The 115,343-nt window shown below is 34.3% G+C and carries 86 protein-coding genes (1 of these 86 running past the window's edge); 51 read left to right on the top strand and 35 right to left on the bottom strand.

All coding sequences use genetic code 11. The annotated features are described in order from the left end of the window. Both J2X17_RS03365 and J2X17_RS03370 read right to left on the bottom strand, forming a co-directional pair. Positions 1-1,759 (bottom strand): tetratricopeptide repeat-containing sensor histidine kinase (locus tag J2X17_RS03365; RefSeq protein WP_310294696.1); only part of this gene is annotated, 1,759 nt, incomplete at its 3' end. A gap of 182 nt (positions 1,760-1,941) precedes the next feature. After that, a complete protein-coding gene (locus J2X17_RS03370; RefSeq protein ID WP_310294698.1) occupies positions 1,942-4,197 on the bottom strand; it encodes a tetratricopeptide repeat-containing sensor histidine kinase in 2,256 nt (751 codons plus the stop codon). A gap of 312 nt (positions 4,198-4,509) precedes the next feature. Here J2X17_RS03370 and J2X17_RS03375 point away from each other — a divergent pair, with 312 nt between their 5' ends. The 4 genes from J2X17_RS03375 (at position 4,510) to J2X17_RS03390 (ending at position 11,309) form a co-directional block, all read left to right on the top strand. Next, positions 4,510-6,945, top strand: coding sequence for a histidine kinase dimerization/phosphoacceptor domain -containing protein (locus J2X17_RS03375; RefSeq protein WP_310294700.1), 2,436 nt, complete (start codon positions 4,510-4,512; stop codon positions 6,943-6,945). 403 nt (positions 6,946-7,348) lie between these two features. Continuing rightward, complete coding sequence (locus J2X17_RS03380; protein WP_310294702.1) at positions 7,349-8,275, top strand: sensor histidine kinase; 927 nt, start codon at positions 7,349-7,351, stop codon at positions 8,273-8,275. 3 nt (positions 8,276-8,278) lie between these two features. Continuing rightward, a complete protein-coding gene (locus tag J2X17_RS03385; protein WP_310294704.1) occupies positions 8,279-9,643 on the top strand; it encodes a sigma-54-dependent transcriptional regulator in 1,365 nt (454 codons plus the stop codon). 58 nt (positions 9,644-9,701) lie between these two features. Next, on the top strand, positions 9,702-11,309 hold the full coding sequence (locus J2X17_RS03390; RefSeq protein WP_310294705.1) for a sigma-54-dependent Fis family transcriptional regulator: 1,608 nt from the start codon (positions 9,702-9,704) through the stop codon (positions 11,307-11,309). Between the two features lie 135 nt (positions 11,310-11,444). On the opposite strand, the gene J2X17_RS03395 is transcribed toward J2X17_RS03390, so the two are convergent. From J2X17_RS03395 to J2X17_RS03480, 18 genes are all read right to left on the bottom strand, one after another. Beyond that, the gene (locus tag J2X17_RS03395) at positions 11,445-12,374 is read right to left on the bottom strand and encodes an SMP-30/gluconolactonase/LRE family protein (RefSeq protein WP_310294707.1); all 930 of its coding nucleotides are present in this window, start codon (positions 12,372-12,374) and stop codon (positions 11,445-11,447) included. Between the two features lie 16 nt (positions 12,375-12,390). Then, complete coding sequence (locus J2X17_RS03400) at positions 12,391-13,584, bottom strand: MFS transporter (RefSeq protein WP_310294708.1); 1,194 nt, start codon at positions 13,582-13,584, stop codon at positions 12,391-12,393. A 381-nt stretch (positions 13,585-13,965) separates the two neighbouring features. Next, complete coding sequence (locus J2X17_RS03405; RefSeq protein WP_310294710.1) at positions 13,966-14,967, bottom strand: type I glyceraldehyde-3-phosphate dehydrogenase; 1,002 nt, start codon at positions 14,965-14,967, stop codon at positions 13,966-13,968. Between the two features lie 94 nt (positions 14,968-15,061). Next, positions 15,062-16,000: a ring-cleaving dioxygenase gene (locus tag J2X17_RS03410; RefSeq protein ID WP_310294712.1), complete on the bottom strand. Its 939-nt coding sequence runs from the start codon at positions 15,998-16,000 to the stop codon at positions 15,062-15,064. Between the two features lie 514 nt (positions 16,001-16,514). Then, a complete protein-coding gene (locus tag J2X17_RS03415) occupies positions 16,515-16,865 on the bottom strand; it encodes a cupin domain-containing protein (RefSeq protein WP_310294714.1) in 351 nt (116 codons plus the stop codon). Then, positions 16,865-17,485 (bottom strand): alpha/beta hydrolase, encoded by a 621-nt coding sequence (locus J2X17_RS03420; protein ID WP_310294715.1) that lies wholly within the window; start codon positions 17,483-17,485, stop codon positions 16,865-16,867. Before J2X17_RS03420 ends, J2X17_RS03415 begins: the two co-directional genes overlap by 1 nt. A gap of 12 nt (positions 17,486-17,497) precedes the next feature. After that, a complete protein-coding gene (locus J2X17_RS03425; protein WP_310294717.1) occupies positions 17,498-17,788 on the bottom strand; it encodes a GNAT family N-acetyltransferase in 291 nt (96 codons plus the stop codon). Positions 17,789-17,998: 210 nt separating this feature from the next. Beyond that, positions 17,999-18,931: an alpha/beta fold hydrolase gene (locus J2X17_RS03430; protein WP_310294719.1), complete on the bottom strand. Its 933-nt coding sequence runs from the start codon at positions 18,929-18,931 to the stop codon at positions 17,999-18,001. A gap of 18 nt (positions 18,932-18,949) precedes the next feature. After that, on the bottom strand, positions 18,950-19,939 hold the full coding sequence (locus J2X17_RS03435) for an alpha/beta hydrolase (RefSeq protein ID WP_310294721.1): 990 nt from the start codon (positions 19,937-19,939) through the stop codon (positions 18,950-18,952). 380 nt (positions 19,940-20,319) lie between these two features. After that, complete coding sequence (locus J2X17_RS03440; protein ID WP_310294723.1) at positions 20,320-21,693, bottom strand: alginate export family protein; 1,374 nt, start codon at positions 21,691-21,693, stop codon at positions 20,320-20,322. Then, the gene (locus J2X17_RS03445; protein ID WP_310294727.1) at positions 21,690-22,121 is read right to left on the bottom strand and encodes a DoxX family protein; all 432 of its coding nucleotides are present in this window, start codon (positions 22,119-22,121) and stop codon (positions 21,690-21,692) included. Before J2X17_RS03445 ends, J2X17_RS03440 begins: the two co-directional genes overlap by 4 nt. Before the next feature lie 11 nt (positions 22,122-22,132). After that, positions 22,133-23,917: an amidohydrolase gene (locus J2X17_RS03450; RefSeq protein ID WP_310294729.1), complete on the bottom strand. Its 1,785-nt coding sequence runs from the start codon at positions 23,915-23,917 to the stop codon at positions 22,133-22,135. Between the two features lie 142 nt (positions 23,918-24,059). Beyond that, positions 24,060-24,746 (bottom strand): hydrolase, encoded by a 687-nt coding sequence (locus tag J2X17_RS03455; protein WP_310294731.1) that lies wholly within the window; start codon positions 24,744-24,746, stop codon positions 24,060-24,062. A 71-nt stretch (positions 24,747-24,817) separates the two neighbouring features. After that, entirely contained in the window at positions 24,818-25,504 is a 687-nt protein-coding gene (locus J2X17_RS03460; RefSeq protein WP_310294733.1) for a hydrolase, read from the bottom strand. Positions 25,505-25,566: 62 nt separating this feature from the next. After that, positions 25,567-26,097 carry a YceI family protein gene (locus tag J2X17_RS03465; RefSeq protein ID WP_310294735.1) on the bottom strand — a complete coding sequence of 177 codons (531 nt, stop codon included), beginning with the start codon at positions 26,095-26,097 and terminating at the stop codon, positions 25,567-25,569. 762 nt (positions 26,098-26,859) lie between these two features. Further along, complete coding sequence (locus J2X17_RS03470; RefSeq protein ID WP_310294737.1) at positions 26,860-27,486, bottom strand: alpha/beta hydrolase; 627 nt, start codon at positions 27,484-27,486, stop codon at positions 26,860-26,862. A 205-nt stretch (positions 27,487-27,691) separates the two neighbouring features. Beyond that, positions 27,692-28,177: a DoxX family protein gene (locus tag J2X17_RS03475; RefSeq protein WP_310294739.1), complete on the bottom strand. Its 486-nt coding sequence runs from the start codon at positions 28,175-28,177 to the stop codon at positions 27,692-27,694. A gap of 380 nt (positions 28,178-28,557) precedes the next feature. Further along, the gene (locus J2X17_RS03480) at positions 28,558-29,244 is read right to left on the bottom strand and encodes a hydrolase (RefSeq protein ID WP_310294740.1); all 687 of its coding nucleotides are present in this window, start codon (positions 29,242-29,244) and stop codon (positions 28,558-28,560) included. An 869-nt stretch (positions 29,245-30,113) separates the two neighbouring features. Between J2X17_RS03480 and J2X17_RS03485 the strand changes: the two genes are divergently transcribed. The 20 genes from J2X17_RS03485 to J2X17_RS03580 all read left to right on the top strand — a co-directional run bounded on the left by J2X17_RS03485 (position 30,114) and on the right by J2X17_RS03580 (position 71,699). Beyond that, the gene (locus tag J2X17_RS03485; protein ID WP_310294742.1) at positions 30,114-30,704 is read left to right on the top strand and encodes a Crp/Fnr family transcriptional regulator; all 591 of its coding nucleotides are present in this window, start codon (positions 30,114-30,116) and stop codon (positions 30,702-30,704) included. An 84-nt stretch (positions 30,705-30,788) separates the two neighbouring features. After that, entirely contained in the window at positions 30,789-31,664 is an 876-nt protein-coding gene (locus J2X17_RS03490) for a pirin family protein (protein WP_310294744.1), read from the top strand. A gap of 31 nt (positions 31,665-31,695) precedes the next feature. Continuing rightward, positions 31,696-32,226: a YceI family protein gene (locus J2X17_RS03495; protein ID WP_310294747.1), complete on the top strand. Its 531-nt coding sequence runs from the start codon at positions 31,696-31,698 to the stop codon at positions 32,224-32,226. A 21-nt stretch (positions 32,227-32,247) separates the two neighbouring features. Further along, positions 32,248-32,556, top strand: a complete 309-nt coding sequence (locus tag J2X17_RS03500) for a response regulator (protein WP_310294749.1) — start codon at positions 32,248-32,250, stop codon at positions 32,554-32,556. Between the two features lie 802 nt (positions 32,557-33,358). Further along, positions 33,359-35,077, top strand: coding sequence for a glycoside hydrolase family 43 protein (locus J2X17_RS03505; protein WP_310294750.1), 1,719 nt, complete (start codon positions 33,359-33,361; stop codon positions 35,075-35,077). A 27-nt stretch (positions 35,078-35,104) separates the two neighbouring features. Beyond that, the gene (locus tag J2X17_RS03510; protein WP_310294752.1) at positions 35,105-37,822 is read left to right on the top strand and encodes an alpha/beta hydrolase-fold protein; all 2,718 of its coding nucleotides are present in this window, start codon (positions 35,105-35,107) and stop codon (positions 37,820-37,822) included. 43 nt (positions 37,823-37,865) lie between these two features. Continuing rightward, positions 37,866-40,328, top strand: a complete 2,463-nt coding sequence (locus J2X17_RS03515) for a glycoside hydrolase family 95 protein (RefSeq protein WP_310294754.1) — start codon at positions 37,866-37,868, stop codon at positions 40,326-40,328. 82 nt (positions 40,329-40,410) lie between these two features. Continuing rightward, positions 40,411-42,630 (top strand): glycoside hydrolase family 127 protein, encoded by a 2,220-nt coding sequence (locus J2X17_RS03520; RefSeq protein WP_310294756.1) that lies wholly within the window; start codon positions 40,411-40,413, stop codon positions 42,628-42,630. A 38-nt stretch (positions 42,631-42,668) separates the two neighbouring features. Further along, positions 42,669-45,263 carry a xylan 1,4-beta-xylosidase gene (gene xyl3A / locus J2X17_RS03525; protein WP_310294758.1) on the top strand — a complete coding sequence of 865 codons (2,595 nt, stop codon included), beginning with the start codon at positions 42,669-42,671 and terminating at the stop codon, positions 45,261-45,263. Between the two features lie 15 nt (positions 45,264-45,278). Further along, complete coding sequence (locus J2X17_RS03530; RefSeq protein ID WP_310294760.1) at positions 45,279-47,222, top strand: glycoside hydrolase family 97 protein; 1,944 nt, start codon at positions 45,279-45,281, stop codon at positions 47,220-47,222. A 242-nt stretch (positions 47,223-47,464) separates the two neighbouring features. Beyond that, entirely contained in the window at positions 47,465-51,541 is a 4,077-nt protein-coding gene (locus tag J2X17_RS03535; RefSeq protein WP_310294762.1) for a hybrid sensor histidine kinase/response regulator transcription factor, read from the top strand. Positions 51,542-52,222: 681 nt separating this feature from the next. Next, positions 52,223-55,192 (top strand): SusC/RagA family TonB-linked outer membrane protein, encoded by a 2,970-nt coding sequence (locus tag J2X17_RS03540; RefSeq protein WP_310294764.1) that lies wholly within the window; start codon positions 52,223-52,225, stop codon positions 55,190-55,192. Positions 55,193-55,202: 10 nt separating this feature from the next. After that, positions 55,203-56,690: a RagB/SusD family nutrient uptake outer membrane protein gene (locus tag J2X17_RS03545; RefSeq protein WP_310294766.1), complete on the top strand. Its 1,488-nt coding sequence runs from the start codon at positions 55,203-55,205 to the stop codon at positions 56,688-56,690. A 158-nt stretch (positions 56,691-56,848) separates the two neighbouring features. Continuing rightward, entirely contained in the window at positions 56,849-57,391 is a 543-nt protein-coding gene (locus J2X17_RS03550; RefSeq protein ID WP_310294767.1) for a hypothetical protein, read from the top strand. 145 nt (positions 57,392-57,536) lie between these two features. After that, positions 57,537-59,030, top strand: a complete 1,494-nt coding sequence (locus J2X17_RS03555) for a DUF6851 domain-containing protein (protein WP_310294768.1) — start codon at positions 57,537-57,539, stop codon at positions 59,028-59,030. 51 nt (positions 59,031-59,081) lie between these two features. Continuing rightward, positions 59,082-61,289, top strand: a complete 2,208-nt coding sequence (locus tag J2X17_RS03560) for a CRTAC1 family protein (RefSeq protein WP_310294770.1) — start codon at positions 59,082-59,084, stop codon at positions 61,287-61,289. Between the two features lie 28 nt (positions 61,290-61,317). Continuing rightward, on the top strand, positions 61,318-64,611 hold the full coding sequence (locus J2X17_RS03565; protein ID WP_310294771.1) for a VCBS repeat-containing protein: 3,294 nt from the start codon (positions 61,318-61,320) through the stop codon (positions 64,609-64,611). A 113-nt stretch (positions 64,612-64,724) separates the two neighbouring features. Continuing rightward, complete coding sequence (locus J2X17_RS03570; protein ID WP_310294774.1) at positions 64,725-67,910, top strand: SusC/RagA family TonB-linked outer membrane protein; 3,186 nt, start codon at positions 64,725-64,727, stop codon at positions 67,908-67,910. A gap of 16 nt (positions 67,911-67,926) precedes the next feature. Beyond that, on the top strand, positions 67,927-69,375 hold the full coding sequence (locus J2X17_RS03575; protein WP_310294776.1) for a RagB/SusD family nutrient uptake outer membrane protein: 1,449 nt from the start codon (positions 67,927-67,929) through the stop codon (positions 69,373-69,375). Between the two features lie 158 nt (positions 69,376-69,533). Further along, positions 69,534-71,699, top strand: coding sequence for a beta-glucosidase (locus J2X17_RS03580; RefSeq protein WP_310294778.1), 2,166 nt, complete (start codon positions 69,534-69,536; stop codon positions 71,697-71,699). 583 nt (positions 71,700-72,282) lie between these two features. Here J2X17_RS03580 and J2X17_RS03585 read toward each other — a convergent pair. Continuing rightward, positions 72,283-73,749: an MFS transporter gene (locus J2X17_RS03585; protein WP_310294780.1), complete on the bottom strand. Its 1,467-nt coding sequence runs from the start codon at positions 73,747-73,749 to the stop codon at positions 72,283-72,285. Between the two features lie 292 nt (positions 73,750-74,041). Here J2X17_RS03585 and J2X17_RS03590 point away from each other — a divergent pair, with 292 nt between their 5' ends. From J2X17_RS03590 to J2X17_RS03615, 6 genes are all read left to right on the top strand, one after another. After that, positions 74,042-76,156 (top strand): thioredoxin domain-containing protein, encoded by a 2,115-nt coding sequence (locus J2X17_RS03590; RefSeq protein WP_310294782.1) that lies wholly within the window; start codon positions 74,042-74,044, stop codon positions 76,154-76,156. A 701-nt stretch (positions 76,157-76,857) separates the two neighbouring features. After that, on the top strand, positions 76,858-78,408 hold the full coding sequence (locus J2X17_RS03595) for a glycoside hydrolase family 43 protein (protein ID WP_310294784.1): 1,551 nt from the start codon (positions 76,858-76,860) through the stop codon (positions 78,406-78,408). 11 nt (positions 78,409-78,419) lie between these two features. Next, entirely contained in the window at positions 78,420-79,709 is a 1,290-nt protein-coding gene (locus tag J2X17_RS03600; protein ID WP_310294786.1) for a family 8 glycosyl hydrolase, read from the top strand. A gap of 25 nt (positions 79,710-79,734) precedes the next feature. Further along, a complete protein-coding gene (locus J2X17_RS03605) occupies positions 79,735-80,859 on the top strand; it encodes an alpha/beta hydrolase (RefSeq protein ID WP_310294788.1) in 1,125 nt (374 codons plus the stop codon). 142 nt (positions 80,860-81,001) lie between these two features. Then, positions 81,002-83,461 carry a glycoside hydrolase family 9 protein gene (locus J2X17_RS03610; RefSeq protein ID WP_310294790.1) on the top strand — a complete coding sequence of 820 codons (2,460 nt, stop codon included), beginning with the start codon at positions 81,002-81,004 and terminating at the stop codon, positions 83,459-83,461. 247 nt (positions 83,462-83,708) lie between these two features. Continuing rightward, complete coding sequence (locus tag J2X17_RS03615; RefSeq protein WP_310294792.1) at positions 83,709-84,875, top strand: alpha/beta hydrolase-fold protein; 1,167 nt, start codon at positions 83,709-83,711, stop codon at positions 84,873-84,875. A gap of 77 nt (positions 84,876-84,952) precedes the next feature. Here J2X17_RS03615 and J2X17_RS03620 read toward each other — a convergent pair whose 3' ends face one another. Both J2X17_RS03620 and J2X17_RS03625 read right to left on the bottom strand, forming a co-directional pair. Beyond that, positions 84,953-85,138, bottom strand: coding sequence for a hypothetical protein (locus tag J2X17_RS03620; RefSeq protein WP_310294794.1), 186 nt, complete (start codon positions 85,136-85,138; stop codon positions 84,953-84,955). An 11-nt stretch (positions 85,139-85,149) separates the two neighbouring features. Further along, complete coding sequence (locus J2X17_RS03625) at positions 85,150-85,461, bottom strand: hypothetical protein (protein ID WP_310294796.1); 312 nt, start codon at positions 85,459-85,461, stop codon at positions 85,150-85,152. 158 nt (positions 85,462-85,619) lie between these two features. Here J2X17_RS03625 and J2X17_RS03630 point away from each other — a divergent pair, with 158 nt between their 5' ends. Continuing rightward, the gene (locus tag J2X17_RS03630) at positions 85,620-86,597 is read left to right on the top strand and encodes an AraC family transcriptional regulator (RefSeq protein WP_310294798.1); all 978 of its coding nucleotides are present in this window, start codon (positions 85,620-85,622) and stop codon (positions 86,595-86,597) included. Positions 86,598-86,769: 172 nt separating this feature from the next. Next, positions 86,770-87,747, top strand: a complete 978-nt coding sequence (locus J2X17_RS03635) for a helix-turn-helix domain-containing protein (RefSeq protein ID WP_310294801.1) — start codon at positions 86,770-86,772, stop codon at positions 87,745-87,747. Positions 87,748-87,773: 26 nt separating this feature from the next. Here J2X17_RS03635 and J2X17_RS03640 read toward each other — a convergent pair whose 3' ends face one another. The 6 genes from J2X17_RS03640 to J2X17_RS03665 all read right to left on the bottom strand — a co-directional run bounded on the left by J2X17_RS03640 (position 87,774) and on the right by J2X17_RS03665 (position 92,372). Beyond that, positions 87,774-88,709, bottom strand: coding sequence for a helix-turn-helix domain-containing protein (locus tag J2X17_RS03640; RefSeq protein ID WP_310294803.1), 936 nt, complete (start codon positions 88,707-88,709; stop codon positions 87,774-87,776). A 12-nt stretch (positions 88,710-88,721) separates the two neighbouring features. Beyond that, a complete protein-coding gene (locus tag J2X17_RS03645) occupies positions 88,722-89,690 on the bottom strand; it encodes a helix-turn-helix domain-containing protein (RefSeq protein ID WP_310294805.1) in 969 nt (322 codons plus the stop codon). A 68-nt stretch (positions 89,691-89,758) separates the two neighbouring features. Further along, positions 89,759-90,700 carry an AraC family transcriptional regulator gene (locus J2X17_RS03650; RefSeq protein ID WP_310294807.1) on the bottom strand — a complete coding sequence of 314 codons (942 nt, stop codon included), beginning with the start codon at positions 90,698-90,700 and terminating at the stop codon, positions 89,759-89,761. A gap of 301 nt (positions 90,701-91,001) precedes the next feature. Next, positions 91,002-91,361: a cupin domain-containing protein gene (locus tag J2X17_RS03655; protein WP_310294809.1), complete on the bottom strand. Its 360-nt coding sequence runs from the start codon at positions 91,359-91,361 to the stop codon at positions 91,002-91,004. Further along, complete coding sequence (locus tag J2X17_RS03660; protein WP_310294811.1) at positions 91,358-91,978, bottom strand: alpha/beta hydrolase; 621 nt, start codon at positions 91,976-91,978, stop codon at positions 91,358-91,360. The genes J2X17_RS03655 and J2X17_RS03660 overlap by 4 nt, the downstream gene beginning before the upstream one ends. 103 nt (positions 91,979-92,081) lie before the next feature. Further along, entirely contained in the window at positions 92,082-92,372 is a 291-nt protein-coding gene (locus J2X17_RS03665; RefSeq protein WP_310294812.1) for a GNAT family N-acetyltransferase, read from the bottom strand. Between the two features lie 571 nt (positions 92,373-92,943). On the opposite strand from J2X17_RS03665, the gene J2X17_RS03670 reads away from it, so the two are divergent. The 19 genes from J2X17_RS03670 (at position 92,944) to J2X17_RS03760 (ending at position 110,374) form a co-directional block, all read left to right on the top strand. Continuing rightward, positions 92,944-93,243, top strand: a complete 300-nt coding sequence (locus J2X17_RS03670; protein WP_310294813.1) for a phosphoribosylpyrophosphate synthetase — start codon at positions 92,944-92,946, stop codon at positions 93,241-93,243. A gap of 53 nt (positions 93,244-93,296) precedes the next feature. Further along, positions 93,297-93,707 (top strand): hypothetical protein, encoded by a 411-nt coding sequence (locus J2X17_RS03675; RefSeq protein ID WP_310294816.1) that lies wholly within the window; start codon positions 93,297-93,299, stop codon positions 93,705-93,707. Positions 93,708-93,738: 31 nt separating this feature from the next. Then, a complete protein-coding gene (locus J2X17_RS03680; protein ID WP_310294818.1) occupies positions 93,739-94,215 on the top strand; it encodes a Dps family protein in 477 nt (158 codons plus the stop codon). 19 nt (positions 94,216-94,234) lie between these two features. Then, on the top strand, positions 94,235-94,699 hold the full coding sequence (locus J2X17_RS03685; RefSeq protein WP_310294820.1) for a DoxX family protein: 465 nt from the start codon (positions 94,235-94,237) through the stop codon (positions 94,697-94,699). Positions 94,700-94,701: 2 nt separating this feature from the next. After that, the gene (locus tag J2X17_RS03690; protein ID WP_310294822.1) at positions 94,702-96,123 is read left to right on the top strand and encodes a tyrosinase family protein; all 1,422 of its coding nucleotides are present in this window, start codon (positions 94,702-94,704) and stop codon (positions 96,121-96,123) included. Continuing rightward, the gene (locus J2X17_RS03695; protein WP_310294824.1) at positions 96,101-96,724 is read left to right on the top strand and encodes an SCO family protein; all 624 of its coding nucleotides are present in this window, start codon (positions 96,101-96,103) and stop codon (positions 96,722-96,724) included. Before J2X17_RS03690 ends, J2X17_RS03695 begins: the two co-directional genes overlap by 23 nt. A 17-nt stretch (positions 96,725-96,741) precedes the next feature. Beyond that, positions 96,742-98,091, top strand: a complete 1,350-nt coding sequence (locus J2X17_RS03700) for an alginate export family protein (protein WP_310294826.1) — start codon at positions 96,742-96,744, stop codon at positions 98,089-98,091. Between the two features lie 184 nt (positions 98,092-98,275). Continuing rightward, complete coding sequence (locus J2X17_RS03705) at positions 98,276-99,070, top strand: alpha/beta fold hydrolase (protein WP_310294828.1); 795 nt, start codon at positions 98,276-98,278, stop codon at positions 99,068-99,070. A gap of 423 nt (positions 99,071-99,493) precedes the next feature. Next, positions 99,494-100,180, top strand: coding sequence for an alpha/beta hydrolase (locus J2X17_RS03710; protein WP_310294829.1), 687 nt, complete (start codon positions 99,494-99,496; stop codon positions 100,178-100,180). Positions 100,181-100,326: 146 nt separating this feature from the next. Continuing rightward, positions 100,327-102,129, top strand: a complete 1,803-nt coding sequence (locus J2X17_RS03715; protein ID WP_310294830.1) for an amidohydrolase — start codon at positions 100,327-100,329, stop codon at positions 102,127-102,129. A 92-nt stretch (positions 102,130-102,221) separates the two neighbouring features. Continuing rightward, complete coding sequence (locus J2X17_RS03720; RefSeq protein WP_310294831.1) at positions 102,222-103,193, top strand: alpha/beta fold hydrolase; 972 nt, start codon at positions 102,222-102,224, stop codon at positions 103,191-103,193. A gap of 62 nt (positions 103,194-103,255) precedes the next feature. Further along, positions 103,256-103,945: an isochorismatase family protein gene (locus J2X17_RS03725; RefSeq protein ID WP_310294832.1), complete on the top strand. Its 690-nt coding sequence runs from the start codon at positions 103,256-103,258 to the stop codon at positions 103,943-103,945. Between the two features lie 18 nt (positions 103,946-103,963). Further along, complete coding sequence (locus J2X17_RS03730) at positions 103,964-104,392, top strand: DoxX family protein (RefSeq protein ID WP_310294833.1); 429 nt, start codon at positions 103,964-103,966, stop codon at positions 104,390-104,392. A gap of 123 nt (positions 104,393-104,515) precedes the next feature. Then, positions 104,516-105,454 (top strand): ring-cleaving dioxygenase, encoded by a 939-nt coding sequence (locus tag J2X17_RS03735; protein WP_310294834.1) that lies wholly within the window; start codon positions 104,516-104,518, stop codon positions 105,452-105,454. A 172-nt stretch (positions 105,455-105,626) separates the two neighbouring features. Further along, the gene (locus J2X17_RS03740; protein WP_310294835.1) at positions 105,627-106,247 is read left to right on the top strand and encodes a pyridoxamine 5'-phosphate oxidase family protein; all 621 of its coding nucleotides are present in this window, start codon (positions 105,627-105,629) and stop codon (positions 106,245-106,247) included. Positions 106,248-106,343: 96 nt separating this feature from the next. After that, positions 106,344-107,978, top strand: coding sequence for an NADP-dependent glyceraldehyde-3-phosphate dehydrogenase (locus J2X17_RS03745; RefSeq protein WP_310294836.1), 1,635 nt, complete (start codon positions 106,344-106,346; stop codon positions 107,976-107,978). 277 nt (positions 107,979-108,255) lie between these two features. Then, entirely contained in the window at positions 108,256-108,732 is a 477-nt protein-coding gene (locus J2X17_RS03750; RefSeq protein ID WP_310294837.1) for a peroxiredoxin, read from the top strand. A gap of 306 nt (positions 108,733-109,038) precedes the next feature. Further along, the gene (locus J2X17_RS03755; RefSeq protein ID WP_310294838.1) at positions 109,039-109,452 is read left to right on the top strand and encodes a nuclear transport factor 2 family protein; all 414 of its coding nucleotides are present in this window, start codon (positions 109,039-109,041) and stop codon (positions 109,450-109,452) included. 55 nt (positions 109,453-109,507) lie between these two features. Continuing rightward, positions 109,508-110,374 (top strand): alpha/beta fold hydrolase, encoded by an 867-nt coding sequence (locus tag J2X17_RS03760; protein WP_310294839.1) that lies wholly within the window; start codon positions 109,508-109,510, stop codon positions 110,372-110,374. 124 nt (positions 110,375-110,498) lie between these two features. Here the strand turns inward: J2X17_RS03760 and J2X17_RS03765 are convergent, their stop codons facing one another. The 6 genes from J2X17_RS03765 to J2X17_RS03790 form a co-directional block, all read right to left on the bottom strand. After that, complete coding sequence (locus J2X17_RS03765; RefSeq protein WP_310294840.1) at positions 110,499-111,470, bottom strand: TlpA disulfide reductase family protein; 972 nt, start codon at positions 111,468-111,470, stop codon at positions 110,499-110,501. A gap of 167 nt (positions 111,471-111,637) precedes the next feature. Then, entirely contained in the window at positions 111,638-111,856 is a 219-nt protein-coding gene (locus J2X17_RS03770) for a hypothetical protein (protein ID WP_310294841.1), read from the bottom strand. A 102-nt stretch (positions 111,857-111,958) separates the two neighbouring features. Further along, a complete protein-coding gene (locus tag J2X17_RS03775) occupies positions 111,959-112,318 on the bottom strand; it encodes a VOC family protein (protein ID WP_310294842.1) in 360 nt (119 codons plus the stop codon). A gap of 331 nt (positions 112,319-112,649) precedes the next feature. Then, complete coding sequence (locus tag J2X17_RS03780; RefSeq protein ID WP_310294843.1) at positions 112,650-113,255, bottom strand: Crp/Fnr family transcriptional regulator; 606 nt, start codon at positions 113,253-113,255, stop codon at positions 112,650-112,652. Positions 113,256-113,799: 544 nt separating this feature from the next. Next, a complete protein-coding gene (locus tag J2X17_RS03785) occupies positions 113,800-114,738 on the bottom strand; it encodes a helix-turn-helix domain-containing protein (RefSeq protein WP_310294844.1) in 939 nt (312 codons plus the stop codon). Between the two features lie 165 nt (positions 114,739-114,903). Next, positions 114,904-115,343, bottom strand: partial view of a helix-turn-helix domain-containing protein gene (locus J2X17_RS03790; RefSeq protein WP_310294845.1) — the final stretch only. It continues 493 nt past the right edge of the window; 440 of the gene's 933 nt are visible here — the last part of the coding sequence; its start codon lies beyond the right edge, outside the window; its stop codon occupies positions 114,904-114,906.

A 115,343-nucleotide genomic window follows, 5' to 3' on the forward strand; every position in this document is an offset into this window, starting at 1 on the left:
TGACGCAGGAAAGTCCGTCTGACTGATACAATCTTTGGTGAATCAACGACATAGAATAAATTCTGTTTTGACTGTTTTTTATCGCATCAACTGCATATTCGTCCTTAAGATAAGAAGACTGGGTATTGAGCAAACTCATGACAACCTGCAAATTATTTTTTACTCTATGGTGCAATTCTTTCAAAAGCCATTCTTTTTCCTTCACTATATTTTTAAGAACTTTATTTTTTTTCTCTATATCCACTTTACCTGCCTGAAGTTTTTCGTTACTTTCTTTTTTATTTTTATAACTCCTAAAAATCAATATCGTAATAATCAACAATAAAATTAAAATAACACCCGCAACAATTTTTATAATTTTATCATTGTTTATCTTAACCTTCTGAAGTTCGCTTTGGTTCGTTAAAACATGAATGTCTTTATCCTTTTTCTCTGTTTCATATTTTATTTGAAGATTTGAAATTTGGTAAAATTTCACATCATTAAAAATACTGTCTTTTGCTTTCTCATATTTTCTAAGATGGGAAATGGCCGACATATAGTTTCCAGTAGCAGAATCCAATTTAAATTTCATGTAGTCACCATTAATGATCATATTAATATCTTTGATTGATTTTCCTACTTTTATACTTTCATTTAAATACTCTGTAGCTAACTCATAATTTTTAATCTTGAATAAATGGGTAACTATATTGTTGTTTATTTCAATATTAATCATCTCAGATATAATATTTTTATTTGTTTTTTGAATTTTTATCAGTTTACCGCAAGCCTGATTAGAGGTGTTATAGTTTTGTAAGTCATCAAAAAAGGTTATATAGCAGATTTGGAGCCAAATGTTATCGTAGTAATTTTTAATTTTTAATTTTGTAACTGTAGTGTTAAAAAATTGTTTAGCTTCTTTTTTTCTACCCAGTTTTAGTAAATCCTTAATAATATAACTGGCATTGTAAAAAGGAGAAATTTCAGGAGCATCCATTTCTAAACTATAATCAAATACTTTTCTATGGTAATTCAAAGCCATTTCATAGTTTTCCATTCTATAATAGGAAAGTGCCAGACTCATATAATTAATTGTTAGGGAAAATATATCATTGCTTCGCTCTCCAATTTTTATTGACTGAAGTTCATATTTAATGGCCTCTGTATACAAACCTATATTAGAATATGTTCTGGCCATATAGTGATATAAATTCTGCATTTGATCTTTGTTACCAATATCTTCATATAGATTTTTGGCTTCATTAAACTTTTGAAGTGCGGCCTTAAAATTTCCGGAATAATGATAGTGGGCACCATAATATACCAAAATGTCAGCAATTTGTTGTTTAGAACCTCCCTTTTTAAATGCCTTATAGGCTTTTTCGATGATCTTTAAACGAATAAGACATTCTGTTTTATTAAATTCATAATAATTTGTAAGTTCGCGGTATGCCTCACCTTTAAGCCATAAAATATTGTTTTTATGCGCTATTGCAAAAGCTTTTTTAAGCTCTCTTATTCCTTTTGATGAATTGTCACCCTCCTGGAATATTTTCGAATACAAAATTAGGCTCATCCATTTTCCTCTGTCGTAATTGACTTTTCGACTCAGTAAATCTGCTTGTCGGGCAAAAATATAGCTGCTGTCTATGTCCGCTTTTTCTTCGCCTGCTTTTAAAACATAATACAAGCTTAAGGTTTGCAGTTTGAGAACTCGTGTAGTATCATCTAAATTTGTTTTTAATTCCGCTTTAATTTGTTCACTGTTTTGTTTCAATAAAGACTGTGAAAAAACGGTAATATTGATGTGAAAAAAAAAAAATAAAAGACAGGTTTTAAGCAAATGCTGCATGTTGAATGACTGTGGTTATTTCGGTTATTTAATAGATAATAATTGATCAAGGCTGAATTTAAATAGCTTTAAAAAAGATAAATTCAATTGGATTTATAGTATTTATTTCATGATTTCATTTTTATAGCAAAAGAATAATCATAGAGAAAAACTACAGAAATTTTTAAACCATTTGAAGAAGTTACTTTAAACTCGCCATTTAAATCTGAGCTTAAGCCTTCCATCAATTTCATTCCGAGCGAATTGTATTTAGTTATATCAATTTCTCCTTCGATACCAATTCCATTATCGCTTATTTCGAGTGCAAAATAATCATCTTCAAAATGGCGCAACGAGATTTTAATGGTTCCCTTTTTTTGGTCAGGGAAAGCATATTTCAGAGCATTTGTTATTGCTTCATTTAATATTAATCCAATGGGTACCGCTTGCGAAACGTGCATTTCGATATCTTCAATGTCGAGAATATAATTAGATTCAGATTGATAACTGTCTTTTAAATAATTAACAAGCTCCTTAATATATTCAGATATTTTGACGCAGGAAAGTCCGTCTGACTGATACAATCTTTGGTGAATCAACGACATAGAATAAATTCTGTTTTGACTGTTTTTTATCGCATCAACCGCATATTCGTCCTTAAGATAAGAAGACTGGGTATTGAGCAAACTCATGACAACCTGCAAATTATTTTTTACTCTATGGTGCAATTCTTTCAAAAGCCATTCTTTTTCCTTCACTACATTTTTAAGGACTTTATTTTTTTTCTCTATATCTAATTTACTTAGCTCAAGTTTTTCGTTACTTTCTTTTTTATTTTTATAACTTCTAAAAATCAATATCGTAATAATCAACAATAAAATCAAAATTACACCCGCAACAATTTTTATAATTTTATCATTTTTTATCTTAACCTTCTGTAGTTCGCTTTGGTTGGTTAAAACATGAATGTTTTTATCCTTTTTCTCGGTTTCATATTTTATTTGAAGATTTGAAATTTGATAAAATTTCAAATCATTAAAAATACTGTCTTTTGCTTTCTCATATTTTCTAAGATGAGAAATAGCAGAGATATAATTGCCAGCTGCGGAATCCAATTTAAATTTCATAAATTGTCCATTAATGATCATATCAATATCCTTAATTGATTTCCCTAATTTTATATTGTTATTTAGATATTCTGCAGCTAACTCGTAATTTTTAATCTTAAATAAATGGGCAACTATATTGTTGTTTATTTCAAGATTTATCATCTCTGGCAGTTTTTTTTGATTTGCTTTTTGAAGTTCCATTAGGTTATAGCAAGCTTGATTGGATATGGGGTAGTTATTTAAATCATCAAAAAGAATCATATAACAGATCTGAAGCCAAATTTGATCCCTGGCATCGGTAACTTTTAAATTTCTGACTGTAGTATTAAAAAAATGTTTGGCTTTTTTATTTCTGCCGAGTTTTATCAAGTCCTTAATAATATAAGAGGCATTATAAAAAGAAAAAAATTCAGAATATATTTTTAAATTGTAATCAAATGATTTTTGATGATAATTTAACGCTAATTCGTAGTTTCCCATTTTATAGTAGGTAAGCGCAAGATTAGTATAGTCCTCCATTAAGAAAAATATATTCTTATCTTGCTCTCCCATATTGATGGATTGCAGGCTATATTTTACAGACTCAGTATACAAACCTATTTTAGAACATGTTTCAGACATATGGCTGTATAAATTCTGCATTTGGTCTTTGTCGCCAATAGCTTCATATAGGTTTTTGGCTTCGTTATACTTTTGAAGGGCGGCCTTAAAATTTCCTAAATAAAAATAGTGACCACCATAGTATAATAAAATGTCAGCAATTTGCTGTTTAGAACCTCCTTTTTTAAAGGCTCTATAGGCTTTTTCGACGATTTTTATCCGAATAATGCATTCTCTCTTATTTATATCATAATAATTGGTAAGTTCGCGGTATGCCTCACCCTCAAGCCATAAAATATTGTTTTTATGCGCTATTTCAAAAGCTTTTTTAAGTTCTCTGATTCCTTTGGATGGATTGTTTCCCTCCCGAAAAATTTGAGAATACAAAATAAGGCTCATCCATTTTCCCTTATTGTAATTGATTTTTTGACTCAGAAAGTCGGCTTCTCTGGCAAAAACATAACTGCTATCCATATCGGCTTTATCTTCGCCAACTTTTGTAACATAATATAAACTTAGGGTTTGCAGTTTTAAAATCCGTGTTGTATCATTTAAGTTTTTTTTTAATTCCGCTTTAATTTGTTCACTCTTTTGTTTTGATAAAGGCTGTGAAAAAACGGTAATATTGATGTGAAAAAAAAAAAATAAAAGACAGGTTTTAAGCAAATGCTGCATGTTGAATGACTGTGGTTATATCGGTTATTTAATAGATAATATGCGATTAAGGCTAATACAAAGGAGTATTAATATAAATAATATCTCAATACTTAAAAGCAAATCTAATTTATTTTTCTTTAATAATATTTCTTTAAAGAAGATTCTGGTAATAATTATGTTTTAAATATTATTATTAAAATCGATACACATTTATATTATTTTTTGGCTAAACATTAATTCAAAAACTGCTAATTTAGTTGTAGAACAATAAACATTTGGTTTCCTTTATGTTATATTTGTTAATAATTATAAGAAAATTAACAAAAAAACATGAAAATAATTTACTTTTTAGGTTTTCTTTTAAGTATTACACTTCAAAGTTATAGTCAAATCAAAAAACCGGTAAACAGCTTTGATGTAAAAAAAGAGAGATTATTGCTAAAAGCTACGGGAATTTATTTACACGCGTCATACCAAGGTGCTATAGATATAGATAGTGCAATGGTAATGGCTTGTAAAGCGAATAATGTTCCTGTATCACTATCATATGATGAGGGTTATAATGACGGAAACTATATGCCCGGAAGTGAACTGGTAGATAATAATAATATAAAGGGGGCATTAAAGATACTCGCCAAGTTACAAAAAACGGATCGTGTCAAATTATTACTTCATTTAGGGAGTCATTATTTATTTAAACCTGGAAACAAAAAGGAAGATCTTCAAAAATCAGTAATCTATATAAAACAAGCTATACAGCAAAGTAATTTAATCGGGATATCTAAATGGCAACAGCAGAGCAATATGTTATTGGCAAAATATTACTCCCAAGCAAATAACCTTGACGAAAGTAAAAGGATATTTTTAAAAGCTGTGCAAGAAATCAGAACATTAAATCAACCGGAAGCTTTAGCTGAAGCTTTAGAAAATGAAGGGACTTATCTTCCTCTTACCGATGAAGATAAAGCAAAATCGCTATCAGAGGCAATGGTACTTTACCGAACAATTAACGAAAAAGAGAAGGAATTAGAATCTTTAATGAAATTAATTACAGTTCATTTTTGGACTGGAAGAATGGACCTTGCCGAGAAAGAAAACTTAAAATGTCTTGCACTTCAAAAAAAAATCGGATTTAAGCATAATCATTATACAACAACAACTCTTGCCTTTATATACATTCAGACAACTGAAATAGGAAAGGCATTGTATTATGCATTAGAGAGTATCAAAACTATGGAAGCCACAAAAGACTATATCTGCGCTAACCAATTTTATATGCGCTTAGGAAACATATATAATATTATGGGACATTATGAAGAAGCCATAAAACTATATAGAAAGAGTATTGACGCAGATAAAAAATATAATATTAAAAATGAAAACTGGTATAAAAGTTTTTTTGGTGCGGCTGAGTCACTTTTTAATAATAAAAAATACACAGTTGCGCTTAATTACATCAATGCGGTAAGTAAAGATTATCCGCCCGAAAATATTTTAGATAAAATGTATCTTGCCAGAATCAAGGCAATTGCCAATGAAAAGGCAGGAAACCAAACTTTAGCAGAAAAATTTTATTTAGAAATGATCACTTATGCTAAAAAATTAAACTCACTAGAAACCGATTATGACGTAGCAGAATGTTATTCGCTCATGTCATTGTTTTATGCTGAAAAAGGAGATCTTATTAATGCTAAATTTTATGCCGACAAAATAAAAGCCATAAGCAAAGGAAAAAAGCAAAACTTTCATTTTCAGAATTTAGAACTTTCCTTGTTTAAAATTGATTCTCTTTCCGGAAACTATTTTCCAGCAATTAAGCATTATCAAGTATATAAGCAAATTAATGATTCCCTTTTTAGTAATTATAGATCCAGACAGATTGAAGAATTAAAGATTCAATATGAAGCTTTAAAGAAAGAAGAAAGCATTAAATCATTAGGCGTTCAAAATAGCTTACAGCAGAATCAATTAGAAAAATCAAAACTGATAATAAAATTATCGATTGGATTACTCCTATTATTGCTAATAATTATCGTATTACTCTACAATCTGTATCGTTTAAAACAAAAAAACAATAAAAAGCTTGAAATTAAAGAAAAGGAAATTAGCCTGAAAAATACAAATCTCCAGTATTTGCTTAATGAGAAAGAATGGCTGATAAAAGAGATTCATCACAGGGTGAAAAACAACCTCCAAACAGTAATGAGCCTGCTTAACTCCCAGTCTTCTTATATTGAAAATGAGTTGGCTTTATCTACTATAAAAAGCAGTCAGCACAGAATTCATGCCATGTCCTTAATTCATCAAAAACTGTACATGTCCGAAAACATTTCAACTATAAATATACCTGTTTACATTAAAGAATTAGTTGAATATTTAAAAGATTCATTTTATTTGAGGCAACGTATTCGCTTTAAAATAGAAATAGATCAAATTGAATTAGATGTGATACAGGCGATTCCATTAGGATTAATTATAAATGAGGCGGTTACCAATTCTATAAAATATGCCTTTCCAAATGATGGGAAAGGAATCATTTCCATTACGTTAACCGCTATTAATACCAAACAGTATTCATTGAGCATTCAAGACAATGGAATTGGAATTCCTGCTGAGTTCAAAGAAAAAAATAATTCATTCGGAATGAGTTTAATCAAAGGTTTAAGCACTAATTTAGAAGGAACTTTTTCCATTGAGAACAGCAATGGCACTTTGTTAAAGCTTAATTTCGAAAAAGTTGTTTTAAACAAACACAAAAAATTTTAAGAGTGCGATGGCGCTAATTTTTACCTGACAGGTTTTAATAATCAATTTATAATATTTATTTAAAAAAAACTTTTTTGTTCTAGATAATCATTCAAAAAGCGTTGTAAGTAATGTGACAAATACTTACATCGCTTTTGCTTGATCATATTTCATAAAATAGTACTGCATTGTGAATTGATCTAATAAAGAACAACTTTAAAAAATCATTTTTACTTCAATAGTTCACGATTTATAATATTCTATTTCGTCATGTTTCAATAAATTAACGAAATACCGTAAAACAAAATCGCACTTAAAACAACATAATACCTGTAATACAGGTTTTTAGCTATTTAGGACCATTTATTGCTGTACACTAAGAGATAGTAGACAAAAGTTTATGAATTGATTAAAAACTGCACGCATGTATAAAACAAAGTGTTTTAGAAAATTTAATAAATATTTTTGGTTTGTGATTTTATTGGTAATCACGACACAAAATAACTGCATGTATGCTAATAAAGATAAAATTATTGTACCAGAAAAAAGTGCAATAACCACAGCAATAAGAAGTGATTTTTTAGTTATTTTGACTTTATTATTTCTAATTTTGGGATTGTCATATAAATTATATTGTACGAAAAAAAATCATAAAAAAATAGCACAGCTAAAAGAAGCACAAATCAATAATCAGAATGAAATTTTAAATAAGCTCCTTTGTGAAAAAGAATGGCTTCTGAAGGAATTGCAACATCGTGTAAAAAACAATCTTCAGGTTGTCATTAGCCTGCTCAATTCACAATCGGCTTATCTGGAAAATAAGGATGCTCTTTTGGCCATTCAGGACAGCCAACACAGGATGAATGCGATTTCTCTAATTTATCAAAAGATATATGAAGAAGAAAATTTAGCCATAATTGATATGTGCTGGTACATTCCGGAATTGATTACTTATTTAAAAGGCGTTTTTAATACCGAAAAAAAAATATCTTATAAACTGGATATTGAATGTGTTGATCTTGATGTTTCGCAAGCTGTGCCTTTGGGATTGATTTTAAATGAAGCTATCATTAACGCGATTAAATATGCATATCCTTCAATGGCAGAGGGAGAAGTTAATATCCGTTTAAAAAGAATGGAGCTTGAAACGTATCAATTGATAATTTCAGATAATGGAGTAGGTGTTGCAGATGATGTAGAACTTAAAGAAATAAACTCTTTCGGAATGCATCTAATGCATGGTTTAAGTGCTCAGGCAGATGGTACATTTAATATTGAAAGCAAAAACGGATTAACGATTACGATCAATTTTACAAAACAACAACTGGCAAACACAGAAAATAAAGATTAAATAATGGAAAAAATTCTAATAGTCGAAGATGAATTTATTGTAGCCAATGATCTGAAAAGGATACTCATTAAATCCGGCTATGAAGTTTGTGGTATTGCAGCATCAGTTGAAGAAGCCCGAATTCTAATCGATTCAAAAAAGCCAAATTGGGTTTTATTGGATATTATACTTAAAGGCGATCTTACCGGAATTGATCTTGCATGTGAATTAGAAAAGAAAAATATTCCATTTTTGTTCATTTCGGCCAACACCAATCATTCAATTTTAAATGCTGTAAAAGAAACAAAACCTTATGGTTTTTTAGTAAAGCCTTTTAGAGAAAGAGATTTGTTTGTAATGCTGGACATTGCGCGTTACAAATACAATTTTGAAACCGGAAATCCCATTGATACCAGTAACATTAAACCCACGCCAAAAGAAAATCATAAAGTAGAAATCATAGGCAAGAACAAAAAACTGCTTGACTTACTGCAGAAAATTAAGATTGTGGCACCCACTGAAACGTCAGTTATGATTTTAGGTGAAAGCGGAACAGGAAAAGAAAAAATCGCAGATTTAATTCACTCCCTTTCCAACAACAGTACGAAACCTTTGGTGGTGGTAAACTGTGCGGCATTGCCGGAATCATTGATCGAGTCAGAGCTTTTTGGCCATGAACGTGGTGCTTTTACAGGAGCTGATAGTTTAAGAATAGGAAAGTTTGAACAGGCCAATGGCGGTACTATTTTTCTCGATGAAATAGGAGAGCTCCCTTTAGATTCTCAAGTAAAACTTTTAAGAGTATTGCAGGAAAAAGAAATAGAAAGAGTAGGCGGTGAAAAAACAATTAAATTGAATGTTAGAATCATTGCCGCGACTAACAGATGCCTGCCGTTTGAAGTCGCAGAAGGAAGATTCAGATTAGATTTATATTACAGATTAAATGTATTTCCTCTTGAATTGCCACCTCTACGGGAACGTGTTGAAGATATTGAAGATCTTGCATATTATTTTTTGAAGCAGTATGCTTTAAAAGCAAAAAGAGATATTTCCAGAATCTCAGAGAAGGCATTACAACAGCTTAAAGATTATAGTTGGCCAGGAAATATCAGAGAACTCGAACATTTGATAGAGCGAAATGTTTTACTAGCTTCTAAAAATGAAATATTAGAATTTGAAATTTTAAATGATTTTCCAGTAGCTAAAAAAGAACTCGAAACTACTATTTTATCAATGGAAGAAATGGAGCGTGAGCATATTATGAATGCACTGAAAATGTGCCACGGTAAAGTATATGGAGCAGGCGGGGCGGCAGAATTATTAAAAATATCGCCTTCGACACTTTTTTCAAAAATTAAAAAATTAAATATAAGACAAGGTTACTATTAATGAACCATTAAATAGTAAATTGCTTCTTTTTCAAAATTGAAATCTCTTTTAAAACCAAATGAAGGAAAATAAACAATCAGAAATCGACAGGCTCTTATTATCCATTAATGAAAGAAACAGAGAACAAACTGTTTTGCTTTCTATCAATAAAAAATTATCAGCTATTACAGATCAAGAGGAGCTGCGTTATTTTTTAGCTGAGGATTTAAAGAACTATATCGCATTTGATCGTTTTGTGCTCTGCGCTACTGATGAAAATGAAAAACAATATAAGGTTATTTTTCATGATGATAAAAAACAGTTTTCGATTTTTAAAAAGCAGCTTTATGATATACATGATGGTTTTTTTGATGTTGCGCTTCAATCTCCGGAAGCTATAAAATTCGATGCCGGATCATTGAGTAAAATACAACAAAAACCTGATTTTATCGCAGAAAGTTTCAATGCAGGTATGAAAAATATGATTGTTTTTCCGCTGCATTATCAAAAGAAAAACCCCTTACTACTTTTTCTATTTATAGATCGTGCAAATAAATTCGACAGGGATTCTCAAAGATTTTTAAACGGTATCAATATTCAGCTGTCTATTACGGCCTCTAACATCATTTTAAAACAAAATCTGGAGGAGCAATTAATTACGAATCAGGACAGAAAATCAAAAGAAATAAAACAATATTCTGATATAAAAGTGACCGAAACAATTTTTGAATCGGATAAATTAATAGGCAGGAGTATTGCTGTCCAAAAAGTAAACGAGCTCATACAACAAGTTACTGCATCAGATTCGACCGTTCTAATTTTAGGGGAAAGCGGGACCGGTAAAGAATTGGCAGCCATTAAAATTCACGAAAATTCTACAAGAAAACACAAAAAAATGATAACGGTCAATTGTGCCGCTATTCCGCAACACCTTATAGAAAGCGAACTTTTTGGGCATGAAAAAGGAAGTTTTACAGGAGCTACAGAGAAACGTATTGGCAAATTTGAATTGGCGCACAATAGCACTTTATTTTTAGACGAAATCGGAGATCTTCCACTCGAGATGCAAACAAAACTTTTACGAGCCTTACAGGAAAGGGAAATCGAAAGAATAGGAGGAAAACGTATTCTGAAAGTGAATGTCCGAGTAGTTGCCGCAACCAACAGAAATTTAATTACTGAAATGGAAAATGGAAGATTTAGAAAAGACTTATTTTATAGATTAAATGTTTTCCCGATAACTATGCCACCTTTGCGGGAACGTAAAGAAGATATTGAAGAATTGTGCCTGCATTTTCTAAAGAAGTATACAAAAAACCCGGATAAAAAGAATATTAAATTATCGGGCAATGCCTTGAAGTCAGTGATGAATCATTCCTGGCCCGGGAACATCAGGGAACTGGAACATTGTATGGAAAGAAGTGTTTTATTGGCAGATGGCTTACTTGTTAATGAAATAAACTTTTTGACAGAAAGCGAAAAAATATTAGCAATAAATAACTCCGAAGGTTTTGAAATTAAGCCTTTAAAGGATATTGAAAAGGAATATATTCTTAAAATTATAAAATTATGCAATGGAAGGATTTCCGGACCAAACGGAGCAGCCAACAAATTAGAAATCCCTTCAACCACCCTAATTTCGAAGATGAAGAAACTCGGAATTAAAAAGCAGCATTTTTCAGAGTAACAAAAGCTTTTGAAACAATCGCTATAGCAATGTTTTTTGCATTATAATTGTTTTGGCGCTGCAGATTTGAAAAGGAAATTATCTCTTAAACTTTAAAGTATAGGAGATAATTTCCTTTTAATATTTAATTATCTACTACTTAATTTCCTGCAAAACAAATGTTGAGCTTTTTGGACTTTTAGGGTTAAAAAGCTCATTAAGCTTTGCATTTAGGACATAGTATTTACCTTTTGCAAAAACTCCGGTGGTTGGAAAATCGTTAAGACTTGATTGCGTATCTTTTATTGCAGCCTCTTTCCAATCAGTACTGGTTTGTAATTTGAAAATTTTATAAGAAGCATGCGAAATTACTAGTAATTCATTTTTTCCGTTAAGGATTAGGCCATCAGCTCCTTTTAGCTCTGGCGTACTTATTTTTTTTATTGAATTACCATCGTTAATATCGATTTTAAATAAAGTACCTGTATTGGATTGGGCTGCTATTAAATATCCATCTTTGTGATATACAATTCCGTTTAAGTTATATCCTTCTCCTGTCCACTGTGTATTTTGTGCAAAAATAGATGCTTTCCCTTGTGGATTAATTTTAAAAATAATAGGCGAGAAACTATTGGTTGCGTATAGATTTCCTTTCGCATCAATGGTCAAATCGTTCACAAAATTAGGTTTGTTTGGGTTTAAAATTTGCAGATCAACAATGAACTTACGTTTACCAGTTTTTAAATCATAAGCTGCAATTTTGGATAATTTATTTGTTGTCTCTGGTTTGGACTTTTCGGCAACGCCGTTATCGGTAATAGTTACATACAGTAAATTTCTGTTATCATCAGCAAGAATCCCTACTGTAGCTATTAATTCAGGGTCATTAATGAACTCTTGATAATTCCCTTTATAATCAACTTTTCCAATTTTTCCATAATGAACTGAACTTACAAAAAAAACATCTTGTTTCGGGCTATATGCTGTGCCTTCCGGATATAGCTCCTTCGAAGTAAACTCTATATTCTGCGAATGAAGAGTTCCTAATGATAATAAGGCTGCTACTATGTATACTGATTTTTTCATGGTAATTTAAATTTAATTATTGTTGTTGTTTTTTATATAATTGAGTCTTAATTATTGTTGCGAAAACAATTGATAATGCAAGGGTTATAAAAAGTGCCATCTGTATTGTCACTGCTAGCCATCCTCCAGCGTTCCAACATAAAATGCCAATATAGGCACCAAGCGCACCACCAATAAAATAGCTAGTCATATAAACAGTATTAATCCGACTGTTTGCGCTCGTGTCGAGAGTATAAATTAAGGCAATGTTGGTTACTTGTGCAGCCTGAACTCCTATATCAATTAAGATAATTGCGAACCATAATGCTCCCAGGGAATCCGGGAATATGGCTAGGGCAATAATACTGGTTAATATTAATCCCATAGCAATAATCAGGGAACGTTCCGGATTATTTCCTTTGTCAGAGAGTTTTCCAAAGAGAGGAACTAACATTGTACTGCCCACCGCAAGCAGACCAAATAACCCAATTGTATCGGATTTATAATTAAAAGGGCTGCCACTAAGATGAAAAGTGAGTGTGACCCAAAATGAGCTTAATGTTCCGAATGTTAGTGCTCCAACTAACGCAGTACGCCTTAGTGTAGCAAAACGTTGAAATTGACACAATACAGAGCGTAATAGTTCCGTATAACTGCCTTCAAATCGTTCTTTGTTTCCTGGAAAATCGGTTTGCATTAGTATGGCAGAAAATGAGACTAACAATGCAGAAACGATATATACATAACGCCATCCCAGCCATTCTGCAATATAACCACTGACCACTCTGGCGGCTAAAACACCAACGAGAATACCAGTGAAAATAATGCCTACGATTTTACCTCTATTTTCGCTAACCAGACTAGCTGCCATAGGAAGAATTACTTGCGCTGTAACGGCAAACAAACCAATTGCAAGGCTGGCGATATATATAGTGGTAATGTTAGAAGCAGTAGCCATAATCAGCAATGAAACGATTAGACTTAATTGTAGCCACAGAATTAGTTTTTTTCGCGCTATTTTATCACCCAAAGGAGTAATGAAAAATAATCCAAGGCCATAACCAGCCTGGGATAATACAGATATGAAACCTGTTGATTTTACCTCAATCATAAGTGATTTTGCTATTTCATTTAGGATTGGCTGACTATAATAGATGTTGGCAACACATATTCCAGCTGTGGCAGACATTATTATAATTTGTTTTTGAGAAAGTTCTTTTAAGAGCGTCATAATCTTTTTATTTAGAGTTATGTTTTATATCAAGTTTTTGTAATTTTTACTTAGTAGTTAGTAACTTTTTAATTGGTAGATTTCGTTTTGCATAATAAAATGTTTAATTCAAATGCTGTTAACAATCAGAAAATTTGACGGGATCTAATTTTTAAATTGTTTATTTATCTATTGTGGACCAATACTTTTATTTTTTCAAGAAACACGCCAATTTTTATTAATCATTGATTATCAGTTGTTTGTGTATAAAGCTGTGTTTTTTAAATTTCGATATATCGTTAATTTAATATGAAGTTTATTAAATGAGCAGAAAGAATCGCTATAAAAAAAGCTGTCTATAGGGACAGCTTTTAATAACAAATTAAAATATAGTGATGAAAATTAAATCCTTTTGGATAAATAGGCAGCAACTTCTGCGAGTCTGTTAGAAAACCCCCATTCATTATCATACCAAGTGGCTACAGAAAGTAAATTGCCTTCCTTTACTGTAAGAGGCAAATCAATAATTGAAGAATGCGGATCAGCCACAATTCTGGAAGAACTCCATTGGTCTTCCAAAACATCCATGACACCTTTTAAAGGTCCTGATGATGCAGCTTCCCTAAAGGCATTATTTACTTCTTCTACTGTGCAGTTTTTTGTGGTGACCAAATTTAATTCTGCGATGCTTCCGGTTCTCGTTGGAACTCTGTAGGCTTTTCCGGTAATTTTAAGATCACTCCAAATAAACTGTAGAGCTCTTGCAGCACCCGATGAGGATGGAATGATATTTTCGGCAGCAGCCCATGAATCGCGTCTATCTTTCATTGGCTGATCTGTCAATGATTGGGTATTGGTATATGAGTGAACAGTTGAAAAAAGTCCGTATTCAATCCCAAAATTTTCTTTGATTACTTTGACAACGGAAGCAAGTGCATTTGTGGTACAACTTCCCATACTAATGATTTTATGGTTTGCAGCATCAAATTCCTCCAAATTAATTCCTTTTAAGAGCACGGCATCGCAATCTGCCAGGGACTTGCTTGGCGCGCTTACTAAAACATATTTAGCACCATTATCAATATGTTTTTGGGCATTTTCTCGAGTAGTGGCACGTCCTGTGCAATCTACAACTAAATCAACTCCTAAAGCTTTCCAATCTGGAATTTCCAGCTTAGAATTCTTATATGGAATTTCTCTGTCTCCGATTCTAAAATTTCCATCCGCTGTTTTTACCTCTTCGTGCCATCTGCCGTAATTGGTATCTACACTAAAAAGTGCTCCTAACAATTCAATATCCTGAATATCGGCTATCACTTCAGGAATGAAAAGATTATTTTTTAAGGCTACACGAAGAAACTGTCTTCCGATCCGGCCAAATCCGTATAATGCTATTTTCGCCATGCTAATGTAGTTTTAATTGTTCTGTTTACAGGGAAATCACCTGAAATGATAGTTTTAGAAACTATGATTCCAAGTGATTTATAAGTATAAAAAATTAATTGATTTTAACTAAATGGTCTTCAATTCTTGCTCTGTCTGATTCATATTGAGCTGGAAGTTTTAAGTTTTTACCTAATTCCTCTAAACTTTCGTCCACAGTAAATCCAGGATTATCTGTAGCGATTTCAAATAGTACACCTCCTGGCTCTCTGAAATAAAGAGAGTGGAAATATTGTCGATCGATTTGTGGCGTAATTGACAAGCCGTAAGCCTCTACTTTTTCACGGAAGTGCATTAAGATTTCATCGTTTTGAACTCTGAAAGCAACATGGTGAACAGATCCGTTTGCCACGTGTCCGCGTTTTTCTTCAGCTAATTCCACCAAGTCAACGATGGCAGCATTTTCTACTGTATCAGTTGCATAACGGTAACGGTTTACATCCTGATCAATTAATTTATAACCAAATATCTCAGTTAAGACAGCAGCAGTAGCTTTGATGTTGTTTAAAGTTAAAGTAATGTTATGAAAACCTTTTGTGGCTACATCAGCTTTTACTTCATCAGTTTCCCATGCTTTTCTGTTGTCGTCTGTTTTAGATTCTATTAATTCTAATTTTAAACCATCGGGATCTAAAAAGGTAAGATATTTTTCTCCGAATTTTTCAGCTGGTTTATTATAAATAACATTGTATTTTTCAAAACGCTGCTGCCAGAAATCCAAGCTTCCTTTTGGTACAGAATATCCAATTTCTGTTGCCATTCCTGAACCTTTTCTTCCTTGTTGTATTCCTTCTCCCCAAGGGAAAAAAGTTAATATTGTTCCGGCGCTTCCAACTTCATCTCCAAAGTAAAAATGATATGTTCCGGGATCGTCAAAATTAACTGTTTTCTTGATGAATCTCAATCCTAAAATGTTGGAATAAAAGTTGAAATTACGTTTAGCGTCACCTGCAATTGCAGTAATATGGTGTATGCCTAAAATTTTATTTTCCATGGTATTTATATTTTATTTGTATTAATTGTTTTGATTTTCTATTACAAATTTACCTCTGTTATAGATGGTTATCGATTAACCTAGATTAATAAATGCAGGATTGCGAAATATTTGTTTGGATATATGTAAACAAATAATATTCCGTTTGCTATTACCCAGTATTAATCAGTGTTTTTACTTTTATTAGCCGTTTTAATTATACGATATATCGTAATTTCACGAGAGGGTAATATTTTATTTCGAAAACGAATTGTAATTATTTGTGTGCCTCTTTCTCAAATATACCTTCTGACCAATCTACCATAGCAGTTAAGTGTTTGGGAAAACCAACAAATCCACTAGTAATAGTGATTACATATCGGCCAGAAGAAAGGGAAAGAGAGTGAAAAAAATGGGCACTATGCAGGCTGATTAAGATTCAGTATTACAGAAGACCAAAAGAAAAATTACTCGTTGCCAAGCAGGATTGTAATTGTGCTCAAGCCTGTTTGAATAACAGCTTCATTTTGCTTTTTTATAATTTGATAAATATAGATTTCCGCAATTTTGCCTCGATGTTTTTGGTTTTGTGGCCTTTTCCTGTTGTGTCTTCAACCAGCAGGACAGAACCAGTATTAAAGGTTCTTTTATCTCCCAAAGAAGTTTCGATTGTTACGCCGCCTTCCAGAAGAATAATATATTGACAATCCGGGGCATTATGGAAATCATAATCATAAGAAGGTTCGACTTCTCTAAAAACAATTGATTTTACAGGTTGGTCATCCGACAAGAAACCGATAGCGCCATAATTTTTTAACGGAACCTGAAAATCTTCAAAATGACTTTCACCATTTTCATCACTGTATATTCGTGTTATCTGAATCATTATTTTAGGGAAAAAATAAGTTGGTTTGCTAAATCTACTTCATCCTGACTTATAGTATGTCCCATGTTATCATAGATTTTTGTTGTAACTGCTGCGCCCATTTTTTCAAGAAGCTTTGTAGTTTCTTTTACCCTTTCTACCGGAACGTGAAAATCAGGATCGCTTGTACCGATGAAAATTGGTGTATTCTCGAAGTTTCCCTTATAATGACTTTCATGAACTTTGTCACCTATAAGACCGCCTGTAAAAGCTACAACACCGCCGTATTTGGCTGCATTTCTGGCAGTAAACTCTAAGGCAAGACATGCTCCCTGTGAGAACCCAAGGAAATAAATATTCTCTTTTTTAATTCCGTTTTCCTCTATGGCTATTACAACCTGAGCAATAGTTTCTAATGATTTGGTAAGTGATGGCTCATTTTCGTCAATTGGTACTAAAAATGAGTAAGGATACCAGGTTCTATTTTCTGCCTGAGGGGCAATCAATGCAAAATCTTTCACTTCAAGATGTCTGGAGATCGAAAGAATATCGTTAGAACTGGCACCACGCCCGTGTATCATGATGAGTGCTTTTTTGGCCTCATTTAGAGGCAGTCCGGCTGTTATATTTTGTAAATTCATATTGTTTTTAGATTATTTTTTCCATATGTCATTATACTCCTCCGGATGTCTTTTGAATTGTGCATGGACATAGGGACAAAGCGGTAAAACCTTCAAATGGTTTGCGCGAACATAAGAAACCATTTCGTCTAAAAGTTTCTTTGCATAACCTTTTCCTTCGGCCTCAGGCTCAACTCCTGTATGGTATACAGTTAATAGATCATCGGTAATACTTAAGGACATTTCGCCAAGTTTTTTACCATCTATATAAAGAGTAAAGGCTCCATGTCTTTTCTCGTCTAATTCTAATTTAATTGTTTCCATGGGTTAATTATAAGTCTGTTTTACTTCGATGTTTGCTTTCATTTTAAATTTAATAATAATAATCTAAAGTGAAGATTTTTTTTAACCTTACTGATTAAGCCTTTGTAATGTTGCTGTGACTCTATTAAAAAAGGTAAGTTCTGACGAAATCCATTTATTTAAGGATTAAAACTGCCTGTAAAAAAGACTCATACAGGCAGTTTTACTAATTTATTGCTTCAAAAATTTAATTAATTCCTGATTGAATTTATCTTTTTCTTCAACAAAAGAGGCGTGACCGCTTTTTTCAAACGGAACTAATTGTGAACCTGGAATTGCTTTATTCATTTGTTCTGCCAATGCATAAGCTACAATTTGGTCATTTTTTGCATGAAGGATAAGTGTGGGGATTTTAATTTTTGGAAGATCACCTCTTAAATCCTCATCTCTCAAAGCTATTAAGGCCTGTTCCATTGCATAAGGTGATGACTGCATTTCGATACCGTATAACCAGGCTCCAATTCCAGGAGAAAGAGAAGTTGGCGTTAAAGTAAATTTTTCGCCCACTGCAGCCAATAAAGCAGGTCTGTCTGAATTGTTAAATGCAACCCAGTTAGTAATGTCTTCTTTAGTGAAAAACGGGTAAGGGTAATCAGGTTTTTTAGTGTGGCAAGGCGCAGCTGCAGAGAATAAACCTAATTTGCTAACATGTGCACTATTATATTTTGCCACATAATGTAAAGCTATTGCACCACCCATAGAAAATCCGCCTAAGGTAGCATCTTGAATATCTAATTGATCCAGTACTACTTTAATGTCGGCTGCAAACTGGTCGTAATTGTATTTTCCGTAAGGTTTATCAGATTGTCCAAAACCTCTTAAAGTAATTCCTATAACGCGGTAATTTTCTTTTAAAAGAGCATGATATTGGTATTCCCACATAGCATCACTCAATGGATAGCCGTGAATTAAAACAACAGGTTGTCCTGTTCCAAGATCAGTAACGTGAAGTCTGACATTTGGCTCTACTTCAATATATTCAGCTCTGTTTGTAATTTGTTTTTCCCCAGTTTGGGTTGTTGTGTCAGCAGTTTTGGCGTCATTTTTACAGCCAGTAAATAGTGATATTAGTATAATGATTACCGATGTGTGTATTATTTTCATGATTTTGTTTTTTTAGGATTAAGAGAAAAGGTTTTTCTTGAGATCTGCAGCGGCATGTCTAAACAGAGATTTTACTTGAGGAAGATGTGCTAAGGGATTTAATAACCCAAAATCGTGGATCATACCATTGTAACGAATTGTTGTAACGTCAACTCCGGCTGCATCTAATTTTTGGCCAAATGCTTCGCCTTCTTCACGTAACACATCTGCTTCTGCAACTTGAATTAAAGTGGGAGGGAATTTTTTAAGCAAATCTATAGGTGCATTTATTGGTGAAGCATACATTTCTTCTCTCTGTTCCAGATCAGTAGTATAATGATCGTACATCCATTTCATTAAGTTGGTTGTTAAAAAACGATCTATCCCATATTTTTTATAAGTATCAGTTTCAAAATTGGCTGCAACAATAGGCCAGAACATCACCAAAGAAGTAATTTTTGGTCCATTATTTTTAATTGCTTTTAATGCTGTAACTGCAGTCATATTCCCTCCAACGCTGTTTCCAACAACTGCTAATTTTGTCCCGTCAACATTGATTTCGGCTCCATTTTCAGCCACCCATTTTGTAGCAGCAAAAATTTCTTCTACTGCCTGCGGATAATGTGCCTCGGGAGATGGCGTATAATTTACAAAAACACCTGCGGCTCCAGTTGAAACGACCAGATCCCTAACCATACGCTTGTGTGTGGGATAGTCGCCTAAAACCCAGCCACCACCATGTATGAAAATAAAAACAGGGAGTCTTTTTTTCGAACCTTCAGGTCTTACAATGTTTAATTTAACGTGATAGCCATCCTGGGTGACTATTTTTTCAAATTCTTCGATACCCGAGTAATCTACATCTACTGATTTTTGCACAGCAACCAAAACCGATCTGGCATCTTCCGGAGACATAGTTTCTAAACCAGCCCCGCCAGAGTTAACGGCCGTGAGAAATTCTTTGGTTAAGACTGAAATTGCCGGATCTTTTGAGTAAGGCAATATTTCGTCGTCAATTGTTGTTTTCATGTTCTAGATTTTTAAGTTATAAAATGAATGACAAGCAATAGACAAAGAATATACCTGTGTATTTAAATTATTGATTATTAATTAGTTATGAATTTTTATTATCGTAACTAAGTTACGTTATTTCGTAAATTTGTTAGTGAGTTATTATACTGAGGATATATTTTGTAGGCCTTACTTTTAGATATTGATTAAGTTACTGTGAAATCATTTTTTATACTTCTATTTTATGTCTGTTTCTATGTTATACTTAGCTTTATTTAATTCAAATACTGTTTAATTATCTAAATAAATAGTACAGTAGGGAAAAGGGCAGTTATACTTTTTAAGCAATGAAAAAAACACTTATAACAGAATTAATATCCATTAGAAGTGTTTTATAATTAAAATCTTATATAGGCAGTTGTTGCTAAAAATAAAATGTCCTTACCGGCACTAACATCTTTCAGATAGTTTTTTGCTGCAAACCAGGTTCCTTCTACTCTAAAGGCTAACCATTTTTTTACGTCATAATCTACAAAAGTCTCCAATTGGGTTCCTATAAATTTCTCCGGGCTTCCACGGCCTGAATAAATTAGTTTTGAATTGGCTTCATAAATTCCATCCTTAGTTTCAAATCTCCAGAACAAGTCATAATCTACCGTAAAAGTAATTTCTTTGTTAAGCTCTAAAATAACTGAAGGATGAATGTCAATTAGATTTGAAGGCCCTATCAAAGATGCTAGTCCAAAATAGGCTCCCTTAGGAAATAATGGATTAAATGTTTGTAATTGATTGTCATCATAATGTTTATCACCAGAAATTAAATCAGTTTTCAAATTAATTATAGGTCTGAATTTTACGGACTCAAACTGATAACCTGTGTTTAAAGAGAGTGTCCAGGCGTCAATTTGTTTGCTTTCGATTTCTCCAAATTGATAAACCGCTTCGAAATCATAATTCCAATTAAACTTTTTTCCCCACAGCCTTGTCCCTAAAGAATGACGTACTTCATCGCCAACAGCATCATCAAATTTTGCCTTGTCCTTTTTTAGACCCAAATAATAGAAATCGATGTTTTGGACAACAGGTACTTGGTTCACAACATTATAGACTCCAAAGAATTTAGTATTTGGAGTTGTTTTATCATCGAAAAAACCTTGTTGATTTTTTACGTAATGACTGTAAAACAGATCTGATTTAAAATTTCCATTCTTAATAATTATTTTTGCGGCATCAAAAGCTTGCCTGTTATTTGGTCCTTCTCTTGTAGAAACAAGTCTTTGAGATCCAAAAAGCATTTCTTGTCTTCCAAATCGAAAAGTCATGTTATTTTTCCCCAAAGTGAAATTATAATCAGCAAAAAGCTGGTGAATATCAAGATCGTTTCGCTCAACAGGACTTGGGTCTATTCTACTAATCGCAGTACTGCTTTGTAACTGAAAAAAAAGCCTAAAATGATTTTTGTACTTCAAATCTGTATGAAGCAGTGCCCGCGTTAGTAAAAAACCATCATTATCTGGTGCTATATCGCCCCATTTTTCATTGTTAAAATATTGATATTGTGATCTTATTTCACCACCAATAGAAAGGTACAGTGTTTGGTGGTGATCAAGTGGAATGTATTTTATTTTATCAAAAAACGTGGCAGTAGTGTCAATGCTCTTTGATGAATAATCCTCATCATATCGCAAAGCTTTAAAATCTAACCGTTGCTGCGCAAAAATTGATAAAGATGTGAATACTAGCAGCAATAGTATCAATTTATTTTTTTTCATAGATAACTATTTTTTGCCAATAATCTGTCTATTGAATACTTACCTGGCCCTGAATAGGCTATAAACAGGAAAGCGACTGAATACATAAATGGAATGTCTTTTTCAAGTAGAGAATCATTCCAGTGTACAACAAAATAACCCGAAAGTGTTACCGCAAGAATAGGAATGATGGCAAGTCTGGTGTACCATCCGATGATTACAAATAATGGAAAAATTAAATTTGAAGCTATTGCAAATACTTGATTGAATGCATCCGGCAGATCAAAAGGATTGGGAACAACCTCAGCTGTTCCCGTACCAATACCAACTTTTTTTAACCCATGAACGATTATCAATTGCGATGCAATAATGACTCTAAACGCGAGCAGAGCTGCATCATATGGCAAAATGATGTTGTTAAAACGATTTATTGTTTTTAAAATTTTCATTTTCTATTGAATTAATTTTTTTGATATCCACCATAATAATTCGCCGGTGACCAGTCCGGAATAGCTCTTGGAAATGGGTTAATGAGTGATTTGAAAATATCATCTGCATATACTATTTCTCCATTAACAACAGTTAAATTAGAAGTGATATCAAGTATTTTTTCGTCAGGGACATTAAAGTAATCCGCTGATAAAATGGCAAAATCCGCCAGATACCCTTCTTTAAGCATACCTCTGTCTTTGTCCAAACGTACTAACTTGGCGCTCCCCTGGGTATAAAGTTTTAGTGCTGTTTCCCGGTCAAGAATATTTCTATCTGACTGATATTTAGTACCTCCTATTGTTTTTCCGGTAGTTAACCAGTATAGGCCAATCCATGGATTGTAGGAACTTACACGTGTGGCATCTGAACCCATTCCGATTGGAATTCCCATTTCCAGCATGTCTTTGACAGGGGGAGTGTTTTCAGCGGCTTTCAGACCATATCTCTTGATAAAGGCTTCTCCCTGAAAAGCCATTCTGTGCTGTATAGCGATCCCACCGCCTAAGTTTTTAATTCTTTGTAAGTTCTCAACAGAAACTGTTTCAGCATGGTCAAAGAACCAAAGCAGTCCATTTAAAGGCGTCTCTTTATTTACATCCTCAATTACGTTTAAGAAACGATTAATGGTTTCATTATAAGTAGCATGAAGTCGGAAAGGCCATTTGTTTTTTACTAATGTTGAAATCACAGCGCGCATTTGTGCTTCCATTGCCGGAGGTAATTCAGGTCTGGGTTGGTCAAAGTTTTCAAAATCTGCACCTGTTGCAACCAAACTTTCCCCGCCACCCTGAACATAATATTCTAATTTGCTATGATCATCGTCATGGTTTCCAACTTCTACTTCACTAATCCATTTGGTAAAGTCTTTAAGTTCGTTACCGGGCTTTTGTGGAAATAGATAAAAAGGCAGTCTGACAGTAAGCTTCTTTTGTTCTGCTAATTGGGATGCGATCCCATAGTCATCTGGATAATTTTGGAAGCCACCTCCGGCATCCATCACAGCAGTTATACCAAATCGATTGTTTTCAGTTAAGAAATTTATAGTGGAGTTAATTTTTTCAGCATTGGTCAATTCCGGTAATTTTGCAATATTGGAATATAAAATATAAGCACTTGGCTCGGCAACCAGCAATCCGGTAGGATTTCCTTTTTCGTCTTTTTGAATCAGACCTCCGGGCGGGTTAGGTGTAGTAGCGTCTATTTTTAATTTGGTTAAACCTGCTTTGTTAAGATAGGCGTGGCCATATAGATGTAAAATAAAAGTAGGAACATTTCCGGTTGCGTCATTAATTTCGGCCAGAGTAGGGAGTCTTTTTTCTGCAAATTGATAAGCATTCCAGCCTCCAACGACACGTACCCATTGCCCTTCGGGAGTTCTTTGCGCCTGTTCTTTCAACATTTGCAAAGCTTTAGTTAAAGAACGAACTCCATCCCAACGCAATTCAGTATTATAAAATCTACCACCCCTTATAACATGAGAGTGACTGTCAAATAAGCCCGGAATGATAGTTTTATTCTTGGCGTCCACGATTTTTGTGGTTTTGCTTTTGAGTTGTAATATTACTTTGTTGTTTCCAATTTTTATTATTTTTCCATCGGCTATTGCAAAAGCTTCAGCGTTTGGGTTTTTATCATCCAGTGTGTGGATTTTTGCATTGAAAACAATTAATGTGGGTGCGGTTTTTTTTTGAGAAAAAACAACATTTGTCATCAGCATTATTAAAAAAATAATTTTTTTTAGTGACTTTTTCATATTGATAATACTATTAGTTTTTGGAGGAATATGAGGGTACCATTTTTCATTGCTAATTGAAATTTTGAATCATGGCGATTTCATTTTAAAGAATTAATGAGAGTTAAAAAAGCGAGATTAAAAATCTCGCTTTTTTAAGGTATTAGTGTTTCAGCATTCCTCTTGCATATTGGATACCTACACCGTACGCTCCACCATATTTTACTGCTAAATCTGTAACTGCTTTATATGTTTCGCCGCGAGCCCAGTCTCTTTGTAATTCCAATAAATATTGAACAGATGTCATTGGTTTTGCACCCGCCTGAATCATTCTGTTAACAGCCATTTCATGCGCTTCTTTTGATACGTCTCCAGAGGCATCTGTAATGATGTAAACTTCATATCCTTCGCTTATGGCAGACAATGCAGGGCCTACAATACATACGCTGGTCCAAAGTCCTGCCAATACTATTTTCTTTTTGCCTTTACCGGTAATCGCTTTGTGCGCGTTTACATCTTCCCAGGTATTCATGGTTGTTCTGTCAATGTATGATGAGGTATTTGGGATTGCTTCCAAAATTTCTGTAAAAACAGGTCCGCTAAATGATTTTTCAGCAACGGTTGTCACTACAGTTGGAACATTGAAAATTTTTGCAGCGCCGGTAATTAATCCTGCGTTATTGCGCAATTCAATCGGGTCGATACTTTTTGTGGCAAATGCCATTTGTCCTTCGTAATCGATTAATACTAAAGTATGATTAGTTGGATTCAATAGCTCGGGACTTGGTTTTTGTGCAAATCCTGTTAAAGCTGAAAAGCTGATGGCTAATGTTAAAATTATTTTTTTCATGTTTTTAATGTTAAGTTATAAATGTTATAAAAGGTGAGAATTAAAAATAGTATTGAATTACTGTATGATAATTAGTGTTTCAGCATTCCTCTTGCATATTGGATACCTACACCGTATGCTCCACCATATTTTACGGCTAAATCTGTAACAGCTTTATAAGTTTCGCCGCGAGCCCAGTCTCTTTGTAATTCCAATAAATATTGAACAGATGTCATTGGTTTTGCACCCGCCTGAATCATTCTGTTAACTGCCATTTCATGAGCTTCTTTAGATACATCTCCAGAGGCATCTGTAATGATGTAAACTTCATATCCTTCGCTTATAGCAGACAATGCAGGACCTACAATACATACGCTGGTCCAAAGTCCTGCCAATACTATTTTCTTTTTGCCTGTGGCAGTAATTGCTTTGTGTGCGTTTACATCTTCCCAGGTATTCATTGTTGTTCTGTCAATATATGAAGAGGTATTTGGGATTGCTTCCAAAATTTCTGTAAAAACAGGTCCGCTAAATGATTTTTCAGCAACGGTTGTTACGATAGTTGGAACATTGAAAATTTTTGCAGCGCCGGTAATTAATCCTGCGTTATTGCGTAATTCAATTGGGTTGATACTTTTTGTGGCGAATGCCATTTGTCCTTCGTAATCGATTAAAACTAAAGTATGGTTAGTTGGGTTCAATAACTCGGGACTTGGTTTTTGTGCAAAACCTGTTAAAGCTGAAAAGCTGATGGCTAATGTTAAGATTACTTTTTTCATGTTTTTAATGTTAAGTTATAAATGTTATAAAAGGTGAGGGTTTAAAATATTATGGAGTTAAATTATTGTTTAATGAATTGAATTTCAGACAACAATTTAATGTCTTCGCCTACAAGTACTCCTCCTGTTTCAAGGGTAGAATTCCATGTTAAACCAAAATCTTTGCGATTGATTTTTCCATTAAGAGAAAGCCCGATTTTAGTATTTCCCCAAGGGTCGGTCATTAATCCGCTATATTCAGTATCAAGCGAAACACTTGCTGTCACATCTTTAATGGTTAAATCACCAACGATTTGAAATTTATTTTCACTGATTTTTTTTAAAGATGTACTCACGAAAGATAATTTTGGAAATTTTTCGGCATCAAAAAAATCAGCGCCTGTTAAGTGATCGTCTCTGTCATCATTGTTGGTGTTTACTGAATTTACATCAGCAGAGAAGCTAATTTTTGAAGTCTCAAAATGCTCCGCTTCGTTTTCAATAGTAGCTTCAAATAAGTTGAATTTACCTGATAAATTTGTGAACATCATGTGCTTTACTTTAAAGCCAACTTCGGAGTGTGTAGGGTCAATTACCCAATTTGTTTTCTCCATTTAAATTTAATTTTAGTGTTAGAAATGATTATTATTTATGAATAGTTTGGTGTTTCAATCTAAAAGGACCGAGTTTTTTCTTATGACTGAAATTGCCTGATCCTTCAACCAAGATTTTGTTTTTATGTTTTGTAATTATGAATTTTATAGTTGACTGACAGTAGCCAAAAAATATACCGTCATAATTAAGTTTCTGATATTCAGTATTTTAATGTTTTTATTAAAAATGTATAGGTTACGGTATTTCGTAAATTTAGTTAGTGGAGTATGAGCATTTTAAATTTCAATGCAATGTTTTTTATGAGCAGGACATTAATATTTCGTTTGTAGTTGATGGTAAATTCTTTTGATTTCTGAACAAAAAATTTAATGATATACGGGGCGCTGCAGAAGCCCGTCATCTGGAAAGGATTAGTATATTTAGGTTGATAATCGGAAAATCCTAAAGAATAATATTAAATATGCTGTTGGTTTTCTTGATTTTCGGGTTATTTGCTCATAGATCTCAGAGGAGAAAGCTGTGGGGACTGATAGTTATGGTTCATTATAAGTCAGGTGACATTGGATTTTAAAGCTCCTGAGATTATCATATGTAAATATGGGATACCTGCGGACATTTCATACTTATCTAAATTGTTATAGCATTGCTTCAAGATTAGGATCTTACATTTCATAAAGTTAATGTAGATTAAAATGCCTGCCAATCGTGATCCGCAGGCATTTCATCATCAACCCAAAAAAAATAATTAACCAAAATCAATCTTAATTTTTTAATCTTTTAAACCAGCCTGCGGCCAGATCAATATCATCTTTTATCAAATTATGACCGGCATCAAGTTCAAAATGTGTTACCTCAAAACCGCTGGTGGAAAGAATCTTTATATAATCTTCCGTATCAGTCGCCCTGATTGTTGAATCATGGGTACCTGTACTGATAAAAACAGGTGTTGCAGTTTTATCGGGAAGAGGGCCTTTCTTCTTAAAAGGCTTCATTGGCCTGAACAGAATTGCACCTTCTAAAAAGTCAGGAGACAGGGTCAAAACTGCTCCTGCGATATTAGCTCCATTAGAATAGCCTAATGCCACTATTTTTGAGGAATCAAATTGGTGCTTTACAGACAGTTTTTTAATAAACTGCACCATCTCACAAGAACGAAATTCCAGATCCTGCTCATCAAAAACACCCATTCCTAGTCTTCTGAAAAACCGCGGCATTCCGTTCTCTTTTACATTTCCACGCAGACTCAGAATATTAAATCCTGAACCAAAATAGGAGGCCAGGGACAACAAGTCTTTTTCATCTCCCCCTGTGCCATGTAGCAGCAGTATTGTCCTTGCTTTTGGATTTCCGCACGGCTCATAAATATATTCTAATGGCTCGTATTTCATAATAAGTAATTTATAGGAAGTATTTCTTCTATTTGTTTTATTATCGGTTCATCGTGAATCAGCTATAGGATTCAATTTTTTCCATGAAAAACATAAGGTGAATGCCTGATATTTTTATTTTCTAAAATGGATTTTCAAAATAATAATACCTCAAAGTTATGACCTGTCATACTGATAAGCATTGAACCAGAACAAGAAAACATACTTAGAATTTAAAAAACAATACTGTGGCGGTACCCCAGAATTTTCTGCTTATCGTGATTTTATTCTTACTTGTTAAATAATAGTCCAGGGAATAGCTGCCTGGTCCAATAAAGAATAGCAACAGAAAACAGACACTATAGACAAAAGGCACATCCCTTATAAGGATCGGGTCATGAAAATGCAGTACAAAAAAACCTGTTAGGGTAACGGCCAAAATGGGCAGCGATGCTATTCTGGTCATAAAGCCCATAATGATAAAAAGCGGCATTATTAAATTGGCTCCGGTAGCAAATACCTGATTAAAAACCTCAGGTAGTCCCAGTGGATTGGGAACCACCTCAGCGGAAGAGATTCCTACTCCAATTTTTTTTAATCCGTGGGCTGCTATAAGCTCTGCCGAGACTGCAATTCTGAAAAAAAGCAATGCAAAATTATTTAAATTACTTCCTGCATCACTGCGCATAAAAGTGATCAATAGTTTTTTCATAATGTTGATTTTTTATTTTGATAGCCTCCGTAAAAAATTACGGAACTCTACTCCGGTAAAATCTGCAAGGATGGAGGTGCAAATTTTGCAAACGTGCTGGTTCCATAAACAGCCTTGCCGGCCAATAGTGTCAAATATTATTTAAACTCTTTTTCAGCATCAAACTACAGTAATCTTCTAATAAAATAATGCAATCAGCCAGATAAACCGTCTTGATTATTGCTCTGTCATTATCCTCATTAATGAGCGAAGACTTATATGTACAGCTGACTTAAATGCCAAAAAGAAAACAAAAAGAATAAAATATTTAGTAAAAGTTTTTAATATATGTGATTTAAATAGACCGGGAATCAAAAATCCCCGGTCTTCTTATTTAATTATTAGTGTTTGATCATTTCGCGAGAATACTGAATTCCAATTCCATATGCTCCGCCATATTTTACTGCTAAATCTGTAACAGCTTTATATGTTTCGCCACGAGCCCAGTCTCTTTGTAATTCCAATAAATATTGAACAGATGTCATTGGTTTTGCACCCGCCTGAACCATTCTGTTGATTGCCATTTCATGTGCTTCTTTAGATACATCTCCAGAGGCATCTGTAATGATGTAAACTTCATATCCTTCACTTATAGCAGACAGTGCAGGGCCTACAATACATACGCTGGTCCAAAGTCCCCCTAATACAATTTTCTTTTTGCCTTTGCCGGTAATCGCTTTATGTGCGTTTACATCTTCCCAGGTATTCATCGTTGTTCTGTCAATATAAGATGAAGTATTAGGAATTGCTTCCAAAATTTCTGGAAATACAGGTCCGCTAAATGACTTTTCAGCAACGGTTGTCACTACAGTTGGGACATTGAAAATTTTTGCAGCGCCCGCAATTAATCCTGCGTTATTGCGCAATTCAATTGCGTCGATACTTTTTGTGGCGAATGCCATTTGTCCCTCGTAATCGATTAATACTAAAGTATGGTTTGTTGGGTTTAATAACTCTGGACTTGGTTTTTGTGCAAATCCTGTTAAAGAGGTCAATGCAACTACAGTTGCTAAAAATAGTTTTTTCATGATACTATTATTAAATTTTAAAAATGTTTGTGAATGTATATTTGATTTATGTAAATCCTTATTTTGTAATAAACTGAGAATTGATGTTTAGTCAAAAACTATTTATTTATCAATTCGCTTTTTGTTTAATTTCTTTAACAAAGTTCCTGCTTCCTTTTTATCTAAGCATTGAACTGGAACAAGAAAAGCTTCGCATGCATCCATCTAATATCCGCCATGCAGGCATCTGAATCTCTATCTAAATTCTATGTCAAAATTATAAGCATATACTTTGATAAGCATTGAACTGGAACAAGAAAATCTGTGTAGGCATGCACTCTAATTATTGTCATGCTGGCATCTGCATTTCTATCTAAATTCTATATCAAAATTATAATCATGTGCTTTGATAAGCATTGAACTGGAACAAGAAAATCTTTAGATGTATACACTCCAATTATCAGCTCTAATTAATCTGTTGATAACAATAAATTACGGAAAAATACCAATTATGAGACTTCTATATTTTGTAGATCATTTATCTGATTTTCCGATTTTATTTAGAGTCCTGACTGTTTTAATTCAAAAAATAAAAAAAGCTGCAGATTTGTAAGTTTTTCATTTTACTTTTGTTTTACATTAAAGAAGTATCCTCAAATTGTCTTTTCTGAACGCTATTTAATCACAATGCTATACAGATTATTGTTAAATTAGCCATTCAAAACTGATTACTTTATACCTGACTGAAACATAAAATACTTAGTATCATAATTCTAATTAACAGAGAAACTAATAGCAATTCAGACAAAAAAGAAAGACAATACAACTGTTCCCGGCTTACTTTCATATCACATTGTTTTAATTTAACGTTACTATAAATTGTTCCGCTTATGTTTACACAAATCAATTCCTCAATTTCACGATATGTAAATTTTACTCCTGAAGAACTGGAAATCTTCAATGGTCTTTTATCGCATAAACAAATTGCAAAAAAAACAATTATGCTGCACGAAGGCGAAAAATGTAATTTTGAAGCTTTTGTAGTAAAAGGTTGTGTTAGAAAATATTATATTGATAAAAATGGATTTGAAGTAATACTGCAGTTTGCAGTGGAAAATTCATGGATAAGTGATATTTCTTTTAGTATTTATGAAGACTGTGTCAGTCACGTTTTTATAGAAACTCTGGAAAACTGCGATTTCTTACTGTTCAGTCCAGAAACTAAGGAAAAACTTTTTGAACAGGCGCCGAGGTTTGAAAGGGCATTCCGAATTTTGATGCAGCGTAACCTGGCTGTTACCCAGAATCGTCTTTTTCACAGCATAACCCTGACAGCAGAACAAAAATATGATGAATTTCTTGCTTTGTATCCCACCATTCCACAGCGTGTAGCACAACACTATATTGCCTCATATCTGGGTATTTCTGCTGAGTTTCTTTCCAAAATCAGGACCCGTAAACTCAAATCTCTGAATTTTTGATAAAAATTTGAAAATCTTGTCCTAGTTCAATGCATGGGCTTTACCTATGGTGGAAATTTGCCTGATAATTAATCAGACAAAATTATGAACCGTAAAGATTTTATAAAAAAAGGACTCCTGGGAACAGGAATGTTTGTTGCCTCTGCAGCAGTAGCCAATATCATGCAGAATGATATTGACGAAATTAAACCTCTTGAACCAGTAGGATTTAACCACCTACCTGCAACCGATACCCCGGTAACAGGAAACTCGGTACTGCATAAGTCAGAAACCCGGGGACATGCTAATCATGGTTGGCTCGATACACACCAAACTTTCAGCTTTGCAAGCTACTACAATCCCGACAGAATGCATTTTGGCGTTCTAAGGGTACTCAATGACGACGTTGTTGATCCTTCAGAGGGATTCGGCACGCATCCCCACGATAATATGGAAATTATTTCAATTCCTCTTGAAGGGGATCTGGAACACAAGGATAGTATGAATAATGTTGCCATTATTAAAAATGGAGATATTCAGGTAATGAGTGCCGGAACAGGAATTTATCACAGTGAGTTTAACAATAACAGTGACAGACCAGTTAAATTTCTGCAGATTTGGCTTTATCCAAATAAAAAAAATGTAACCCCACGATACGACCAGATCAGCCTAAAGCTGAAAGACCGTCATAATAAATTCCAGCAGATTTTGTCGCCTGACCCAAAGGATTCTGGTGTATGGATTCATCAGGATGCCTGGTTTCACCTTGGTACTTTTGATGATCAATATAAAAGTAACTACAAAATTAAAAAAACCGGAAATGGCATTTATGCTTTTATAATAAAAGGCAGTTTTAATATAAACGGCACGCTTCTTTCTCAACGGGACGGTTTGGGGTTATGGGACATAAACGACCTCGAGATCACTTCTCAGGCTGAAGGCTCGGAAATCCTTTTGATGGACGTACCAATGACAATGTAATCACCTAATGTTCAATATAAAATAATTTAAAATGTCTACAACAAAGTGGGTTATTGACCCTACGCATTCAGAAATCGCCTTCAAAGTAAAACATATGATGTTTACCAATGTAACTGGTAAGTTTCAAAAATTTGATGCCAATATTATTACTGTGGGAGATGATTTCACAGATGCAAAAATCTACTTTAGCGGTGCAGTCGATTCTCTTACAACAGGAAATGCAGATCGCGACACACATCTTTTAAGTCCGGATTTCTTTGATGCCGCACAATATCCTGAGATCGAATTTATTGGAAATTCATTTACTAAAAATAATGAGGGAGAATTCGCTTTAACAGGTTCGCTTAAACTTCGTGGCATATCAAAAAATGTGAATCTTACAGCAGATTACAGCGGACTAATGAAAGACCCATGGGGAAATGTTAAAGCAGGATTTACTATAGCAGCAAAGATAAACCGCAAGGACTGGGGATTGACATGGAACTCCGCACTTGAAACCGGAGGTGTCCTGGTAGGAGAAGATGTAAGCCTTGAAATTGAGCTGCAGTTTATCAAACAATAAGAACACAAAACAATTCATACAATGATTAAGATTTTATACATCGGAAGGCATGAAGATATTTTGCAGACTGTGGTACGCCTGATAAATAAAGAAGATGACTGGTTTGGGATAGGTGCCTATACAAATGCTGAAGCAATGGCCTTATTTGACGTACATAATTTTGACATTGTACTGTTGGGCTGTGGCATAGAACCGGAAAGCGAATCCTACCTAATCAGTTATTTTAATGTAAATAGGCCTGAAACCAAAATTGTACAACATTTTGGAGGAGGAAGCGGACTTCTGAAAAACGAAATACTGCATGCTCTTAGTGGTAAATTACAGCAATAATTTTATATAAAGAAGCCACAATTTTTGTGGCTTCTTTTGCTATTAGAAGTGGGATATACTTCTAAAAAAAGAAGTTCATTCCAAAAACGGATACAGCAACACCTGACCTTTGGTTTGAAACAAAAAATAGCGGCAATCGTACAAGGCAGAATTGAAGTTTTAGGCTGTAACTTTAAGCAAAACGAACTCAACTGCGCCCCTTTAAAGGCTTTGTATCTAGTAACATAACTCAATTATTAACTTTGTATTATTATATTAATTAAGGCTTAATAAATTATTTTGACACTACAATTGCTAATACAAAATTCTACCTTACCTAAAATTTGTACTTTTAAAAGCATTGTAAAATCGAAAAACGATATTTTTATTGTAGCTACAAAACGTTGTATAATCCCAATCCTTAAATAGGCCTCAGGATATAAAGCTTAATGTAATTCTTTATTTAGGCTTTCAGCTAAACTCCTTTGACGGCAATTTTTTAAGTTGTTAGATATTGGTCTGAAAAAGTTCTACTCAATTTTTATTTTTTATCATTAAATAAATGATAAATAACCTTCTTTTCGATATATTTGAAGTTAAACAAAATTAACAAATATTTGTTTTTTATCAGTTTTATTACATAGACTGTTTTTTATTATACTTTTTTTTGCGCATTTACGAAAAATAAATTAAAGCAACCGGTTGTGTATTCAAATGTTTTTTTATATTTGTAATAGATACACTTATTAATTATTTGAATTAATTTATCTTTTTATATAACCGGAACATTTCTCAGAGATGTTGTAATACATGAACAATTAAAATGAAACAGCGACAGATATTTTTAGTATTATCATTATTATTTCTTTTTTCTTTTAATCAAATAAACGTTGAAGGCTCTCTTGCTAAAGATCCTGTTTTTTCTAATGTGGTTTATACAGGCGAAGATCAGATTTATAAAAATCATCCATTGAAACCTGGCGAGTTTTATTCGCCTATTTTACAAGGATGTTATCCGGATCCTGCCATTACCAGAAAAGGAGATGATTATTATATGGTTTGCTCTTCATTTGCGATGTTTCCGGGAGTGCCAATTTTCCATTCAAAGGATTTAGTGAATTGGACAGATTTGGGAGGTGTTTTAAATAATGTTTCCGAATTTAATCCGCATGATACAGGTATCAGTCAGGGCGTATATGCACCTGGTATCACGTATAATCCTCACAATGACACTTTTTATATGATTGTAACAGCCTTTACAGGTAATATGGGGAACATTATAGTAAAAACTAAAGATCCAATGAAAGGCTGGGGAAGTCCGATAAAACTGGATTTTAACGGAATTGACCCATGCATTTTCTTTGATGATAATGGTAAAGGATATATCGTTCATAACGATGCTCCGGATAAAGGAAAAGAATTGTATGAAGGTCATCGTGTTATTAAGGTGTGGGAATACGATGTTGTAAATGATAAAGTAATTCCGGGTACAGATAAAATTATCGTGGATGGAGGTGTAGATCTTTCTAAAAAACCAATTTGGATCGAAGCGCCGCATTTGTATAAAAAAGATGGGCATTATTATTTAATGTGTGCTGAAGGCGGTACTGGAGGCAATCATAGCGAAGTTGTTTTTATTAGTGACAGTCCAAAAGGGCCATTTAAACCCGCATCAAACAATCCAATTCTGACACAAAGATATTTTCCACAAGACAGGCCTGAAAAAGTGGATTGGGCTGGTCATGCAGATTTAGTTCTGGGACCTGATAATAAATATTATGGTGTGTTTCTAGGTATCCGACCAAATGATAAAAACCGTGTAAATACAGGACGCGAAACTTTTATGCTTCCGGTAGATTGGTCCGGTACTTTTCCTGTTTTTGAAAACGGATTAGTTCCCCTGGAGCCAAAAATTAAAATGCCTAAAGGTGTTACTGAAAACAAAACCGGAAAAGATGGATTTTTCCCGAATGGTAATTTTACGTTTACTGAAAATTTCACTTCTCAAAAATTAGATAACAGATGGATAGGTTTGAGAGGACCTCGTGAAAAATTTATTTCGGTAACTAAAAAAGGACTGGAGATTAAACCTTTTGCAGTAAATATTAAAGAAGTAAAACCAACATCTACATTATTTTACAGACAACAGCATAATAATTTTTCTTTTGCAACAACAATCGACTATAAACCCGCATCTGAAAAAGATCTGGCAGGAATTGTTTGCCTTCAAAATGAGCGTTTTAATTATGTTTTCGGCATCACAAAAAAAGGAAATGATACTTATATCTTATTGGAAAGAACCGAAAAAGGCGTATCAAAAATTATAGCAAGTGGAAAAATCGAAATCAAAAAAAATATCCGTTTGCAAGTGAAAGCAACGGGAGACAGTTACGAATTTAGTTACGCTTTGAATGGTACTGATTTTGAAAATTTAGGAGGAAGTGTTTCTGGTGATATTCTTTCAACAAATATGGCCGGAGGTTTTACTGGAGCATTGGTAGGATTATATGCTACTGCTTCAAATGATGCACTGGTAAAATAAAAATAGGGACTTTAAAACATTTACATAATGAAATCAATTATTAGGTATTTCGCATTTGCAATTCTTTTTTTAATAGCACAAAAAGGATATTCCCAAGATCCGAATTTTCATGTTTATTTGAGTTTCGGCCAATCTAACATGGAAGGTTATGCTAAAATAGAGCCGCAGGATAAAGCAGGTGTTGATGATCGTTTTCAGGTTTTGCAAGTCATAAACTGTCCTGATCTTAATCGTACAAAGGGAAACTGGTATACTGCAATTCCACCATTATGCCGTTGTAGCACCGGATTGACACCAGTTGATTATTTTGGAAGAAACATGGTAGCTAATTTGCCCAAAAATATCAAAGTTGGGGTTATAAATGTGGCTGTTGGAGGTTGCAAAATTGAACTTTTTGATAAAGATAAGACTGCAGAATATATTGCAACTGCACCTGACTGGATGAAAGGAATTCTTAAGGAATATAATGACAATCCTTATGCACGCCTTGTGGAGATGGCAAAAATTGCACAGAAAAAAGGTGTTATTAAAGGTATCTTGCTGCATCAGGGAGAATCGAATACTGGTGATACACTTTGGCCTCAAAAAGTGAAAATTGTGTACGATAATTTGATGAAAGACTTAAATCTGGATCCGAAAAAAGTGCCATTGCTTTCAGGAGAAACCGTAAATGAAGACCAGAATGGCAAATGTGGGAGCATGAACAAAATTATTGCGACGCTGCCAAAAACAATACCAAACTCTTATGTGATTTCATCTAAAGGATGCACTGCTGAGCCTGATTTTTTACATTTTAATGCAGCGGGTTACAGAGATTTAGGAAGACGTTATGCTGATAAAATGCTTTCTCTGCTGGGGTATAAATTCTCGGAAGGTAAAACGCCTTTACAAGTTCAGGCACCTGTTGGTTTTGATCAGTTAAATTCCAATATTCCATCCGGAAAAATAGAAGCAATCACTTATGAATCAAAAATAGTGGGTTCAGTAAGAAAGGCTACCGTTTATACGCCTCCGGGATTCAATAAAAAGAAGAAATATCCTGTTTTGTATCTTTTGCACGGAATAGGCGGCGATGAAAAAGAATGGCTCAACGGAGGAAATCCACAGGTGATATTGGATAATCTTTATGCTGAAGGAAAAATAGAACCTATGATTGTTGTAATGCCAAACGGCAGAGCGATGAAAGACGATAGTGCGACCGGAAATATAATGGCTCCGGATAAAGTACAGGCATTCGCGGTTTTTGAAAAAGATTTGCTAAATGATTTAATTCCTTTTATCGAAAAAAAATATCCTGTTTATAAAGACAGGGAGCACCGCGCTATTGCCGGTCTGTCTATGGGCGGAGGACAGTCATTGAATTTCGGATTAGGCAATCTGGATAAATTTGCTTGGGTTGGCGCATTCTCAGCGGCTCCAAACACTAAAAAGCCGGAAGAATTAGTTCCGAATCCGGAAGAAGCAAAGAAGAAATTAAAACTGCTTTGGATTTCCTGTGGTGATAACGACTGGCTTATTGAAAATAGCAGAAGAACCCATGATTATTTGTACAAAAACAATGTCCCTCATATCTATTATATCGAGCCTGGAGTTCATGATTTTAAAGTTTGGAAAAATGGTTTGTACATGTTTTCACAGTTTTTATTTAAACCTGTCGATCAGTCGCTATTTCCATCCTATACTATTTTAGGAGAGCCTTCACAAACTAATATCCGCAATGCCAATTATCCACAAATATTACCAGACAATAGAGTGGTTTTTAAAGTTAAAGCTCCGGAAGCTAAAAAAGTACAAATTGATTTAGGCAAAAAGTACGATTTGGTAAGAGACTCCGACGGATTATGGACGGTTACTACCGATGTGATCAATAAAGGATTTAATTATTACTCTTTAGTTATTGATGGTGTAGCTGTAGCCGATCCGTCAAGTAATACGTTTTATGGGATGGGAAGAATGGCCAGCGGTATTGAAATTCCTAATAAAGAAGGAGATTTCTATGCTTTAAAAACAGTACCGCATGGTGATATCAGAATTACAAAATACTTTTCAAAAGCAACAAATTCCTGGCGTGAAATGTATGTTTATACACCGCCTGGTTATGAAAAATCTACTGAAAAGTATCCGGTTTTGTATCTCTTGCATGGAGGAGGCGAAGACCAAACCGGATGGGCAACTCAGGGTAAAGCCAATTTAATTTTAGACAATTTAATAGCGGAAAAGAAAGCAAAACCAATGGTGATTGCGATGCTTGACGGCAATATGGGAAATACCGGAGGAGTGGCGGGATTTAACGAAAATGCCTTAAAAGCTTTTGAAAATGAATTAAAAATGGGCGCAATCCCTTTTGTAGAGAGTAATTTTAAAGTAGCAGCTGATGCTAAAAACAGGGCTTTAGCCGGTTTATCAATGGGCGGATTGCAGACACTTTATGCAGGGGTTAAAAATTCTGATCTGTTTTCGAGCATTGGTGTTTTTAGTTCTGGTTGGTGGGCCAATAATGCAACATTGTCAGAACCACAATATGAGTTCATGAAAAATAATGCTACAGCTATTAATTCAAATATTAAAAACTTTTGGATTTCAATGGGAGGCAAGGAAGATATTGCTTTTGAAAATTGCAAAATTATGATGAGTAAGTTTGATCAAATGGGTATTAAATACCAATATAGCGAGTATCCGGGCGGTCATACCTGGCCGGTATGGAGACATGATTTATTTATGTTTGCTCCGTTATTATTTAATTAATTATTTCAAACATTCTAATACAATACCACAGTAACAAATAGTTATGAAAATATATGTAATAGGCATAATGCTGTTTTTTGGAATCTCATTATCTGCCCAGCAGACAGATGATCTAAAACTTTGGTATAAAAATCCTGCCGGTACGGTTTGGGAAAATGCGCTGCCGATAGGAAATGGTTTTCAGGGTGCCATGGTTTATGGAAACATTGAGAAAGAAATTTTCCAATTAAACGAGTCAACCGTATGGAGCGGAAGTCCGAACAGGAACGACAATCCCGATGCGAAACAAGCTTTGGGAGAAATACGAAAGCTTATTTTTCAGGGAGAATATAAAAAAGCAGAAAAGCTGATAAATGAAAACATAATTACTAAAAAATCTCACGGACAGATGTTTCAGCCTGTGGGGAATTTAGAATTGAATTTTTCTGATCAGCACGATTTCAAAGAGTATTACCGTGAACTTGATATTGAAAAAGCTGTTGCAAAAATAAGTTATAAAGTAGGTGATGTAACCTACACCCGTGAAGCGTTTACATCTTTTCCGGATCGTGTTGTAGTGATAAAACTTTCGGCGGATAAACCCGGAAAATTATCATTTACAGCGGCTTTTACTTCGCAGCATAAAAAACAGGAAATAACAGTTAACGGCAATAATGAACTGTCACTTGTAGGCACAACAAGTGATCATGAAGGTGTCGAAGGAAAGGTGAAATTTAACGCACTGGCAAAATTTAAAGTGAAGGGTGGACGTGTAAATGCTTCCGGAAATTCAATTAAAGTTGAAGGTGCAGATGCAGTTGTAATTTATGTTTCTATTGCTACTAATTTTATTAATTATAAGGATATCAGTGGAAAAGAAACAGTATTAGCAAAATCTTTTTTGAATAAAGCATTTGATAAGAATTATGATAAAATGAAGCAGGCTCACATTGCCCAGTATCAAAAATATTTTAAAAGAGTTACACTTGATTTAGGATCATCAACAGCTTCAAAAGTACCGACAGATGAAAGACTGGCGAATTTTAGAAATGTTTCAGATCCCTCTTTTGTGGCTTTGTATTATCAATACGGACGTTATTTATTGATATCTTCTTCACAGCCAGGAGGTCAGCCGGCAAATCTTCAGGGAATATGGAATGCTGGTATGAAGCCGGCATGGGATAGTAAGTATACTATCAACATTAATACGGAGATGAATTATTGGCCAGCAGAGAAAACAAACCTGTCAGAAATGCATGAACCGCTCTTAAAAATGATTCGGGAATTGGGTGAAACCGGAAAAGAAACAGCAAAAGTAATGTACGGAGCCCGTGGCTGGATGGCGCATCATAATACAGATATTTGGAGAATTAATGGCGCTGTTGACGGTGCCACCTGGGGCGTATGGAATGCAGGCGGCGGATGGCTGAGTCAGCATTTATGGGAGCATTATTTGTATACCGGCGATAAGGGGTATCTCGAATCTGTTTATGAAACGCTAAAGGGCTCAGCCGATTTTTACGCTGATTTTCTAGTAAAAGATCCGGCAAATGGCTGGTTGGTTGTAGTACCGGGAAATTCTCCTGAAAATTCTCCTGCAGCACATCAAAAATCTTCAGTTACGGCGGGTTCAACGATGGATAATCAAATTGTATTTGATATTTTTACTTCGGTTATAAAAGCATCAGAAATATTAGGAAAAAATAAACAATATGCAGATAGCTTAAAGACATTAAGAAATATGCTTCCGCCTATGCAAATTGGAAAACACAATCAATTGCAGGAATGGCAGGATGATGTGGATGATCCTAAAGACAAACACCGTCATATATCGCATTTATACGGATTATATCCTTCTAATCAGATTTCGGCATATCGAACTCCGGAACTTTTTGCAGCGGCAAAGAATACGTTGCTTCAACGAGGGGATATATCCACAGGATGGAGCATGGGCTGGAAGGTAAATTGGTGGGCAAAAATGCAGGATGGCAATCATGCTTATAGTTTAATTCAAAATCAGTTAACGCCGCTTGGTGTCAATAAAGATGGAGGAGGAACTTACAATAATCTTTTTGATGCCCATCCGCCGTTTCAAATTGATGGCAATTTTGGTTGTACATCAGGAATTACCGAAATGTTGATGCAAAGTTCAGAGGATGCCATTCATTTACTTCCTGCTTTACCGGATGCCTTAAAAAATTACGGGGAGATAACAGGTTTAAAAGCCCATGGCGGTTTTGAAATTAAGGATATGAAATGGAAAGATGGGAAATTAATTGCAGTAAGTATTCAGTCCAATCTAGGAGGAAATCTTAGATTGAGAACTCCAAATGAGATTATTCTAAAAGGCAATGCAAATTTTAAAACAGCTTCAGGCATTAATTCAAATGTTTTTTACCAGACAAATGATGTGAAAAAACCTCTTATAGCTGCAACATCTGATATAAAACCTTTGGATATTGTTCCAACTTATCTGTATGATATTGAAACTGAAAAGGGCAAGATCTACAACTTTTCAATTAAATAATAACATGAAAAATCTTTTGCTAAAATATAAAATCTTCTATTGTCTGTTGGGGTTATTGATAACCTCTTCTGCAACAGCTCAAATGCAACTGTTTGATTTAAAAGAGGTAAGATTAAAAGAAGGTCCGTTTAAAAATGCGCAGAATGTTGATCTCAAATATATTTTAGAGCTGAAACCAGATCGCCTTTTAGCTCCTTATCTCATCGCTTCGGGAATACCCGTAAAAGCAGAACGCTATGGGAATTGGGAAAGCATTGGACTTGACGGCCATATTGCCGGGCATTATCTTTCTGCCCTGGCTATGATGTATGCTTCTACAGGAAATACTGAAGTCAAAAACCGATTGGATTACATGATTTCAGAATTAGCTGTATGTCAGGATAAAAATGGCAATGGCTATGTGGGAGGAATTCCGCAGGGAAAAGTTTTTTGGGACCGAATTCATAACGGAGATATCGACGGAAGTAATTTTGGATTAAACAATACCTGGGTGCCACTGTACAATATCCATAAACTTTTTGCGGGTTTAATTGATGCCTATCGCTATACAGGTAATGAAAAAGCAAAAGATATTGTAATAAAATTAGGAGATTGGTTTATCGAATTGATTCGTCCGCTTTCTAATGAACAGATTCAAAATATATTAAAAACAGAACACGGTGGCATAAATGAATCTTTTGCCGATTTATATATCATTACAAAGGATAAAAAATATCTGGAAACAGCCGAAAAAGTTTCGCACTTAGCGGTATTAAATCCGCTAGAGAAAAAAGAAGACAAGTTAACAGGATTGCATGCCAATACCCAAATACCAAAAGTGATTGGTTTTGAAAAAATCGGTGTACTTTCCGGAAATAAAGACTGGACCAATGCCGCGCAGTTTTTCTGGGAAAATGTTACTCACAAACGAAGTGTAGCTTTTGGCGGGAATAGTTTTGCAGAGCATTTTAATCCGACGGAGGATTTTAGCGGAATGTTAAAATCAAATCAGGGTCCGGAAACCTGTAACTCTTATAATATGGAGCGTTTGAGCAAAGCTTTATTTCTGGACAAAAATGACGTTTCTTATCTTGATTTTTATGAGCGCACGCTTTACAATCATATTCTTTCGAGCCAGCATCCTGAAAAAGGTGGTTTTGTGTATTTTACTCCCATCAGGCCAAATCATTATCGCGTATATTCTCAGCCTGAAACAAGCATGTGGTGCTGTGTGGGCTCAGGTCTTGAAAATCATTCTAAATATGGCGAATTAATATACAGCCATTCTGATAGTGATATTTTTGTAAATCTGTTTATTCCGTCGACTTTAGACTGGAAAGAAAAGGATATTTACATAGAACAAAGCACCAAATTTCCTTACCAAAATAGTACAGATCTTGTTTTGAAATTAAAGAAAAGCAAAACATTTTCCTTGAATATTCGCCATCCGGAGTGGGCAGAAAATTTTGAAATTTCGATCAATGGAAAAATTCAGAAAACAGAAGCAAAGCCGTCAAGTTATGTAACGCTTAAGAGAAAATGGAAATCTGGAGATCAAATATCGATTACATTCAAAACTGCTACACATTTAGAAAATTTGCCAGACGGTTCAAATTGGAGTGCATTTGTTAACGGACCCATTGTTTTAGCTGCCAAAACATCAAACAAGGATTTGGACGGATTATTTGCCGATGACAGCCGGATGGGACATGTTGCGTCCGGTAAATATTATCCGTTGGATCAGGCGTATGAAATGATTGGAGATAAGGCAGATTATATTGCAAAATTAAATGAAGAAGGAAACCTGCATTTCCGTTTAGATTCTTTAGAATTACAGCCTTTTTTCGAAATTCATGATGCAAGATATCAAATGTATTTTCAAAACTACACCAAAGAACAATATAAGGAAAAACACGACTTATTAAAGCAGCAGGAAATTGAAGCTATGGCTTTGGAATCAAAAACCATCGATAAAATTAATTGCGGTGAACAGCAGTCAGAAGTAGATCACCGTTATAAAGGTGAAAAAAGTGATTCAGGTTACGACGATACAAAAGCCTGGAGAAGTACCCGTTCTTATATTTCCTATCAGTTGTTGAATAAAAATAAGTCCGGAAAATTTTTGGATATAAGCTGTATATCCGATTTTAAAACAGATAAAATCACAATTCTCATCAATGAAAAACCGGCTCAGATTATTTCTTCAGCAAATAAAACCATCCGGTTAAATGTTGAAAAGATTGAAATAGTGAACATCACAATAAAATCTAATGACGGAAGTAATAGTCCAAAGTTTCATCAATTTAGAATTTTAAAAGAGTAGAAAATAACACAAAATATTCATCATATAATTCAGAAATCATGAAATTACGTTATCTGTTTATCATAAGTTTAGTTGCCATTTTTAATGTAAATGCACAACAATACCGTTTTAAAGATCCGTCTTTAAGTTCAAAAGAACGTGCAGAAGATCTAATTTCAAGATTAACACTTGAAGAAAAAGCGGCCTTAATGTGTGACCAAAGTGATGCAATACCAAGACTTGGAATTAAAAAATTCAACTGGTGGAGTGAAGCCCTGCATGGCTACGCCAATAATGATAATGTTACCGTTTTTCCTGAACCTATTGGTATGGCTGCCTCTTTTGACGATCAGTTTGTCTATACTGTTTTTAATGCGGTTTCTGATGAAGCACGTGCAAAATACAATCAATGGATTAAGAATGGGAATGAAAACAAGCGTTTTTTGAGTCTTTCAGTCTGGACTCCGAATGTTAATATTTTCAGAGATCCACGTTGGGGCAGAGGGCAGGAAACGTATGGAGAAGACCCTTACTTAACTTCTCGTATGGGAATCTCCGTTGTTAAAGGATTACAAGGTCCGGCAGATGCTAAATACAGAAAACTTTTAGCCTGTGCCAAACATTTTGCAGTTCATTCCGGTCCGGAATGGAGCAGACACGAATTGAATTTAAATAATGTGGATCCTCGTGAACTTTATGAAACCTATTTGCCAGCCTTTAAAGCATTGGTACAAGATGCCGATGTGCGTCAGGTGATGTGTGCATATCAGCGTTTGGATGACGAACCTTGCTGTAGTAATACACGTTTGCTACAGCGAATTTTGCGTGATGACTGGGGGTATAAATACATGGTGGTTTCAGACTGCGGAGCTGTTACCGATTTTTATACGACGCATAAAGTTTCGTCAGACGCAACACATGCAGCCTCAAAAGCGGTACTAGCAGGAACGGATGTAGAATGTGTGTGGGAAAAATATCCTTTTAAAAATTTACCGGAAGCTGTTGAAAAAAATTTAATTAAAGAAGCTGATATTAATAAAAGCCTGCTTCGTGTTTTGATTGGCCGTTTTGATTTGGGCGAAATGGATGACGACGCCATTGTGCCCTGGGCTCAAATTCCGGCATCTGTACTTAATAGCAAAGAGCATCAGCAATTAGCACTTGAAATGGCACAAAAATCAATGACGCTTCTGCAAAATAAAAACAACATACTTCCTTTAAATAAAAGTTTAAGCAAAGTGGCGGTAATTGGCCCAAATGCTGATAATGAGCCAATGTTATGGGGAAATTATAATGGAACTCCAGTCAAAACAATTACTATTAAAAGCGGGATAGAATCAAAAGTTACGGCAAACAAAATAGTGTACGATAAAGCCTGTGATTTAGTGGAGGACAAGGTAAACGAAACTTATTTTGACCAGCTTTCATTTGAAGGAAAAAAAGGAATTAAAGCGACTTATTGGAATAATCCAAACAGAGAAGGGAATAGTGTAGCAACGCAGCAAATTTTAAATCCTATAAAGATGACAACGGCCGGTCAGCATGAATTTGCTTCGGGCGTAAAATTAGAAGGATTTTCAGCAAAATATGAAGGAGAATTTTCAGCTAAAGCAAATGATACTTTGGTTTTTAAAACAGGAGCTACCGGAGCTTTTGAATTGCTTGTTGATGGCAAGTCATTGGCAAAATACACTAACTGGCGTACGCTTCCGGGCAAAATTGCATTTCCGGTTACAGCAGGTAAAAAATATAAAATCGAAATTCTGTATGCTCAGTCCAACAATTGGCAGGCTAATCTTGAATTTGATTTTGGAAAAGAACATAATATTGATTTCGCAGGACTAATTCAAAAATTAAAAGGCATTGATACCGTTATTTTTGTTGGCGGACTTTCAACTTTGCTTGAAGGAGAAGAAATGCCGGTTTCATACCCCGGATTTAAAGGCGGTGACCGTACTAATATTGAACTTCCAGCCGTTCAGAGAAAATGTTTGCAGGAACTTAAGGCGGCCGGGAAAAAAGTAGTTTTTGTAAACTGTTCGGGTTCTGCAATTGCTTTTGCCCCTGAAACAGTAAGCTGCGACGCGATTTTACAAGCTTGGTATCCCGGAGAATCTGGTGGTCAGGCTGTCGCCGATGTTCTTTTTGGAGACTATAATCCTTCAGGGAAACTGCCGGTTTCTTTTTATAAAAATTCAGATAAATTAGCCGACTTTGAAGATTATTCCATGAAAGGGCGCACGTACAGATACACAACAGATGTTTTGTTTCCGTTTGGTTTTGGTTTAAGCTATTCTAAATTTCAAATTGGTACAGCTAAATTGAATAAGACAAAAATAAATCCTACTGAAAACATACAATTAAATTTTTCAATAAAAAACAGCAGCAAAAGAGAGGGAACGGAGATTGTTCAGGTGTATGTTCGAAAAGTAAATGATACATCTGGTCCTTTAAAAACCTTAAAAGCTTTTAAGCGAATCGATTTAAAAGCGGGTGCAAGTCAAAATGTAGCGATCAATTTACCTGCTTCTTCATTTGAATTTTATGATTCAAAAACCAGAGGAATGAATGTAACCTCAGGTGAATATGAAGTCTATTATGGCACGAGTTCAGATGCTAACGATTTAAAAATGATAAAAGTAGCAATTCAATAATTAATCCAAAGTGTTATGAATTTTAAATATGTTTTGTGTTTATGTCTATTTGTTTTTTTAAAATTAAATGCACAATCTATCGTAAAGAGTCCTGATGGAAAACTTAAAGTTTCTCTTTCTGTTTCTAATGGATCGCCTTTGTATAGTATTGAATACAATGAAAAAACGTTCTTAGAGAATTCTCCACTTGGTTTAAAAACCAGTGTTGGTGATTTTACGACAGGATTAGTTTTAAAAGCAGATGTAAATCAGAATAAAATTGATGAAAAATATGAACAGCCAAATATTAAGCAACGCAATGTGCATTATGAGGCTAATGAAGCCATATTTTCTTTCAGTAAGGAAAATATGCCTGCTATTGATGTAATATTGAGAGTAAGTAATAACAATGTCGCTTTTAAATATAAAATCTATCCACAAAAGGAGGTTCTTTCCTGTATTGTAGAAGAAGAGGTTTCTGGTTTTAAGCTACCGGAAGGAACTACAACTTTTCTTTGTCCGCAAAGCAAGCCAATGACTGGATATGCAAGAAGTGCTCCTAGTTATGAAACATCATACACATTAGATGCTCCAATGGGCAAAAACGGAATTGGTGAAGGTTATACATTTCCATGTCTATTTAAAGTAAAAAATAATGGCTGGGTTTTAATCTCTGAGACTGGGGTTGATGGCAATTATTGTGGCAGCCGATTAATTGGACATGATAACGGATTATACACTGTTGGATTTCCAATGGCGGGAGAAAATAACGGTAACGGAACTACAGCGCCAGGACTGTCCCTTATTGGTGAAACTCCCTGGAGAACTATCACTATTGGTGAAACGCTTGCTCCAATTGTAGCAACTACGATTCCTTTTGATTTGGTCAAACCAAAATACAAAGCCTCAAAAGAGTACAAATACACCAAAGGTTCCTGGAGCTGGATCATCAAAATGGATGGCAATACTACTTTTCCGGTCCAAAAGCAATACATAGATTTTAGTGCTGCAATGGGATATGAAACCATTTTAGTTGATGCACTTTGGGATACTCAGATAGGAAAAGATAAAATTGCCGAACTGGCGGAATATGGTGCAGGAAAAGGGGTTGGCTTGTATTTATGGTATAATTCGAATGGATATTGGAATGACGCACCTCAGGGGCCTCGAGGAATGATGGATAATTCGACAATCCGTCGTAAGGAAATGGCCTGGATGAAAAGCATTGGAGTAAAAGGAATTAAGGTAGATTTTTTTGGAGGAGACAAACAAGTTACCATGAAATTATATGAAGATATCCTGACAGATGCCAATGATTTTGGTATAATGGTGATCTTTCACGGATGCACATTACCAAGAGGCTGGGAGCGTATGTATCCAAATTATGCAGCCAGCGAAGCCGTTTTAGCCAGTGAAAATCTGCATTTCGGGCAAGCCAGCTGTGATAATGAAGCCATGAATGCTTCGATCCATACCTTTATTCGAAATGCGGTGGGAAGTATGGATTTTGGGGGAAGCGCTCTAAATGAATTTTACAATAGTGACAATATTCCTAATAAAGGCTCAAAACGAAGAACTTCAGATGTATTTGCTTTAGCGACTGCTGTGCTTTTTCAAAGCGGTGTTCAGCATTTTGCATTGGCACCAAATAATTTAACTGATGCTCCGGCCTGGGCGATCGATTTTATGAAAGAAGTTCCGACAACCTGGGATGAAGTTCGTTTTTTAGATGGATATCCTGGTAAATATGTAGTGTTCGCACGTCGAAAAGGAACCAAGTGGTACATAGCGGGTATTAACGCACAAAAGGAAACGTTGAAAGTTAAACTAAAACTGTCAATGTTGTCAGCCGGAACAACACTAAAATGCTATTTTGATGATGAAGTATTAAATGGAAAAGTAAAAACGCTCACGCTTAAAAATAATAGCGAGGTCGAAATAAAAATTCCTTGCAACGGCGGCATATTGTTATTAAATTAATTTGCTTTTTTTAATACCAATTAAAAGCATTCCGTAAATAAAAAAACGGGAAGTAAGAATTTTAAAATTTCTATTTCTTGATTCTGAAAGTTAAAATAAAATTGTAAGCTTCAGAAAAGTTCATGTTGTATTTAATTGAAAAACAAATAATTGGTTTCGATTAAATAGTATATATTTAATTCAAATTACTAACCATTTTTATAATGTCCAAAAAGAATTGTTTTAGAGTCATTTTATTTTTTTTGATAAATAATCTGTTTTCTCAAAATGCATTTGAGAACTATCAATTTCGTTTAGTAAATAAAGAGTCTTCAAAAAGTGGTATTTACACTATTGCACAAGATCAATTTGGGATCATGTGGATGGGGACAAATGGTGCAGGTCTGTATAAATTCGATGGAGTAAATTATGTTTCGTATGAGCAAAACTCCAACGTAAATAATTCTATCAATAGCAATCTTATTTACGCAACTTATGTAGATGTTCACAACCGGTTGTGGATAGGTACTGACGAGGGATTATGTCTTTATAACCGGGATTTAAATACGTTTGAAAGCATTGATGTTCAAAGCAAAGCAAATGAAGGTACTGTAATTTCAGTTAAAAGCATTATTGAAGACAATAGGGGTAATCTTTTATTGGGAACTTTTAATGGGGGATTACTCAAACTAAATGTTAAGACGAGAGAAATTACTTCAATTAAACTTGATGTTGCCAGTCCCGAAAATTACCTTATAAATAGCTTGGTAAAGGATAAAAACGGCATAATTTATTTGGGTACTAATGTTGGTTTAAAAGTAGTAGACCTTGCAAAAAATGTTGTTAAAAAAGTAACTGCCAGCAATGATAACCAAATTTTATCAGGAAACATAGTATCTATGTTTGTAGATGCCAATCAGAACTTATGGATTGGCAATGGATTTAAAGGATTAATTAAAGTAAACCTAAATTCTAAACAGGCTGTTTCTTATCCCATTACAAAAAAAAGGATCATGTCGATACTGGCGACAGATTCCAAAACAATTCTTTGTGCAACAGAAAATGACGGACTAATCATTGTAAACGATCAGGGTGTTGTTCAGGAAAAATATGTAAATAGCAAATTCAATATACGCAGCTTAAGTTCAAATTCAGTTTGGTCTTTATTTCTGGATAAAGAGCGCAGAATTTGGCTTGGTTATTATAACAAGGGCCTGGGTGTTTTTGATAAAATAAACAGCAAAGTAAATATCATCGAAAGTTTACCTGGAAATTCACAATCGTTGCAAACTAATTGTGTTACGGGCATTGCAAAAGATCACGAAGGCCAGTTGTGGATTTCTATGGAAGGCGGGGGAGTGGATGTATTTAATCCTCTAACTAAAAAGTTCAAACATATTACCAAATCCGATCCTGGTTTTTATTCCGGGTTGACCAATGATAATATTACTAAAGTTTTTATTGATAAAAAGCAGAATATTTGGTTATCCAGCTGGAACGAAGGGATTTTTCTTTTAAAGAAAGGAAGCAGGAATTTTATTAATTATAGCACAAAAAACACTAATCTGGCCTCAGATAATATTATGAGTATTACTGAAGATTCAAGAGGTGTAATCTGGATAGGAACTTTTGCAAAAGGGTTACATTATTATACTCCTTCAGATGGGCAATTTCATTATTGTAATTCAAAACCGTTTAATACTGTAATGAATTTAGACATCAGAAATGTGATGGTTGATTCAGATGATGCCGTTTGGGTAGGTTCAACAACAGGTTTGTATAAGGTTACTACAAAGGATTTTGTTACTTTTTCAGTAATTTCTTTTCGCGATAAAATGTCTGAAAAGCTTAAAAATCATAAAAGTACACATACTATAAATACTTTATATGAGGCTAAAAACAAAGAAATCTGGATTGGTACCGATGGTGCGGGTTTATTCAGCTATAATAAAAAAACAGATAGTTTAAAATGGTTCATCAATTTTAGAGGGCTGCATGAAAAGTCAATTTCATCTATTGTAGAATCTAATGATGGCGGTATTTGGTTAAGTGGAAAAAAAGGAATTACAAGGCTGGATTTAAAAAACAAAACAACCTTTAATTATTCGATTTATGATGGTTTGCTGGGAAATGACTTTAATAACAATTCGGTACTGAAAGATGAAAACGGAATGCTGTATTTTGGCAGTTACGAAGGTTTAAACTACTTTAATCCTACGAATTTGATTAAAAGCAAAAAACAGCTTCCAATTTACTTTACTGATTTAAAACTTTTTAATAAGTCAGTAGGGCCACTTGAAAAAAACTCGCCATTAATAAAAGTTATCTCTCAAACAAAAAAAATAATTCTTAGGCATGACCAGTCTGTATTTACCATCGATTTTATTGCTGTAAATTATTCCTTTCCTGCCAGAAATGAATATGCTTATTATTTAGAAGGCTTTGAAGATTCCTGGAATTATGTTGGCAATAAGCGCTCAGCAACTTATACAAACTTAGCGCCTGGCAATTATGTTTTTAAAGTTAAGGCATCAGAAAAAAATGGAGTTTGGAATCAAAAGCCATTAGAATTAAGAATTGAAATTTTACCGCCGTGGTGGAAAACCTATTTTGCTTATTTATTTTATACCTTACTGTTGTTAGCAGCTATTTATTTTGCCAATCAATATTATCAGAATCGTTTTAAACAAAAGCAAATGATAGAATTTGAAAAGACAAAAGCGATTCAAATTGAAAAATTAAATAATAAAAAATTACAATTCTTTACCAACATCTCACATGAATTTAGAACACCACTGACTTTGATTTTAAATCCGTTGGGAGATATTATCAGAAACTATAGCTCAGATTTACCAGAGAATGTGTTGAAAAAATTGCAGACAATTCAAAAAAGCTCTGACAGACTTTCAAGACTGATCAATGAGTTGATGGATTTTAATCAATTGCAGTTTAACAAAATGACGTTGCAATTGCAATTAATTGAGGTTGTAAGTTTTACCAGAGAAATTGTCAGTTATTTTGATGAAGAAGCTTTGAGCCGTGGCATTCAGCTCGAATTTGAAGCTAATAAAACGGCTTTAAAAGATTGGATAGATCCAAAAATGTTCGAAAAAATTATTTTTAATGTAATTTCAAATGCTTTCAAAGTAACACCGGACAATGGCAGGATTAATGTTAAGCTATTGGCTAATAATGAATTGATTTATTTTCCTTTGATAGATGCTACAAATACATATCCTTCATTTGAGATAATTGTCGAAGACACCGGTTCAGGATTAGACAAAAAAGATATAAAAAGAATTTTTGACCGTTTCTATCAGGTAAATAATTTAAATAAAGCCTACTATGGAAGTACCGGAATAGGATTGGAAGTCGTGCGCGGGTTTGTCGAATTGCACAAAGGAAAAATTGAAGTAGAAAGCGAATTGGGTGTTGGTACTATTTTTAAATTATTGTTTCCTATTGGAAAAGAGTTCTTTAATGAAAGCGAAATACTACTGGAAGATTTCAAAAAGGAGAAAAAAATGAGTTTCACGCCAATTGTAGAAAAAGAAGAAATCCAATCAGAGCATAGTGAAGAAAAACAAGATCGAATTTACACTGTCCTTATCGTTGAAGACAATGTGGAATTGCGAAATTATTTGAAAAATGAACTCAAAAAAGAATATAAGGTTTTAGTAGCCGAGAATGGTCAGGTTGGTTTAGAATTAGCTTTGCAGAAACTACCCGATTTGATTTTAACAGATGTAATTATGCCTGTTATGAATGGTTTGGAATTGTGTAAAAATATTAAAGCCGATTTAAAAACCAGCCATATTCCGTTAATGATGCTGTCTGCAAAAGCATTGGTTAAAGATAGATTGGAAGGAATTGATTCAGGTGCAGATATGTACCTAAGTAAACCTTTTGATATGGATATTTTGCGTTCCAGTCTGGTGCAATTGATAAACAGCAGGCAAATTATGTTTAATAAATTTTATAATGGAATTACGCCAAAAGCTAAGGAGAAAACAACCACTTTAGACAATGATTTTATAAAAAACGCATTGAATTATATTAATGAAAACATTAGCGAGCCCGAGTTAAGTGTGGAAGATCTGGCTTCGAAGGTATTTTTGAGCAGAAGCCAATTGTATCGAAAAATTAAAACGCTGACAGGTGTTTCTGTAAATGAATTTATTCGTAATGTTCGTTTAGAAAAAGCGAAAGAATTAATTGAACTGGGCAATGATAATATAACCGAAATTAGCTATAAGGTTGGCTTTAGTTCACCTTCGTATTTTACAAAATGTTATAAAGATAAATACGGTTTTCTACCGACGCAAAATAATAAACGATAGTTATTTTTCAAAGTAATTTAAGACGGCCCAGGCCGTCTTTTTTTTGCTTTTATAACAATCTAATCGATGGCTGTTTTTGAATTCTTCGTGCTTATAAATGAGTAAAAAAAAGAACCAAAAAGGAGATGTTTTGCTCTTTTTACAATTATTAAATAAATATTTATTGACCTTTAATTTCTTAATTAAAGAAAAATAATGGCTCATAATTATCAATATCAAAATTTTGTTTTGTTTATTGAATCACTATAAAATATTGATTTTACTCGTTTTTTTAACTGTAGTGCTACAAATTTGATAGTTTTTGCATCATATGTACTATGTGAAATTTATGTTAACATTCTACTTTTGATTTAACTAAACATCAAATAACCATGAAACTATTGTTAACCATTTTAAACCAATTTAAAACATGAAATGAAACCAAATTTTGTGTATTGAAAAACTCCTTTTTTTTTCCAGTCAAAATTTCGAACCGAAACTTTGTGATTAGAGAAAACAGAAAATCAAGAGAATATCCTAATCGTAATTTTTGAAAATTTGAAAAGGAAAAAGTGATAGTGTAAAAGCTAAATTATCTCAATACACAAACAACAAAAAAACTTTACAACCACAATTATTTAACGAAACAAAAAACCAATTAATATGATGTTAAAATTAAAATTTGCAATAATCGCATTGCTCATGATTAGCTATCAGAATGTGATGGCACAATCAAAGACCATACAGGGTGTGGTTATCGATCCCTCAGGATTCCCATTACCTGGTGCTACTATTTATGTAGAAGGTTCAAAAAATAGCGCGTCAACAGATTTTGATGGTAAGTACTTTTTAAAAGATGTTAAGTCAACAGACAGAATAACATTTTCATATGTTGGATTAGTTACACAAACTATCACTGTGGGTACTAACAATGTAATTAATGTTACATTGGTAGAATCTGCACAAAATTTACAGGAAGTTGTAGTTGCCTATGGTACTCAAAAGAGAACTAAAGTAACGGGAGCAATTGCAACAGTAACCTCAAAAGATATTACTGCAGTGCCTATTACAAATGCGGAGTCAGCTTTACAAGGTAGAGCAGCTGGTGTTACCGTTGTAAATGGGGCACCGGGTTCAAGTCCTGCAGTTAGTATCCGTGGTTTAGGCACAATGAATAATAGCACTCCTTTGTATGTAATTGATGGGGTTTTAACAGGTAACTTATCAGGATTAAATCCTAGTGATATTGAGAGTATATCTGTTTTAAAAGATGCCTCAACAACTGCCTTATATGGTTCCAAAGCTTACAATGGTGTAATTATGGTAACTACCAAAAAGGGTAAAAAAGGCCCGGGCCAATTAACTTTTAGTACTTACGCAGGTTTTCAATCCATTACTAAAAGATATGATGTTTTAAATACACAACAATATCTTAAGTATGCAAAAGATTTAGGAAGTGATTTGACGGCGAGAGCAGCAGAATTTGGCAATATAAATACAAATTGGCAAGATCAGATCTTTCAGGATGGCGTAATGCAGGATTATAATTTAAGTTTCTCAAATGGAACAGAAAATTCTACAAGCCGTTATTCAGCAGGATATTTAAAACAGGAAGGAGCCGTTATTAATACAGGTTTCGAACGTTATTCTTTCAGAGCAAATAATACACAAAGCATTGGTAAGTTAACCATAGGAAGTAACATTGGAGTTTCTTTTAGTAAAACAAATCCGGAGCGTGCCTCAGGGGGTAGAACATTACTAGAGCACGCTATTAAAATGGCACCTTATTTACCAGTTTATAATGCAAATAATTTAGGTGGTTACCAAGGTCCTTCTACAGCTGATGGGCAGGATGCAGAAAATCCGGTTCGTGTAGCAAATTTAGGATATCAAAACATTCATGGCTTATCTATTATTGGAAATATCTACGCTGAATTAGAAATTTACAAAGGTTTAAAATTCAGATCGCAAGTTGCTTTGGATTATTTTACAAATGAAGACCACACGTTTATTCCAAGTTATGCAGATGGATCTGCACATAAACAAGCGTATTCGTCAACTGCCGAAACAAATTCTAAAGGACAGACTATTGTTTTTGATAATAGCTTAACCTACAAAACTAAATTTGCAGAGAAACATAATTTAGAGGTTGTAGGAGTAATAACCAAAATTGAGAATAAGTTTCAGAATTTAACAGCAAGCAGCCGTTACTACATTTCAGACGAGATTGATCAATTGAGGCTTCAGGATGCAAATTTGGCATCTACTAGCAGCGAAACAAATAATTTAGGTTATGTAGCTCGTATCAATTATGATTATGATGAGAAATATCTATTCGCTATTTCAGGGCGTAGAGATGCTTCGTCACGTTTTGGATCTAACTATCGTTATGGTAATTTTTACTCCATTGCCTTAGGTTGGAATATTGCAAAAGAAAGTTTTATGGAAGATTCTATATTTAGCACATTAAAACTTAGAGCAAGTACAGGAACAACAGGAAATGACCTTATAGACAATTACCAATATAGCGGAACTTTAGCCGCAAATTATATTTATCCAATTAATGGAGCACCCGCATCAGGTGTTACTTCGGGTAGAGCTGCAAATCCAGATTTAAGATGGGAGTCCAAAAAAGACAGAAATATAGGTTTGGATTTTGGTTTGTTTGATGAAAAATTCACTGGATCATTTGAGTATTTTAACAATAAAGGAAGTGATATTCTTTTCGCAGTGCCGCTACCTGCATCTGTAGGTTCAGCCGGTGGAGGAACACAAACTCAAAATGTTGCCAACACAAAAATTACAGGATTTGAACTGTCACTAGGATACAATGACAGAAAGGGAGATTTTACCTGGTCTGCTATAGCTAATTTAGGGACAAATAAAAATGAAGTAACCTATTTAGCGCCGGGTGTGACAAGCGTATTAGGCGGTCCCTCAGGAAGAGCCGGTTTAGAGAGCTTCTCAAGACTGGAAGTTGGTCAGCCAATATTCTATTTTTGGGGTTATCAAACTAACGGAATTTATCAAAACCAAGCAGAAGTAGATGCTGCTTTGGGAGCTGGTCAAACTACTGTGAAGCCAGGTGATATTAGATTTGTTGATCGCAATGGAGATAAAGTAATCAATTCAGAAGATAAAACAAATATTGGAAATCCATATCCTGATTTTACATATGGTTTAAATTTAAATGCTGCCTATAAGAAATTTGACTTCAACTGTTTTATAACAGGAGTTGCCGGAAATGATGTTTTTAACGCAAATAAATTTGATTTAGAGGCTATGCAGCGTTTGTTTAATGCCGGTACAGATGTTTTAGACCGAACAATTGTTCAAAATGGAGTAGTTACCAATCCATCCGCTACATTACCAAGAGCACTTGGAGTAGGTCAAAACTGGTCATCTGCCAGTCAGCGCTATGTTGAAGATGGTTCTTATACAAGGTTAAAAAATGTTACTATAGGATATACGTTTTCAGGAGACCAGTTCACTAAGTATTTTTCTAACATAAGATTTTATGTAAGTGCGCAAAATCTTGTTACAATAACAAAATACTCTGGTTTAGATCCTGAAATTGCGCGTGTAGATGCGAATGCAAATTCTGCCGGAATTGATATAGGAAGATATCCACAACCTAAATCAGTAATTTTTGGACTTGATGTTACATTTTAATTTATAAAAGATGATGAGAAAAATAAAATATATAACTGTAGTATTGTTAGGAATTTTTGCAATAAATTCATGTAACGATAATGATTTAGAATTAAGTAATCCAAATGAGTTATCGCCTGAAACGTACTTTAAAACCGAAACTCAGGTACAAGCTTCAGTAAATGCAGCCTATGCAAATTTACAGACAAGAGGACTCTATGCAAGACATATTTTCTTTGCCTTAGACAATATGGCTCAGGAAAATAAAGGAAACCCGCAATTAGAAGGTAACAAAAAACCTTTTCTTGATTTTTCTTTTGATGCCAGCAGCGATATTATCCAGTTTTATTGGGAAACCTGCTTTTTAGGAATATCCAAAGCTAATTTTGTATTAGATAATGAAGATAAAATTCAGGCATTACCAACTACAATTTTAACACAAGAAAAAAAGAATAAATTCTTAGGAGAAGCGCATTTTTTAAGAGCCTACTATTATTTTCTTTTAGTGCCTCGTTTTGGTGATTTGCCAATTTATACATCACAGACCATAGTTGGTAATCCGAGAAGTCCAAAAGCAGATGTCTATAAATTAATTGAAGCTGATTTTGACTTTGCTTCTAAAAATCTATTGAGCAAAAACGTAGAAGATAAAGGAAGAGCAACTAAAGAAGCCGCCTTTGCTTATTTAGGAAAAGCATTATTGTATGAAAAGAAATATGATGAAGCCTTAGCTGCTTTTAATAAAGTTACAGGATTTAGCTTAGAAACTAATTTTTATAACAATTTCATGGATGAAACAGAGCATGGTCCGGAATCAATTTTTGAGATTGAATATGATGAAAAATTAGGAGTAGCTGATAAATGGGGTAGTGATACTGCCGGAGACGGTGTGGCCGAATCAACGCTTAGAGGTCAGGAATATGGTAACTTAGGTTGGTACAATGTTTATCCTTCAGATAATCTATTAGATTCATATGAGGCAGGTGATAAACGTTTTGGAGATACTTTCTACGTACCGGGATCTAAATATAACAACGGAGCAAATACAATGACTGCTGCTAATTTCTCTTCATCAGAAGGTCTTAGAAGAGCAGGATGGAAAAAATATCAAAACTACTACAAACGTACTGACGAAAACCTGGATTCAAGTATCAACTTCAAAGTAATGCGCTATTCAGATGTATTGCTTATGATGGCAGAATGTGAAAGCATGAGAGGTGGAGGTGTACAGGCAACAGCTATTGGTTACATCAATCAGGTTCGCTCTAGAGCTGGTGTCCCGCTATTGGCAACAACACTTACTAAAGATCAGGTTTTTACTGCTCTTGTTCATGAACGTAAAGTTGAATTAGCAGGCGAACAAGTTCGTTTTGATGATATTATTAGATGGGGTATTGCGGCTACTGAATTGGCTGGAACTGGTTTCAAAACTGGTAAAAGTGAATTATGGCCAATACCAAATAGAGAAACATCTTCAAATCCAAATATAAAACCTAGTAATAACAATCCTGGCTACTAGGGGATTTAAGATGGTTGGTTGAGTTAGTTTAAGTTAGTAATTTGGCAAACAGCGCATGTAAGTGCGCTGTTTATCAATTTGTTATTTTTTGCTAAGTTTCACTGAAATATATAGTTTTTCAATATTAAATAGTTTTAGGCAGGTCCAATTTTATTCAAATGAAAAGAATTGCTTCACTTTTTTTAATCGTGACATTGTTTTACAATGTTTTAGGATTTTATATCATGTTTGCTGAACAACGGGAGCAAGTGTGGGTGACTGCTATGGAGAAAACTGACAATTCAAATTTTGAAGTAATTGAAGTTAAGATTAACCCGTATGCTTATGTAGTTGATTCTGGTATTGAAGATGCCAATGAAGACTTCGTAATCAATAACAAAACCTATCATGTCTTTAAGAAAAGAATTCAAAACAATGTTTTAAAATTATTTTGCCTGAAAAATTCTCATACTGAAGCTTTCAATAAAGATTTAAAAAAAATTGTTGACAGTCAATTATTTGATGATAATTCAAACAAAGAAAATCCAAGTAAAAAATTAATGAAATCCTTTATTCAGGATTACATTCCAGGAAGCAGTATAACCTTAATGCCTGTTTCTGTACAATTATTCTTCACAGTTACTTTAAATTCATATCCTCCGCAAAGAAACCTTCTTGCAGGATATTTTACTGCCAATTATCCTCCACCTGATATGGTTTAGTGTTTCTTTTAATGCTAAAATGTAAATAGGACTTCAATCTTTAGTTTTTACTAAGGGTTAATCTCCTTATTTAAAATTTATCATTCAATTTCAATTAATTCTAATTGAAAAAGAAAACTATCTAACAACCATAAACCAACCAAAAATGAAAATGTATAAATTTTTGTTTAAAGTGCTATTTTTTAGTGCTTTAAGCGTAAATGCGTTTGCACAAACCAATGTGAACAAAAATAAAATTACAGAACCAACCGGAATAAATAATATTGCCTATAAATGGGGCGAAATGGCAGTTCAGGCAACTGCAAATGATACGGATCGTTTTAGGCCAAGACCAACTGTAACATCCCGCTTTTTAGGATTGACTTTCATAGCTATTTTTGATGCCTGGAGCCGTTATGATGAAAAGGCAATTCCGGTATATCTAAATGATGTTAAAAGAAGAACAAACAAAGAGCAAAATTTAAAAAACAAGGAAATAGCCATAAGTTATGCAGCATATGGAGCACTTTGCGAATATTATTATAGTGACAAAGCGTTATTCGCTTCTTTTATGAAAGAACTGGGATATGATCCTGCAAATACATCATTAGATCCAAAGACTCCGGAAGGAATTGGTAATCTGGCAGCCAAAGCGGTTATCGCGGCAAGAAGAGGGGACGGTTCTAATCAATATGCTGAAGAAGCAGGTTCTAATGGAAAACCATTTTTTGATTATACGAACTATGCACCCGTAAATACAGTGGATCAACTGAATGATATTAACCACTGGCAGCCTAAATATTTTTCTGATGGAAAAGGCGGAAAATTTGCTCCTGCCTGTTTAACTCCTTTTTGGAATAGAGTAAAACCTGTCGGATTGAAATCAGGTGATCAATTTCGTTCTGTTCCGCCACCCTTATTCGGTTCAGAAAAGCTTAAAAATGAAGTAGATGAAGTAATCGCTTTGCAAGCTAAATTAACCGATGAAGACAAAGCATTGGTTGAGTTTATGAGAGATGGACCAAAATCTGTTCAACAAGCCGGACACTGGTTAAGATTTGCTCAGGACATTTCAAGAAGAGACAATCACACCTTAGATCAGGATGTTAAAATGTATTTTTTAAATCAGATAACAGCAATGGATTGTTTTATTGCTTGTTGGGATACCAAAATGTTTTATGATTCATCCAGACCAAATGCTTTGGTACATTACTATTATGGGGATAAAACAATTACAGCCTGGGGAGGTCCGGGGAAAGGAATGATTACAATGCAGGGGCAAGAATGGAGACCTTTTTCTCCAGACACATTTTTATGCCCTCCATTTCCGAGTTATGTTTCAGGACATAGTACAATAAGTGGTGGCTGTGCAGAAGCTCTAAGATTATGGACAGGCAGCGACGCATTTGGACAATCTGTAGAACTTACAGCAGGAGCAATGACAGAGCCGGATAATTTAGGAAAGAAGGTTGTTTTAAAATTCAATACTTTAACAGAAACAGCAAATATGGCCGGAATCTCAAGAGTTATGGGAGGTTACCATATTCAGTCTGATAATGTTGAAGGATTGAAGTTAGGAAGAAACGTGGCCCATGAAGAATGGAAGTTTTATAATATTCATATCGGAAATAAAACTCTCGAAACTATAGCGGAGAATTGAGGAAGTTTCAGAACATCAAAGAAACTTGTCTAATCTACAAAGGCTTTAATTATGAAAATTAAACAGTTAGTATCGCTATTTATCGTATTTATTTTAATGCAGTCCTGCGATTATTTTTCGAATCCAAATGATAAGATGATTAAGATTTTGGAGGCAAGAAATAAGATGTATAAGGTGAAAGACAATGCATTTGCGTCAAAAACAGAAGTTGCTTATTACGACTCTATAATTAAAAGTTCAGATGAAGGTTTTTTCAAATTATTTAATGAAATAAATAAAGGAAATGCATTATTAAAACTTGGAAAAGAAGCAGACGCTGTCGCCACTTTGGAAAGCGCCATCGAAAGAAAGAAAAAGATTGATGGCAAAGAAGATCCCCAATCGCTAAAATTTCTGGCCATTGCCTATATGAGACTGGGAGAAAAACAAAATTGTGTCAATTACCATAATCCGGAATCGTGTATAATGCCGATTCAAAAAAATGGTATTCATGCAATACGACAAGGTTCTCAAAAAGCAATCGAAATTTATAAGAGATTATTAGAGATCGACCCTAATGACTATGAATCAAGATGGTTGATTAATATTGCTTATATGACGCTGGGAGGTTATCCTTTAGAAGTCCCTAAACAATGGCTGATACCCAATCTGAATAAAGATTCAGGCTACAGTATAAAACCTTTTCTGGATGTTGCCGCAAACGTAGGCATAAAGGGAAGAAATATGTCAGGTGGAGTTATTGTTGATGATTTTAATAACGATAATTACTTAGATATTATAACTTCTGACTGGAGTCTGGATGGCGTAATGCACTATTATCAAAATGATAAAAAAGGAAAATATCTGGACTATTCCAAAGTATCAGAAATAGGCCGTTTCAAAGGAGGATTAAGTATGATTCAGGCAGATTATGACAATGACGGCGATACCGATATTTTTGTTTTAAGAGGTGCCTGGATGCATAAATATGGAAGACAGCCCAACTCACTCTTGCGCAACAATGGCGACGGCACTTTTACGGATGTAACCATTAAAAGCGGTTTATATTCTGAATTTCCAACCCAGGCAGGCACGTGGAATGATTTTAATAATGACGGTTATCTGGACTTGTTTATTGGAAACGAATCATCTGATAACGAAGCGTATCCTTCAGAACTGTATTTGAATAATCAGGACGGAACATTTACGAATGTGGCGAAAGCAGCAAAATGTGATGTTATCAGTTTTATAAAAGGGGTAACAGCGGCTGATTATGATAATGATGGCGATATTGATTTGTTCCTTTCCGGAATGAACAAGAGAAAAATTTTATTAAAAAATACAGGTCTTAAAAAAGGCATTCCGCAATTTATTGATGCTACAGGTCAGGCAGGTTTGGCAGGCATCAATGTAATGACTTTTCCCACCTGGTTTTGGGATTATGATAACGACGGCTGGCAGGATATTTTTGTTTGTGGATATCAATACAGTGGTTCTATTGCAGGTGAAATTGCAATGGAAGCGCTGAATATTCCAAATGAAAGCAGTAAAATGTATTTGTATCATAACAATCATGATGGCACTTTCTCTGATATTTCTAAAACAGCCGGACTAAGTAAAACCGTTTTTGCAATGGGGTCCAATTACGGAGATATTGATAATGATGGTTTTCTGGATATGTATCTCGGAACAGGAAATCCGGATTATAAATCACTGGCGCCTAACAGATTATTTAGAAATATGGGTAATGGAAAATTTGCCGATGTTACGGTTTCTGGCAGAGTAGGAAATTTGCAAAAAGGTCATGCTGTGGCTATCAATGATCTGGACAATGATGGTGATTCTGATATTTTTATTGAAGTCGGAGGTGCTTATTTAGGGGATTCTTTTAGTAATTCTTTATATCTGAATCCCGGACAAAACAACAACCGCTGGATAAAATTACAGTTAGAAGGCACATACAGCAATCGTTCTGCCATTGGAACCAAAGTAAAAGTCACTTTCAAAGAAAACGGCACTTCAAGATCAGTATACAGGATTTTAAACTCAGGTGGCAGCTTTGGAGCGTCGGCTTTAAGAATGGAAATCGGAATTGGGCAAGCCGCAATAATTGACCAAATCGAAATTACCTGGCCAAAAGACCAAAAGAAAAAAGTCTTTAAAAATATACAGCCCAATCAATACATTAAAATCATTGAAGGGGAAAATAACTTTTCGAAAATAAATATCAAAAGAACTATTTTTTCAACGGCCGGAGCACATTCTCCTCTTTGTATTTGAAAAAAATAAATTTATTAGAAGCATAAATATGAAAAATATAAAAATAAAAATAGCTTTTTATAGCCTTATCGGTTTAGTATTACTTGCCAGCTGTTCTAAAGAATCAGATGAAAAGATATTTACCACTCTAGACCGTTCCGACACAGGGATTGATTTCAGTAATAATCTGACAGAAAATGATTCATTAAATTACTTCACCTATAATTATATTTATTTGGGAGGAGGAGTGGCTACAGGAGACATTAACAATGATGGACTGGTAGATATTTTCTTCACAGGAAATCAGGTATCCAATAAATTATATCTGAATAAAGGAAATTTAAAATTTGAAGATATTACAAAAAAAGCCGGTGTTGGCGGCGATTCCCGTTGGTATACCGGAGTTACAATGGCCGATGTAAATGGTGATGGTTTTTTGGATATTTATTGCAGTGTTGGAGGAAAATTCGGACCTAAAAACAATGAACTATATATAAATAATCACAACGGAACTTTTACAGAAAAAGCAAAAGAATACGGTATTGATGATATAGGAAACAGTGTTCAGGGAACTTTTTTTGATTATGATAAAGACGGTGATTTAGATTTATTTGTAGCCAATTATCCACCTACGAAATTTAATTCGGCAACAGGAGATTATGTACAAATGATGCTTCACGTAAAAGACAATGAATCTGGTCATTTGTATCGAAATGACGGCAATCATTTTGCGAATGTTACCCAGGAAGCAGGCGTGAAGAACTATGGATTATCATTAAGTGCCACAATTGGCGACTTAAACAATGACACCTGGCCTGATATTTATGTTTCTAATGATTTCAATTCACCTGATTTTATGTACATCAACAATCAGGATGGTACTTTTAAAGAAGTAGTGAAAGAAGCAATGGCACATAATTCTTTCTACGGAATGGGCGTCGATATTTCGGACTTTAACAACGACGGAAATTTAGATGTTTTTCAGGTTGATATGGATGCAAAAGACAATCGTCGTAAAAAAGCAAATATGTCAAGTATGAATCCAAAACTTTTTTGGGATGTAGTCGATGCCGGTTTCAATTACCAATACATGCACAATTGCATGCAGTTGAATACAGGAGTTAATGAAAATGGGATTCCGCATTTCGGAAATGTATCACGCATTACCGGAACTTCATCTACAGATTGGAGCTGGGGACCTTTATTTGCTGATTTTGATAATGACGGAAATAAAGATTTGTTTGTAACGAACGGAACCAGAAGGGAAATTAATAACAATGATTTCTTTCATAGTTTAGAAGCACTCAATCTAAAACCAAAAGATTTGCTTAAAAAATCTCAGGAAATTCCTTCTGAGAAAATTGACAATTTTATGTTTCAAAACAAAGGAAATTTAAATTTTGAACAAGCCAATAAAAAATGGGGAATCGAATTTAAAGGTTTTTCAAATGGTGTAGCTTATGTCGATTTAGATAACGATGGCGATTTGGATTTGGTTGTAAATAATATAGACGATTATGCCTCTGTTTTTGAAAATTCAAGTTCCAAGATCAATAATTATATTAAAGTAAATTTCAAAGGAGATACTAAAAACACTTTTGGTTTAGGGAACCGTGTTTACATCAAAACGAAGAAAGGAACCCAAATGCAGGAGCTTACTTTAACCAGAGGATTTCAATCATCGGTAGCTCCCGAATTGCATTTTGGTGTGGGTAAAGAAAAAACTATCGATGAGGTAAAAGTAGTTTGGACAAATGGTAAAGTCCAAAAATTATCTAATGTTAAAGTGAATCAAACATTAAGCTTTAAAGAGCAGGATGCCAAAGAGGAAGCAGCTGTGAAAACAACTACAAAAGCTCAGTTGTTCGCCACTGAAACCAACGTTTTTCCGGTTTATAAACACGAAGAAAATAAGTACGACGATTTTAAAGATCAGGTTTTATTGCCTCATAAAATGTCGACTTTTGGTCCTGCTATTGCGGTTGGAGATCTAAATAAAGATGGTTTGGATGATTATTTCCTTGGAGGTTCTGCCACCTATTCAGGAAAAATATTCATGCAGAGTGCAGCTGGTTTTGCAGAAAAGAAAATTCAGGCACTCGAAGACGATAAAGCCAGCGAAGACACAGGAGCCTTAATTTTTGATGCTGATAATGACGGAAATAATGATTTGTATGTAGTGAGCGGTGGTTATGAATTTTTAGTTAACGACCCAAAATTACAAGACAGACTATACCTGAATGATGGCAAAGGCAATTTTACAAAAGCACCAAAAGGAGTTTTGCCAACGATGCTGACAAGTGGTTCTAAAGTATATCCTATTGATTATGATAAAGATGGAAAACAAGATCTTTTAGTTTTAGGTAGACAAGTTCCGGGACAATATCCGTCTCCTGCAACCACGTATTTGTTGCATAATATAAGTTCGCCGACACAGCCAAAATTTGAAGTTTCTAAAAAATCGCCTAAAGAATTTACCAATTTAGGAATGGCAACCAGCGCTGTAATTACGGACTTTAATAATGACAAATTATCCGATATTATTGTGGTGGGCGAATGGATGCCTATTCGTATTTTTCAGAATACAGCAGCTGGTTTCAAAGAAGTTACCAAAAGCATGGGACTTAATGATGATACTACCGGTTGGTGGTGGAGCATTCAGCAGGGCGATTTTGATCATGACGGCGATATGGATTATATTGTTGGGAACAATGGTTTAAATTATAAATACAAAGCAACTCCTAGTGAAACCTTCGACATCTATGTAAAAGATTTTGATAATAACAAACACAAAGACATTGTGTTGAGTTATTACAATGATGGAAAACAATATCCCGTGCGTGGACGTGGTTGTTCGTCTCAGCAAATACCAAATATCAAAAAGAAATTCAAAGATTATGAAAGTTTTTCTGAAGCTACTTTGGTTGATGTTTATACAGAGAAATCTTTAAAGGAAGCTTTGCATTATAAGGTAAAATCATTTGCCAGTATTTATTTAGAAAATAAAAATGGCAAGTTCATAATCCATGAACTGCCAGTTGAAGCGCAGCTTACCTGTATCAATCAAATAATGGTCGATGATTATGACAAAGATGGTAAACTTGATGTTCTAATAACGGGTAACATGTACAATTCCGAAGTAGAAACCCCTCGAAACGATGCCGGTCATGGATTGTTTTTAAAAGGTGATGGAACAGGAAAATTCAAATCAATTTCAGCAATTGACAGCGGATTTTTTACTCCCGGTGATGTTAAAAACATGGAGAAAATTACGGTAAAAGGGAAAAACTATCTCTTGGTCACTAAAAACAATTCGTTTTTACAAAGCGTGAGGATTAACTAAAAATCTTCTTTTTGAATTTAACATCTTCAAAAGCATCATCAATTTTAATATAGCAGCTTAAAAATCAGAACATTAAATTGTTCTGATTTGAGCTATGCTTTAAACTTATTACAATGAAACAAAAATATATATTCAATTTTTTGGCATTGCTGACAAATGGCTCACGGCTATCCATGCTGTTTTTTTTCTTAGTCTCATTTTCGGTTTTTGCACAAAATAATACCATCGAAGGACAAATTATTGATGCTGCAAATAAAGGAGTTGCAGGTGCGATTGTTGCAACAACTGAAACTAATGAAAGTGCAATTACAGACGAAAACGGGTATTTTTTACTAAGTACGGCAAACCAGTTTCCAATTGCAATAAACGTTAGTATGGTGGGTTATTTAACTCAAAACTTAACTGTGAAATCAAATGAAAGTATCACAGTCATATTGCAGGATAATTCCAATCAATTAGATGAAGTGCTGATTTCGAGTGGTTATTTATCGCAAAAAAAATCAGAGTTTTCAGGGTCTGTTGCTACAGTTTCAGCAAAGCAATTACAAAATCGTCCTTCCACTAGTTTTGACCAGCTGTTAGGTGGTCAGGGAACAGGAATTGATGTGATTCAATCTACAAGTGTTTTGAATAATACACCAGTTATCAGGGTGAGGGGGTTAAATACGATTACATCAGGACTTTTCCCATTAATTGTGGTCGATGGTGTGGCTGTTTTCACAGGTTCTTTAGGTGGATTTGTAGGCAACAATCCGCTTTCAGGAATTAATCCAAATGATATCGCAACTGTCGATGTATTAAAAGACGCTTCGGCGGCTGCAATTTATGGTTCAAGAGCGGCAAATGGCGTTATGGTCATCACCACTAAAAAAGGAAAAAAAGGCAAAACGAGATTCAATTACAATACATGGTTCAGCCGAAGCACACCTTATAATTTACCTAAATTATTAAATGCAGAAGATTATACGATGATTAAAAATGAAGCTTTGGTCAATGCAGGCAAGGCACCAGGTTTTTTCTTGTCTAAAAATCCTGATGGAAGCACAGTCAATACAAATTGGTATGATGTCGCCTATGAACCGGGAATTTCAAACAATCAGAATATTAACATTTCTGGAGGCAATGAAACGACCCAATACTATTTTTCAGCCGACTATACCAATCAAAATAGTTTTATAAAAAACAACACTTTTCAGAATTACATGACACGATTAAACCTGAGTCATGAAGTCAATAAATTTATTAAAGTTGGCGTTAATCTCTCCTATAGCAGGGCCCAAAACGTCGGGCCGAATACAGGTGCGGTTGCAGGAAATACTTTGTCTTCTTCAACTTATAACACAGAATATATTACGAATGAACCTTTAGGAAGGATGACCTATGTTTTGCCTCCGAATGTACCGGTTTATAATCCGGACGGCTCTTATAGTATTCAAAATGGAATAAGCGTTGGTTATGGTGCTAATATTCCGTCGATTATAGGTACCATTAATGCCTATAATCTGGCAATGGTACAGGAACTGGATTTGACTACTTCTACAAGCAAATCGCTATTAGGGAACATATACGGGGAGTTTGGTATCACGACGAAACTAGTTTTCAGAACTAGTTTTGGGTTGAATACGATTGGTCTGGAAAATAAATTGGTTTTGAATCCAATTCATGGAGGAGGAGCCGCATATAATGGCGTAGCAACCAATATAGCAACAGATTTAGCAAGAACTGATTGGGCAAATACCCTTACTTATAAAGATTCATTCAATGAAAATCATAATTTCACATTCCTGTTAGGATACGAGCGGGTTAAAACGACGCTGGATAGCTGGGGTGCTTCTCAAAGTAATGTCACCGATCCGTATTATAAAAATTATCAGGGAAGTTATGCCAATATTTCGCCTATAGGAAATGACCTTTCAGAAAATGCATTACTATCTTATTTTACAAACCTAAACTACAATTTTAAAAACAAATATTTCCTGAGTTTAAATTATAGAATTGATGGGCTTTCGGCTTTACCTGAAGGAAACAAGTATGGTAATTTTGGAGGAGGTTCTGTAAGCTGGAATTTGTTAGAAGAATCCTTTCTGAAAGATACAAAGATGAAAAGTTTTCTGAATAACTTAAGGCTGAGAGCCAGTTACGGTATTGTCGGAAATAGCGAAATAGGGAATTATCCGGCTATCGGGACTTATAATTCATCTACTTATGGAGGTGCGCCAACCTTGGGATATTCACAGACTGCTAATCCAAATTTAAAATGGGAAACTAGTTCAAAACTCGATTTAGGATTGAATTTTGCCATGCTGAACAATCGAATTTCGGTTGAGTTTGATTATTTCAATAATAAAATTAGAGATTTGATTCTGAAAACACCACAAGCACTTTCCGCTGGAATTCCAAATAATTACATCAATGAAAATGTGGGCGGGATGTACAATACTGGTTATGAAATTGGTATTAATGCACTTGCTGTTGCGAACCGAAATTTCAATTGGAATATAAGTCTGAATCTTTCGACTCTGGAAAACAAAGTGACGTCTTTATCGAGTGATGTTTTTGTTCCAAGTGTTTTTGGAGTACAAAATATGACCAGAGTAGGGTATTCTGTCGGGTCTGTTTTTGCGGTGCCGACAAAAGGTGTGAATCCGGACAACGGACAAATGGTTTTTATCAACAGCGAAGGAAAAGAAGTGCAATACAACCATATCGGCTCTCCAAAATGGACCTATCTTGATGGTACGGCAGCTCCTGCAATAGACAATTACAAAGATGGTGTCATTCAGGGGCCTTCACTGCCAAAATTATTTGGAGGATTAAACAACACTTTTACTTACAAGAATTTTGTTTTGAATGTCAATCTGACTTTTGCTCAGGGAAATAAATTATATAACGGAACGCGTGCAACCAATTCAGATCAGCGTTATTTCAACAATGGCGAATTTATAAAAAACAGATGGACGAAACCGGGACAGATTACAGACATTCAAAAGCTGTATTATGGCGATAATGTTTCGGCAGGTTTTTCATTTTCAAGCACTTCAAAAGTAGAAGACGGCTCTTATCTGAAATTTAAAAATGTTTCTTTAGGATATAATGTACCCATGGAACTTTCTTTTCTAAAAAACACTTTTAGCTCTATTTATGTGTATTTACAAGGAAACAATTTTTACACTTTTACCAAATACAGAGGCTCTGATCCTGAGGTTTCGATTAACGGAAACTCTATTAATTCAGGAAAAGATCAAAATGTTCCGCCCAACGCCCAAGTGTACACTTTGGGTTTAAATATCGGATTTTAATTAAAAAGCAAGGACCATGAAAAAATATATTTTAATCAGCTGTTTTATTCTGATGTTTACCACAGCCTGCAACGACGATTTATTAGATACCCAGCCAGAAACCAGTATTCCTGAGTCTTTAGCATTTAGTACTCCGGAAAAAATTCTGGCGCAGACGAATAACCTGTACAAACAATTACAAAATCAAAGCTTTTACGGTGGTCGATTCATTATTTTTAATGAACAGCGGGCCGACCAGTTTGGACAAAACGATGGAAATGCCGCAACAGGTTCTGCAGTGTGGAATCAAAATGTGGCTTCAACAAATGATTTTGTAAACAATGTCTGGTCAGTAGGATATACAGCAATTAATGCCTCAAATATTCTGATCAGCAAAATGAATGAAACAACTGTAATTTCAAAAGAATTGGCTAAAAATTATATTGCCGAGGCCAAATTTATTCGTGCTTTCTGTTACTTTAGCTTGATTCAAACCTATGCTAAGCCTTATAATCAGGACAAAAATTCGTTAGGGCTGCCTTTGCGCTTAACGCCAATTACAACTTCTGGGAATAATGATTTGGCCCGAAGTTCTGTAGAAATGGTGTACAATCAAATTATCAAAGATTTAGATGAAGCGGAAATAGATTTACCGGTTAGTTACACAACGCCATTATTAAATACTTCGAGAGCTAAAAAAGTTACCGCAATTGCCTTAAAAACAAGAGTTCTTTTAGTACAGAATAATTTTGAAAGAGTAATTTCAGAAGCTAAAAAAATCGTTTCAGCTACCGCACCTTTTCAGTATACAGAAGGAAATTTAACCCAAAAATTAGAACCTAATTATGCTGCCATTTTTGGAGGAAGTTATACCGGAACTGAAGCTGTTTTTTCTATTCCTTTTGCAAATTCAACTACAGAAACCCCTTCGGCACAATATGCCTTGGCTTATAACTATTTAACACAGCCTATTATTTTTTTAGCAGCAGCAGGAATTGTTAGTGATCCCGTTTTTAGCACTGCTTCTGATGCACGTTCAGGCCTGATCGGAACTAGTGCAGCCAATCAAAAGGTATTAAAAAAATTCAGTGTTACAACAGCACCTTTTAGGGATTACGTTCCTATAATGCGTTATGCCGAAATACTATTAAATTATGCCGAAGCAGCTGCCAATACTAATGATTTGGTACAGGCAACAGCCTTATTGAAAGCCGTACGAAATCGCTCCGATCCCAATTATGTCTTTCCGGCAAATGATATTGCAACAAAAGACGCCTTGATTGCAGCAATACAAAAAGAAAGAGATATTGAATTTTTAGGTGAAGGTTTCCGTTTGATGGATTTGCAAAGAAAAGTACAAACCTTGCCGGCCAAAAAGGGTTCAATAGGAACAGCTCCTTTGGTTTTGCCAACCAGCAGTAATTATATTTGGCCAATACCAAGCGGGGAAATTTCCACAAATAATTTAATGGTGCCAAATCCTTAAATACATGCTTCATTTCTTATATAAAATGCTCGATTTGTACGAGCCCTATATTTTGTATTGCTCTACTTTTGAAAGCTGTTAATTGGGCTCGTTTTCTATTTAACATGCAAAAACCTAATTATCTAATTTAACCAAAAAGGTTCTCTAAAACATATAAAATGAGATTACGATTTATAGCTGTGGCTTTGTTTTCAGTATTTTTCCAAAGTTCCTATTCGCAAGCAGATATTTCGACAGAAAAAAGAATTCAACAGTTAATTAAGAAAATGACTTTGAAAGAAAAAGTCGGTATGCTGCATGGAAATTCTAAATTTTATACTGAAGAAGTAAAGCATCTCGGAATTCCGGAATGGGCCTTGTCAGATGGTCCTCATGGCGTTAGGGCAGAAATGAATCGTCATAACTGGAAATATACAGGTCAAACGGATGATGCTTCAACCTGTTTTCCTCCCGGTACGGCTATGGCAGCAAGCTGGAACCTGGAACTCGCAAGACAACGTGGGATTGTTTTGGGAGAAGAAGCACGTTTTCGAAAAAAAGATGTATTGCTTGGACCTGGAATCAATATTATTCGTTCTCCGCTTTGCGGAAGGAATTTTGAGTATTTGAGTGAAGATCCGTTTCTTATTTCGCAGCTTTCCATAAATTATATCAAAGCTTTGCAGACTCAGGACGTGGCTGCTTGCGTAAAGCATTTTGTAGCCAATAATCAGGAACAAAATCGTTTTGTTGTTGATGTCACGATGAGTGAACGCGCTTTACGCGAAATTTATTTGCCGGGTTTTAAAGCTTCAGTTGTTGATGCGGGAGTCTTGGGTGTTATGGGTGCTTATAATAAATTCAGAGGTTCCTATTGTACCGAAAATGATTATTTGGGAAGAACACTTTTACGGGATGAATTTAAATTCAAAGGAGTTTATATGTCGGATTGGGATGCTGTGCACAGTACCGAGAAAGCGGCTTTGGCAGGTTTGGATCTGGAAATGGGAACCGAAAAAGAAAATTATAACGACTGGTATTTCGCAGATCCTTTGATTAAAGCAGTGCAGGAAGGACGTATAAAAGAAAGTTTAGTGGATGAAAAAGTAGCCAATATTCTGAGAGTCATGATTAAGACTAAAGTTTTAGATCCAAAAACCAGAATTACAGGCTCTATAAATACAAAAGAACACCAACAGGCAGCGTATCGTTCTGCCGTAGAGGCGGTTGTTTTATTGAAAAATGATAAGCAAATTTTGCCGTTGAATATGGGTGCGATAAAATCGGTAGCCATTATTGGGGATAACGCAACCCGTACCCATTGCGGCGGTGGATTTAGCTCAGAAATAAAAGCGTTGTATGAAATTACACCGCTTCAGGCGATGACAACTAAATACGGAAAGTCAATGCAAATAAATTTTGCACAAGGGTATGAGAAACAATCTCATGTGGTAGAAAGAAGCAGCGACGGTCAGTTAAACACGGATAAAGTAGATTGGAAATTAATCGATGAAGCAGTTGCTCAGGCCAAAAAATCGGATGTTGCGATTGTTTTTGCAGGTTTGAACCATGACTTCGATTCAGAATCATTTGATAGACTTCACATGCGTTTGCCTTACGGACAAGAAACTTTAATTCAGGAAGTAGCCAAGGCAAATCCCAAAACCATAGTGGTAATTATTGCAGGTTCGCCTTTGGAACTGGCTGGTATTGAATCTCGTGTACCTGCTGTAGTGTGGGGTTGGTACGGCGGAATGGAAGCGGGTAACGCTGTGATTGATGTGTTGAGTGGCAAGGAATTTCCTTCAGGAAAATTACCCTTTACGATGCCTGTGACTTTAAGCCAATCTCCGGCACATGCTTTAGGAGCCTATCCGGGGCATGATTTGAAAGTAAATTATGAAGAAGATATTTTGGTAGGCTATCGCTGGTTTGACACCAAAGAAATTGAACCTCAATACCCTTTTGGTTATGGACTTTCTTATACTTCTTTTGATATCTCCAGTGTTACTGCTGATAAAAAAAGCTACGGTGTTAATGATGAAATAACAGTGAAGTTTACGATTAAAAATACAGGAAAAACGAATGGTGCAGAAGTAGTTCAATTGTACGTTGGTCAAACAAAATCGTCGGTTTTAAGACCTAAAAAAGAATTAAAAGCATTCGATAAAATATTCCTGAAACCAGGAGAACAAAAAACTATTGATTTAAAAGTGAAGGTAAAAGATTTGGCTTTTTATGATGAGAAAACTACTGACTGGAAAATTGAACCGGGTGAGTTTGTACTTTATACAGCTACATCAGCAAAAAATATTGTGAGTACACTTCCTATTACGGTACAATAAGAGAATAATATGTAGTTTTTTTACAGTAATATAGTTCATTGTTTGAACTGTATTACTGTTTTTTTTGCATGTACATTGCGTTAAATTTTTTACCACAGAGATACACAAAGATTTTTCACAGAGTTGCACGGAGAACATTAAACTTTACATTTTTGTGTGATTTCGTAAGATTAATAAAAACTTTGTGTATCTCTGCGAAACCTTTGTATATCTCTGTGATATCAATTAATTACTGTTTTTTTTGCATGTACATTGCGTTAAATTTTTTACCACAGAGATACATAGAGATTTTGCGAAGAGTTTCACGAAGAAAATTAAACTTTGAGTCTTTGCGAGATTAAAACCAAACCCAAACGGAGTCGTTCTACAAAGAATGGCAATTAAATAAAGGATTTTTGTTTCACGCAGATTCTGCAGATTTCAGCAGATTCTACAGATTTATTTATTATTAATTATCTGCGCATATCTGCTTAAATCTCTTTAAAATCTGCGTGAAAAAAACTTTGCGCCTTTGCGTCTCTGCGAGATTAAATAAAGCCTTTGTGTATCTCTGCGAAAACTTTGTGTATCTCTGTGGTATCAATTAATTTCCTCTTCTCTCCTTGAGGTCTTTTTCAATCCCAATTTCCATATTTCGGTCGATTACATAAAAGCATAACAGAACGGCACTTATTATAAATATAAAACCGGGATAAATGCTGACAGAAAGTTTAATTCCTTCTACTGCTGCCGGAACCTGGTTGATTTCTTCGGCTACATAACCATATTTAGATAAAAATGCCGCACCCAAGGCGCCGCCAATACTGATTCCTATTTTCAATCCAACAAGCATGGCCGAAAAAACGGTAGCAGTTGCTCTTCTGTTGTTTTTCCATTCGCTGTAATCCGCTACATCGGCAATCATAGCCCACAATAACGGAATGGTTACTCCGTAGATAAATCCATGTGCCAATTGTGTCAGGAAAACAAGTGCAATAGCGGTTCTGCTGTAAAAATAAAAAAGCAGCAAGCTTATAGCAGACAAAAAAATGAAAGTGATATAAATATTTCTTTTGCCAAACGAATCTGCCAATGATTTTGAAAATAAAATCCCAAAAATCATAAAAATAATCCCGCCAGCATTAAAAAGACTAAATGCAGAAGTAGCAACATCTGCAGGCCACTGAAAATCTACTAATCCCATCGCTATCAGAGAATTATTCAAATTATGAATAAATGCTGTAAAACCAATATCATTCAAAAATACAGTTTGCGCAACAGGATCTAAATAATATTTAAAATAGAAAACATACATGCCGCCTTTTAAAGACAAGGTTATAAAAACCAGAATAGTAACCAGTAGCATAACAAGCCAGGGACCATTTTTAGCCAGATCAGCAAAATCCTGTCTGATGGAAGATTTTTGGTTTTCTGTGGGTATGATGCGTTCTTTTGTTGTAAAAAAAGTGATGAGCAAACAAATTACACCTATAACGGCAAATAGAATCATCGTGTTTTTAAAACCTACGGCTTTATCGCCATGTCCTAAAATTAAAACCAAGGGCAGTAAAAGGGACTGAATTATAAATTGAGCCACCATTACCGCAACAAAACGATAGCAGGAAAGACTATTTCTTTCTTTCATATCACCGGTCAAAACGCCACTTAAAGCAACATACGGTAAATTATTTGCTGAATAGATGATAACCAGAAAAAAGTAAGTCAATAAGGTATAAATGATTTTGCCATTTTCTCCAAAATTTGGAGTTAAAAAGGAAAGGACAGCGCCAATTCCAAACGGCAAGGCAGTCCATAATATCCAGGGCCTGAATTTTCCCCAACGGGTGTGAGTACGATCCGCAATAATGCCCATAATGATATTAAAAAAAGCGCCGACAAAACCTCCAATAAAAATAATTACACTGGCAGTTCCGGCGGGAATTTTATAGACATCGGTATAAAAGAAAGCTAAAAAGGTAAGTAAGGTCTGAAATATTAAATTTGCTGCAAAATCTCCTAAACCGTAACCTATTTTTTCCAGTACAGAAAGCTTTTGCGATGTATGGCTCATCAATATGCTGGCTGACTTTTTTCTGCTTATCCCCATGCGCTGATTAAAAAATATTTTAGAGCGATATATCATTGAAATAGTACTTCGTTTTCATTTCATTTGAATAAAATGTTAAATGTAAAAATAGCTTGAAAGTTGAAATAAGTTTGTCAATTTTGAAGCCTTTAATAGCACATTTGAAGCATTCTTTACTTATACCAAATCTATTAAATTTAAATTGCTATTTTAGCTTCTGATTTAAAAAAATAACTGAAAATCAACATCATTATTCACACTTTTTCATTTTACTTATATGCGTATTCTCTATCTTTTATTGATCGTTTCCTGTTTTTTTATTGGTTGTAATAAAAAACAGAATACTGAAGAGTATCACAAATATACCAATGATTTAATTAATGAAACAAGTCCGTATCTTTTACAGCATGCGCACAATCCTGTAGATTGGAAAGCTTGGAATCAGGAAACGCTGGACAAGGCAAAAGCAGAAAATAAACTGATCATTATTTCTGTTGGATATTCGGCCTGCCATTGGTGCCATGTTATGGAACAGGAAAGTTTTGAAAACGAGGCTGTAGCCAAAGTAATGAATGACAATTTCATCAGCATAAAAGTAGATAGGGAAGAGCGTCCGGATATTGACCAGATTTATATGAACGCCGTACAATTGATGACAGGCAAAGGCGGATGGCCGCTTAACTGTATTGCGCTTCCCGATGGGCGTCCTATTTTTGGAGGTACTTATTTTACCAGGGAAGAATGGACAAAAGCCTTAACGGAGCTTTCTGCTTTATATAAAAAAGATCCTAAGAAAATCAGTGAATATGCAGACAAATTAGTTGCAGGAATTCAGAAAGCACAATTAATCACCGTTAATAATAGTCAACCTGATTTTAAAAATTCAGCACTTTCTGAAGCTGTAAAATTATGGCAAAAAGAATTAGATTATAAAGAAGGCGGTTTAGCTGGAGATACCAAATTTCCAATGCCAAACTCGTTAAGTTTTCTCCTTCGTTACAGTATTCAAAATAAAGACAAGGCGATGCAAACCTATGTGCAGACAACGTTAACAAAAATGGCCAATGGCGGGATTTATGATCCTATTGGCGGTGGTTTCTGCAGATATTCAGTCGATTCAAAATGGCATGTTCCTCATTTTGAAAAAATGCTTTACGACAACGCACAATTAGTGAGTTTGTATTCGGATGCGTATTTGGTAACAAAAGATGATTTGTATAAAAAAACGGTGGCTGAAACACTGAATTTTGTAGAGAAAGAACTCATGGCTTCCAACGGAGCTTTTTATTCGTCTTTAGATGCCGACAGCAAAAATAACTCAAATAAACTCGAAGAAGGTGCGTATTATGTCTGGAAGAAAGAAGAGTTGCAAACGCTGTTAAAATCTGATTTCTCTCTTTTTCAGGATTATTTCAACATCAATGAAAATGGTTTATGGGAAAATGAAAACTATGTTTTATTTAAAACACAATCAGATAAAGACTTTGCAATCAAAAACAAACTGACGGAAACAGAACTGGAATCTAAAATAAAAAATTGGAAACAAATCCTTTTAACGGCCAGAAAAAAAAGACCAAGACCTCATTTAGACGATAAGACTTTAACTTCATGGAATGCTTTAATGATAAAAGGCTATGTAAGTGCGTATCGTGCATTTAAAAATCCACATTATAAAGAAGTTGCTTTAAAAAACGCCAATTTTATTGTTAACAATCAGCTTCAAAAGGACGGAAGTTTAAATCACAGTTATAAAGAGGACAAAAGTAGTATTGTTGGTTTTTCAGAAGATTATGCTATTGTTATAGAGGCGTTTATTTCTGTTTATCAGATTACATTGGATGAAAAATGGCTCAATAAAGCGAAACAATTAATGGATTACACAATAACTCATTTTTGGGATAAAAAATCAAATCTGTTTTATTTTACCTCCAATAGTTCAACAGGATTAATTACCAGAAAAATGGAAATTGCAGATAATGTAATTCCGGGTTCTAATTCTATTCTTGCCCATAATCTATTTTTATTAGGACATTATTATTCTAATGATGCTTATTCCAAAACTGCTCAACGGATGTTGAATAATGTAAAAGAAGATGTCTTAAAAGCACCTACGGAATATTACAATTGGCTGAATTTAATGCTAAATTACACTGATAGCTATTTTGAAGTTGCTATTTCCGGAAAAGAGGCTATAGCTAAAACCGTTCAGCTTCAAAGTTATTATTTGCCGAATATTCTTATTGCCGGAGCGACTGCAGCAAGTAAGCTTCCTATTTTAGAAGATCGCTTTGCAGAACATCAAACCTATATTTATGTCTGTGTGAACAAAGCTTGTAAAATGCCGGAAAGCGATGTAAATGTAGCGGTTGGAAAAATAAAAAAGGATTTGTAAAGACCTTTATTTCATAACTAAAAGTCTTCAAAAACGTAAATTTAGCGATATGCTTTCTACGCTAAATAAAAATTATATTCTTTAGATTGTTAAGTGGTTGCTGCTGTCTTATTATATTGAGCAACCAGTTGTGTTAAATTGTTTTGTAATAAATTAAAAGGCAAATATTCCTATTGATTTACAGGTATTTGATAATTTATTTTTATATTTTTTAACTTTTATTACTTATGCAATAAAACTGGTTTTAGCATTCAAAATTGCTACATTTTTTATTTAATATTGTCTATTAAATAGTAAAAATTCATTTATTTAAGATTAAAATTATGTACAATGTTTTTTTAATGCTATTTTTTTATCAATTAACCTGTTCAATATTTAAACAACCGGTTGTGTATTGACTAATTATAATTATATTTGTGGTAATCACACTTATTAAATGTAAAATATAGTTACTATAAAAAAAATTTGAGTTTGGATTTAAAAATTACTGGTGGTTATAAGTGTTATTTTACAGATTTATTTATAACTGAATTTAAGGTTAGTTTTTAAATTAAAAGCCGGAAGTTGAAATGCTTTCGGCTTTTCACTATACTTTTCTATCGGTGTGTATTATCTGTTAGACTGAGGATAGAATTACTCAAAAAAAATTAAACACTAAAGGATCAGCAAAATCTATAACCTCTTAATTTAATCTTTGTTTCATGAAAAAAAGAATTAAGTTCATTTTTATCTTCTTTGTTTTGCTTGTGCATGAAATTGCTTTGGCACAAACTCAAAATCCAATAATTTTTGCTGATGTACCTGACATGTCCATTATCAGAGTAGGTGCAACTTATTACATGAGCAGTACAACAATGCACATGAGTCCGGGTTTGCCTATTATGAAATCTACGGATCTTGTTAATTGGAAACTTATTAATTATGCCTATGATACTTTGGCAGATATGCCCGAATTAAATCTAACAGAAGGAAAAAGCACCTATGGCAGAGGTTCTTGGGCAAGCAGTCTGCGTTTTCATAATGGTATGTATTACGTGACCACTTTTGCACAAACCACAGGCGAAACTTATATTTTTAAAACTACAGCTATTGAAGAAGGAAACTGGCAAAAAGTTTCTTTTAAACCGGATTATCACGACCATTCCTTATTTTTTGATGATGATGGCAAGGCGTATTTAATCTACGGGGCAGGTAAAATTAAATTGGTTGAACTCAATGATGACTTAACGGGAATTAAAAAAGGGGTTCCTGAGAAAGTTATTATAGAAAATGCCAGTGAACCTGCTGGCAATAATATCATGTTAGGTGCCGAAGGTTCTCAGTTATTTAAAATAAAAGGAAAATATTACCTCTTTAATATTTGCTGGCCACAAGGCGGAATGCGTACCGTAATCATCCACAGAGCGGATAATATTAATGGTCCTTGGGAGGGGAAAATTGGTTTGCAGGATTTGGGCGTTGCTCAGGGCGGACTTATTGATACTCCCGACGGTCGCTGGTTTTCTTATCTTTTTCGTGATTTTGGAGCTGTTGGCAGAATTCCGTATCTGGTTCCTGTAAAATGGGAAAATGGTTGGCCAATATTAGGCGAGAATGGAAAAGTTCCTGAAAAATTAGAACTGCCAGCGAGTAAAGGCTTGATTCCGAATTTGGTTGCTTCTGATGAATTCAATCGACAAACCGGAGAAAAAGCATTGCCATTAGTTTGGCAATGGAACCATAATCCGGATAATGCGCTTTGGACTCTTAAAGAAAGAAAAGGATTTCTACGCCTTAAAACCGGTAGAATCGACACTGATTTTCTATTGGCAAGAAACACATTGACACAACGCACTATTGGCCCAACAAGTTCAGCTTCTGTTGCTCTGGATGTTTCTAAAATGAAAGAAGGTGATTTTGCCGGATTGTCGGCCTTACAAAAAGAATACGGACTAGTAGGGGTGAAATTTGAAGACGGCAAAAAATCAATCGTAATGGTAAATACGAATAAAGATATAGCCGTTGAAGTACGGCGAATTCCACTAGATCAAAATCAGGTTTATTTTAAAATTGATTGTGATTTTACCAATAAAAAAGATGAAGCAAATTTCTTCTATAGTTTAGATGGAAAAGTGTGGCAACCTATAGGTGAAACTTTAAAAATGAAGTATACGCTTCCGCATTTTATGGGCTATCGTTTCGCCTTGTTCAATTATGCAACAAAAAATACCGGTGGATATGTTGATTTTGATTGGTTTAGAATTAAGTATTAAAAAGATAAATTATGATAATTAAAAATTTCACGAATGAATTCCAGATTAGAATTCATGTTTTGATATTGGTATTGATTTTACCTGCTTTAGCTGTTAGTCAAACTAAAAAGAAAGCAGAAAAATCAGATTCAAAAATGCCCCACTATCGCAACCTTTTTAAGGAAGCAGGGTACAGTCAAACGGATATAGACAAGAAATTAGCCAAAGCCTATTATGATGTTTTTGAAGGACCCAACAAAGTGTATTTTGAAGAAGGAGATTCTTTAGGATATGTTTCGGATGTCAAAAACAAAGATGCCCGTACCGAGGGAATGTCATATGGAATGATGGTCTCGGTTCAGCTTAATAAAAAAGAAGTTTTTGACCGAATCTGGCGTTGGTCTGTCAAATACATGCAACATCAGGACGGACCACGAGAAGGTTATTTTGCCTGGAGCGTAAATCCTGAAACCAAAAAGCAAAATTCGGCTGGTTCAGCATCAGACGGAGAATTATATTATATCACCAGTTTGCTTTTTGCTTCAAACAGATGGGGCAATGATACCGGAATTAACTACTATAAGGAGGCCAGAAGAATATTGGATGCCATGTGGAAAAAAGACGGCACCGGCAATGTTCATAACATCATTAATACCGAACACAAACAAATATCTTTTGTACCCGAAGGTGGTGGTTACAACTGGACAGATCCATCTTATCATGTTCCGGCATTTTTTGAAATATGGGCTTTATATGCAAAAGATGGACATGAGCAATTTTATGCAGCATGTGCCGAAGTATCTCGTCAATTTCTGCATAAAGCCACTCATCCGGTAACGGGTCTAAATTCAGATTACACTGAATTTACCGGAGAACCACATCCTACGCCTTGGATGCCACCCGGATTTCGTTATGATTCCTGGCGTGTTCCTATGAATATTGCGATGGATTATACCTGGTATGGAAAAGATAAAAAATGGCAGGAAGAGTATGCTGGCAAATTTCAAAATTTTCTTAGATCTAAAGGATTACACACTTTTGAAGATCAATTTAATGTGGATGGTTCTGCTCCCGATTTTATTCTGCAGGCTGGTCCGATTAAAAAACTCAGACACTCAATAGGATTGGTAGCAACTTCGGCAACAGCATCACTAGTTAATCCCGACAAAGCAAGTATGGATTTTGTTCATGCTCTTTGGAAAGCCAAACTCGAACCGTATGAGGACGGTTACTTTGACCCTTATTATGATGGATTAATGTATCTCTTTAGCATAATGCATCTTAGTGGGAATTATCAAATTATAACGCCAACAGTTAAATAATTTTTAAATCTAAAAAATAAAAAATATGAAACAGTATACAGTTGCTCTATTATGGTTATTTATTTTATCTGGTTTTATAGGTTTTTCACAAACAAGTCAAACTGCTATTGCTGAAGATTTTAAACCTTCAACCGTTAATCAGCCCGGTCAGGAATATCCTCAGGTCAATTCTCAGGGTTATGCACGATTTCAAATTTTGGCTCCCGAGGCCAAATCGGTTGTTGTAAGTCTCGGATTGGGTGGAACAAAGGGAGGAACACCTCTCACGAAAGGAGAAGATGGCTCTTGGAGGGGCAACACTGCCGGTCCCATGGACGAAGGTTTTCATTATTATCATGTAACTGTCGATGGAGGCGTTTTTAACGATCCGGGAGCACTTAACTTTTACGGTTCTACACGTTGGGAAAGCGGAATTGAAATTCCGGCACACGATCAGGATTTTTATGCCCTGAAAAATGTTCCGCACGGAAATGTACAGCAAATTCTTTTTCCTTCAAAAAGTACTAATACCTCTCGCAGGGCTTTTGTTTATACACCGCCAGGTTATCATAAAGATAAATCAAAGCAATATCCGGTTTTGTATTTACAACACGGCTGGGGAGAAGACGAAACAGCCTGGAGCAATCAGGGACACGTCAATTTGATCATGGATAATTTAATTGCTGAAGGGAAAATAAAGCCATTTATCATTGTAATGACCTACGGAATGACCAATGAAATTAAATATGGTGGTCTGGCAAGTTTTAAAATAGAACCCTTTCAGACGGTTCTTGTAGAGGAATTAATTCCGTATGTGGATTCCAATTTCCGTACAATCGCCAATCAGTCTAATCGTGCAATGGCGGGTTTATCAATGGGAGGAATGGAAACCAAAATGATAACGCTTAATAAGCCTGAAGTTTTCTCTCACTATGCACTTCTTAGCGGGGGAATTTATAAACCGGAAGATATTAAAGATAAATCAAAAGTAAAATTGATTTTTTTAAGCTGTGGAAGTAAAGAGCGTCCTGATGGTATTAAAGAGGCGGTGTCAAATCTTAAGACTGCTGGTTTTAATGCTGTTCCCTATATTTCAGAAAACACAGGACATGAATTTCAAACCTGGCGCCGCAGCTTTAAGGAAATGGCACCACTTTTATTTAAAGAATAGGTTTTCAATAAAAATTAAAATCTAAATTATGCGTAAACGTAATAGAACAGTTATTTTCAAGTTTGAGAGGACTTTATGGAAAGAAACAATATTGTTTTTTTGTTTTTTGGCTCTGTCTAACAGTTCCTTTTCCCAAAATTTAGTGTTAAACGAAAAGGAATATTTTGAAACTCCTGGTCTGAATGTCTGGGTTTTTAATAATGAATACAACGGAATGTTTTTTGATGAAAAAACAGCAGGAATAGAATTTATTCATCATGGTGTCAGAACGGTAACCGGCGGAGCAATCAGATTGCAGAATACCCCGGAACAATGGGATTTAATTCCGAAAATGATCAGTCGTAAAGTAGATAAGGCGACTAATACAATTGAAGTTGTACTTAGATATGAGGAATTTAATTTTGATTCAAAGATCATAGTTACGGCAAAAGGAAAAGGTTTTATTATTAATGTTGTATTAGATAAACCGGTTCCAAAGGAGCTGGAAGGAAGAGGGGGATTTAATATGGAATTTTTACCCACTTCTTATTTTGAAAGCAATTATGTAGTGGATGGAAAAGCTGGAACCTTTCCCAGATATCCTGCAGGCAATACTAAGATTCAGCCTTTATCTCAAAAAATTCCACAGTTTGCCGGACATACCACATTTGATGATCGTGGGAAAAATGAGTTCATAACAACGCTTCCTTTGGAATCGGGTAAGAATTTAATATTAGCACCTGAAAATCCCGAACGTACGGTTACAATTCAGTCGGAAGATCAGGATGTAATGCTTTTTGACGGAAGAAATTTGGGGCAAAACGGTTGGTTTATCGCCAGAAGTATTCTTCCTTCAAACAAAACAGGCAAAGTATTAACCTGGGATGTAGAACCCAATGCAATTCCCAATTGGAAAAGACAACCAGTTATAGGATTTTCGCAAGTGGGCTACATGCCGAGCCAAAAGAAAGTGGCTGTTGTTGAACTTGATAAAAATGATAAAGCGTTATCTACTGCATCAATTTTTAAATTAGGTGACGACGGAAAATTTACAGAGAAATTAAAAGCGAATGTTAAGGTTTGGGGAAATTATCTAAGATATAATTATGCACAAATTGACTTTAGCGCTATAAAAGAAAAAGGCCTTTATTACATTCAATATGGTGACCAAAAAACAAATACTTTTCAGATTGAAGAGGATGTTTACTCAAAAATATGGCATCCAACTATGGATGTGTGGTTTCCTGTTCAGATGGATCATATGATGGTAAATGAAGCGTATAGAGTCTGGCACGGAAAACCATTTTTAGACGATTGTCTTCAGGCGCCAATCAATCATGAACATTTTGATGGTTATAAACAAGGTCCAACGACAGAGACGAAGTACAAGCCTTTAGAACGTATTCCGGGAATGTCAGTTGGGGGTTGGTTTGATGCCGGCGATTTTGATATACAAACTTTTTCGCATGTGAGTGTCATCAACAGTTTTGTAGAATCCTGGGAAGCCTTCAAAGTAAACAGAGATGAAACTTATATTGATCAAAAAACACAATTTGTAGACATTCATCGACCTGATGGTCAGCCTGATATTTTGCAGCAAATAGAGCATGGCGTATTGAATCTTGTCGCACAAGTGGAGAATATCGGGCACCCTGTCAGAGGGATAGTGGTTCCTAATCTGCATCAATACCATCATTTAGGCGATGCATCTACGGAGACAGATAATCTGCCTTATAATCCGGCTCTTAAGCCTTACGAATCTAATGGTGTTTCTACTGGTACACTTGATGATCGATGGGCGTTTACAAACCGAACGTCATTTCTTGATTTCAGAACAGCCGGTTCTTTAGCGGCAGCAAGCAGAGCTTTAAAAGGATATAATGATGCGCTTTCTGCAAAATGTTTATCTCTTGCTGTAAAGTTGTACAACGAAGCAACTGAAATAGAAAAAAAGGCAAAACCAGATACTAGCCCAATGTCGAGATGGGGAAAAGGAAGTGATATGATTGCGATTTTGCAACTGTATTTAACTACCAAAGATGAGCAGTATAAAAAAGGTTTTGAAGATAAAATTTGGAAATTGCTAGATGAAAATTTAGAATTTAATATTGGTTCAGCGCTTTTAGCCGTGTCTTCTTTGGATAATAGCTATAAACAAAAATTACGTGGCTATGTAATCAGGTACAAGGATAAAACGGACAAAGAAAATGCTGAAAATCCTTATGGTGTGCCAATAGCAAAAAGAGGATGGGGAGGTACTTCACAAGTTATTAATTGGGCAAGTACAAATTACTACATTCATAAATTTTACCCTGATCTCATGGACAAAGAAAGTGTTTATCAGGGATTGAATTATATTTTGGGCTGTCATCCTTATTCTAATTTATCTTTTGTGAATGCCGTGGGAAACAGATCCAAAAAAGTGGCTTATGGAGGTAATCGTGCCGACTTTACGACAATTGCGGGTGGAGTAGTTCCGGGACTTATTTTTCTAAAACCTGATTATCTGGAGAACAAAGATGATTGGCCATTTTTTTGGGGAGAAAATGAATGTATTATAGACGGTGGTGCCTGGTATGTTTTTCTTGCGAATGCCGTAAATGATCTTGCTAAGGAAAAATAATAAACAGGCTTAAAATTTAACCGCAATCCCGATAGCTATCGGGAGCAAAGAGATTACGTAGTCGCAAAGTTTGTTTCACGCAGATTCTGCAGATTCTGGCAGATTCAACAGATTTATTAATTATCTGCGCATATCTGCTTCAATCTTTTTAAAATCTGCGTGAAACAAAATTTTGCGTCTTTGCGTCTTTGCGAGATTAAATAAAAAGTTTGCGGTAAAATTAACCACAAAATAAACAAATATAAAAATGAAACGATTTCTAAATATTGCCATACTAATTTCCAGCTTGTGCTTTGTATCAGGCTGGAGTCAGGAAACACAAATAGTAGAAGATTTTAAACCTTCAACTATTAATCAGGGGGATAAACAATTTCCTCAGGTAAATTCACAACGACGCGTACGCGCGAGTATTGCTGCTCCCAATGCAAATAAAGTACAGCTTGATATTGGCGGAGTGAAATATGATATGCGAAAAGACGCTAATGGAGTATGGACTGGAGAATCGAATCCGCAAGACGAAGGATTTCATTACTATCAGTTAAATATTGATGGCGCTTCAGTTCCTGATCCGGGAAGTTTGTATTTCTATGGCGCAGGAAGGTATGGCAGCGGAATAGAAATTCCGGCTAGCGATCAGGATTTTTTCGCTTTAAAAAATGTACCTCACGGTTTGGTTAGTGAAAATGTTTATTTCTCAAAATTAACGAATGCTTTTAGACGTTGTTTTATTTATACACCTCCGGGTTATACTGAAAATACAAAAACACGTTATCCGGTACTTTATTTACAACACGGCAGTTTTGAGGACCAATCTGGCTGGTCTGCCCAGGGTAAAGCAAATTTAATTTTAGATAATTTGATTGCTTCAAAACAGGCAACTCCCATGATTATTGTAATGGATAATGGCTACGCTTATAAACCACAAAGCAATGAATCAAAGGATAAAAAAGAACGTCCGAAATCTATTTTTGAAGAAGTACTTATTACCGAAATCATTCCGATGATCGATACTAAGTTTCGTACGCTGGGTAATCGTGATCACAGAGCTATTGCAGGCCTTTCAATGGGAGCGAATCAAACGATGCGAATTATGATGAACCATCTGGATACTTTTTCGTATTACGGAGGATTTAGCGGTACAGCTAATTACCCGAGTATAGAACCTATTGATGCTTCAAGTTTTTTAGAAGGAAAATATAAAGATGGGAATGCACTAAATAAAAAAATCAAACTCTTTTGGTTAGGCTTAGGGACAAAGGAACCTAGTCCGTTTCCTAAATCAATTGGTGCTTTTAAAACGATGTTGGACCAGCAAGGAATTAAATATGTGTATTACGAATCGCCTGAAACGGCTCATGAATGGCTTACATGGCGCAGATGCTTAAATCAGTTTGCTTCTAAATTATTCAAATAGCATTCTAAGCATCAATAAAAAAGAGCTCAGTTTATAGAAAAAATCTTCTACAAACTGAGCTCTTTTTTTACTTAAATTTAATTTTCAAAATGTTTTTGTACTGCGAGAACTAAAAACATAAAATCTGTAGCGCCACCACCCGTTACATACTCTGTTTGCTGCCAAAAGAAAGGCCATTTTTTAAGTTCCGGCAAGTTGGGTCTAATAAGCGCGGTACCAGAAGTAACTCCGCCGGGAATGTACGACCAGTCTGCGCGGTTCATCCCATAAGCAATTAAATTAATAGTGAATTTGACCCAATACCAGAGGCAAAAGATGCTGTATTATTTCCCTGATGAACGCCAAGTATAAAATTCAAAGCATTACTATAGACCTCATAGTTGGCATATTCCGGCCATGATTTCGAAAAGTAATATTGTTGAACACCAAATTCCTGCAAAGTCCATCCAGCTCCCCAAATATTAGGTGTGTACGGAACCCCATATGGGGAATCTGTAAACGAATTATTTTTCGTTTTAGCACTCCATTTTTTTGCTTCAACATATAATTGATCCAGAAATGATTTATCCTTGATATGATGTTTCAACTCCAGCTGCTATTATAAATTAAAATTTAATTGATTTTTGCAAACTTATTAGCCAATATTTTAAAAATTTACTGATCTGTAACGCCGTATTTTTTACAATTTTGCTAAATTTACTCATCAAGTTAATTTTAGCTAATAGAAGTCAAGTAAGTAAAAATATGAAACCGGAGATAACCACTTTAAGAAAGTTCAGAGATATGATTGCATATATGAACTTACCCGTCTTCTCTTATATTGATAACGACGATTTTGCTATTATAAAAATTCATGAGATGGGATTAAAAATGCCTTATATTACACCCACCTTCAGACCGGATTTTTATACTTTAATAATTGTAAGTGAAGGAAAAGGTACTTTTATGGCAGGTGATCATGTATTTGAACTTGGTCCACAGCATGTGTTTATGAAATATCCAGATAGTTATTTATCCAGTGGCTGGACAGAATCACCAGTTGGATATAACATTTCATTTACGGAAGAATTTCTAACTAAATACTTTCCTGATGGAATTGATGAAATTCCTGTTAAAGACATAACTAACGCATTTAATTACGGACTTAGCGATGATGATTATAAATCATTTGATGACATTTGCGCTGAAATGTACAATGAAGCCATTTCTTCTTCAAACAATAGATATGAAATGATCGCAAATCTTCTTATTCATTTTTTGTTACTCATCCAACAACATCAAAATAAGATTAAATTAGAGATTCAGAATGAAAAAAATGCCCTTATCCTGGCATCTTTCATTAAAAATGTTGATCAGAATTTCAACATGCTCCTGTCTGGGGAGAGTACAACCGTTCTTCGTACCAAAGAACATTCTAAATTGTTAAATGTTAATGAAACTTTTCTATCTAAAGTAATCAGTAAAACTTCAGGCAGAACAATCAATCAATGGATAAACGACAGACTCATTGACGAAATCAGTTATTTGTTAAAAAATACCCATAGACCAATTCCTGAAATTGCACAAATGTTTGCTTTTAACGATCTTGGATATTTTTACACATTTTTTAAAAGGAATACTAAAACTACTCCAAGTTCAGTAAGAAATGATTTTAACGCTTTGGATTCTGATCGCACTCATGTGTATCGCGGTGACGTTGTAAAGATTAGGACTAACTGGTAATCTGCCAGAAAAATAGATAATTATTATTCCATTTTCAAGTGCTTTAAATATTTGATATGTTATTGAATCAGCATTTTGGACTGGATTTAAATCTAATTACAGCAATTGTATTTATTTCGCTAAATTTGATTGACTTATCAAAGTGGTAATTTAGAATTTAAGCGAATCTGAAATGAAACCAGAGCTAACCTCCTTAAAAAAGTTCAGAGATATATTGGCCTTTATGAATCTTCCTGTCTTTTCTTATATTGACAACGATGATTTTGCCATAATAAAATTACACGATATGGGATTAAAAATGCCTTATCTTACCCCAATCTATAGACCTGATTATTACACTTTAACCATAATACAGGGTGGCAAAGGCACTTTTGTTGTAGGGGATCATATTTACGAACTTGGTCCTCAACATGTATTTATGAAACAGCCAGATCTCTATTTTTCAAGTGGCTGGACAGAATCGCCAGTTGGCTATAGCATTTCATTTACGCGGGTTTTCTTCGAGAAATACTTTCCCGACGGTATTGGCGATCTTCCATTCAAAAACAATGCAAACGCACTTAATTATTACTTAATTAAAAGTGATTTTAGTCAATTTGAAGAAATTTGTAGCGAAATCTACAGCGAAGCCACTTCTGTTTCAAATTGTAAATACGAGTTAATCTCAAATCTTCTTATAAATATTCTGTTACTTATTCAACAACATCAGAGTTCAACAATATTAGGTATTCAGGACGAAAAGAATGCCGCGATTGTTACATCATTCCTTAAAAACATAGATCAGAATTTTAACATGTTAGTTTCAGGTGAAACTACGACATTACTGCGTACAAAAGAACATGCAAAACTTTTAAATCTGACGGAAACGTATTTTTCTAAAGTAATTAGTAAGGCCTCTGGTAAAACTATTAACCAGTGGATTAACGACAGGCTAATTGATGAAATCAACTATTTGCTAAAAAATACTAATAAGCCAATTCCTGAAATTTCAGAAATGTTTGCTTTTAGTGACCCTAAATATTTTTATAAATTTTTTAAAAAGAATACCAAAAATACGCCAAGTTCAGTACGAAAAGAATTTAATTCGGCTGACCGTGATCGCGCTCATGTATATCGTGGAGATGTTGTAAACATAAGAGCGACCTGGTAGGCTCTTTATTTTTTTAATATCTTACTTTAATCCATATATTTTTTGCGGTAATTTCCCGGTGATTGACCGGTATGTTTCTTAAAGAAAATATTAAAATAAGTCAGATAGGAAAAACCTAAGATGTAAGCAATTTCTTTTATAGAAAGACGGGAATCTTTCATTAGGCTTTTTGCAACACTTAATGTTTTTTCAATGATCATCTGGCTGCCTGTTTTCCCTGTTTTTTCCTTTAGAACACTTGAAAGATAATTTTTATGAAGCTGTTGCATTTCGGCATAATCTTTTATAGTCATAACGATGTTGATCTTTCCTTTAAGTACTTGATCATAATGATGTTCCAGATTTTGCATAAAATCCTGTATAATGTCTGGATTTCGATTTAGCGGCGTTTGAAGTTTGTATCCTTCCCAGTATTCTTTTTTAATTTTAAGCAGGAATCTGGCAAGTAAATTAGCACATATTTTCTTTTGCAAAGGGCAATCTCTCTGAAGTTCCTTAACAATCTGAAAAATTGTTTTTTTTAATTCCTGTTGAAATTCTTCTGAAATATTTAACGGAAGATGTCTTTCAAATAATAAAAATGGAAACGTTTCATAAATAGAAATTCCTGCATATTTATTGATAAAACTTTCGGTAAACCACAGGCCGTAAGATTCAGTTACACTCTCCCAGGTCAATTGCTGAAGTTCGTGTGGTTTATTTACAAACAACATTTTTGGTTTAATAATATGTGGATCCTTATCAACAATAATTGTTCCCTGCGCCTCCACTACAAATCCAATTGAAAAAAATTCAGTGTAAAAAAGTGGAGTAGACCATGGAAGTGTATGTTCCGGATGCAATATTTTTGAGTCGACAAAACAAAGCTCATCATCTCCAATCAGTCCATGCGAGAGATCACTATCTATTAGATTTACAGATTCAAGAAAATCACTGAATTGAATTCTTCGGCGCTCTTTCATTTTCAAATAATTCTACAATTGAAGACTCTTTTTGCGATAATTAACTGGCGATAAGCCTGTATGTTTTTTAAAAAAGATACTAAAATAAGATAAATAGCTGAATCCTAGTATGTAAGAAATCTCTTTTAATGATAATCTAGGGTCTTCAATAAGAATTTTTGCTGCACTCAGGGTTTTTTCCGCTATCAGTTGTGCGCCTGTCTTTCCTGTTTTAGTCTTTAAGATACTTGATAGATAATTTTCATGTAGTTGCTGCATTTCTGCATAATCTTTTATGTACAACGTTCTTTGCACTTTACCTTTTAGCAATTGGTCATAATGGAATTCAAGATTCTGGAAAAAATCATTAACGATATCCGGATGTTTCGTTTCTGGATTATTAATCACATAACCTTCCCAATATTCCTGCTTTATTTTTAGCAAAAATCTTGTCAATAAATTAGCGCAAATTTGGTTTTTTAAGGGCGAATCATTTATAAGTTCATCAACAATAAGCAAAAGAATTTTTTTCAGCTCTTGTTGAAATTCTTCTGTGGTTTTTAATGGTATTTGTCTTTCAAAAAGCAAAAACGGAAAGGTTTTATAAATAGATATTCCGGCATATTTGGAGATAAAATTCTCAGAAAAAAGTATTCCGTAAGACTCATTCATAACATCCCATGTAAGTTGTTGAAGCTCGCCGGGTTTATTGACAAATAACATTCTAGGTTTAATGTTGAACGGTAGCTTATCGACTATAATTTTGCCGTAAGCGTCCAGAACGAAACCTATTGAGAAAAATGTAGTAAAAAAGGGAGGTGTTACAAAAGGAAGCTGGTCGTCGGGATGAAGTACTTTGGAGTTGACAAAGGAGAATTCGGCATCTCCTAAATGCCCATGAGACATATCCACGCGATCTAAATCGACGTAAGACAAATCCTGACCCATTATTTTGACAGTATCAAAGAAATCTGTGAATTTAATTTTGTTACTATTTTCCATTTTTAAATGTTTATAAGTCCTACTACCTTTATCATTTACTTAACGTTTGACGATTTGAAAATTGAGAATTACACATAATTCTGATTTTTGTCAGCGTTGTTAAACTCTTTTCTCAAAGCGTTAGGTGCGTTTAAAGTTTGCGTTTTAAAATAGCTGCAAAAATAATTTAGATCATTAAAAGCAAATAATGCGGCTATCTCTTTCATTGACTTATCTGAATGTTTCAGCAGGTATTTAATTTCATCAATAAGCTTCTCATTAATCCATTCATTGATCGTTTTTCCTGTACAATTACTTATTACTTTTGAAAAATAATTTTCGTTAACATTCAATAATCTGGAATGTTCTTTCGTTCGCATTAGTGAAGTGTCCTCACCACGAATAAGCCTGCTAAAATTATTTTCCATATTTTGACGAAATGCACTCACAATAGTAGCCTGTTTTTCACTTTCCAGTTTCAAAGTTGAATCGCCATTGTGATGTAATTGCATTAAAAATAAAAGATTAAGAATAAGATTTGCTATAAGTTCATCTTTATAGGACATTGTTGAAATTGCTAAATTGTAGATCTCCTGGCAAGTCTGCTCAAAATATTTCCAGCTTTTCTCAGTCAGATCGCAGGAATATCCATTTTCTCCTCCTAACTCCAGAACAGTATCAATACCGGCAGGAAAATATTGCAAGAGAAAACTTTTCCGAAAACTGATTGCATAAACTTTTTTAATTTTTGTCCAATAGCTGGATGAAAATGATTCTGGACGGGTAATTATAATTTGGTTAGAACTAAATTCAAATTCTTTATTCCCAACAGCATAAGTACCACATCCGTCGATTACTATGAACAAATTATAAAAGTCAGGCCGAAACGTTGGTGACTGGAATGGTAATTTTATCCCAATTTTATGTAGTTTTATAAAACTAAAATCTTCACTATTATAAGTGGAAATGGGTAGATTCATAAAAGCCAGACATTCAGTAATTTTACTTAAATTGGTTAATACTGGTTTCATCTTAAGTTTCGTATATTTAGTAAGATAGCTTGTGTGTCTGTAGATTTGATTTTTCAAAATTGCGTAAAATTGTAATCATACAAGTTTCAAATCCTGACTAAAAATTATAATATTTAAAGATTTTAGTTTAATGAACGTTTTTTTATAAAAAAAAAGCACGTAAAAGCTTCATTGTGTGGTTTTTAATTGATTTTATGTTTAGTTTTTAGATTTTTATATTACCGTAGTAATCCATTTACATAAGGATGTGTGCCAAAAAGAAGTTTATTTTTTTGCATAGAAGATTTATGGTGAAGTGTGTTTAAACCGTATGAGTCTTTATAAAAATTGATTTTCGAAGTTTAGGTTCAATATTTTTTGTTTTGTGTCCTTTTCCCGTAGTGTCTTCTACCAATAAAATCGATCCCGTTTCAAAGCTTCTTTTTTCTCCTAACGAAGTTTCAATTTCTACACCACCCGCCAGTAAAACAATATATTGACGGTCTGGTGCATTATGAAAATCGTAATCGTAGGAAGGACTAACTTCTCTGAAAACAATTGACTTTACTGGTTCAGCATCAGATAAGAATCCGATATCACCATTGTTTTTCAACGGAACTTGGAAGTCTTCAAAGTGACTTTCGCCATTTTTGTCGCTGTATATTCGGGTTATCTGTATCATTTTTTTGTAAAAATAAGTTCGTTGGCCACATCCACCTCGTCCTGACTTATCGTATGTCCCATATTTTCGTAGATTTTTTTAGTTACTGACGCGCCCATTTTTTTAAGAATTGCTTCTGTTTCATTTACTCTTTCAACAGGGACATGAAAATCGGGATCACTTGTTCCGATGAAAACAGGTGTATTTTCGAAGTTTCCGGTATAATGATTTTCATAAACCTTATCACCAATGAGTCCGCCTGTAAAAGCTACAATACCACCATATTTTGCAGCATTTCTTGCTGTATATTCCAAAGCAAGACAGGCTCCCTGTGAGAATCCAAGAAAGTAGATATTCTCTTTTTCGATTCCGTTTTGCTGAATTGCAGCAACCACCTTTTGAATGGCATCTAATGATTTTGATAAAGAAGGCTCATTCTCTTTAATAGGTACTAAAAAAGAATAGGGATACCAGGTTCTGTTATCAGCCTGAGGAGCAACTAATGCGAAATCATCGACTTTGAGATGTTTTGCAACTGAAATAATATCATGTGCATCCGCACCACGTCCATGGATCATGATCAGTGCCTTTTTAGCATTATTTAACGACAAACCGCCGGTTATAATTTCTGTATTCATAAGTTTTATTATTTAAGCTTTATAATATAGGAACGTTCGTTTTAACGCATAGCTATATGGCTATGTTTTGATGATCTGTGGGTGATCTAAAAAAAGGCGTAAATTATTTTTTCCAGATATCCAGATATTCATCAGGATGTTTTTGGAATTGTGCGTGTACGTAAGGGCAAAGCGGTAAAACCATTAAATTATTAGTACGCACATAAGATGTCATTTCGTGTAGCAATTTTTTAGCATAACCTTTTCCTTCGGCTTCAGGCTCAACTCCTGTATGGTAAACGGTTAGTAAATCGTTTTTTAAACTTACCGTCATTTCGCCTAGTTTTTTATCATCGATATATAAATTAAAAGCGCCATGTTTTTTCTCGTCTAATTCTAGTTTTATTGTTTCCATATATTTTAAATTATATAATTGTTTTTTATATAAAGAGAACTAATATTCATCTCTTAAAGATTATCGATTATCATAAATCGGGAATCTTAAACCAAGATCTGACTTAATTCGGGCTAAATTTCTTTTACAAAATTAAGGAAGGTTCGAAGATCTGTCCATTAACCTGGATTAAGAAAAAAAATAATCTCGTTGTCTTTTAGGCTCACTCTCTCATCAAAGTAATACTGAGCAGAGATAACGTTACAAGAATTTTCTGTACAAGAATTAACTCTTCAATGTTAGACCTTATGTAGGAACGCTAAAATTGTTTTATCAAATGGTAGTTTAATGTTTTGATAGTTGTGTAATCATTTGTTATTCTGAAAGATACGTTAAATTCAGATTGAGCAATATTTTAATAAATCTACAATACTACCTTAAATCTTTAATATTTATAATTTTTGATAACTTTTCTACAGAAACTCCGGTTGTGTTTAGAATTAGTTTTGCTATAACGAAAACCAAATCTGTCGATTATGATTTTTACATCAATTTTAAAATCATAAAACATAGAATTTATAAACTTAAGAAAATGACAAATTACGATACACTAACAGAGGCAATTACTGTAAAACAATCCGAAGGATATACTTTCGATTTTAATCTTAGTAATTCAACATTAGATTGTAAAAAGTTAAATAGAACATTTGATTCTACTGAATTCAATGTTGATGCATTTTATCGCTTTGAAGGAGATTCTAATCCAGATGATTCCTCAATACTTTATGCAATAAGTACAGAATATGGTATAAAAGGATTATTGGTAGATGCTTATGGAGCTTATAGTGATAACTTAAATGCAGCAATGATTCAAAAATTGAAGATGAGATAAATAATTAGAGACAATAAAAAATATAGAATTAGAAAAAAATAATTTATAAAAATATGGATACAATTAAAAGATTGCAGTCACAAAATAAAATCAAGAGATATTTTGGAAGTATCGCTTTAAACGATAAAACAGAAATAGAATTATTATCGAATCCTATTGTAACAAACAATGATATTTTTAAAAAAGTTATTGAAAATTATGACTATAACTTACAGGTATCGGCAGACGGTCAATACGTTATACTACTGGATCGCGAAATTGAAGCATCATCAGGCATAGAGAGCGACTTTTTTTCTGGCGGTACATTTTTGATAGGAGAAACAGCTCGAAAAGTTCAGGAAACTAAAAACATAAAAACTCAAATTAGCCCCTCGATTTTGATTTATAAAACTTTAAAATCATACGCCACGCCATTTTTAAATTGGAAGCGTTTTCTAATTGACTCAAGAATTTTAGATATATAATATTTATTCATAACATTTTAAAAATAAAAAAATGGACGATTTAAATGCCATAGGATTAGACGCTGTCAAAAGTGAAGAGTTAGCATATCAATTGAATAATTTACTATCTAATTATTCAATATTTTATCAAAATGCGAGAGGATATCATTGGAATATTAAAGGGGATGATTTCTTTGTGCTGCATCAAAAATTTGAAGACTTATATAATAATCTGTTTTTAAAAATTGATGAGGTTGCTGAAAGAATACTAACATTAGGATTCAGACCAAATCACAATTTTACCGAATATTTTAAAACAGCATCAATTCTGGAAACCAATGAAGTAATTGATGGACAGCATTCTGTTGGTAAAGTTGTAGAGTCATTAGGAATACTTTTGGCTAAACAAAGAATTATACTTGATTTATCTGCAGCAATAGATGATACAGGAACCAATAGTTTAATGAGTGATTACATTCGGGAACAGGAAAAAATGGTATGGATGTATTCAGCATATATAAAAAATTAAACCATTATATAACAACATTATGAAAAATAAAATATTTGAAACGGGCGAATCATATGCACCTCTGATTTTAAGAGTTATCCTTGGTGCTGTTGTATTAATGCATGGTATGCAAAAATTATTTGGCTGCTTTGGAGGGATGGGTTTTTCCAGAACTATGTTATTCTTTACTGACTTCGTGGGTTTACCATGGATTATGGGTTTTCTGGTAATCATGTTGGAAACTGTTGGCGCGGCGGCACTTATTGCCGGTGCAGGAACAAGACTTATTGCCTTTTCCTATACGATTCTTCCATTAGGGATGATAATTACGACGCATTTTAAAAACGGATTTTTTATGAATTGGTTTGGAACATTAAAAGGAGAAGGCTACGAATACTTTATTCTTTGGATCGGAATGGCAATTGCCTTATTTATTTTAGGTGGAGGCAAATATGCAATAGACAAAATTTTTATTGAAAAGAATAATTATAAAATAAAACAATAAATATGGAAAATATTGATAATAATAACAGAAGATCATTTTTAAAAAAAATAGGAATGGCCTCCGTTGGTTTTGCCGGGTTACCATTGGTTTCTTCCTCACTAATTGGATGTAAAGATGATAAAATGACGTCAGAAAATGGGATTGGTAGGAATAAGGGATATTCTAATATAGTGATAAGAAAGAATATTGCTGATATTCCTGTCGATGATCCGGAAATAAAGTTGTTTAAAGATGCGGTAGGAATCTTAAAAAAACGTTCGCAAATTTCACCTTTAGATCCAATGGGCTGGCAGGCAAATGCTTTGTTGCATACTACTTTTTGTGCTACAAGTATGTATTCTAATCAGGTACACTACAATTGGTATGTGTGGCCCTGGCACAGATTGTATTTGTGGTCATTAGAGCAAAAACTGCAAAAAGCAGTATCTGAACCAAAATTAGCATTGCATTACTGGGACTGGACAAAAAGTAATTTTATACCAGAACATTATTGGGGAGATGAAAGTAATCCATTATTCAATGCTTCGAGGTTTGTGGGACCGAAAGACAAAATACCAAATGACTTCATCAATGTAGGCGCAGGCTTTAGAACAAAAGATTATAAAACATTTGGAGGGTATCCCGCTATAAAAAAATTTGGTGATGCACAGCTTGATGGTATGGCGGAACAGTCTTTTCATAATAATATTCACAATTGGATTGGAGGACAAATGGCAACTTTTGTAGAGTCTGGTTTTGAACCCATTTTTTATGGTCATCATGGAAATTGTGATCGCATCTGGGATGCCTGGCTTGCGTATAGTCCTGACAATAAATTACCAGAAAGTGAAGAGTGGTTAGAAAAAAAATTATATGCCACAGACGGCAATGGGCGTCCTGTAGATTTTAAAATAAAAGAATTATTAAATACAGAAGATTTGGGTTATCGTTTTAATGATTTAAATCTCAATCCTGATTTTTGTAATCCATTTGCTGAAGAAGATAAGCCAAAGAGGAATGAGTCGAAAAGGGACTGTATTGCACCTTTAAATTTAAAAACCTCGGATACACATTCTATAAGCAGGGATTTCGCTGACAAGGAAAGATCTCACGTTATATTACACTTTGAAAGAGCCCAGCTTCCCTATCAGCCCTATTGTGCAAGAGTATTTTTTGAGTATATGGTGGACGGAAGGAAACAAAGTAAATACACCGGTACTTTTACTATTTTACCCATTTTGGATATAGATTCGGTTTTGTTGCAAAACGGAGTATTTCTTCAGATTGAAATTGAAAAGGAAATTGCTCAGGCGGTAGATCAAAAAATTAAAATTGACGTAATTTTTCAACCTGTACCATTACCAAACAGAAATATTCCTGATGAAATTTTAAAGTTAGAAAATATTTCAATTTATAAAGATTATGAAAATAGAGGTAACCTTTAGAGTTTTACTCTTGACATTGATTTTCGCAGGATGTACAAAAACTGAAAAACTTCCCATTTTAGGTGAATTATCAACTGACCCTCAAACTGGAAAAAACAGATATTATCAAACACCGGAATTTCAATTAAAAAATCAGTTTAATCGTGATGTTACACATCTGGATTTTGAAAATAAAATACAGGTTGTTGATTTCTTTTTTACGAGTTGCCCCACGATTTGTCCGAAAATGACAAAGCATTTAAAATTGGTAGAAAAAGCTTTTGAAAAAATAGATGAAGTGGCTATCGTCTCTTACAGTATAGATTATAAGAATGATAGTCCTGCAAAGTTAAAGCAGTATTCAGAAAACTATAATATAAATAATAATAAATGGACCTTCTTAACTGGTGAAAATGATGCTGTTTTTGAACTTTCTAAAGATTATAAAGTACTAGCCTTCGATGACGGTACTGTTAATCAAAAAAACATAATTCACGATGGAACATTTGTTTTAGTTGATGGTAAAAGGAGAATTAGAGGCTATTATGATGGTTTAAGTGTGCGAGATACAAAGAGGTTGATTCTGGATATTAATAAGCTTATTAAGGAGGAGGACAATTAAAAATAATTTATAAACAGATGAAAAAATATTACCTGATTTTTATAGTTGTATTTGGTTCTGCTGTTTATCCGCAACAAATAAATGAATTTGCATTTTTACGATATAATGATGTTATTTCAATTGATAGTACAAATGAAAATTTTTATTATAAAATCAAGCAAATAGCGATCTCTGAAAAGTATAAATCCTTTCTTTATTTCGGAGGGGAAAACAGGGCTCAGTACCAATATTTTAAAAATGAAAATTGGGACGAGGCCAATAGGGATGATAATGGTTTTATACTCAACAGGGCACTGTTTTATGGTGATTTAAAAATAGGTACTTCATTTCGTTTATTCACTCAAATACAAAGCAGCTGTTCGATTAGCAGATTAGATCCTAATCCATTAGAGGAAAATCCTTTAGATCTCCATCAATTGTTTTTTGATATTAGTTTAAGGAACTTAAAACTTAGAGTGGGAAGACAGGAATTATATTATGGATCACAGAGGCTGATTTCAGTTAGGGAAGGGCCAAACAGCAGACAGGCATTTGACGCTGTAAAAATCATGTATCAAAGTAAAAAACTATCGGCAGATGCTTTTTACAGTTATTATGTCAAAAACAGGTTTGGAAATTTTAATGATAAGATTGATCCGGATACAAAACTTTTTGGATTGTATACCAGCATGAAAGGAGTTAAACATTTCAACAATATAGAAGCCTATTTTTTTAACCTACAAAAATCAGAAAGCACGTTTAATACTTTTTCGGGACAGGAAAACAGAAATACTGTGGGTTCAAGAATTTGGGGCGCAAGTTCTAATTGGAACTATGATATAGAAACTGCATATCAGTTTGGGAAGTTTGACAGTAAAAGCATTCACGCCTGGACATTTTCAATTAATAATTCTTTTACTTATGTGGTAAATAAAAGAATTCAGAAAATAGGTTTTAAAACGGAATATATTTCTGGTGATAAGATCCAAAATGATGGTACTATAGAAACATTTAATCCTCTTTTTCCGCGAGGTGCATACTTTGGTTTAGCTGCTTTGATAGGACCTTCAAACCTGATTGATATTCATCCTTTTCTGGAATGTCAGTTAACACAAAAATTAAACTTTTATGTCGATTATGATATCTTTTGGAGGGCTTCAGAGAACGATGCTATATATCAGCCAAATGGTGCCGTATTATTTAATAGCTCAAATTCGACATCAAAAAAAATAGGAAATCAATTAGGAGCTTCATTTGAATACACTTTTAATAAATACCTGAGTTTTACTCTCGAAGGCACATGGTTTAACAGTGGGCCTTTTATTAAAGATGTTAGTAATGGTAAAGACATATTGTTTACAGCAAGCACCCTGACTTTAATTTTATAAAATAAATTCATTTTATACGGGACATATAATATGACAGAATGGAGTATTTAATTCCAACATCAAGTTAAGTATATAATGAAAAATTGCCAGGAGACGGTTTGAGAAAGAATTTAAGATCGCAGTTCGCACAGAACTCAAAATAAAAACAAGTAACACAATTAATATAACTATAAAATTTTTAAAGATGAGAAAATCAATTACAACAGCGGCGGTAATTTTAGTAACCGCTTTTGGAGCAACAGTTCAGGCTAAAACGGTTAGCCCAAACACAATTGTCATAGTGCATGGAGCATGGTCTTCGGCAGGGGATTTTAAGTATGTGGAAGCAGAACTTAAAAAGAGCGGTAATGAAGTGATAACAGTAAATTTGCCTGGTCACGGAAAAGATAATACACCTGTAGCATCATTGACCTTGCAGGGCTATGTGGACGTTGTTAAAAAAGCAATTGGAACAAGGAAAAATATTACTCTTGTAGGACATAGTTTTGGAGGAATGGTCATCAGCCAGACCGCTGAGCAAATTCCGGGACAAATTAAAAAACTGATATACCTGTGCGCTTTTTTGCCAGCTAACGGAGAAAGTCTTTTTTCAATTTCAGCAGCAGATAAGGAAACTCATATTGGACAATACATACAGCCAGATGAAAAATCAGGCGTGGTAGGAATTGCGAAAGAAGGTATTTTAGATTTTTTCGCTGCAGATGCACCTAAAAAAACAGCTGATGTTTTGGTTGCTAATTTTAAGCCGGAACCAATGGGTCCTCTTGCAACTCCTGTTGAACTTACAGCAGCTAATTTTGGAAAAATAGATAAGGTATATATTTTTACTGAATATGATCATGCTATAGGGCTGACCCTTCAAAGAAGTATGGCAAAAACAGCTAATATAAAACAAACGTATACTTTACCTAGCAGTCATACACCGTTTTTCTCACAGCCAGGTGTGGTTGCAGCCATTTTAAATCAGGAAGCAAAATAAAGTACTGTCATTGGATTAGTGAAATAGTAAGAAATAACAATTACCAGCAAAAAACTTCTGTTAGTCATATGAAAGTATGATTATTAGAAGTTTTTTTATGAAATAGTTTTAATGTGCAGATTTATAGGTTGTTATGGTGAAAAAGAAGGTTTTGAAATGGAAAATGACAGAATTTTTTTAAATCTTAGTTTATTATAATTTTTAGTGATTTATTCACAGAAAAGCACGCTTTCATTAGATGTAATTTTGTTTAAGCAAGTAAGGCAATTCATTTTTAATTTTTTATCAAAATTAAAATTCCATAAGGAAGGAGATTTTGTTCGTAAGCTTGAAAGTGACAAAATAAAAAGAAATATCCTGTATTTCTATCATTAAAAAAAGTTACCAAATAATGGTTTTATAATTTCTAAAAAAAATATCAGGATGAAAACAATTAAAAATATAGTGCTCGTGCACGGCGCCTTTGCAGATGGCTCGGGATGGAGAGGCATATATGACATACTTGCTAAAAGAGGATATAATGTAACAGTGATACATAATCCACTAACATCATTAGAAGACGGAGTTCAGGCTATAAATTTAGCTTTAGACAAACTAGGTGACAGTACTGTACTTGTGGGACATTCATATGGCGGAGCAATAATTACTGAAGCTGGCAATCATGATCTTGTAGCGGCATTAGTGTATGTAGCAGCATTTCAGCCGGGAGATGGAGAAACGGCCTTACAATGGATTCAAACTGCTCCGCCGGCACCGGAAAATGGAGTGCTTCCTCCTGATGAAAATGGAATTATCTATTATGAAAAAAATAAATATCATATGGGTATTTGCGCTGATTTAAATGAAGAAGACGCCAATTTTATGTATGCCTCGCAAGGTGCATTTTATGCAAAAGGATTTGTAACGGCAATTAAAAGTGCTGCCTGGAAATCAAAACCTTCATACGGCGTAATTGCAACCGAAGACAAGAGCATTCCGCCAGAAATTCAGGAAGCAATGTATAAGCGTTCCAAAACAATTTCGACCTATGTCAAAGCAAGCCATGCGGTTTATATATCCCAGCCTGAAGCTGTGGCAGATGTCATTATTTCAGCATCCAAAAGAGATTGATTAAAAAATTAAGTTCTAAAAAAATTCATTTCATTTTTATCAAAATTAAATTCAATTGAAAATTTTATTAGGGTAAAAAATTTGCTAATAAAGATTAAAGGGTTAAGGTACGATGCGCAATTAATAATATATAAAAAACAGTCACAATGAAAAAATCTAGCTTCTTAGTATTACTCATAATACTATTTATTTCCTGTCAAACAGACAAAAAACAAATTAGCGCTGAAACAGCGGATTTAATTGTTACCAATGGTAAAATTGCCATTATGGATAAAAATAACACAATTAGTGAAGCAATAGCAATAAAAAAAGGGAAAGTGCTGGCGTACGGAACTTCATCAGAAATTCTAAAGCTAAAAGGGGAACAAACGAAAGTTATTGACGCTAACGGACGTACCATTATTCCAGGATTGAACGATTCTCATTTACATTTAACCAGAGGGGGACGTTTTTATAATGCAGAATTAAGATGGGATGGTGTAACTTCTTTGAAAACAGCATTAAGAATGTTAAAAGAACAGGCCGCCAGAACTCCAAAAGGACAGTGGGTAAGGGTAGTAGGAGGCTGGAGTCCCTTCCAGTTCGAGGAAAAAAGATTTCCGACAACCGAGGAAATTAATGAAGCTACAGGAGACGTTCCGGCATTCGTATTATTTCTATATAGTCGCGGCTGGATGAATAAAAGTGGTTTAAAAGTGCTTAAAATTGATGAAAATACAAAACCGCCTGAAGGAAGTTCTTATGAAAAAGGTCCAGACGGTAAATTGACAGGAGTGCTATTAGCAGAGCCAAATCCAACAATCCTTTATGCTGCAATAGGGGCATTGCCGCCTATGACCGATGAGCAAATGCTGAATTCTACCAGACAGTTTTATAGAGAATTGAATCGATATGGAATTACAAGCGGTATCGACGCCGGAGGTGGAGGGCATGCATTTCCTAAAGACTATGGCGCGACAAAATCACTTGCCAATCAGGGAGAAATGCCGATAAGATTGTCTTACTACTTATTTCCTCAAAATAAAGGAAAAGAGTTTGCAGAATTTCAAAATTGGATTGCAACGAATAAGGTAGGTAATAATGGAGAAATTCATTTAGATCATGGGTATGAGTTAGAAGGAGGAGGAGAATTTCTGACATGGAGTGCAGGTGATTTTGAAAATTTTCTGGCACCGCAGCCTATGTTAGAAGACAGACCATCGTGGCGAACCGATATCAAAAAAGTGATTCGTTTACATGTTGATAGCCGTTGGCCGTTTAGAATTCATGCAACTTACGGAGAAACTATTGAAAATATATTAGGCGTGCTTGAAGAAGTTAATAAAGAAACAAATGGGAAATTAGCAAAAGAAAGATGGCTATTTGATCATGCAGAAACCATTACTGAACAACAGCTGAAACGAGTTAAAGCACTAAACGGAGGCATTGCCATTCAATCCCGAATGGCGTATGCCGGAGAATATTTTGTTGAAAGATACGGAGCTGCTAAAGCAAAATATGCACCACCTTTAAAATTAATGATCAAAATGGGAATTCCTGTAGGAGCAGGCACTGACGGAACGCGAGTTGCCAGTTATAATCCCTGGCCAGCATTATACTGGATGGTTTCTGGTAAAACAGTGGGAGGATTACAGTTAAGTGCTCCTGATAACTTACTAACTCGTGAAGAAGCACTTTTATTATATACAAAAGGCAGTGCATGGGTATCAAAAGAAGAAAATGTAAAAGGTTCTCTGGAAAAAGGAATGTTTGCCGACTTTATACTTTTATCGGATGATTATTTCAGCGTACCAGAAAGTAAAATCAAAGATTTATCGGCTGTTTTAACAGTGGTAGGAGGTAATGTTGTCTTTGGTGACAAAGAGTTTGCAACACTAAATCCGGCAATAGATAAAGCAATTCCGGATTGGTCACCTGTTAATTTTTATGGAGGGTATCAAAAAAAATAATTTGTAAGAGAATCTTAAAAAATATTCAATCTGATATAATTTCTCCATGGAAATATTCCGGAGGCTAATTAGTAAAATAAAAAACAAATAAAATGAAGACAAAAATTATAATATCAGTCTTAACGATTTTGCTTTTAACAGGCTTTACATCGTATGCAAAACCTTCTGCAGAGAAAAATGAGGTTTTAATGAATACGATTTATAAAGCTGTGGAATACAAAACAATACTCGTTGATAGTTTAAAAATTTTTTACCGTGAAGCGGGGGAAACAACTAAACCTACCATTATATTATTGCATGGATTTCCGTCATCGTCGCATATGTACCGAAATCTGATAAACGAACTAGCTAATAATTATCATGTTATTGCTCCTGATTATCCTGGATTTGGTCAAAGCGGTGCTCCAACTCCACAACAGTATCAATACACATTTGATAACTTATCCATAACGATAGAGCACTTTATTGATAAATTAAGGATCACAAAAACCAGTCTTTACATTCAGGATTATGGGGGACCGGTTGGCTTGAGAATAGCAACGAGAAGACCTGAACTGATTCAGTCACTTATAATTCAAAATGCAAATGCTTATGTTGAAGGTTTAGGCGAAATTTTAAAACCGCTGATAGCATATATTGAAAATCCAAATGATAACACTGAAAAGGCAGCACGTTTTTTTCTGAGCATTGATGCTACAAAATGGCAATATTTAACCGGTGCAGAAGCTCCTGAGAAAATAGCGCCAGACAGTTATAGTCTTGATCAATATTATTTAGACAGACAGGGAAATGATGTTATCCAACTCGCCCTGTTTCGTGACTATGGCTCTAATATAGCTTTGTATGAAAAGTGGCATCAGTATTTTGCGAAATACAAACCGCCCATGTTAATTATTTGGGGTAAAAACGATCAGTTTTTTACTGCTCCAGGAGCAGGTGCCTATAAAAAAGACAATCCCAATGCTGAAATCCATTTATTGAACGGAGGTCATTTTGCTTTGGAAGAACATCATTTAGAAATCTCTAAACTGATTATTAATTTTTTAAGTAAAAAAGTTAAATAAAGACATCTTAGTAATATAAAAATCAAATATAAAAATCAATTAACCATTAAATCTGAATTATTATGAAAAATTTAATTTTAGCAGCAGTAGTTGCGTTATCGTCACTAAATGCATTCGCACAAAAGCCTAGTCCACAGCTTTTAAACCCTAAAAACCACACTTTGATTTTAGTAGATCATGAAAGTCAGATGGCATTTGCAGTAGGTAATATTCCGGTAGATCAACTTAGAACGAACACTGCTTTAGTTGCAGGAGCATCTAAGATTTTTAAAGTACCCACTGTTATTACAACTGTGGCAGAAGGATCGTTTAGCGGACCGGTTTTTCCTGAGGTTCAGGAATTTTATCCTAAATCAAGTACTAAGTATTTTGACAGAACCACTATGAATTTCTGGGAAGATGCTAATGCTTATAAAGAGGTAGTAGGCAAGGGAAATAAAACAATCGTAATGGGCGGTTTATGGACTTCTGTTTGTATAGTAGGACCTGCACTATCAGCCATAAATGATGGTTATACTGTGTACGTAATCACAGATGCAAGTGGAGATGTTACAGATGAAGCCCATAATCAGGCCGTAACGCGTATGGTACAAGCCGGAGCAAGACCTATTACTTCTATGCAATATTTATTAGAGTTACAACGTGACTGGGGAAGATCTGAGACTTATACAGCTGTGACAGATTTGGTTCAGAAATATGGCGGATCATATGGAATTGGTGTTCAATATGGACGAGCAATGCTTAAGCACTAATAAAGCAAAACAGAAATCATGACAGATATATTTTTTTCTCTCTTACGTTCAAATTTGGGAACCAAATTAAATAACATTGCATTGTTGTTTTTTAGGATTGCAATTTCATGTGAACTTATTTATGCGCATGGGCTAAAGAAAATAGGTATTGGGACAGCACTTGCAGAAGTTGTCCCTAATCCTTTAGGGCTTCCTGAGATATTAAATCAGGCTTTTGCAACGACTGCAAATCTTGTGATGCCCATTTTTATTATAGTGGGTTTAATGACACGCATAGCCACTTTACCTATTGTAGCGGTTACGCTGACAGGTTATTTTGTATTGCATTTTAACGATCCGGCACTGGTAAAAGATGTTCCGTTTATTTATAGCCTTTGTTTTTTGCTAATATGTTTTGTCGGTGCAGGCAGATATTCGATAGATTATTATATCAGTAAAGAAAAATGAACAAGAATTTAAGTTTTTAGGTGCTAAAAAAGAATTGCTTTTGAGTTTATGTATCGGCTTATAGTTTAATTCCTAAAAAAAAGGTACTTAAATAATTTTCAATTATTTAAACATAGAATAATCATGGAAAATAAAATATTAGGAATTCATCATATTACCGCAATTGCAGGTGATGCTAAACGCAACTTCGACTTTTACTCTAAGATATTAGGGTTACGCTTCATCAAAAAAACGGTAAATTTCGATGATCCGAAAACGTATCATTTTTACTTTGGTGACGAAGTAGGTAGTGCAGGAACAATATTAACTTTTTTCCCTTGGGGAGAACAAATACAGCAAGGTCGAAAAGGATCCGGAATGGCAACAGAAATTGGTTATTCTGTTCCAAAAGGCAGTCTTGATTTCTGGCAGAATCGTTTTGAGCAATACAATGTAATTTACAATAAACCGGCTGAAAAATTCGGAGAAAAATACCTAACATTCTTAGATCCTGATGGTTTAAAACTAGAACTGATAGAGTCTAAAACCAACGACAACAGAAAACCATGGGAAACTGAAGAGGTAAAATCAAATGTTGCAACTATGGGTTTCCATAACATTACTTTAACTTTAAAAAATATAAAGGCAACTGCCGAAATTTTAACCGAAATATTTGGTTATAAACTGACTGATCAGGATGTAAACCGATACCGTTATCGTACAGATGAGGTCGAAGAAGCAGCAATTGTAGACCTCGTTGAATTGGCTGACGAGAAAAAAGGGCATGTTGCCGGTGGGACTGTGCATCATGTTGCGTTTAGGGTTAAAAATGATGAAAGTTTGATTTATTTTAGAAATAGGATAGAAGCGTATGGACTTGAAATTACCCCTCAAATCGACAGACAATATTTTCATTCGCTCTATTTTAGAGAACCTGGCGGAGTTTTGTTTGAAATAGCAACGGATAATCCTGGTTTTATGATAGATGAAACTCTTGAAAACTTAGGCAAAGAGTTAAAATTGCCTTTGAAGTACGAATCTAAAAGAAAAGAGATTGAGGAAACTCTTGTTCAGATTAACTAATTTGAAGATCTGGTTCTTTTTTTTTACATTAGTTATGTATAATGCTGTAATACAGTAAAATAGTTTGTAAAAAGAGCTTCTTAATAGTTATAGTTTAAACCTTTTTAGTATTTTAGTAAAGACATAGTTTACCGATGCAGAATAATTTTTGCAATAATATAAATTATCAGTTATGAATTACCAAAAACTAGCATTTACGGATGCCATAAAAAAGTTGCAGGAAAAAAGTGGAAGCAGGAATGCTTACGAACACATGGAAAAGATGTCAATGGTTGATGGGCTGACAGAAAATGAGATTGATTTTATTTCAAATAGGGATAGTTTTTACATGGCCAGTTTTGGAGAGAATGAATATCCGTACATTCAACATCGCGGCGGGCCTGTTGGTTTTATTAAGGTTATTGATGATAAAACCATTGGTATAGTTGATTTTACGGGCAACAGGCAATATATTTCTGTGGGGAATATTTCTAATAATGATAAAGTTTCTCTATTCATGATGTCCTATGCGCAAAAAGCCAGATTAAAACTCTATGCCCGTGCAAAGGTTATTGATCTACAAGATAATGATGAATTGTACAATCAGCTGAAACCTTCTGATTATAAATTTAGGCCTGAAAGAATGATGATATTTGAAATACAGGCTTATGACTGGAATTGTCCACAGCATATAACACCACGTTTTACCAGAGAAGAAATCGAAATGGCCTTTCAACCGCAGAAAGAATACATCACTAAATTAGAAGATATAATAAAGGAATTAGAACAAAAATTGTCTGAAAAAGAGAAGTAAAAAATTTGTTCTTAATATGATAAAATGAAATTGCTAACAGTAGAACCAACAATCATTTTTGTTTTATTTAAATTTAACTATTAACTAAAATTGAATATGGAAAATTTAAAAGAATCCATAAGAGCTATAGATAGTCTTTTTATAGAAGAAAATAAAATACCTGAAACTTACAAGATTTCTGAAATTCACCAGCGTGAATATCTTTTAGACGGTAAATTAGTTCCATGGAAGGGTGAAGTAACAGAAATTTTTTCTCCGGTTTATATACCAGGCACTGATGGTTTGAAGCGCAAACTTGTGGGAACCATTCCTCATACTTCGGCCAAAGAAGCATTAGAATCTCTGGACGCTGCAGTTGGGGCCTACAATGACGGACAAGGCGTGTGGCCCACTATGAGTGTGGAGAACAGAATTAAGTGCATGCAGAAATTTGTTTACCTGATGATTCAGCAGCGAGAGCTGGTTATTAAATTGCTGATGTGGGAGATTGGAAAAAGCCTTCCTGATTCGACCAAGGAGTTTGACCGGACAGTAGATTATATCAACGCAACAATTGATGCCTTAAAAGATTTGGACCGCCAATCTTCAAGATTTGAGGAAGCCGAAGGAGTATTGGCACAAATCAGAAGATCTTCATTAGGGGTTGTGCTCAGCATGGGGCCATTTAATTATCCTTTAAATGAAATTTTTACAACCCTCATTCCCGCTTTAATAATGGGAAATACGATTTTATTTAAATTGCCTAAACATGGAGTTTTAGCACATTATCCTTTACTAAATGCTTTTAAGGAAGCATTTCCACCGGGAACTGTAAACACACTTTATGGAAGAGGGGCAGAAATTATTTCTCCACTAATGGAAAGCGGAAAAGTGAATGTTTTAGCTTTTATAGGATCGAGTAAAGTAGCCAATGGTTTGAAAAAATTGCATCCTAAAGCCAACAGACTTCGGTCTATTTTAAGTCTTGATGCCAAAAATGCTGCTATTGTGACCAAATATGCAGATTTAGATGTTGCGGTAAATGAGTGTCTTTTAGGGTCACTATCTTTTAACGGACAGCGATGTACAGCATTAAAATTAATTTTTGTGCAGAAAGAAGTGGCAGATGAATTTGTTCAAAAACTAAGCGATGCAGTGGCGGCACTTAAACCGGGACTTCCCTGGGAGAAAGATGTAAAAATTACACCACTGCCGGAACTCGACAAACCAGCTTATCTAAAAAGTTGTATTGATGATGCATTAGAGCATGGTGCTAAAGTCATGAATGAAAACGGGGGATATTCTAATAATTCATTCTTTTTTCCTGCAGTAGTTTATCCGGTAAATGACAGTATGAAATTGTATCATGAAGAACAATTTGGCCCTATTATTCCAGTAGTTCCTTTTGATTCTATCGACGAACCAATAGCGTATCAGATAAATGCATCGCATGGTATGCAGGTAAGTATTTTTAGTGAAGACCCTAAAGAAGTGGCAAGTCTTATTGATCCGTTTGTCAATTTAGTAAGCCGTGTCAACATTAACTGTCTCTCACAACGCGGTCCGGATGTTTTTCCATTTACCGGCAGAAAAGACAGTGCAGAGGGAACTTTATCAGTATCCGACGCTTTGCGCTCTTTTTCTATACGCTCATTGGTAGCAACTAAATCAACAGATGCTAATAAAAAATTACTTAATTCCATTGTGAGAGATCACGACTCTAATTTTTTAAGTACAGATTATATATTCTAATTAAAAACTTAACACTTGATTTTGCTTTACAAAACAGGCATTACTAATTTTAAAAATATTCAAATGACAAAGGCTGCAAATCATTTCAGCCTTTTTTCTATTTATATATTTGTTGGTCAACTTACTGTATTCTTCCTTTAAAATTATTCATTTTTTTACTTTTTTGCCCGTTGCTCTCCTATATTTTGGATCATTCACTATCAAAAGGTTACAGATATTAATCCAGGTTAATGTTTTTGGCATTTTTACTTCGGAAATTTGCATAAAATTTATAGATATGGAAACGAAAAACAAAAAAGACAATACATTAGAAATTGGAGACAGTTTACCTTCTTTTAGTTTACTGAATCAGGAGGGAGAGTTGTGGGATAGTAAAACCAAACTGGCCGGAAATATTAGTGTTATCTATTTTTATCCGAAAGATGAAAGCGGTATTTGTACTCAGGAGGCATGTGCTTTCAGAGATAGTTTTACTGCTTTTACTAATGCAGGTATCCAGGTGGTTGGTATCAATTCAGCGAATGTCGAGAGTCATAAGAAGTTTGCTAAAAAAAACAATTTGCCTTTTACATTATTGAGCGACACAAATAATAAGGTATTGAAGCAGTTTGGTGTTAGAAATGCATTATTCCTGACCGGACGTGAGACATTCATCTTTGACGGAGAAGGAAAATTGTTGTATAAATTCAGAAATTTCTTCAAAGGAGATGACCATGTTTCTAAAACATTAGCATTTTTGGGTATCAAAGCATAACAGCTTATTTTTCTTTTTTATAATAGCAGCATTCTATTTGTAGGATGCTGCTTTTTTTTCATATTAATTTAATACGGTTTAAAATCGAATATAAAATTAAATTTAACAGGATTCCATGTAATTCAAATTCTCTTTTCGAAATCATTTTTTCCTGCAGGATTCGACACTTAATCTCTTTTTTATTTCCTGAAAAAGAAGGGTACTAAAATATCTTTATTTTTTATAATTTTTGGTAAGCATTTAACAGAAATACAACTGTATTCAATTCCTAAGTTTGTGGTATAGAAACACTTAAACTTATAAATCATGGTAAAGAGATATCCACTTCCGCCATTTACACTCCAGACAGCAATTGAGAAAATTCAACTGGCAGAAGATTCCTGGAACAGCAGGGATCCCTATAGAGTAGCACAGGCTTATACTGCTGACAGTGAATGGAGAAACCGCCACTTGTTTATAAATGGCACTGAAGAAATTGTAGCATTCTTAACGGGAAAATGGTCAAAAGAGCTTGATTATAAGCTAAAAAAAGAATATTGGGCTCATACAGATAACCGGATAGCCGTCCGCTTTGAATATGAATATCATAATGATGAAGGAGAGTGGTTCAGAGCCTACGGAAATGAAAATTGGGAATTTAACGAAGATGGATTAATGCAAAGAAGGTTTGCTTGTATTAATGACCTGCCCATTAAAGAAAGTGACCGAAAATTAATTTAATCAATTAAAAATAGAGTTTAAAAAAAGTAAAAATTTAATTTAAAAAAACAGTATTATGAAAACAAGTTACCATACAAGAAAAATCAATGGAGTAGAGATTTTTTACAGAGAAGCCGGAGATAAAAACAAGCCAACACTAGTGTTGCTTCATGGATATCCAACATCGTCACACATGTTTCGAAATTTAATACATGATCTGTCTGATGATTTTCATTTAATAGCACCTGATTATCCGGGTTATGGCAGAAGTGAGCAACCACCATTGGCGGATTTTGCTTATACATTTGAAAATTTCAGCAATATTGTAAAAACATTATTGGATGAATTGGATATTAAAAAATTCAGTCTTTATTTAATGGATTATGGTGCACCAGTTGGTTTTAGAATTGCCAGTAGAAATCCTGACAGCATAGAGACGCTGATTGTACAAAATGGTTGTGCTTATGAAGAAGGTCTTGAGACTTTCTGGGATCCATTTAGAGCACTTTGGAAAGATAGAAATGACAAAGAAGCAGCAGCTACATTAAGTACTTTTCATGCTCCTGACGGACTGAAATGGCAATATACACACAATGTTCCAGATACTTCGGTAATTTCGCCGGACAACTGGGAAATTGATTTAAGACACTTAGAACGCCCAGAAAATGGTGATATTCAATTGGCACTTTTTTATGATTACAGAACTAATGTGCCCTTGTATCCGGAATGGCAGGAATATTTCAGAAAATACAACCCTGAAATGTTGATTGTATACGGAAAAGATGATTATATTTTTCCAGGTGTGGGAGCTGAAGCTTTCAAAAAAGACGTGAAAAATTTAGAGTTTCATTTGTTCAGCACAGGACACTTTGCACTTGAAAGTTTTGGTAGTGAAATGGGGGCACTTATCAAAGATTTTCTTTTGAGAAAAACGGGAAAATAATTAAGTGTTAAAAAAGATGGGGTATTTTTACTGCCCCATCTTTTTATAAATAAGTAAACGATCAAAAAAGTCTAAGTAACTATATGTTTCTTACCAACTATTTCTTTTCAAATTAGTTGAAATTTTATGTTTTTTTGGTATTGGCTAATAAAATTTTATCTATCTCTGCAACCGAAAGATTAATACCAATAATAATTCCTTTATCATCAATAAGATAATTATAAGGAATGTTTTCTATTCCGAAGGAGGCTTTTATTTTTTGATCCGTATCCAATAGATTTACCCAATCTAACTTATCTTTTGCAATAGCAGTATTCCATTGCTGTTTATTCTTATCAATAGAAATTCCAATTATTTCAAAATTAGCTCCTGCAAATTTTTGTTTCAATGCAATAAGCTCAGGGCTTTTTTTCCTGCAGGGTGCACACCATGACGCCCAAAAATCAATAAGCACAATTTTTCTATTGAATTTCTTTAAGTCAACCAGAGAACCATTTTGGTCTGGTAATTTAAAATCTAAGAAAGGCTTTCCTACGCCATAGGTGCCTAACCTGTCAATTCCTTTTTTAAAAAGCTTGAGGTACTGATCATTTTGCCTGGTAAGATCTAGAACAGAATAAAGGTTATTTAATTCCTTTTTGTTAAGTACTGGATTTACCATAGCCAATTCGGCCAATATTGCCCCGCTAAGAGGATGACCACGGTGTTTTTTTAAAAAGACTGTCAGCTTCGAATACAGCAAAGTATTAAAGTCTTTTTTTCCCGCATTCAATTGGTAAAAATCTAAATATTCCTTTTGTATCTGCGAAGAAAGGGATCCCTTAATCTGGTCAATATGCATTGTTTCAACAGATTTTCCGTCTTTAAGGGCCTTATTAACGCTGATTTGAAGCTCTATGTTACTATTCTCCAAATAAAACTGGGGAGCATTCTCGGCAGATTTTATGTAAATCTGTGCAGTTACAGTATCGCTTACTACGCCTTTAAATTCAAAATTATTATCGACAATCTTAACACTGTCCTCTACATTGTTATAGTATAAATAGGCAAATTTATCAGTTATGTCACCTTCAATACTGCCATGAATTTTAAACATGCTTAAATTGTTTTTTAATGTATTTTGGCTGTACAGACTTACAGTTCCTAAAATAAAAATAGATAATGCCCATTTTAAATTGGTTAATTTGATTTTAATCATTTTTTTTAATTTTTATTAAACGATGAATTAAGTATTAAATTGATTGAATATATTTTAGCTGCGTTTTATCCATTTATCTTTTCTTTATGGTACTGAGTTAACCATTTTTCCATTTTTTGTAATAACTTAACTTCTTCAGGATTACCTCCAGGGTCAGAAAGCCCCATGATTTTCAGACTGTAATTAAATTTCTTATCCTCAAAAATGCATGTGAATTTTGGGAACTCATGGTGTGAAACAAGCCATTTCCCATTATTTGTATTTTTTATTTCAAACTTCTTCATTGTATGGTCTTTTTGGAAAATGATCAGGTAAATACCGTTGCTATTGTACTAAATAAGTATTTATTTTCAGGCTTGGCTCTAAAATTAAGATTGAAAAGGACTTCAAAATGCAGTTTGTTGATCATAAAGCTCAATTTTTCTGCCGTCGGGATCAGCGATAATTGTCATAAATCCAAAATCGGTGATAGCGGGTTCAGAAAAAAAGTGTACATTATTATCCTTTAATTTCTGCACAGTTTCTTTAAAGCTGGTCAATTCAAAACCCAAACGTAAATTTACATCTGGGTACGCTTGCTCCTGTGCCAGCGGATAAATCTCCAGAATTGTTTGTCCCATTGCAGCATTATAATGCATAGGTGAATTTCCATGTTTATGGTATTCGAATGTTAATCCAAATAAACCATAGAAATCCGCCAGCCTTTCGGGATTTCCTGTTCGTAAAACTAATAAACGGATGTGCATGATAAAGATTTTTTTACATAGTCATTGGTAGTTCCATTAGAAATATTTCAGAAGCGTCCGACTTAGAAATTATTTAAATAGAAGCCAGATCCCGTAATGTGGTCGTATCTTGGTATAACACTTTTTCTATTTGGATAAAGCCATAATTGAATACACTTAACCGGTTTATTCCTGTTTTGTTAGATTCCGGTTCCTGAGCTCATGACCTGAATATCACTCTTTTTTAATAAAATCTTTTCTGTCCATATTTTTTGAGTTTCTGGGTTTGCAGCAAATTTCTGTTATAAATGAGAGCTTCGCATTGAACCAGGACAAGATTTTAAGCAAAATATCAGGATTTTAGTTTCCTGGATCGGATTTTAGATAGAAATTCCGGAGAAATTCCCAAATAAGAAGCAATGTAATGTTGTGGTACCCGCGACGGAATATTGGGGTATGTCTGTAGAAATTCATCATACTTTTGCTCCGCGGTGCAGGTAATGTTATGAAGTAAACGGTTTTGAGTTACTGCCAGATGGCGCTGCATTAAAATACGGAAAGCTCTCTCAAACCGCGGGGCTCGTTCAAAAAGCTGCTCTTTGGTTTCAGGGTTAAAGATCAGCAGTTCACAGTTTTCCAGAGTTTCTATAAAAATATGGCTGGGTTCGGTTTCGTAAATGCTGAATGATATATCACTGACCCATGAATTTTCAACTGCAAATTGCAGGACTACTTCGAAACCATTTTCATCGATATAATATTTCCGGATACAACCGCTAACTACAAATGCATCAAAATTACATCGTTCACCTTTTTGAAGCATAATAGTTTTCTTCTTGAGTTGTTTGAAATACAACAGCGAATTAAATATATCAAGCTCCTCCTGATTGAAGTTCACATATCTTGAAATGGCTGTATTTATTTGTGCAAACATTATCTCACTTGATTTCTTTTTCATCAAAATTAAATTAAAGTTTTTTTAAGATTTTTTTAATGTGCGTATTAAGTTAGCGTTATGAGAATTTTCTGTTCAATACGGGAAAATAAAAAATTTGCAATTTTCTTCTGCAATCCTTTAGTTAAAGCTAAATACCTCACGGTCTGCTACTATCAACATACAAATTTAGTCTCATTATTTGCATAGTATCCACAATGCCTGAACTTCGGGTTTATTTTTATTTCAGCGGTTATAATGTCGTATGATTCTTTCCAGTAGATTCTTAAAACTTATTCTTCTGACCATATAAATTGATAATAGCTTAATAATAATTGCTTTTGAACTATAGCCGGGATATTTTCATGTAAAAACTATTTTGCGAATCATACACTAATTTGAAATTAATAATCGTTGGTGAAAACGAAATTATGTAATAATGTCTTAGTCCATTTTGCAAGGATTCTTTAATTGTTTCTTTTCATATAGCCTCAACAGATAAAGACGTATTGACGCGTATAATATTGCATTATCTTTACTAAGCAACACTCTTTTAGCAATTTGACTGTTAGTCCTGTAAACTTTTTTTACGGTAATCTAAAGGAGTAAGTCCTGTATGTTTTTTAAAGAAAATACTAAAATAGGAGGTATAGCTGAATCCCAGCATATATGCAATTTCTTTCATCGTGTATTGAGAATCCTGAATTAAAACTTTTGCTACACAAAGCGTTTTTTCAGAAATTAACTGACCTGCCGTTTTTCCAGTCTTTTCTTTTATGATTGTTGACAGGTAGTTTTCATGAAGTTGCTGCATCTCGGCATAATCCTTTATGTGCAGTATTTGCTTCACTTTACCTTTAAGCAGCTGATCATAATGATATTCAAGATTTTGTATAAAGTCGTTCAAAATATCCGGATTTCGGGATTCTACATTATGTACACTATATCCTGCCCAGAATTCCTGTTTTATTTTAAGTAAAATTCTGGTAAGCAGATTTGCACATAATTTCTTTTTAAGGGGTGAATCTTTTTTTAGTTCCTGGTGAATTATTAAAATAATTGCTTTTAGCTCCTGTTGAAACTCTGCAGAGGTGTGTAGTGGCAAATGTCTTTCAAATAACAAAAAGGGGAACGTTTTATAAATAGAAATTCCGGCATATTTTATAATAAAATCTTCAGAAAATAATAAGCCATAGGTTTCGGTAACTTCGTCCCATCTTAATTCCTGCAAATCTCCAGGTTTATTCATAAACAGCATATTGGGTTTGATGTCGACCGTTAGATCTTCGTATCTCATCGACCCGTAAGAATCAATAACAATTCCAATTACAAAAAAGGTAGAACGGTGTAATGTATAAGTCCAAGGAAGCCGTTCTTTTGGATGTAATATTTTTGAAATTATTAATGAGAAATCTTCGTCACCCACGTGTCCCTCAGAGAAATTGCTGCCCATGACTTTTTCTGTATCGTAAAAATCGGGGATTTCTTTTTTTTCTATTTTACTCATTTTAAAAATAAATAGTTATACTAGATATGTACTATTTGATAAAGTTAGGGGTCAATTTTATAGTTTGAAATTGACTTAATATATAATCCTTTTCAGAGGCTAATCAATCATCTTTAAATATTCAGTGTTATGTTAATGTCGTAACTTTTGTTTAGAGGTAAAACATTAATCAGGAAGTGAGGTCTGATATTGCTTTCTGTAAACTCCCGGAGCACTGTGTGTCTGAGTTTTAAAAAAGCTATAGAAATAATTCAGATCATTAAAGCAAAAAAGGAAAGCGATGTCTTTCATTGATTTTTCGGAATATTTTAGAAGATACTTAATTTCATCTATTAGCTTTTCATTTATCCATTCATTTACAGTTTTTTGGGTACCGCTGGTTATTATCTTACACAGATAATTTTCATCTATATTTTGCATTTGTGCATGTTCTTTAATGCGCATCAGTACGGAACAATTACCGTTAATAAGTTCATTAAAATTATTTTCCATATTTTGGCGAAAATCGATTATAATTTTATTGTTTTTTTCGGTCACTTTTTTAGCACTTATTTCATTTTGCTGTTGTAATTGTACCAGGAATAAAAGGTTAAGAGCCATGTTTG

This window comes from Flavobacterium aquidurense, assembly GCF_031458035.1.
GTDB lineage: Bacteria > Bacteroidota > Bacteroidia > Flavobacteriales > Flavobacteriaceae > Flavobacterium > Flavobacterium aquidurense_C.

Excerpts from the sequence above, each read along its gene's own strand:
- J2X17_RS03675 (WP_310294816.1), top strand. The coding sequence starts at position 93,297 with ATGGATACAATTAAAAGATTGCAGTCACAAAATAAAATCAAGAGATAT.
- J2X17_RS03705 (WP_310294828.1), top strand. The coding sequence starts at position 98,276 with ATGAGAAAATCAATTACAACAGCGGCGGTAATTTTAGTAACCGCTTTT.
- J2X17_RS03575 (WP_310294776.1), top strand. The coding sequence starts at position 67,927 with ATGAAAAAATATATTTTAATCAGCTGTTTTATTCTGATGTTTACCACA.
- J2X17_RS03485 (WP_310294742.1), top strand. The coding sequence starts at position 30,114 with ATGTTTACACAAATCAATTCCTCAATTTCACGATATGTAAATTTTACT.
- J2X17_RS03585 (WP_310294780.1), bottom strand. The coding sequence starts at position 73,749 with ATGAGCCATACATCGCAAAAGCTTTCTGTACTGGAAAAAATAGGTTAC.
- J2X17_RS03570 (WP_310294774.1), top strand. The coding sequence starts at position 64,725 with ATGAAACAAAAATATATATTCAATTTTTTGGCATTGCTGACAAATGGC.
- J2X17_RS03505 (WP_310294750.1), top strand. The coding sequence starts at position 33,359 with ATGAAACAGCGACAGATATTTTTAGTATTATCATTATTATTTCTTTTT.
- J2X17_RS03700 (WP_310294826.1), top strand. The coding sequence starts at position 96,742 with ATGAAAAAATATTACCTGATTTTTATAGTTGTATTTGGTTCTGCTGTT.
- J2X17_RS03530 (WP_310294760.1), top strand. The coding sequence starts at position 45,279 with ATGAATTTTAAATATGTTTTGTGTTTATGTCTATTTGTTTTTTTAAAA.
- J2X17_RS03710 (WP_310294829.1), top strand. The coding sequence starts at position 99,494 with ATGAAAACAATTAAAAATATAGTGCTCGTGCACGGCGCCTTTGCAGAT.
- J2X17_RS03620 (WP_310294794.1), bottom strand. The coding sequence starts at position 85,138 with ATGAACCGCGCAGACTGGTCGTACATTCCCGGCGGAGTTACTTCTGGT.
- J2X17_RS03455 (WP_310294731.1), bottom strand. The coding sequence starts at position 24,746 with ATGAAAAAAATAATTTTAACATTAGCCATCAGCTTTTCAGCTTTAACA.
- J2X17_RS03445 (WP_310294727.1), bottom strand. The coding sequence starts at position 22,121 with ATGAAAATTTTAAAAACAATAAATCGTTTTAACAACATCATTTTGCCA.
- J2X17_RS03630 (WP_310294798.1), top strand. The coding sequence starts at position 85,620 with ATGAAACCGGAGATAACCACTTTAAGAAAGTTCAGAGATATGATTGCA.
- J2X17_RS03460 (WP_310294733.1), bottom strand. The coding sequence starts at position 25,504 with ATGAAAAAAGTAATCTTAACATTAGCCATCAGCTTTTCAGCTTTAACA.
- J2X17_RS03715 (WP_310294830.1), top strand. The coding sequence starts at position 100,327 with ATGAAAAAATCTAGCTTCTTAGTATTACTCATAATACTATTTATTTCC.
- J2X17_RS03375 (WP_310294700.1), top strand. The coding sequence starts at position 4,510 with ATGAAAATAATTTACTTTTTAGGTTTTCTTTTAAGTATTACACTTCAA.
- J2X17_RS03735 (WP_310294834.1), top strand. The coding sequence starts at position 104,516 with ATGGAAAATAAAATATTAGGAATTCATCATATTACCGCAATTGCAGGT.
- J2X17_RS03420 (WP_310294715.1), bottom strand. The coding sequence starts at position 17,485 with ATGAATTTACAAAATATAACAGCCGGACTGCCTCTAAATGAGGCCAAA.
- J2X17_RS03760 (WP_310294839.1), top strand. The coding sequence starts at position 109,508 with ATGAAAACAAGTTACCATACAAGAAAAATCAATGGAGTAGAGATTTTT.
- J2X17_RS03465 (WP_310294735.1), bottom strand. The coding sequence starts at position 26,097 with ATGGAGAAAACAAATTGGGTAATTGACCCTACACACTCCGAAGTTGGC.
- J2X17_RS03580 (WP_310294778.1), top strand. The coding sequence starts at position 69,534 with ATGAGATTACGATTTATAGCTGTGGCTTTGTTTTCAGTATTTTTCCAA.
- J2X17_RS03730 (WP_310294833.1), top strand. The coding sequence starts at position 103,964 with ATGACAGATATATTTTTTTCTCTCTTACGTTCAAATTTGGGAACCAAA.
- J2X17_RS03750 (WP_310294837.1), top strand. The coding sequence starts at position 108,256 with ATGGAAACGAAAAACAAAAAAGACAATACATTAGAAATTGGAGACAGT.
- J2X17_RS03480 (WP_310294740.1), bottom strand. The coding sequence starts at position 29,244 with ATGAAAAAACTATTTTTAGCAACTGTAGTTGCATTGACCTCTTTAACA.
- J2X17_RS03595 (WP_310294784.1), top strand. The coding sequence starts at position 76,858 with ATGAAAAAAAGAATTAAGTTCATTTTTATCTTCTTTGTTTTGCTTGTG.
- J2X17_RS03650 (WP_310294807.1), bottom strand. The coding sequence starts at position 90,700 with ATGAAACCAGTATTAACCAATTTAAGTAAAATTACTGAATGTCTGGCT.
- J2X17_RS03435 (WP_310294721.1), bottom strand. The coding sequence starts at position 19,939 with ATGAAAACAACAATTGACGACGAAATATTGCCTTACTCAAAAGATCCG.
- J2X17_RS03765 (WP_310294840.1), bottom strand. The coding sequence starts at position 111,470 with ATGTTTAAAATTCATGGCAGTATTGAAGGTGACATAACTGATAAATTT.
- J2X17_RS03605 (WP_310294788.1), top strand. The coding sequence starts at position 79,735 with ATGAAACAGTATACAGTTGCTCTATTATGGTTATTTATTTTATCTGGT.
- J2X17_RS03560 (WP_310294770.1), top strand. The coding sequence starts at position 59,082 with ATGAAAATTAAACAGTTAGTATCGCTATTTATCGTATTTATTTTAATG.
- J2X17_RS03400 (WP_310294708.1), bottom strand. The coding sequence starts at position 13,584 with ATGACGCTCTTAAAAGAACTTTCTCAAAAACAAATTATAATAATGTCT.
- J2X17_RS03550 (WP_310294767.1), top strand. The coding sequence starts at position 56,849 with ATGAAAAGAATTGCTTCACTTTTTTTAATCGTGACATTGTTTTACAAT.
- J2X17_RS03440 (WP_310294723.1), bottom strand. The coding sequence starts at position 21,693 with ATGAAAAAAAATAAATTGATACTATTGCTGCTAGTATTCACATCTTTA.
- J2X17_RS03770 (WP_310294841.1), bottom strand. The coding sequence starts at position 111,856 with ATGAAGAAGTTTGAAATAAAAAATACAAATAATGGGAAATGGCTTGTT.
- J2X17_RS03390 (WP_310294705.1), top strand. The coding sequence starts at position 9,702 with ATGAAGGAAAATAAACAATCAGAAATCGACAGGCTCTTATTATCCATT.
- J2X17_RS03655 (WP_310294809.1), bottom strand. The coding sequence starts at position 91,361 with ATGATACAGATAACCCGAATATACAGCGACAAAAATGGCGAAAGTCAC.
- J2X17_RS03615 (WP_310294792.1), top strand. The coding sequence starts at position 83,709 with ATGAAACGATTTCTAAATATTGCCATACTAATTTCCAGCTTGTGCTTT.
- J2X17_RS03740 (WP_310294835.1), top strand. The coding sequence starts at position 105,627 with ATGAATTACCAAAAACTAGCATTTACGGATGCCATAAAAAAGTTGCAG.
- J2X17_RS03775 (WP_310294842.1), bottom strand. The coding sequence starts at position 112,318 with ATGCACATCCGTTTATTAGTTTTACGAACAGGAAATCCCGAAAGGCTG.
- J2X17_RS03545 (WP_310294766.1), top strand. The coding sequence starts at position 55,203 with ATGATGAGAAAAATAAAATATATAACTGTAGTATTGTTAGGAATTTTT.
- J2X17_RS03370 (WP_310294698.1), bottom strand. The coding sequence starts at position 4,197 with ATGCAGCATTTGCTTAAAACCTGTCTTTTATTTTTTTTTTTTCACATC.
- J2X17_RS03555 (WP_310294768.1), top strand. The coding sequence starts at position 57,537 with ATGAAAATGTATAAATTTTTGTTTAAAGTGCTATTTTTTAGTGCTTTA.
- J2X17_RS03665 (WP_310294812.1), bottom strand. The coding sequence starts at position 92,372 with ATGGAAACAATAAAACTAGAATTAGACGAGAAAAAACATGGCGCTTTT.
- J2X17_RS03405 (WP_310294710.1), bottom strand. The coding sequence starts at position 14,967 with ATGGCGAAAATAGCATTATACGGATTTGGCCGGATCGGAAGACAGTTT.
- J2X17_RS03590 (WP_310294782.1), top strand. The coding sequence starts at position 74,042 with ATGCGTATTCTCTATCTTTTATTGATCGTTTCCTGTTTTTTTATTGGT.
- J2X17_RS03690 (WP_310294822.1), top strand. The coding sequence starts at position 94,702 with ATGGAAAATATTGATAATAATAACAGAAGATCATTTTTAAAAAAAATA.
- J2X17_RS03785 (WP_310294844.1), bottom strand. The coding sequence starts at position 114,738 with ATGAGTAAAATAGAAAAAAAAGAAATCCCCGATTTTTACGATACAGAA.
- J2X17_RS03695 (WP_310294824.1), top strand. The coding sequence starts at position 96,101 with ATGAAAATAGAGGTAACCTTTAGAGTTTTACTCTTGACATTGATTTTC.
- J2X17_RS03500 (WP_310294749.1), top strand. The coding sequence starts at position 32,248 with ATGATTAAGATTTTATACATCGGAAGGCATGAAGATATTTTGCAGACT.
- J2X17_RS03640 (WP_310294803.1), bottom strand. The coding sequence starts at position 88,709 with ATGAAAGAGCGCCGAAGAATTCAATTCAGTGATTTTCTTGAATCTGTA.
- J2X17_RS03745 (WP_310294836.1), top strand. The coding sequence starts at position 106,344 with ATGGAAAATTTAAAAGAATCCATAAGAGCTATAGATAGTCTTTTTATA.
- J2X17_RS03430 (WP_310294719.1), bottom strand. The coding sequence starts at position 18,931 with ATGAAAATAATACACACATCGGTAATCATTATACTAATATCACTATTT.
- J2X17_RS03475 (WP_310294739.1), bottom strand. The coding sequence starts at position 28,177 with ATGAAAAAACTATTGATCACTTTTATGCGCAGTGATGCAGGAAGTAAT.
- J2X17_RS03680 (WP_310294818.1), top strand. The coding sequence starts at position 93,739 with ATGGACGATTTAAATGCCATAGGATTAGACGCTGTCAAAAGTGAAGAG.
- J2X17_RS03565 (WP_310294771.1), top strand. The coding sequence starts at position 61,318 with ATGAAAAATATAAAAATAAAAATAGCTTTTTATAGCCTTATCGGTTTA.
- J2X17_RS03395 (WP_310294707.1), bottom strand. The coding sequence starts at position 12,374 with ATGAAAAAATCAGTATACATAGTAGCAGCCTTATTATCATTAGGAACT.
- J2X17_RS03635 (WP_310294801.1), top strand. The coding sequence starts at position 86,770 with ATGAAACCAGAGCTAACCTCCTTAAAAAAGTTCAGAGATATATTGGCC.
- J2X17_RS03385 (WP_310294704.1), top strand. The coding sequence starts at position 8,279 with ATGGAAAAAATTCTAATAGTCGAAGATGAATTTATTGTAGCCAATGAT.
- J2X17_RS03720 (WP_310294831.1), top strand. The coding sequence starts at position 102,222 with ATGAAGACAAAAATTATAATATCAGTCTTAACGATTTTGCTTTTAACA.
- J2X17_RS03685 (WP_310294820.1), top strand. The coding sequence starts at position 94,235 with ATGAAAAATAAAATATTTGAAACGGGCGAATCATATGCACCTCTGATT.
- J2X17_RS03600 (WP_310294786.1), top strand. The coding sequence starts at position 78,420 with ATGATAATTAAAAATTTCACGAATGAATTCCAGATTAGAATTCATGTT.
- J2X17_RS03515 (WP_310294754.1), top strand. The coding sequence starts at position 37,866 with ATGAAAATATATGTAATAGGCATAATGCTGTTTTTTGGAATCTCATTA.
- J2X17_RS03540 (WP_310294764.1), top strand. The coding sequence starts at position 52,223 with ATGATTAGCTATCAGAATGTGATGGCACAATCAAAGACCATACAGGGT.
- J2X17_RS03510 (WP_310294752.1), top strand. The coding sequence starts at position 35,105 with ATGAAATCAATTATTAGGTATTTCGCATTTGCAATTCTTTTTTTAATA.
- J2X17_RS03415 (WP_310294714.1), bottom strand. The coding sequence starts at position 16,865 with ATGATTCAGATAACACGAATATACAGTGATGAAAATGGTGAAAGTCAT.
- J2X17_RS03470 (WP_310294737.1), bottom strand. The coding sequence starts at position 27,486 with ATGAAATACGAGCCATTAGAATATATTTATGAGCCGTGCGGAAATCCA.
- xyl3A (WP_310294758.1), top strand. The coding sequence starts at position 42,669 with ATGAAATTACGTTATCTGTTTATCATAAGTTTAGTTGCCATTTTTAAT.
- J2X17_RS03490 (WP_310294744.1), top strand. The coding sequence starts at position 30,789 with ATGAACCGTAAAGATTTTATAAAAAAAGGACTCCTGGGAACAGGAATG.
- J2X17_RS03755 (WP_310294838.1), top strand. The coding sequence starts at position 109,039 with ATGGTAAAGAGATATCCACTTCCGCCATTTACACTCCAGACAGCAATT.
- J2X17_RS03670 (WP_310294813.1), top strand. The coding sequence starts at position 92,944 with ATGACAAATTACGATACACTAACAGAGGCAATTACTGTAAAACAATCC.
- J2X17_RS03425 (WP_310294717.1), bottom strand. The coding sequence starts at position 17,788 with ATGGAAACAATTAAATTAGAATTAGACGAGAAAAGACATGGAGCCTTT.
- J2X17_RS03725 (WP_310294832.1), top strand. The coding sequence starts at position 103,256 with ATGAAAAATTTAATTTTAGCAGCAGTAGTTGCGTTATCGTCACTAAAT.
- J2X17_RS03660 (WP_310294811.1), bottom strand. The coding sequence starts at position 91,978 with ATGAATACAGAAATTATAACCGGCGGTTTGTCGTTAAATAATGCTAAA.
- J2X17_RS03380 (WP_310294702.1), top strand. The coding sequence starts at position 7,349 with ATGTATAAAACAAAGTGTTTTAGAAAATTTAATAAATATTTTTGGTTT.
- J2X17_RS03450 (WP_310294729.1), bottom strand. The coding sequence starts at position 23,917 with ATGAAAAAGTCACTAAAAAAAATTATTTTTTTAATAATGCTGATGACA.
- J2X17_RS03495 (WP_310294747.1), top strand. The coding sequence starts at position 31,696 with ATGTCTACAACAAAGTGGGTTATTGACCCTACGCATTCAGAAATCGCC.
- J2X17_RS03645 (WP_310294805.1), bottom strand. The coding sequence starts at position 89,690 with ATGGAAAATAGTAACAAAATTAAATTCACAGATTTCTTTGATACTGTC.
- J2X17_RS03780 (WP_310294843.1), bottom strand. The coding sequence starts at position 113,255 with ATGAAAAAGAAATCAAGTGAGATAATGTTTGCACAAATAAATACAGCC.
- J2X17_RS03410 (WP_310294712.1), bottom strand. The coding sequence starts at position 16,000 with ATGGAAAATAAAATTTTAGGCATACACCATATTACTGCAATTGCAGGT.
- J2X17_RS03520 (WP_310294756.1), top strand. The coding sequence starts at position 40,411 with ATGCAACTGTTTGATTTAAAAGAGGTAAGATTAAAAGAAGGTCCGTTT.